Below are 115,343 nucleotides of genomic sequence, written 5' to 3'. Positions count from 1 at the left end.
ACAGAATAAAACTGCGCCAAGACCATTCTCAAGGGTCGCTGAGGCGATTTGATTAACAACCGAGGACGCTTAATAGACGAGGGATAGTACAGGACTCCTAACCAATTACGATATTGGTGGGAAAAACCCCAAAAAAAGCTCTTGACAAGTGCAATTTGGTTTTGTACACTCTGAGTACGAATTAACCGCAATTGGCAATCGATGTTTATGTGAAGCAAATAGCATTACAACGTTGCAATAGCTAAATACATGGGGTGAGAGAATGTATTTGGTTAAAGCAGGCACATTCAGTAAGCGCAAAAACCACTAATTGAACAAACTCGTTTCTCGACGGATGCGAATTTCGCTCATTAGGCCAGTTTTTGTAACAACCTATCGCTTTGGTGGCAATAACAATCGATAAACCCCTATTTGGTCTTTTTATACAAAAGCGGTAATGTTGGGCTGGTGGTGTTAGAAGCAAGCACTTGCGGAACACAAACAACGTTTGGCAGCCAAGGACAATTCAACTATTAGCAATCTCGGTCGCTCGTCATATCACTCAAACATAAAAGGAAAGCTTCGGCTAACTACTTTCGTCAGATTGATATAACCAGCAAGCACTACGGTTGTGTGCCACAGTGCAGCCAATTTGGCTCCGAACACACAAGGAGGATTACTTCAATGGCAGCAGAAACAGTACAAGTCGACAAAGAAGTGATGGCACAAGTTGCCCAACGCTTCGGCAAGCTCGAGCAAAACGTGCAACAACTGTTCCAAACCCTCAACAACTTGTCACAAACCTTGCGCGAAAAATGGGTTGGGGATGCAGCAACCACCTTCCAACAAGAATGGCAAGGCGAAATGACTCCAGCGTTCAATCGCTTGATTCAAGCCTTCAACACCTTCCAATCAACCACCAACGAAATCAAGCAAACCTTCCAACAACACGAAGACGAAGCTGCGGCAATCTTCAAAGCTTGGAAAATCTAAATCTAGCTATTTTAATTAAGGAGGTCCTCTCATGGCAGATAAAATGAAGTATGATCGTGCGACAATGGAACAAGCTCAGGCAACCTTTGCCAAAGCGCACGAACAAGTTCAAGATGTAACCCAAGAAGTTTTGTCAATTGCAAGCACCATCGACGAAGCCCTCAAAGGCGACGCTGGTAGCGAATTCGTTGATGTTTTGACCGGCATGATGGCTCCATCATTGGCTAAATTGGCTGCCAAGATGACCGAAATCCAAGGCGACATCAAAAACGCTATGGCCGCAATGGATGCTGCTGACTCAGGCGCGAAAAGCACCTTCTAATCGTAATTGGCTCTTTTTATACCTAATTGAGGAGTTTATCCATGAAAAGTTTCTTGATGCGCTTGGCTCGCAAAGTTTTGGAAAGCGTTTTGCAACAATTGATGCAACAATTCAATGTCATTCAAGAACAAGCTTTGGCTCCAATTAAGCAAATTATTGGTTCAGTTGATCAATTTTGGAAGGGTGATGGCGCAACTGCCTTCAAGGAAGAATTGCAAAACTTGATGACACCTCAAGTTACCCGCATCGGGACTGGCATCACCAGCTACCACAGCAACTTGGGCAAAGCTCGCGATTTGATCGACCGCGCTGATAGCACCGCTCGCAACTTGGTTAACTCAAAATTGCGCAGCATCGCCAAGTTCTACTAGTTTTGACATTGAATTATTCAAGATAGATCTTAAGGAGGCCAGTTCATGGCAGCAGCAAAAATTGAGATGATGGTTCCTGAAGTTGCAAAAATTGCAAAAACCATCAACACGGTTGGTCAAGTTTTGAAAACCGTTGCTAAAGTGTTGGAAGTCCTTTCAACCACCCTTAAAGCAACCGCATTCATCGGTTTGGTTGGTGGCGCAGCTGTAGCAAATTACATCGATCAGTTCCGTCCACAAATCGAAAAGATGGCTGAAAAATGTGTTGAAATCACTCAAGATGTCAATACCGCCATCAAGAACTTCCAAAACCAAGACTTCACCGCTTCAGGCCGCTTCGGCTAGTTCTATACCAAGTCATTTTACCCAGTATTTCAAACCGATCATGCACTTGCATGGTCGGTTTGAGTTTAAGCGCTAAAACCTCATTAGCTTGAAATTAAGGCATAAAAAAAGAGCAGGATTTGCACCCTGCTCTTGAACCACGACCTAGTCTAGATAATATTCAATTGGTTCAAGGTTACGAAGAAGGTAATCAAGAAGGCGACGGTCAATAAACTAATCACAATAATCAGGATTGTGTTGAGGCTGGGCCAGCGGCTCTTTTTGGCAGTTGGAACTTCACCAAACAATTTGAGTAATTCCTGGACGACTTGAGCTGCGTTTTGAGGCCGATTCGCGACTTGAACATCGACCATGCGCACTGCCAGCTCGGCAATTGCTCGCACGTCAGCAGTCCGGTTCATATTAACATGATGGTTTTTCAAGACCGCCTGATAGACCTCTTCATCGCTTTTGAGCTTGAAGGGATAGGCCGGAACGCCAACCAGCATTTCATATAAAATCAAGCCGAGGCCATACACATCGGTTGCATAGCTTGGTTTTTGCAGGTGCGGCTGCATAATTTCTGGTGCAGTATAGGCTGGCGGTACCATAAACGAATACCAATCGTTGTTGATATTTTGTGGCGTGCTCGCAATACCTAAATCGAGCAAGTGAATGGTTGGTACTGAAGGATTATCTTCAAAATGCACCAACAGCGATTCGGGGTTGATCCCAAAATGCAACACACCTTTGCTTTGCAAGAGCGCAATTGATGATGACAAACGCATGACCAACCAACCAATATGGTTGACCCACATTTGCGGATTTTTGGTCAGCGCATCGCGCAACGATTCGCCAGCAAAGAAATCTGACAAGTAATAGTAAAAAAGGTGTTCGCCGAGCATCGCTCGCCCGTAGGCTTCAGTCTGAGCACTTACAGTGGCATTTGCATACGGTGGCCGCCAATTTGGCAAGAACGTATTGCGTTCGTTCGAAACGCGAATAGTTTTTAGAAATTCGGCTTCACGTTTTAAGCGTTCAGTATTTTCGCTGCCAACGTGGGCTACTTTAAGAAACACGCGCTCTTTTTGATGGCTGGCTTCATATAAAACTGAAGAGCGTAGTACAACAACGGGCCGCACGATTTCAATATCGCCCAGCCATTTTCCATATCCGAGAATTGTTGGCGATTTTTCAGCTTGACAATAAACTTCTTGACAATACAAATTATTATCAAACGATGTTCGTTCACATAACAGACATACCTGTTTCATGGGCGCTTACTCCGTTCCATGGGTAGTCATGGGAAACCAGATTATGGCTCTATCGTACCGTAATCTGGATTGCTAGGCGAGGATTGTTGGCACTACTCTACTCATTTATTCAAAAGCTGTCAACCACTAGCCGAAATAGAGGTTTATATGGTATAGTTGACGCGTTACACCAGCAATGCGCAATTTCTCTCCTCGTGCCACTTTTTAGCGTGTGTTCAACATCAGATCCGATCAGTGACTGATCGATGGGCGGAATTTTGGAGATGCACCGATGAAAAACTCTATCCAGATGATAGATCGTCCTCCACGGATTCAACCAGAGCTACCTTTTAATCGTTTTGAAATCCCATCCCCGCCAGAAAATCCTGAGGATGCGATTTCGAAACTCATTCAGTTGGCTCTGCCGATGACGATGATTGTAGGTTATGTCTTCGTAACAATGTTTGGAGGGCGCGGCGGCGGCGGCGCTTTGATTCTCATCCCGATGGCATTATCGGTGTTGGCCTCCACAGGCTTCTCAATCTATTCGTTCATTCGCGAAAAAAACCAACGTTTAGAACGTGAACGCCAATACCATGAACAGATCGTTGAATTAAATAAAGATATGCACGGCTATCACGATTTACAACGCCGTTTTTATCGCTATAACTATCCTGATACGCCAAATACGATCAAGGTTATTACCGATGCCAAGCAAGATTTAGAAAAGCCTGAACGTACCCTCCGCTCAAATGCGCGGATTTGGGAGCGACGGGTTTCTGATGATGACTTCGGCTCGGTGCGGCTTGGCATGGGCACATTGCCATCAACCGTGGTTTACGAGGTTAAGAGCGGTGGCAATTTTAGCAGCCCACTCGCTCGTGAAGCCATGAAGCTTGATGCCGATTCGCGCTATGTCTCCGATATTCCGATTATTATCACCTTGCGCTACAAACCAGAAGACGAAGGCGGCTCGAAAGAAAAGGCAACGCCGATTACGCCAACCACCCATGCCTTGGGGATTGCAGGCGATCGCGATGCTGTCTATGAATCGATTCGCTCGATTTTGGCGCATTATGCAGTTTTCCACTCACCTTCCGATTCACGTTTGTATGTTTTGGCCTCAAAATATAACGAATGGGATTGGGTCGAAACCTTGCCCCACTGTCAGCCAGGCGAATATGAGCAACTTTGTTTCGTCAGCGAAATTAAAGAAGTTGCTGATGATGCTGATGAAGAAGGCGATGAATTAGATCAATACATGGAAGGCATTCGTAAAATTCTATCGCAACGCAAAATGCGCATGGAAGATAACGAAGAAAATAATAATAATTCGGGCCGTGGCAACCCAGGCTTACCATTTATGCTGCTGGTGGTTGACCTGCTCGATATGTATGAAAAAGCTGGCGAGCGGTTGCGCGATATTGAATCGGACGCAGCACTTTCAATCTTGATCGAAGAAGGCCCACAGCTTGGTGCTGCGGTCATCTTCCTCGTGCCAGAACGCAGTAAAGTGCCTGGTGGTTGTAAGTCGGTGATCGAAATTGAACGGACCACGCCAGCAACCAACAGTAAGCAAGCCCAACATCAACAATTATTCTTCCGTTATGCCGAGCAGGGGGTCAATACCTTCCGCTATATTGGCGCAGCCGATCACATTGTTAATCGCGAAGAATCGCGCAAATTAGCCGAGGAACTATCGACCCTCAATTTGCGCCAAAGCGCTGGGGCCAACCTTGCCGATGGGGTTGCCTTCTTCGACCTGATGGGCTATGGCTCACTTGATGAACTCAAGGTCGATGCGATTAAGAATTGGCAACGCAGCACCCAACCGAAATATGCCAACTGGCTACGCGCCAAGGTTGGTCGCATGTCGGGGAATAAAACCCGGACTTTAGTTTTCTCATCTAAACGTGATGGTGTTCACGGGATGGTCGCAGGCAGTACCGGTTCTGGTAAATCGGAGTTGCTGATCTCGCTGATTGCAGTGATGGCCGTGACCTACGATCCTTCAGTGGTTAACTTTGTGTTGGTCGACTACAAGGGTGGTGGCGCATTCAAGGAATTTGAACGGCTGCCCCACTGTGTTGACATCATTACCAACTTGGCTGGCGATGGGGTGACCCGGATGTTTACGGCGATTAAGTCGGAAATGCAACGCCGCCAAGTCTTAAACAACGAAACTGATACCAAAAATATCGTTGAATATCGCAAGAAGAATTTCCACAATACCCACTATCCCTACCCATATCTGTTTATCATCATCGACGAATTCGCCGAAATGATCGCCGATCGGGCTGAGTATCGGGGCGAGTTGGAAAGTATCACGCGGATTGGGCGTTCGTTAGGGGTTTCGCTGATTCTGGCTGCGCAACGGCCTAGCGGGATCACCGACCAAATGCGTTCGAACATCAAGTTCCGGATTAGCTTGCGGGTGGAAACTCAAGGCGAAAGCCGCGAAATGTTGCGCCGCTCGGATGCAGCCTTCTTGCCAACTGGTATTCCAGGTCGGGGCTATCTGCAAGTTGGTAATGAAGAAATTGAATTGATTCAAGTGGCCTACACTGGCGATCCCTATGTTGACCCCAATTCAGTTTCGCAAGAAAAAGTTATTTGGCCAGATCGCCGCCGTGCTGAAGGCGTTGACCCAGGGATTGATACCCAAGATCAAAGCCCACCAGAACTGTATAAAGTTATCGTCAGCACGCTCGATGCCTTGTCACGTGATAACAACGTGCCAATTCAACGTGCGCCATGGCCAAACTTCTTGCCACGCGAACTTGCCTTGACCCAACACCTGATCTCAGAAGATCCCAATGTTAATGCGGTTACCTTTGAAGAATATCTGTTGGGCATCGACGAAATTATGGTTGGCTTGCCACGCGAGCATGATCTGACCTTGAACCCTGCCTTAAACAAATGGATCAATGGTACGTCGGGCTGGGTCGAAGATCTGAACTGGCGTGATTATGCAATGCGGCCAGTGCTTGGCTTGATCGATAATCCCTATGCAGCCAAGCAATTACCCTTAACCGTTGACTTCCCACGCGGCCATGCTGTGGTCTTTGGTGGCTCTGGTTGGGGTAAAACCACCTTCCTGCGCTCGATGCTGATGAGCTTGGCTGCAACTCACTCGCCAAATCAGATGCATATGTATATTCTCGATTTGGGTGGGCGAAACTTTAGCGTGCTGGATAAATTGCCTCACTCAGGTGCGGTGATTATTCCTGACGGTGAAGGCTACGAAGAACGGGTCGAACAACTGCTACGCGAAATCAACGACATTGTCGATGCGCGCAAGCTCTTGCTCAACGATGCAGGGATTGCCGATATTTATCAATACAATGCGGTTAATCCAACCAATACTCAGCCAGCAATTTTGGTTGCAATCGATAACTTTGCCGAATTTACTGAAACCTTCGGCGAAGGCCCAGATAGCAACGTTGAAAGCGTGCTGGATAAGCTAATTTCGATTGCACGCCAAGCCAAGCCCTATGCAATTCACTTTATCATCACAATTGGCAGCATTGCTGAGCTATCAAACCAAATCTTTAGCTTGTTTACCGAACGTTACACCTTGAAGCTCAGCGATAACACCGAATATCGGTCGATCGTTGGCGGGCGGGTTGACGACATTAATGATATTCCTGGCCGGGGCTATACCAAGGTTGGCCCACAGCCGCTCAGCTTCCAAGTGGCGGTCGCAGCTGGCATCAGCAGCGATGGCTCGCTCGACCCAACGATCGAAATGAAAGAAATCGACCAGTTAGCCCAATTTATGAGCGACTATGCCCGCACCAGTGGCAAAAACTATCTCAAGCCACGGCGGGTTGATGCAATGCCTAAGGCGATTCTCTTCAAATCGATGTTGCCTGAAATGTATGCCACCATGCTCCAGCGCGAAATTCGCTTCGATGCCGATCTACGGCCTCAATTGAATAGCCTGATGAGCGAAGCATGGGAAAATAGCATCAAGCCCGAAAATGCCGATTGGCTCAAAGTAACGATTGGGGTAATGTCGGGCAACCGGCCACGCACGCTGCAACTTGAAGCCAAAAAAGACGGTGTCCACGGGATGATTGCAGGCGGTACTGGTGCTGGTAAATCGGAATTGCTGATGAGCTTGATCATCGGTTTGGCCGTGCGCTACGACCCCAGTATTCTTAACTTCATTTTGGTCGACTACAAGGGTGGTGGTGCCTTTGATCCCTTCAAGGATATGCCACACACCGTTGATTTGGTGACCAACTTGAATAAATCGCGTGTGCGCCGGATGTTTACTGCAATCAATGCAGAAATGGGCCGTCGCCAAGCGCTGAACGCCCGCACTGGCACCAAAGATATTGTGGAATATCGCGCCAAGGGCTTCCACCTTGACCCACAATGGGGGCCGTTCCCGCATCTGTTTATCATCATCGACGAATATGCGGAAATGATCAGCGATACGCCAGAGTTCCGCGATGAGTTGGAAAGTATCACCCGGGTTGGACGTTCAATTGGGGTCAACCTCTTGCTGGCCTCACAACGACCAATTGGGGTTACCGACCAAATGCGCGCTAACATCAAGTATCGGATCTGTTTGCGGGTTGAAGATATTGAAACCAGCCGCGAAATGTTGCGCCGCTCGGATGCAGCCTTCTTGCCAAGTGGGATGCCTGGTCGGGGCTATCTCCAAGTTGGTAACGAAAATCTTGACCTGATTCAAGTTTCGTACACTGGTGAATCATACGATTATGCAGTAGCAGCAGACGGCACCAAGGCCAAGTTCTATGAATTAATTGTGACGATGGCGCAAAATTTACTCCATCCACGACCACGGCCTCAAACGCCATGGCCAGCGCCATTGCCCGATGCTATTACCTACGAACAACCGCTCAACCCACGTTATGTTGATAAAACCTATCTACCGTTGATGACCCTTGGCCGTTCGCAACGAATCGCAATCAACGCCTTTGTTGGTGATTGGTTTGAGAATAAAGGTCAATGGTTTGGGGTCGATTGGAATCACGTGGCGATGCGCGCAGTCGTTGGGGTGCTCGATGATCCAGGCAATGCCCGCCAAATGCCATTGGTGCTCGACTTCAACAAAGGTCACGTAGTGGTTTTCGGCGCTTCTGGTTGGGGTAAAACCACCATGATTCGCTCGTTGGTGTTGAGTTTGGCGGCAACCCACTCGCCCAACGAATTCAATGCCCATGTGCTCGACCTTGGTGGCCGTAACCTTGAAGTCTTGCGCTCCATCCCGCACGTTGGGACGGTGATTCTGCCAGACGAACAAGGCTATGAAGAACGAATTCAGCAGCTTTGGCGCGAATTGAATAATGTTGTTGACGAACGCAAGAAACTGTTCAGCGATGCTGGGGTTTCGACCCTTTCTGAGTACAACAGCCAAAACGCTGCCAATCCAAAGCCAGCCATTTTGGTAGCAATTGACAACTTTGGCGAATATATCGAAACCTTTGGCGATGATAAGAACAACGATGCCAATAACTTGCTTGAGGTCTTTGTGGCCTTGGCTCGCCAAGCCAAAGCCTATGGCTTGCATATTCTGATCACTGCCAGCCGTTTGAATATTCTGTCAAGTAAGCTGTATAGCCTCTTTACCGAACGCTTGACCTTCAAGATTTCTGATGCAGGTGACTATTCGGCCATTGTTGGCGCACGGCTCTTAGAAGTTGAAGAAATTCCAGGGCGTGGTGCAGTCAAAGTTGGTCGCGATGCCCTCAGCTATCACATTGCCTTGCCACCAGGCACCATTGGCAAAGCCGATGTCTTGGGCGCTGACGGTCAACCACAAGTGACCGAAAAACTGCAAATTCGTGGTGAAGCTGGCCAAATTCGGGTTATCGGCAAGCATATGAATGCCCATATCGCCAATAATCCTGGTAAATACCAAGCTCCATTGGGAATTGCCGCCTTGCCCAAGAGTTCGTCGTATCGCCAAGTGCTGCAAGAAATGCACAACATTGGCCGTGGCGACCGTCCATTTGTCGAAGAACTCAAAGAAGCAACCGCCAAAACCTGGGAATACAACGCAGGCACTGGCAAACAAGCTGGCTGGTTGGCAGCATGTTTGGGGATTGTCTCAGGCAATCGGCCACGCACGCTGCAACTCGAAGCCAAACGTGACGGTGTTCACGGGATGGTTGCAGGGGGTACTGGTGCTGGTAAATCGGAATTACTGATGACCTTGATTGTGGGTCTGGCGCTGAATTACTCGCCTGATATTCTCAATTTTGTCTTGGTTGACTTCAAAGGTGGCGGTGCCTTCAAGCCATTCGAAAATATGCCGCACTGTGTGGACATCGTGACCAACTTGAACAAGTCGGCAGTTGATCGCATGTTCACCTCGATTGATGCTGAAATTCGTCGCCGTCAAGCGCTCAACGCGATGACCGGCACGAAGGATATTGTGGAATATCGCGAACGTGGCTTCCACAAGAAGCCAGAGTTTGGCGCATACCCACACTTGTTCATCATCATCGACGAATACGCCGAAATGTTCGATTCGAACCCTGAATATCTCCCATCGTTGGAAAGTATCACCCGGGTTGGTCGTGCCCAAGGGGTCAACCTCTTGCTCGCTTCGCAACAACCAAAGGGTGTTACCGACCAAATGCGCGCCAATATCAAGTTGCGGCTCTGTCTACGGGTTGAACAGCCTGATACCAGCCGTGAACTCTTGCGCAAACCAGACGCAGCCTTCTTGCCCAACGGCATGCCAGGCCGTGGCTATTTGCAAATTGGCAACGAAAACCTTGAACTGATTCAGGTTTCGTACACTGGCGAAAGCCAAATCGACGATCGCGAAGTGGCTGTGCTCTGGCCAGAACGTGAGCCAGAACCAGTCTCAACCAGCGAAGACACACCGAAACTGTTCGATACTGTGGTGCAAATTTCACGTGAGTTGGTCAATTTCCAACCAACGCCAAAACCATGGCCAAATTTCTTGCCCGAGCGCGTAAGTTTGCAATCACCAATTATCAATGCCAAAGATAATAGCATTATTGTCTTCCAGCCAGCAGTGACCGATTGGATCAACGGTGACATTGAACATCTCTGGCCAGGGGTCAATTGGGAAACCGAGGCCATGCGCACCGCTGCCTTGTTGGTTGATGATCCAAATGAAGCAACCCAATTGCCATTTGTCTTTGATTTCAGCACCAATCACTTGGCAATTTATGGTGATTCTGGTTGGGGCAAAACCTCGTTGTTACGCTCGATCATCGCCGGTTTGGCAGCGAGCCACAGCCCCGATGAACTGCACGCCTATGTGGTCGATTTGGGCGGGCGTAACTTCCGCAGTTTGCGCAACTTGCCACACGTTGGAGCATTAATTTACGCCGACGACGAGACCTTTGAAGAACAAATGCTGCGTTTATTCAGCAAGATGGAACGCCTGACCCGCGAACGCCAACAAATCTTCAGCGATGCAGGGGTCAATACCATCTATGAATACAATAAGCAGTTCCCAGATCAAGCCTTGCCAGCGATTGTGGTCGCAATCGATAACATTGCCATCATCCACGAGAATTACGACGCGGTTGAAGAATCGGTCTTGATTCCATTGGTCCGGCGCTCACTCAGCGTTGGGATTGCCTTTATCGTTACGGCCAACTTCCCAACCAATATGTCAAGCCGCTTTAACAGCTTATTTGGCGAGCGGATTACCTTCAAGCAAGGCCAACAAGATCGCTATATGGATATTGTTGGGCGGGGCGCAATTGAATTTGGCGATGTGCCAGGCCGCGGCTATATTCGGGTTGGCAAACGACCATTGCTCTTCCAAGCAACCTTGCCAGTGGGCTTAGTTGGCCCCGATGGCCGCGACCATCGCAACGAAGCTGAAGAACTTGATTTGATGGGGATGATGATGCAGGCCAAGGTTGAACAACTTGGTGGCATGCGCACCACGCCTGATCCAATTCAAATTCTGCCGCAAATTGTGCCATTGCGCGAAATGCTCGATGAAACCAATAAAGTTGCTGAAGGCAAAGTCATTTGGAGCGTCGTTGGCCAAAGCAACAACCTGATGCCAGCCATGTACGATCTCAAAAAGATTGGGCCACACGCAGCGATTGCTGGGCCACCAATCTCTGGTAAAACCACCTTGCTCTACAACTGGGTGCTTTCGCTGGCCGATCGCTACACACCTGAACAGGTTGCCATGGTCTTGATTGATACCCGTGGACGCTTCTTCAAGTATGGTGGCAAACGCAGCCTTGCTGATTTGCCGCATGTCTTGCAAACCGTCAGCGAAATCGATCAAATGGGTCCATTGTTGGAAAATCTACAAATTGAGTGTCAGGCATTCGCCCAGCAAGCGATTAACCGCCCAGTCTACATCTTCATCGATAACTTTGAAGATTTCAGCGACGAAGCAGAAAGCAAGCGTTCAGTGATGAACGATATGGCAGTGCTGACCCGGCGCTATGGTGGCGAAGGCGTATTTGTCATTATTGCAGGTACTCTCGATGGTTCAGTCAATGATCTACGCCGTCGGGTGATGAGTGCCAACTTCGGAATTGGCTTACGAACAGCTCAAGCGGTTGAATCGTTGCGGGTTATGCGCACACCAAGCGAAGTTCGGGGCAAGGAATTGCCAATGGGTCGGGGCTTTATGGTCAAAGCAGGCCAAACAACCTTGATCCAAGTCGCCAGCCCGTATACCGATGGCAGCCATGTTGTCACCGAAGATGCCAGCGATGAGGCAGAACGGATCATCACAGCTCTTGATGGCTGGGTTGAAACCATCAGCGAGCGCTACCCAGAACGGGCCGCTTGGTCAACTGGGGCAATTACAATTGGCGATAAACCAGTCAGCGTGGAACAAGACCCGACAGTGGCTCGAATGTCGGCGCTGATTCGCCAAGGTATTCAACGCTTGATGCCACGCATCAAAGAGGCAAACGGCGATAGCAACATTGCTGAAACAATTATGCAAAATTATATTTCGATGGATTTTGCAAGCTGGAATAGCTCCGAGCGCCTGCGATCGATGCTGCACCAAATGTTGGTCGATCAGCATATGCACGATGGCCTCGATCTTGAAACCGCGACAATGATGGCCGACATGACCAGCAGCGATGATGAATCGTTGATCTTGACCTTCGAAGGAACCTTAGAAAGCTAAAGTAAAGGGGAGCGATCGACGCTGGTGGATCGCTCCCCCAAGCATAGTACCGTGTGAGGAGTTACTTTCATGGGTGCCAAACAAGCCCGCTTTGAACTTTTTATCGATGTCTATGAAAAAAAGCAACAAGTTGCTCAAACACTCACCAACATTCCTACCGGAGAGCTTGTTGAATCGATTTTGAAGGAATTTCGGCGTGACTTCGATTTTCTTGGTCAAAATCCCGATGCCTATTGCTTGATGAAGCAAGATGGCAGCGTCTTAAGCAATAATCGCACACTCGATAAACAAGTTTCGAATAAAGAACGCTTGATATTTAGTGAAGCAATGCCAAATATGCCAGAATCCGGCCAGCCAATGGGCCGTCGAATTTACTTGCGCGAGCATCCAACTGGCAATAGTTATCGCCTCCACTGGCAACCAGCAATCGTTGGCCGCTTCGATAATCAAGCGGGCAACGATCTGTTAGCAGTCGATTTGGGTAGCCACCCCAATGGGTTGCGGGTTTCACGGCGGCAATTTGAAATTACCGAAACTGGCGGTCATTTCTATATTGAAAGCCTCTCGCCAAACCCAACGACGATTACCGATTCGACGGGGCGACCTATTCAGGTTGATCGCCGCCAAGTCTTACAACATGGCGATTTGATCACGCTGGATCGGAGCCAAATTACCTTTAAAGTCATTATTTCGGATTAAACTATTCGCCGAAAAATCAATATGCAGTTAAAATAGCGCTTGGTTCACACCAGCGCTATTTCTTTGCGCAGATTAATCTTCAGGAGGATGTATGAGCGATTTAGAACATCTGCAAAGTTTGGTTGAAGACGCATTTATGGAAGCACCATTAATGTATGCCAATGGTTTTATCAATGGTTTAGGTTCAACCGATGCCTATACCGTGTTGCAAACTAATGGCCGCGCGGTTGCCGTCGTCAATATGTCATTGCCAGTTGCCAAAACGCTTGGCCAAGGGCTTTTGGCAATGATTGCAGCCTACGAACAACAAACTGGTGAAACCGTAGCAACCCTCGACCAAATCCACGGACGCTAAAGCCATGAATCGACCATACGCTTAGTCGTTATAAATTAAGCGTATGGTCGACCTGTTTTAGCACTCAATTAAGTCAACGGTGATTGATTTATCCTCTTGTACCGCTAACTTAGATTTGCTATAGTGATAAATCTAGATAGCGGTATAGTAAAGAGGGTTTTAAGGATGAGCCAAGCTATTATTCAAGCTCATTATGAGCATTTAGCACAGATTGCCCAGCGTTTTCAAACCTTAGCACACACCACCGAAACAATTTGCCAAGCAATCAAGCAAACAGCCCAGCCTTTAGAAGCAGGTCAATGGCAAGGTGAAGCCTTTAATCGGTTTAAAGCCGAGCTCGATAATGAGGTTTATCCCGCGTTTCAACGACTTAATACGCTCTTCAGCGTTTCGCAAGAAATTACGCTCAAAATTAGTAAGCTATTCGAAGCTGCTGAAGCTGAAGCAGCAACACTTTTTAAATGGGAGCACGGGCCAGCGCAGGGTTCACAATCATTCCAAGCTGGTGCAAGTAATGCTCGATCACTCGAAGCACACAGCGATCTAATACTTAATTTCTTAGGCTACAATCCGTCGGCCAAGCCTGAGTCGTTATGGGCAGCCCCATTTGTCGCAGGCGCAGCTTTCTTCGGCCCAGGCCCAGTCCCAATCCTTGGCAAATGGGGCATTATTCCCAGTGGCTATACTAATGCAGGCAAACGGTTATGGTTGTATGTTGGTGGTTCAGGCCCCGATACCGTTTTCTCGATTCATCAACATGCTGGTTGGGGGCGAGCACCCTTTAAATTAAAAAAACCAAATTTACGCTTTGATTATGGCCCAATCAAAACCAAAGCAGGGCTTGGTTTCTTGCCTGGCGGTGGCTCGACAGCAGTGCCCGCAGGCCCAAACTTTCTGCACTGGAATGTTGAAGGCGGGATGGGGCAAATTAACAAACCACTTTGGCAATCGTTTAAGAGTGCAATTACGAATGATCATCAATTATTGACGCGCTCGGTAAATCCTAAACCCAATATTTTTGGAAGTATTGCTGGTGGCAAGTTTATCCGTGGAGCATCGCGAGGACTCTTTGTCGTTGGGGCGGCGTTTGATGTATATAACATTGCAACAGCCGACGATAAAGTTCGTGAAACAACCAAAGTTGCTGGCGGCTGGGTCGGTGGAGCAGCAGGGGCAAAAGGTGGAGCAGCGGTTGGCGCAACAATTGGGACGTTCTTTTGCCCTGGAATTGGGACAGCGATTGGTGGTGTTATTGGGGGTATTGGCGGGGGTATTGGCGGCTATTTCCTAGGCTCTGAAGGAAGTGGAGCGGTGTATGATTTCTTCAAATAGCCAAACCCCAACCTGGCTCGTCTACCGCGAAATAAACCAAAACCTCGCAATGCTGACGCTAACAACATCACGCATTTATCCGGATGGCCAGATTATTGCGTTTGATGCTGATCCCGACCAAATCCTTGATAGTTCGCATGATCAAGAATATCAGCTGCTCAATGAGGTTTTAAGCAATTGGTTGGCAGCTTATCAGGTTATGAGTTATGCGCTAAGTCATGCCAAAACACGCTTACGGACACTGTTTAAACCAGAGTATCGCTTCTGCTGTCAACAATCACGCGCAACGCTGATCACAGTATTTGAGGAGCGAGGATTGCGCAATACGAATGGAACAGAGCCAGATTTTATTTTTCTTGGTGGCGAAGCACACGTTCATCAAGAATCAACACTCCAAGCATGGGTCCAGAAGTTCAATCGTCATGCTTCAATTGAACTTAAAAACCCAGCTATTAGCCAAATCCTTGAGCAGCTTGATGGCCTGATAATGACCATCAGCACCGAAGTCCATTTTTATTTTCGGCATACTCAGCACAATTTCCAGCAGCATAGCGCTAGCGTCGAGCAGGTAGCTGCTAAGTATGGCTTGGCCCTAAACTCAAATTCTTGGTTGCAATAACCACTCGTAACCCATGCGCCGGATACTTAATCTGTTTAAGCATCCGGCGCAAAATCCATCAAAAGCCCCTCTTGTAAACCAGCAATCCATCGAGTATGCTTGCAGAGTCAATTTTATTTCCTTGGTAAGGCTGCGCCTTTTATTGTAGTCTTAACTGAGAAGCATAGGTGCTTAATCAAGGTTTAACCTGATTAAGCATCAAACATAATCATTGGCTAGTATTGCTAGCAATGATAAAACTTCTGTTCTTTTTATACCCGATGGAGTTTGTGTCATGCCTCAAGAAACCGTTCAGGCGAAGTACGATGTGTTGGATCAAGTTGCCAGCCGTTTTGGCAAGGCTGCTGATACAACAACTGCTATTTTCAAATCACTTGAAAGTATTGCAGCCCGCTTAGAAGCTGGTGAATGGCAAGGTGATGCGCAAAAGGCATTTAGTGCTGAATTTCGTGGCGAAGTTCAACCTGCCTTTACACGCTTAACCACGTTGTTTAACCAAGCCCAAAGCACAACCGTTGAAATCAAAAAAATCTTTCAACAAGCAGAAGAAGAAGCTGCCGCGTTGTTCAAAGGCTCATTAATGGGCGGTGGCAATGGTAGTGGCAATGGCAGCGGCAGCGGCCAAGCAGGTGATGGCAGTGGCCAAGCCGGCAATGGCGACAAACAAGGCAGCGGCCCAACCTACAAGGGCAAAGTTAAAATCCATACCTACGATTACAAAACCAAAACCGGCGAAACCAAGCCACAACTGAAGCTTGGGGTAAGTGGCGCGTTGCTCGAAGGCAAAGGCGATTTACTTAAAGTCGATGGCCCAATTCCCTATACCCTCAAAGGCAAATACCAAGTTGGCTATGGTGAAGTAGGTTTTGGCTTAGGCATGAATGGCGATAAAAAATTCACCATTGGGCCATATGGCGAAGCAACCGTTGCCAAAGGCGAATTAACCAATGTTTATGGCAACAAAAACTTAGGCTACACCGAAACCCTCGAAGGCAAAGCGCTTTCGGTTGAAGGTTTCGCGGGCATCAAAGATGGCTCACTTGGTGCAACCGTTGGTGGCACCTTGGTTTCGGTTACCGGAAGCAAAGGCGTAAACGTCGCTGGGGTTAACGTTGGGGTGAGTGCCGAAGTTGGCCTCAAGGCCGAGCTTGGCTTTAGCATTGGCAAAACTACCAAAGTCAAGTTGCCATTTGTTTCATTTGGCATCTCGTTTGGCGGAGCGAAGTAACATAGAGAGGTTTTAACCGATGGATGGACTTATTCTGGAGCGCAACGAGTTTTTGGTCTTACTCGAAGCCGCTCGTACCAATAAAATTATTGGTTTAGATAACGAAAGCTTGATTCCGCAGGATCAAGCAAGCCATCTGGCCGCCTTGAATCAAGGGGTTCAAGGCTTGGTAGCCAAAGAATTAGCCACGATCAGCGATGATGAAACCGTCATGATCGAACGCGAAATTTTAGAATTCTCACAAATTGTGGCGTTTCCCGATGTTGCCTTTATCACAACCCGCGAAACCCCCGAGGCTGGTGGCCAGCTCTTTTTGCACTATGTCAATCAATTAGGCATTGTTGAGCAAACCCTGCCAACCGAGAATCAACATCGCTTGGCGTTTTTGCCTGATATGCTGGTGCTATTTGATCGCTTGGCGTTTTTGTTGGAAGTACAACCAAGCAAAGCCTTCGAAGCTAGCGTGCGTCTCAGTCAAGATGAATTCTTGGCGATCAAAGGCTTGGCAGAAGATCGCGCTGATGCCCAAGCATTGAATCGCTTAACTGCGGCAGGACTTGATCAACAAGCAGCCCAAAGCCTGATCGAGGCAATTCAAGCGCCAGTATTCAGTGCTTCGTTGGCAATTGTACGTTGCGAAGATACCGAAATCGTCGATGCAATTAATCCAGCAATTCTCCAAGGGCCAAGTAGCGCTTGGGCGATTCAGCTCGACGAAAATAACCCTGAGATATTTGAAGTGCAGGCCATTGATCAAGCATGGTTGCGCGAGCATATTCAGCGCTGGTTTGAACAATTGGCCACCGCAGCGTTATAAATTGGCCTTCATGAAGCTATTCTAGCAAACCAACAAACCATCCACAAACTAGCGCTCGTAGCCAGTTTGTGGATGGTTTTTAATTTTGATCGTTGTTCAAAAGGTAGGATTTTGGTATACTGAAATTGGAGTATTGGAGTGTCGCTACGCCTCATGGGTTATTTTCTCTTTAATCAATTTGGTCTTTTTATTGGCTCCCAAGCTCATGAGCAGCTCACCCTAATACTCTAAATCGACTATCAACCCCATTACAACCTAGGAGCAGTGTCATGAGCAAGGAAGTTGTTCAGATACAGTATGAGCAAACCGCACAGGTGGCTCAGCGTTTCGGTCGCCTCAAGCAAACCGTTGAGCAATTGCAAACGACAATTCGCAATACCGGCCAACAATTGAACGACCGCTGGAAAGGCGATGCCAGTGTTGCCTTTGCCAAAGAACTCAACGACGAAATCTTCCCAACCTTCAATCGCCTGATTAACGCATTCCAAACGGCCCAACAAGTTACCCTCGAAATCCAAAAAATCTTTAGCCAAGCAGAAGAAGAAGCCGCTGGTTTATTCAAAGGCTCGTTGCTCGGCAATGCTGAAGGTGGCAAGGGTGGCGGCAGCTGGCTCGATAGCGTTGGCGGGTTCTTCAGCAGCGTTGGCAATGGGGTCAAAGATTTCTTCGTTGGCGCAGGCAAAGAACTCAAGGATATGGTGGTCGGCGTTTGGAATATGGTCACCAATCCAGTCGAAACGGTTAAAGGTATTTGGCACGCAGTAACCCATCCAAGCGAGTTCTGGGAAGCCTTCAAAGCACCCTATGTCGAAGCTTGGGAAAATGGCCGCCCATGGGAAGCAATTGGCCGTGGCACGATGTTTATCGGCTCGATCTTAATCGGCACCAAAGGCGCTGATAAGGTTGGTAAAGCAGCTAAGCTCAGCAAAGCAGCGACCGTTACCGATGCAGCCGCTGATATTGCCCGCGTCAGCACTCCGCTCCAAGCAGCTGGCGATATTGGCGCACTGGCCAAAGGCGGCAGTGCAGAAACCGCCATGGCTCGCTATATTGCCAATCAATCAAGCCATGTTGGCACAGGCACAGCCTTGACTGATCGAGTAGTATTAGGGGCATTCAAAGCTGATCCAGCGTCAGGCTTCCTTGGCTATATCGGCGAAGCCAATGCGCATGGCGGACGCTATTTCAGCACCACCGCCGAAGTTTGGGATGCGCTTAAGCCAATTGCTGAAGGCGGCAATAATCGCATCTGGCCAGTCAACCGCGAATTCTTGCAATCGCAGCTTGAAAGTGGCATTAGCCGCATCGATATTAAGGGCAGCTCGATTGACGATATTTTGACCAAACGTCCCCAATCATACAGCGCGATGGAAGTGCGCTTTATGCAAAGCCAAGCCTACCAATATGGCTACCGCCAAATTGGCGATAGCTGGATCAAGACTGGTGACTGGCGGGCAAGCACCAGCGGACGGGTGGCTGGCGGAAGTATCGGCCCAGGCGGCGAAGTTTTGCAAACCAGCCAATTCTTGAACGATTAAGAGGTTTTCTGTGAGCAACGATTGTGGCCAGTGCCAAGGCTATATTAGCTATGTTGAGCAACAATTGAGCAGCTATTTGGAGTTTGGTCAATTTCACCGCGTCCAATGCGATGCCCAAAACAACGGCTTGGAATGCTTGGCCTTGTATCATTCGCCAAGCTGCCAACTGTTGATTCAACGCACCGATGGCGCTGATTATTGCGCTTTAGGCACATTTGATGCGCCATTTTTGACCGATCAAATTCTCGACGTTGATGGCTCGCAAGGCTGGTTCAATCTGGTCTATTTGTTGGAGTATCGCGCCAACAAAAAAATCATGACCCAGCGGGTGATTGAACAATTTTGGGATGGCAGCCTCGATTATCATCAATGGCTGGCCCAATTGCTTGCAGGCCAATTTGAGCAGCTGTTGGCGATGTTTGCGCCTGGCGCACCAGCTACATGGCTTGCTGATTATATTCAATTTATGCAGCGGCAGCGCTACTACGGCGGATAAACGGTTTGCTGGCCTACAAACCAAGCAAGCGGTTGCAGGCCAGCAAACATTCGTTAGAGGAACATGGATGGATTCGCATTGTGCAGCATGTCAGGGCTTTATTACCTACGCTGAACGCTGTCTCCAGCGCCATTTCCAAGCCCATCAATTTGTGCGCCAACAGTGCGATGCCCAGCATGGTGGCAGAGAATGTCTGGTTTTATACCATTCACCCATGTGTAATGCCTTGCTCATGCTTTCTGATGGCGAGTACAGCGTTGCACTTGGTCGACACACTGCCCCATTTCTGACCAACCAACAACTTAAACTCGATGGCTCCCAAGGTTGGTACAATGTACTCGATTTGCTTGATCGTCAGGCAAACCAATTGCAACGCTTATGGCACAGCTTCAATCGCCATAAATCCAATGATCTTGCATGGGTGGCAAAGCAACTTGATGGAAAGCTCGCCCAACTTATAACGCTCTTTAACTAAGATGATTACGGCTATTCCAGCAAGGCTACGATTGCAAATGCATGCCAAGCGTTGGAGCATATCATCAAAACCAATCTCGTAGCGTTAAGCAGCCCATGACAATTCATGAGGATGGTCATTTTACCGAAGAGCTGGTCGCATCATCATCACGTCTAGCGCGTATTCCTGAGTGAGTTGTCTGAACTAGTATCGAGGTGGCCCGAATGAATCGTTTTGTACTCACCCAGGCAGAATTAGCGATTATCCTGCATTATCTGGTTGGTGAAGCGCTCGCCATCCATAATACAACCAATGATCTGGCAGTTAGTGCGGAACAACTGCAAACTGCCGAAGATGAGCTGTATGATCGTGGAATTTTACTGCGCGATCCCTATAGCAACCAACTCACGATCACGGGGGAATTAGCGCTCATTTTAGAGGCAACCCTTCAGCCAAGCACGTTGGCAATTTTGAGCATTACCGAACGTGAAGGCACAGGTTTACCCAAATACTTTAGCTTTACCGATGAATTAATCGTGCTCAATTATGTCGACTCACAAGGCTTGCAAACCTTTCTCGAATTGGGTACACTCGATCATGTCATTAAACAGATTATCGAACTAACAACCCAGCCAACCATGGGCAATGCCAACTTACCACCCACTGCCGAACTCACTGCATTAATGCCCGAGGCTGAAAAAGCCGCTTTACTGCTGATCATCAAGGAGCCAGCCGCCGCAACCAGCCAACCAACCAGCCTTTCATGGTTAATGGCCCATGCCGCACTTTGGTTGGCCAACCCACAAGCTGCCAAACCAGAAACAACACCAGCGCAGCAGATTGATCAAGCGATGTTAAGCGACCTTTTACATACAACAATCCAGGCGCATCTTGTTCAACCCCCATCCTAATTAGCCTACAGTACTAAGGGATGGTATACTGCGCCGTATCCTTAATTGGTCAAGCCGTTTTTAGTTGCTGGAATGAGTGTTAACCATGAGAAAGCATAGTTGGTTCACCATCATCGCGTTGCTCAGCCTCTTGTGGGTTGTGCCAGCGCCTGCCCAATCACAGGACGACAAACCAAAAGTTGTCATTACCCACCAAGTCATTACTGAAAAGAATGCCTTGAGCGTCGAGGCCTACTTTAGCGTTCGCTACGACGATGGCCGCGCCGTTCCGGTCAACGAGATCTCTTCAACAGTGCTTGATCTCAAAAATGGTGAGCCACCAGTGCAAGCCGTACCCCAAGATCCAACAACACCGATCAAAATCGCAATTGTGTTGGACCAAAGTGGGAGCATGGCAAACTTTATTGAGTTAGTCAAACAAGCGGCCAATCAGGCAATCGATCAGGCTCCCGCTGGAGCACAAATCGCTGTCTTTACCTTTACCCGCGTCGGCACTGATGATATTTATATCCCAGCCAAGGATTTTACCGACAATCGGGAAGAGGTTAAAAAGTGGATTAACGAAAATTACCAATCAATTTCTGGTGGCGAAACCTGTCTGTATACCGCTGCCTATAAGGCCACCGATTACTTGCTGAATACCTTAAAACCTGAAGAACGCCGTGCGATTGTGCTGTTTACCGATGGTAAAGATGATAATGGGAATGGCGGCCAGTGTAGCGATAGAAACGTTATTGATGTCACCAGTAAGGCTGGCCCAAGCCAAGGTACCAAAACCCCGATTTATACGATTGGGCTCTGTGCGCTGAATTGTGAGTCAATCCAGCCCGAATTCTTAGGCCAAATTTCACGCGACACCCAAGCTATCTCGGTCGTTGGCACACGCGATCAAATGAACAGTGCCTTTATTACGATTATGGATAGCATTAAGAACCAAAAATACACCAGTGGTTTCTTGCGGCCCTGTGTCGAGACGCAAGTAACCTTGGAAGTCCAATTAATTAGTGGCGATACAATTGCAGGCATCATTCCGCTTGGCGCGCATAAATGCTATACGCCAACCGTGAGCGAAGCCAAAATCGCCAACCTCAATCCATTGCCAGAAAACCAAAAGTATACATTTAACTTTTCTACAACAAACACCAGCCCAGTAAACATGGTTGGGGTTGAGCTGCAAGTCCTTGGGCCAAACCAAACCTTGGTCTATACCCAACCGATTGCGGTCAGTATTTCGCCGCAAGAAACCAAAACCATTCCTATGGAAATGAGCGATACCAAACTGAGCGAAGCAGGCAAATATACCTTGCAAGTGCTTGGCTATAGCAGCGATGGTTTTACTTTCCGGATTGGGAACCCAAGTCAACGCAGCGAAATTTTGGCTCAAGAAGCCTTCAATCATACGCCGATCCCAATTACCTTTGAAATTCGTTCAAATCCAGTCGTCGATTATACGAACAATGTGATTCGGCTCGATGATGTGGAAATTACCGATGAACAAAAGATCATCGATCCGAAATTTACCTATTATAAAGTGCGGCTCTTGCGTGAAGATGTGCAAGTTTTTGAATCAGAACGGATTCAACTTGACCCAACCAATCCGAAGATTGCAATTCCCCTTGCGTCTATCCCGCAAGAATTGATTCCGACTGAGCAACAAAGCCAGCTCAATATGCAGATTATCTTGGAAACATCAAATGTTCGGCCAATCGAATCGCCGATCAAGAGTTTCTTGTTTCCTGTAAAACCAAAAGAGCCTTTCCTCAAGCGCTATGGCGTGTATGTGCTGATCGCGTTGGTAATTATTGCGATTGGGGCTGGTTTCTGGTATCTGTGGCGCAATCGCAAGCCCAAGGCTGGCAATGTGCCGATGCCATACAACCCACCAACCCAAGCCTTTAATCGGATTGATTTACCTGGCGTAAACCCAGCAGCGCGCCAAAATCCCAACCAACAGCAGCAACAACAGCAACAATCAGCGGTTCGGCCACCGCCAAATTCAGCAGCAAATCAGCCAGCGCGCTATAACAGCCCAGCGTCAAGCGCTAACGCCAGTATTCCAACAGCCCATTTCGATGGTGGCATGCCCGATAACGGCGCAACCATGATTTATACGCCGCCAGTATCGCAAGGCCGCCAGCAACAATTGAATGTGCGGGTTGTCCAAACGCCAGACCGCAGCCAATTGCAAAATCAAACAATTACGATGTTCCCATGTACCATCGGGCGCAGTGAAGCCAGCGTGATCATCACCGGCGATAAGTTGCTCTCACGCCAGCATGTGGAAATTAGCTTGATCGGCGGGCAATTCTATGTGGCCGACTTGAGCAAGAACGGCTTGTTTATCAACGAACAACGCCAGCAAGCTAATACGCCAATTCAATTGCGTTTGCCCACGACCATTCGGCTTGGTCAAGATACCTATATTGAGCTAAGCCAATAAGCAAGCGGCAGTTTCAGCAACGAGGGTAGCAGCAATGCTACCCTTTTTGATTGGAGCTAGTGCCAACACTCAACAGTGGTGACAGCGCAATCAAGGCTTTATGCTATACTTGTCATATAGGCCGTGTCAACGAGGACAACGCCAGTTTTTCCTTGCTTGCCCTTGCCTCGGTCGTTATACCGGGGTTTTTAACTTAACAGGGTTCGACGGACGAACAAAGTAATCCTTCATATGAGGAGTTGCCTTCATGGAGCAAGAACGCGATCAATCGCGATTGTTAGCAATGTATCACACGATGGTTTTGGCTCGTTCGCTTGATGAGCGAATGTGGCAATTGAATCGTCAAGGCAAAGCCCCGTTTGTTATTTCATGCCAAGGTCACGAGGCTGCTCAAGTAGGCGCAGCCTTTGCAATGCGCCCCAAACACGACTGGATCGTGCCATACTATCGTGATTTAGCAATGATGTTGGCCATGGGCATGACCCCGCGCGAAGTAATGCTTGGCTTATTGGCCAAAGCTGAAGATCCTAGTAGCGGCGGTCGCCAAATGCCAGCCCACTATAGCCATCGCGCCTTAAATATCGTTTCGCATTCTTCGCCAACCGGCACTCAAGTGCCCCACGCAGTTGGCATCGCCATGGGCGCACAAATGCGCGGCGATGATATTGTGGTTTGGACAGCCTTCGGCGAAGGTACCTCATCACAGGGCGATGTCCACGAAGCCATGAACTTGGCTGGCGTGATGAAATTGCCAGTCATTTTCTTCTGCCAAAATAATGGCTACGCCATTTCGGTGCCCCAACACAAACAAATGGGCGTGGAAAATGTCTCCGATCGCGGCCCAGGCTATGGTTTTCCTGGCATTACCGTCGACGGTACCAATGTGCTCGAAGTATACGAAGCAATGACTGCTGCGGTCGAACGGGCACGCCGCGGCGATGGCCCAACCTTAATCGAGGCCAAATGTGTGCGTTTGACCGCCCACTCCTCTGATGATAACGACCGTACCTATCGCTCACCTGAAGATATTAAGGCCATGCGAACTCGCGACCCAATCGCCAGCTTCGAGCATTTCTTGCGCGATGAAGGCTTGCTCGATGATGCCAAAGTTGCGGCAATTCGAGCCGAAATCAAAGAAGTTGTCAATGATGCAACAGCCTATGCTGAAGCAGCACCCTTGCCCGACCCAAGCACCGTCCAAAAATATGTCTTTGCCGAATAAGGTGGCGGTTGCAAGCAGGCAGTTTCGCTCTGTATCATAGAGGTATCACGTGGCAGAATTAAATCTTTTAGAAGCGATCAACCAAGCGCTTGACCAAGCAATGGCCAATGACGAGCGCGTTTATATCATCGGGGAAGATGTTGGCCAACGCGGCGGGGTGTTTCGGGTTACCGATGGTTTGCACGCCAAATATGGCGAAAAACGGGTGATCGACGCGCCACTCGCTGAATCAATTATCATTGGTTCATCAATCGGCGCAGCAATGTATGGCATGCGGCCAATTGCCGAAATTCAATTTGCCGATTTTATCTTCCCAGCTTTCAACCAAATTATTAGCGAAGCAGCCCGCATGCGCTATCGCTCAAACAATACGTGGGAAGTGCCGCTAGTCATTCGCGCGCCCTATGGTGGCGGGATTCACGGCGCACTCTATCATTCGCAAAGCATCGAGGCCTTTTTTACTCATATTCCAGGCCTCAAAGTTGTTGCGCCATCAACGCCTTACGATGCCAAAGCCATGCTCTTGGCCGCAATCGATGATCCCGATCCGGTGCTGTTTTTGGAGCACAAAAAATGCTATCGTTTGATCAAAGGCTATGTGCCCGATGAGCACTACAGCGTGCCCATTGGCAAAGCCGATATTGCCCGCGAAGGCAGCGATGTTTCGGTTATCACCTATGGCATGATGCGCCACTACGCGGTCGAAGCCGCCGAAATGCTGGCTGGCGAAGATATTAGCGTCGAAGTTGTCGATTTGCGTTCGCTCGTGCCACTTGATCGCGAAACAATTATCAATTCGGTCAAGAAAACGAGCAAAGTGCTGGTGCTCTACGAAGATAATTTGTTTGGCGGCTATGGCGCAGAAGTGGCAGCAATTATCGCCCAAGATGGCTTTGAATATCTCGATGCCCCAGTCCAACGCTTGGCTGGCTTGGATATTCCAGCAATGCCCTATAGCTCGCCGCTCGAAAATGAGTTCTTACCAACGCCCAGCAAAATTGCCGATACGCTGCGCGATTTAGTGAATTATTAGGTAGCGCTCTATTGCCCTCACCCCCAACCCCTCTCCCACAAAGCGGGCGAGGGGAGTCAATAAATCATTAGAGTCCATAGCCTTCGCTAGCATAGAAAGGACTGGAATGTCCGTCGAATTTAAGATGCCAAAACTTGGTGAGAGCGTCACCGAGGGAACGGTTGGCCGCTGGCTGAAGCAGCCAGGCGATAGCCTTGAACTGTACGAGCCAATGCTCGAAGTTACTACCGATAAAGTTGATACCGAAATTCCTGCGCCAGTTAATGGCCGCTTGCTCGAAATTCGGGTCAACGAAGGCGATACCGTGCCAGTTGGCACGGTGATTGCGGTGTTGGAAGATAGTAGCAGCGCCACGGTTGCCGCCGATGCAGCACCTGCCACTCCAGCAGTAGCCACCCCAACTAGCAGCAACAACGGCGGCAGCAATAGCTTTATGTCGCCTGTGGTTGCCCGTTTGGTCAGCCAACACAACCTCGATATTAAGCAAATTGCTGGCACTGGCAAAGATGGCCGCGTAACCAAGCAAGATGTTGAGCGCTTTGTGGCCCAACGCGATACTGCGAAGCCAACCCCAGCCCCAATGCCAACCCCAACGCCAAGCGCAACCCCAGCCCCAATGCCGGTGATTAAGCCAAGCTCAACTCCAGCACCAATGCCAACGATTACTGGCAGTTTGCTGGCCAAACCAGTGGCCTATACGCCACCAGCAGCAGAACCAAGCATCGAGCAATTTGCAGGCGATGAGTTGCAGCCGTTGAGCGGCATGCGGCGGGCAATTGCTGAGCATATGGTGCGTTCTAAGGCAACCTCACCCCACGTTACCACGGTGATGGAAGTTGATCTCAGCACGATCATCGCCCATCGCGAGCAACACAAAGCCGATTTCGAGCGCCAAGGGGTAAAATTAACCTTTACGCCATATTTCGTGCAGGCAACTGTGGCTGGGCTGCGCGCGGTGCCAATTATCAACGCGACCTACACCGATGAAGGCATTTTGCTGCATAAGTCGGTGAATGTTGGCATGGCTGTGGCAATTCCCGATGGCTTGATTGTGCCGGTGCTGCATAACGCCGATGAAAAGAGCTTGCTTGGGCTTTCGCGCACGGTCAACGATTTGGCCGAACGCGCCCGAACCCGCCGCTTGACTGCCGATGAGGTCAAGGATGGCACCTTCACGATTACCAATCACGGCGTGAGCGGTTCGTTATTTGCCATGCCAATCATCAATCAGCCTCAATCGGGCATTTTGGGGATTGGCGCAATTCAAAAACGCCCAGTTGTGGTGACAGTGAATGGCGCTGATGCAATTGCGATTCGGCCAATGTGTTATCTCAGTTTTACCTTCGACCATCGCTTGATCGACGGCGCAACTGCCGATAAATTCTTGGCAACCGTCAAGCAACAGCTTGAGCACTTCGCCTAAATCAACATGAGCCAAAGGCGCTGCTGATCGTGATCAGCAGCGCCTTTGGGTTTAACGGGATTGGTTTGTAGGGCTGAAAACCAGCGGCATGCCCTCACCCCCAGCCCCTCTCCCACTGAACGCGGGCGAGGGGAGCCAAAGAATCAGGTCAAAACCACAGCTGCAAAAGCCCGTCGGACGAGAAATGAATTGGGGTGAGGGCAGCAGGCAGTCATTAGCGCAACGAACCCTTAGATTCATCTGCCAGCAGATTAACGAACGAGCAAACCCTTAATCAACAATTCCCAGATTGCCTCGAATTCAGCTGCAAGACCAGGCTCGTTCCAAGCAGCCACAAAGAGCGGGTTGTGAAAACGGGCGGTCGCATGCAAAATTGCGGTTGCAGTCGCATGGGCATCATCAACCACAAACTCAGCATTTGCAACGCCTTCATTGACTAATTGCTCGATCTGGGCAATCAAATGGGCCACATGTTGGTCGGTCACTTCGCGCAACCCTTGGACCAAACCACTATAGGTTGCAAAAAGCTGCGGATCTTGACGCGCCCGCTGTTGTTTGGTTTGCATCAAACATTCCAGCCAAGCCCGCAATTTGGCAACGCTTGGCTCTTGGCGTTGCAATACCTGCGCTAAAGGATTCGAAATTTCAGCCAGCCAGCGTTCGGCTACAGCATCAAGCAAGGCTGATTTGCTAGCAAAATGGCGATAGACGCTGCCATGGCTGACCCCCAGTTCACGCGCAACATCAACCACCGTGGCCTTATTGGGGCCGTAGCGCCGCAGCACATCGACGGTAGCATTCAAAATTCGTTCAGGGGTCAGCATTTCAGTGTTCATACGAGTCCATCCTGTAGCAAAGCGGTTTGTTTCATTTTAAGCGATTGCTACAGCATCGCAAGTGGTTTAGCGTTCGCTATCGAGATGTTGCATCAACGAGCTGTGATAGCGCTCGCCTGCCGCAGCATCTTTGGGAATCACTCGCTCAATCGAGGCCAATTCGTCGACGTTCAAGCCAATTTCAAGGCTGGCCAACGAATCGTGCAATTGATGTAAGCGCCGCGCCCCAAACAAGGGAATAATATCTGTTCCTTGAGCGACAACCCATGCGCTGGCAATTTGCGAGATGCTTGCGCCCTTGGCCTCGGCAATTGTCTGCAACGCAGCCACTAAATCTAAATTACGATCAAGGTTCTCGCCAGTAAAGCGCGGGCCATGAGCACGGAAATCTGAGCCAGCCAAAACCCGTTCTTTCGACCAAGCACCGCTCAGCAAGCCCCGTGAAAGCACACCATAGGCGGTGATGCCAATGCCTAGTTCACGACAAGCTGGCAGAATCTCGGCCTCGATGCCACGTGAAAGCAATGAATATTCAATTTGCAAATCGACAATTGGATGCACCGCCGCCGCCCGCCGAATCGTCTCCACCCCAACTTCCGACAAGCCAATCTGCCGCACATAGCCTTTTTCAATCATCTCGGCGATTGCGCCAATCGTTTCCTCGATTGGCACATCAGGATCAAGCCGCGAAGGTCGATAAATGTCAATGTAATCGGTGTTCAAGCGGGTCAGGGTGTGAGCCAAGGAATTTTTGACTGCGGCAGGCCGTGAATCATAACCAAGCCACGAGCCATCTGGCCCACGCATCGCCCCAAACTTAACACTCAACACAACATCGGCGCGTGAGCGTTCGCGCAGGGCTTCGCTAATTAAAAGTTCGTTATGGCCAATGCCATAAAAATCGCCAGTATCGAGCAAATTGATGCCAGCATCGAGCGCTGCATGAATCGTGGCGATGCTCTCAGCTCGATCAGACGGGCCATACATGCCCGACATCGCCATACATCCCAAGCCTGCTGCCGAAACCACCAAACCACCTTGGCCTAATTGACGCGTTTGCATAGCCACAACTCCATCAAATAATCAATAACTAAGCTTGAGTATATAGTATTGAATGACAGATGTCAATATCTGTCATTACGATTTTGATGCAGTGTTTTTAGCTATGGTATGATGAGCCATGATTCTTGTGGATTGTGGTGAGGTACGCGATGCAACGAATTTGTATTATTTCGGATACTCATGGCAAATTAGACCCACGGGTCGAACAGCTGTTTGTTGGCGCAAGCCGCATTTTGCATGCAGGCGATATTGGGCGGGCGCAACCGCCAATCATCGATCGCTTGAGCGCGATTGCGCCAGTTACAGCAGTTACCGGCAACGTCGATTGGAATACGGCGCTCGATATTTACCCGATTAATACAACCATCGAAGTCCAAGGCATTCGGATTATGCTGCAACACATTGGCGATATTCCCAAGCGCTGGCAGCGCCAATTGCCCCAGCCCGCGCCGCAGATCGCCATCTGTGGCCATAGCCATATTGCCTTGATCGAGGAATATCAAGGCGTGCTGTTTATCAACCCTGGCTCGGCTTCGCAGCCACGCGGCCAGCTAGGCGAGCCAACCGTCGTATTTTTGGATATTCAGGATAATGGCGAATTTAAGGCCGAGCTAATTCCGCTAAAAATGGCCGAATTTATCAAAAATGCTGATTAAACACCAATCCCCTCGCTTTTTGATTAGCGAGGGGATTCTTGGTTGCCAAAAATGGCTTGGGTTTATTCGTGGCGCAGCGCTTTGATTGGATCAAGGCGGGCAGCACGGGCAGCCGGATACAAGCCAGCCACAATCCCCACCACCAAACCAAAGCCAATCGCCAAGCCAATCAACCACGGCGGAATATAGAAGAAATCGCCGCGAATTGGCACTTCTTCGCGTTCGAGGTAGGCAAGCGCAACTCGATTGAGGATGCGGCCAACGCCCCAACCGCCAAGCAAGCCCACAATCCCGCCAAAGAGGCCAATCAGGCCTGCCTCAGTCATAAAGAGCGTGCGAATATTGCCGCGCGAAGCACCGATGGCCTTGAGCGTACCAATTTCGCGCGTCCGTTCGTAAATCGCCATAATCATGGTGTTCATAATCCCGATGGTAGCGACGAACAGCGCCAAGCCACCAACCGAGCCAAGCATAATATTGATCACCAAGAAGATTTTCGAGGCCAATTCAAGCACGGTTTCGACCGATTGCACCCGAAAGCGTTCGGCCCGCAGTTGGGTGGTCAGTTGACGGGCTACATTCAAATCTTTGGCCCGAATCAGGGCATAATCGTAGCCTTCTTTATCAAGCAGATCAGGCTCGTTAAACCACCAAGCTTTGAGTGCAATGCTATCGTTGGGAGTTAATGCAACCAAGTTATTATCGACGCTCGAAACCCCAACCAAGGTATAGTCGAAGCTTTGCGATTCGCCGCGTGGCGTTTCCATCACTAACTGGACTTTTTGACCAATCAAATTATTGACTTCGGCGGTTAGACCCAAACGGCGCAAGGCCCGTTGCGAAATGACGATTTCGCCATCTTTGGTTGGGCGCAACACTCCGGCCAAAGCGGTTGGCGGCGTTTCAAAGGGATTATTGATGCCAATGCCAGGATCAACGCCAACGGCGATGGTTGCTGCGGCATCGCCAGGCAACACTAAGCGCTTGGAGATCGATTCGTTAACATCGACGATTGGCGTAACGCTGACAATATCGTCCATTTGCTGCCACTCGGCAATTTTGGCAGGCGAAATCACGACCTCGCGTTCGGGCCGCACATAGCGCGTGTAGGGGTTGCGCTCTGCATCGCGCGGCTGAACCACCACATTTTCTAGCCCAATTGCATCAAATTGTTGTTGGATGACGCGCTGAACGCCAACCCCAAGCGAAAGCATTACCACAATCGTGAAAATGCCAACCGTCACGCCGAGCGAGGTCAATGAAGTGCGAACTTTGCGGCGGGTTAAGTTGCTCCAAGCAGTGCGTAAAATATCGCCAAATGTCATGCTACAGCCTCCGCCGTTCGTTCAATCGTTTCAATTTGTTCAATCTTGCCATCACGCATATGCACAATCCGATCAGCATACGAGGCTGCATTCATATCGTGAGTAACCATCAACAAGGTTACATTTTGCTCGCGGACAAGCCGTTGCAGCAGCAGCAGCACATCGCGACCAGTGCGCGAATCGAGGTTACCGGTTGGCTCGTCAGCCAAAATCAACACCGGATCATTGGCCAAGGCGCGAGCAATTGCCACCCGTTGTTGTTGACCACCAGAAAGCTCAGCTGGGCGGTGATCGGCGCGATCGCCAAGCCCAACTTGCTCCAGCAGATTTTCTGCTCGTTGGCGGCGTTCGCTACGGCTGCGGCCAGCCAACATCAACGGCAAAGCCACATTTTCCCACGCTTGGTTGGTTGGCAAGAGATTAAAGCTTTGAAAAATAAAGCCAACCCGATCGCGGCGAAAACTGACCAATTTTTTATCTGGGGCTTGACCAAGCTCCAAATCACTGACCCAAACCTCGCCTGAACTTGGGCGGTCGAGGCCCCCAATCACATTCAATAAGGTCGATTTTCCTGAGCCAGACGGCCCAACCAGCGCCACAAAGGTGCCGCGTTCAATTTCCAGATCAACGCCGGCCAACGCTTGGACAGTATTTTTCCCCATTTGATAGGTGCGTTGGAGCTTAGTAGTACGAATTAACGAGGTAGATTGACCCATAGCGACTCCTTGGCAAATAAGCTGGCTTAACCATACCATAGGAATATTCGGCTGTTGCGAGCAATTTTATGATCATCTGTGACATGCAAGCCCAAAGCACTCCTAGTGCCAGCAAAATCCAGCATGATCGATTTAATCAATAGCCAAATTGGCTCTTTTATTTCTAGCCATGTTGGCCTATAATCAACCACGCTCCACAAGATTGAAGATAGCTGAGCTTTTTTAATAAAAAATTTAATATCTGGCTAGCTGGATAACATTTGGGTGTGTTGACGGAGGGAGGCATGCACGATCAGTCCAATCTTGCTTGGATGCCGTAAAACTGATCGCCGCTGGAATTATTCTTTAATTATTAGGTTTATTTGTATGCATTACCAAAATATGTTATGTATTGGCGATAGCCAAACTTTTGGCGCACGTTCGTATGGTTGTTATCCATTGCACCTCGCCCAAATGCTAACCCAGCGCACGCCCTATCAATGGCGCACAATTAATCGCAGTGTTAATGGCTATACTGCGCGCAACCTGTGGTTTAAATTAAATGAAGAAATTGATACAATCAACGATACCTTTCAATCGTGTTTATTAATTGGCACCAACGATGTCGGCAATAATACCCCAATTGATCTTTTTGAAGAATATTATCGCCAAATTATTCGTACATTAGTCATTAAAGGCCATAAAGCAGTGTTTTGCGGCGAGATTCCGCCGATTTATGCTGATGGGCATATTTTCTTTACCAAAGAAACCGTCGAACGGCGCAAGCAATACAACAGCGTCATTGGCAAAGTGGTGGCCGAATTTAGCAAAGCGATCTGGGTGCCAATGGTTGGCTTGAATCGCGAATGTTATGTCGACCCAGTTCACTTCAACGAAGATGGCAATCGGCGGGTAGCAGAATCGTTCTGTGAGGTGATTGTAAATTTATGAAAATAGGAATTGTGCTTGGCACGCGGCCTGAAGTGATGAAGAATTATGCGATTGTGCAAGCGCTGCGGGCAGCAGAAGTGCCATTTGTGGTGCTGCACACCAACCAACATCACGACCATTTATTACAAGCAGCGATTTTTGGCCAAATGGGCTACACGCCCGACGAGATTTTTCCTGGCGATTACAGCATTGGCGCAGCGATTGACTGGGTGCGCGGCCAAATTCAACGCCATGCAATCGACCTTATTTTGGTCAATGGCGATACGGCGGCGGCCTTGGTTGGGGCGATTGCGGCGGTCTATTCTGATGTTGGTTTGGCCCATGTCGAGGCTGGCTTGCGGGCCTTCGATAAACGCATGTACGAAGAGCGCAACCGGATTATGGTCGATGGCGCAGCCCATTATTTGTTCTCGTATACCCAATATCAAGCAGATTATTTGGCCAAAATTCCCGATTTGCGCGGGCGCATTTTCAACATTGGCAACACGACTGTTGATTTGATTCACGATTTTGCCCATGAACTTACGCCACGCCGCAACGATAACTATGCCTACATCACCTTGCATCGCAAAGAATTTACCGATAGCCGCGAGCTGATGGAGCAGGTTTTCAGCACGATCAACGAGCTAGCGCTTGAATTCGATGCCATGATTTTCCCGATGCATCCGCGCACGCGAGCGGCGATGGAACAATATGGTTTGAGCATGGAATTGCTGAATCGGGTGCAGGTGATTGATCCGGTTGAGCCATTTGAGTCATTGGCCTATGAAAAATACGCCAACATTATCATCACCGATAGCGGCTGCATTCAAGAGGAAGCCTACATTTTTGGCGTGCCGTGTGTGACCGTGCGCGACAACACCGAGCGACCAGAAACCATCGAATCGGGCGCGAATGTAGTAACTGGTTTTGCGCCTGAGGCAATTGTATCGGCGGTGCGTAACCAGCGAGCCAAAAAAGGCCAGCAATTTGCGGCGGTCTATGGCGAGCGTGGGGTTGGCCAACGGATCGTTGCATGCTTGCAAGAGCATTTTCGCAGCTGGTCAGATTACTAAAATTTAGTAAATTTGACGCAGCGCATTACAAAATAGCTTGCTAGAATCGGCTAAAAACGCATCCCCCGTGGATGCGTTTTCGTTTATAATTGAAGTGAATTGAATTAATCATCACTTGAGAACTTTAGGTCACTGTTTCGCCAAAGATGCCGACGCGGTGTTCCGCACTTACACGAGGTCATCAATGCGCCGAACCAAGATTGTTGCCACGCTAGGGCCTGCCTGCGACACTGAGGAAAAAATAACAGCGTTGGCATTAGCGGGAATGAATGTTGCTCGCTTAAATTTCTCCCATGGTACTCATAACGACCATTCAGAACGCATTCGGCTCTTGCGTCAAATTTCAATTAAGCTCAATCGCCCAATTGCGGTCTTGCAAGACTTGCAAGGGCCAAAAATTCGGACTGGCAAATTAGTTGATAAACAACCAATCAAACTCACAACTGGCGAAAGCTTTGTGATTACGATTGAAAATGAAGTTGGGCGAGTTGGGCGGGTCAACACCACCTACAAAAATCTCCCCAGCGACTGTAAGCCAGGCGATCGGATTTTGCTTTCTGATGGTTTGATTGAACTGCGAGTGCAAGAGTGTACCGCCACTGAAGTCATTACCGAGGTAGTAACTGGTGGGATGTTGCGCGAAAACCAAGGCATCAACTTGCCTGGAGTCGATGTCAGCGCCCCTGCCATGACTGAAAAAGATCGTGAGGATTTGATCTTTGGCTTGCATGAAGGAGTCGATTACGTTGCGATTTCGTTTGTGCGCCGCGCCGAAGATGTGCAATTAGTCAAGCAAGAAATTACTGGCGCTGGCTATCACACGCCAGTCATCGCCAAAATCGAAAAGCCCGAAGCTGTCGATAATATTGAATCGATTGTGGCCGTTGCCGATGGGATCATGGTTGCTCGTGGCGACTTGGGCGTGGAAATGCCGCCAGAAGAAGTGCCATTGATTCAAAAACGCATTATCGCTGCCGCCAATCGGGTGGGGATTCCGGTGATCACCGCAACCCAGATGCTCGAATCGATGATTGTTAATCCACGGCCAACCCGCGCTGAAGCCAGCGACGTGGCGAATGCAATTCTCGACGGCACCGATGCGGTTATGTTGAGTGGCGAAACCGCGAATGGCGCATATCCAGTTGAAGCTGTGACGATTATGGCGCGGATTGCCGAAGTGACTGAGCGTGGCGCACCACCACGTGATGCTCTACAACGCAACGCTTCGGATGCGCCAGAAACCTATTCGCACGCAATTAGCCATGCTGCTTGCGCAATTGCCGAATCGATCGATATTGCAGCGATTGTGGCCTTTACATCGTCGGGCTTTACCGCGCATTTGGTTGCGCGCGACCGGCCACGCGTGCCGATTATTGCCATGACCCACGAATACGATGTCTACCATCGTTTGGCCTTGCTGTGGGGCGTTGAAGCGCTCCTTTGCCCATTTGTCACGCGGCTTGACGATTTGAGCAACTTAGCCCGCGCGATTATGATCGAGCGCCAAGTTATCAAGCCAGGCGATTCGGTGGTAATTACCGGTGGTCACCCCTTGGCAGTGCGTGGCACAACCAACTTCCTCAAGATTCTTTCGATCTAAAAAACACGAGGCCGCTCAGGATTGAGCGGCCTCATGCTTTAATCATTAAACTTAGCGCATGGCAAATGGCGCATAGACTGTATAGGTTGGTGCAACCCAACTTGGCTCGCCATAATTCCACGCCGCAATGCTCGATGATTCATAGGTATTGCCAACCATATCAAACACGCCACTCAAATACATGCGGGTTGGCGTGGCAACTAATGCATTAACCAAGAAGTTGGCTGCATAAGCCTCGCGCTGCTGAACTCCGCCACCAACACTATTCCAAACTCCGTTCCAGCGCAGGATGCCAGGGCTAAGCACGCTGCCAGTCACACCGTTGAATTTGCCAGCAACATACAAACCATCAGCGCCCATTTCCAGGTCATGGATGGTACCGTTAATCACGCCATTCAAGGCCGACCAGCGCGAGCCATTCCAATAAGCAATTTTTTGGGCATCTATGCCAGCAATGTTGCTAAATGTGCCCGCCACGTAGAGGCCCTCAGCGCTAGCCTCAAGCTTTTGAATACTGCTCACACCAGTGATGATGGTGTGCCATTGCGCGCCATCCCAGCGGGCCACTTGCGCGCCGTCGCTAATATAGACAACGCCGTTCAAGGCTTCAACCACAGTCACTTGATCAAATGAGGCAGGCGCAGCAAAGGCTTGCCATTGACCGTTATCCCAAATGATCAAGTTGGCACTATCTACCCCAGCGAATTGGCTAAAATCGCCAGCTACGTAGAGTTTTGCTTGGTCACGGGCAATGCCAAGGACTGGTTGATCACTTACTGGATTCCAAGTTGGCGAAATTGAATTGGTGCGATACAGTTTGGGATTTTGCATGAGGAAGATTGTATCGCTGAACACTTCCAATTGGCGAGCTATCTCTCCATATTGAGAATCAATGGGTTGCTCAATCAGCGATTGCCAACCAGCCGCAGCATCAAAACGAATTAATGAACTGCGGCCAGTGCTCCACATTGAGCTAAAGGGCGAGTAGCCATAGATCGTTTCGCCAAGATTACTGAGAGCCAGCGGCCCCCCATACAGCCCATTAGGAGTCATCGATTCCCAATGATCAGCCCGCCAGACCAGCCGATTCACACCACGATACTGACCATTAATGACTAAATCGCCCAAGGCATACATTTCGTTCTCAAACTCAACTAACGAATATTTGGGAAATTGAATCCAACTATAATGAATGTACCGAGCTTGCCCCAGTACTGTCCAATTTGTACCATTCCAATAATGGAGCGGTACATTAGTATAATTGACATGGCCTAAGGCATACAGGCCATCAGCCCGCATAAGCAGACTTTCAACCCGATTCGGAACACCATTACCAAAGCTATTCCAGTTTGTGCCATTCCAGGCAGCAATATTATGCAGTTGCAAGTTGGTGGTTGAAGTAAATGATCCCCCAATAAGCAACTGATCATCAGCAATTTGCAAATCCACAACTTGTCCAGTTACCCCACCGCCAACATCGTGCCATTGCGTGCCATCCCAGCGGACAATTCCACCTTGACTCTGCGAATTGATTGGCTGAATTGAACCGCCAGCATACAAGCCATCAGCAGCACTCAGCAAATTGAAGGCAAGTCCATCATAGCCAGTGCCAACCTCATTCCATTGGGTGCCATTCCAACGGGCAATATTTTGGTAGGCTTGGCCATCAATCACTAAAGGATAACTGCCTAAATAAAGCTCATTCTGGTGACTCGCCAATACTAGATGGCTAGCATTATCCACCACCGTGGCTAATCCAGTCCAAGTTGTGCCATCCCAATAGGCTAAGTCAATCTGTTGACCAGCAAGGATCAAAGAGCCAGCGGCATAGAGTTTATCCTGATGACCTACGATGGATTCAACATAGCCATCAAGCGTCCCTAACCTCAGCCATTGGCGGCCATCCCAATAGATTACCCCATTGGCTGATTGGTTACCTCTGATGTAGCGTTCAACAGAGCTAGCATAGAGTGTATCGTTCCAAACCAAGGGGTGTTGCAGGCCATAATCATCGGCATTTGCCCCAAAGGCAGCAAATTCGTTGCTCCACGAGCCGCCATTGTTGGCTTCGCTTGGTTGCATGGCTTGGGCTGGGCTGCTTTGGGTGCTCACCAACCAACTGCATAAGGCCAAAATGCCCAAAACACTTCCCCAACGCCGAATAATTCTCATTAGTAACATCCTCTCGATTAGAAGCATTAACATGGGTGCTGACGCTCGATAGGTCAACACCCACAGCAACATTAGCGGATTACCGCAGGCAAATAAACATCATGCAAGACGACGCTTGGGTTATTCCAAACATGCAGCCGCACTTGGGCTGTTGTCGTGAGCGCATGGATCGGGTCGCGCACGGTATAGGTTAAAGTATCAAGCCCAGTAAATTGAGGATATGGTCGATACACAATCTGGGTGCCGCTAATCGTAGCCGTACCATGGCTTGGTGGCGTAACGCTCACCAGTTGCAATTGGCTCGGCTGATCGCTCCAATCATTGGCCAGCACATTGACCGTCACTGCTTGTGGGCGATAGCTAATCGCATAGTCATTTTTGGCGCGAATCAAAGGCTCGTTGCCATATGCCCACGCGGCAAAGCGAAATGACTCATATTCGTTGCCAACCATATCAAAGTTTCCGTTGAGATACATATGGGTCGGGGTTGCCGCTAAGCGTTGAACAATTCCATTGTTGGTTCCAAATACATAGTGTTGCTTTTGCACCCCACCACCAACCCCATGCCACATTGCGCCATCCCAGCGCAAAATGCCACCGCTCACAATCCCATTGGTCAAGCCGCGAAAATTTCCAGCCACATACAGCCCATCAGCACCCATTTCCAGATCAAGAATTGAACCACTAATCGTCCCATTTAAGCCCGACCATGTGCTGCCATTCCAATAGGCGATTTGGGGGGCAAGAACGCCAGCAACGCTGCTAAATGTGCCTGCAATATAGACACCATCGGCGGTTGGCTCAATCTCACCAATATTGACGACATTCGAGGCAAGCATCGTCCATTGGGTATCATCCCAGCGTGCTAACTTAAAGCCATCGCTAATATAGATCTTGTTGCCATAGGTTTCGATAATTACTACTTTGTCGAATGAGGCTGGAGCATTGAAAGCCTGCCATTGGCTGCCATCCCATGTGACCAAATTATGCGCCGTTACGCCATTGAATTGAGCAAAATCACCGCCCACATACAAGCGGCTATTGGCTTTGGCCAGAGCCTGCACAACACGCTCAGCTCCAACTTGGTTCCATGTAGTAGTTCCATTTTGATATAAGGTATTGTTAGATACGACAAAAAAGCTTTGCTGAAATGATTCGAGTAATTGAACTGAATCTCTAATAAATGCTGTTTCCACGATCGGTTGCCAACGCTGATTGCTGCCAAAGCGGGCCAACGAAGCCTCACCATAGCCCCAAGAAAATTCTCCCCCAGCAACAAAGAGATCATCGCCATCGGTCGTCATGCTAAGATCGCCAAAGTTAGAAATCCCATTGGGATACATTGATTCCCACTGAGTGCCATTCCAACGCAAGGCTGAATTGCCCTGGTTTATTGGTTCAGATGCAGCACTCCTATAGGCGAGCATGCCAAAGAGATGTAACTGGTTATCATAAGTCACTAAGGTAGCGCTTGGAGGCAAAAACCAAAAAATAAGCTCGGAACTCATTCTAGAAAGATTAGCAAGTTTCGTCCATTGCGTGCCATTCCAGCGTTGAAATTCATAGGCATTCCCGCCAAGGGTCGTTGATTTGGTCAGAATGTACAAGTCATTATCAAAAAGCGCCACATTATGCACGCTACCGCCAACCCCATTGCCAAAGCTATTCCAACTCGTGCCATTCCATGCGGCAATATTCTTCAGCGTGGGTTCAAGCGTTGAGGTAAACTGACCACTAATATAGAGTTGGCTATCGGCCCATTCCAAATCGAAGACATAGCCATGCAGTCCACCGCCAACAGTTTGCCATTGACTACCATTCCAGTACAGGAGAGCTGTCTTTTGGCCATTGAACATAAAAGAACCACCAAGGTAGAGGCCATCGGGACGCACGAGTATCGTACAAACAATACCGTCAATTCCTTCGGCTGCTGCATGCCATTGCTCACCATCCCAACGCGCTAAAGTCCCATACGTTTGACCATCTATCCCTACGTTTTCGCCACCAACATACAATTGATTCGCATAACTAGCTACAAATAAAGGGCTATGTTGAATCAATTGCGTTGGCATGGCTGTCCACAACGTGCCATCCCAATAGGCAACGTTGATGGTTTTGCCAGCAAGAGTTAAGCGCCCAACAACATATAAACGTTCTTGATGAACAGTTAAGCCTTCAACAAAGCCACTTAATCCATCGAGCTTGATCCATTGCTGCCCATTCCAATAGCCAATGCCTGAATTCGAGCCCTGATGCCCATTTAAAATCGCATACAGCCTGCCATTCCATTCCATTGGCAACAGCGGGATAGAGCCATTGAGCGAACCGTCAGCCAAGAATTTTCCATATAAGCCAAAATCTTGGCTCCATGTGCCAGGATTACTTGGTTGTTGTGGTTCGACGGCGGCAACGGGTGCGGCTAGTTGTTGGATCATGCTCAGGCTAAATAGCATTAGCATGAACAAGCTGGCAATTTTTGGAAGTTTCGACATCAAATTCTCGCTTTGGGTTTCTATTGAGCGGCAAGCAACGTATACTTACCGCTCGATCTCAATTAATTATTTGCTGATATAGGGCAAGAAAAGTTGATAGCGGGCGCTATTGACAGTAATCGTCCCCTCGGTCACACCACCATGGTCATCATCCAGCCGATAGCTGATGGTGGCCGTAAATGGATAGCTGGTTGGCGAATGATAGTACAATTGATTATCAATTATGTCGACTTCACCAACCGTAGCAATCGCCTGGCTGATCGTTAGTACATCGCCATTTATATCGTTCGCCTGCGTCAAAACATCAATCGTGGTTGTGCTCTGTGGTTGTACGGTCAGCGTCATTGGGCTAACGGTTGGCACATGATTCTGCACATCAATTAATACGATGCCAGAAGCTATGCTGCCACGGGTTACATTGCGCACCGTATAGTGCACTGATACAAGGCCTTGAAAACTCGCTGCTGGCAGATAATGCACTTGGTTGCCGCTAATCGTGGCCGTGCCATGGGCTGGTCTGTTGACTGAGACCAGTTGCAGTGGCTCGTTATTGACTGCCCAATCATTGGCCAAGACATCAATTCTGACCGCATGCGGGCGATAGGTGGTGGCGTTGTCATTCACCGCAACCACACTTGCATTGGTACTGTAGAGCTTAATCCGCGCGGTTTGTTGGCCGCCATGGCCATCACTGACCGTATAGGTCAGCGTATCGGTAAAGAATTGCTGTTGCTGGGGCGGGAGATAGCGCAACATATCAGCATCAATCTGCACGGTACCGCTCACAGCTCTGGCGTGGGTGATTGTCAACGGATCACCATTTAAATCAACCAGCCCATTCAGGGGGAAAAAGATCGTTTCATCAACGGGCTGCACCTGTCGCTCTTTGTCGGCAATGAAGGGAAAGTGATTCCAGACCTGCACCCGCACTTGGGCGGTGGTCGTAACGGCATTCAGCGGGTCGCGTACGGTATAGGTGAAGGTATCGGTGCCTTGGAATTGGGCCGCGGGGGTATAAACAATGTTGGTTCCATTGATCGCTACACTGCCATTGCTTGGTGGCGTAACGCTTACCAGTTGCAATTGGCTAGGCTGATCGCTCCAATCATTGGCCAGTACATTGACCGTAACCGGCTGTGGCCGATAGGTAATTGCATAATCAGGTTTGGCTTTGATCAAGGGTTCGTTGCCATATTCCCATGCGGCAATATTGTAGGATTCATACTGATTGCCAACCCTGACGAAGTTCCCATGCATCAGCATGCGAGTTGGGGTTGCCGCGAGGCTATAAACTTTGCCAGGAAGGGTAGACACCATTATAGATTGAACTCCACCAGCGAGACCATGCCATGCAGTCCCATCCCAGCGTAGAATGCCACCGCTCACAATCCCATTAGTTATCCCACGGAAACTGCCAGCCACATACAACCCATCAGCACCCATTGCCAGATCATGAATTGCGCCATCAATCACACCAGATAAGCCCGACCATGTTGTGCCGTTCCAATAGGCGATTTTCGACGCACTTACGCCAGCGACGCTGCTAAATGTGCCAGCGATGTACACCCCATCAGCGGTTGGCTCAATCTCACCAATATTGACCACATTGGTGGCCAAGGTCGTCCACTGCGTCCCATCCCAGCGGGCAATTTGAAAGCCATCGCTGATATAGACCGCATTGCCCTGGGCTTCGACAATCACAACCCGATCAAAACTGGCAGGCGTATTTAAGGCTTGCCATTGGCTACCATTCCAGGTCACAAGGTTGCGCGCTGTTACGCCATTGAATTGCTCGAAATCACCAGCAACGTACAACAGATTATTGGCTTGAGCCAGCGAATGAACTGTCGCCGTGACAGCTTGCGTCCATGTATTGTTATTATTGTCAGCTTGATACAGCGTGGATTGGTAGAGCCCAAAAAAGGTTTGCTGATACTTCTGGAGCGCCTGAGCATAAGAAAGATTTGGTTGATGGGTACGCGCAAGTAATGATTGCCATTGATTGCTTGGATTTAGATGCGCTAAGGTCGAAGAGAATGTGCCCCAAACTATTTGTTCGAAAGCAACATAGAGATCCTCATTGTCAGTGGTGAGAACTGCTGTTCGGTCTGAAGACCCACTACCTTCAATCCCGTTTGGAGTCATCGATTCCCAATGGTCATCGACCCAACGCAACGTCGCCTGACCCTTGATATATTGGGTGGAATTAGGGATAGGGTGCCACGAAATCATTGGGCCAAAGGCCAGTAATTCTTGGTTGTAATTCAACAGCACCGCATCGGGGTAACGAGGCCAATTATAGGAGCCTGTGTAGTGGGAACTCATGGTTGAAAGAGTTGTCCATTGAGTTGTATCCCAACGCAGCAACTGAAAATTACTTGATCTGCTGAGCGCATATAATTCGCCATCGACCATCGCCAAATTATGGGTTGGGTTACTAATTCCATTCCCAATACTATTCCAAGCAGTACCATCCCAAGTTGCTACATTTTTGATTGATGGTTGGAGCGTCGAGGTAAATTGACCGCTGATATAGAGTTGGTTATTGAACTCTTTGAGATCGTAAACCAAACCATAGAAGCCCTCACCAACTAGTGTTAGCTGCGTATCAGTTACCCGTAAAACACCACTTCTTTTGCCATTCATGACGAATACGCCATGCAGATACATGCCATCAGGACGTAATAAGAAACCTACTACCCAGCCTTGCAACTCATTGTTAATAGTCTGCCACGTAACCCCATCCCAACGGGCGACAATGCCATGGGCTTGGCCATCAATCACGATTTTGCTTCCACCAAGATAGAGTTGATTCTCGTGACTGGCTAAAAGTAAGTAGGAATCGTTGTTAAGTCGATAGGGCAAGGCTGTCCACAGCTGCCCATCCCAATAGGCAATATTGACATCTTTGCCGCCAAGCTTCAAGCCCCCAGCAGCATACAGCTTATTTTGATGCACTGTTACCGAATGAACGAAGCCATCAAGGCCTTCAAGTTTCAGCCACTGCTGGCCATTCCAATAGCCAACCCCGCTCCCGGTAGAGTTGGAGCTATACGTGGTAATGCCCGCATACAGCATGCCATTCCATTCAATTGGGCGGCTTGGCATATACGATATATTTATTCTTAATGGTGAGGCAAAGGCTTGGCTCCATGTGCCAGGGCTGCTTGGTTGTTGTGGCTCAACGGCGGCAACGGGTGCAACAGGTTGTTGAATTATGCTCAAGCCAAGCACGATCAGCATGCACAGGCTAGCTATTTTTTGCAGCTTCGACATCGACATTCTCTCCTTGGTTGGATGCGCAGCGGCAAGCAACGGATGCTTGCCGCTCGCTTTGGTTATTTGCTGGTATAGGGCAAATAGAGCTGATATGGTGCGCCATTGATGAGAATCGTTGCCTCGCTTGAACCACCATGGCCATCACTTATGCTATAGCTGATCATCGCGCTTGATAGGGCGCGATCTGGCGCACGATAGCGCAGTTGATTATCGATTATGTCGACTATGCCAGCAGTAGCACTTGCGTTAGTAATCGTCAATTGATCGTTATTCAAATCAACTAGCCCTGCCAAAACATCAATTGTGGTTGTGCTATTTGGTTGCACGCTGATCGTGATTGGGCTAGGGGTTGGCATATGATTTTGCACTTCAATCGTCAGATAGCCAGTGGTAGTAATGCCACGCAATGGATTACGCACGCGATAGCTCACGGTCGTTGTCCCCTGAAAATCGACGTTTGGCGTAAAAAGCAGTTTGGTTCCACTAATCGTAGCCGTGCCATCGCTACTTGCGGTAACTAATGCAAGCTGTAATGGCCCATTATCAATCGTCCAGTCATTGGCCAGCACATCAACGCTGACCGGCTGTGGACGATAGGTTGTGGCATAATCAGGCGCAGCAGTAATTGGCTGGGTAGAGCCATAGTTCCAAGCAGCAATCTTGGCTGATTCATAGCGCTTGCCAACGCTATCGAAGCTACCAACCGCATACATTCTGCTTGGTGTAGCAGCTAAGTGGGTCACGCTGATGGGAGTCTGCGGCGTATAACGATATTGCACGCCACCGCCAACACTCTGCCAAACCCCATTCCAGCGCAGAATGCCTGGGCTAACCACACCATCGGTAATGCCGCTAAACGAGCCTGCCACATATAGGCCATCGCGCCCAAGCTCAAGATCGTTGATTGGGCCATTGATCACACCAGTTAAAGCTGACCATTGCGAGCCATTCCAAGCAGCGATTTTTGCTGCATTCACCCCAGCGATGCTGCTAAATGTGCCAGCAACATACACGCCGCTTGCGCTTGGCTCAATTTGGGTAATCTGATTAACTCCAGTTGCCAGCGTTTGCCATTGCGCGCCATCCCAACGAGCCAGTTGTGAGCCATCGCTAATATAGACATGGTTGCCATAGCCCTCGACGATTGTGACTCGATCAAACGCTGCTGGCGCATTCAAGGCTTGCCATGTTGTGCCATCCCAAACTACAAGGTTGTGAGCTGTCACAGCATTGAATTGCTCAAAATCGCCAGCCACATACAAGCGGTTATTGGCTTGAGCCAGCGAATGAATTTGGGCCGTTGAAAGCAACTCAGCCGTATCGCTGATAACCTCATGCAAACCATTTTCGATTCGTACAAACAACGAGTTTTGGTAGGCTTCAGCTTCGTAGAGCGAAAAAGGTGATTGGCTATTGGGCGGCAATACGGTTCGCCATGATTGCCCAGCTACAAATGTCGCTAATGTTGCTTGACCATTGCCCCAATAAAGATTCGAGCCTGCGGTGTAGACTGTTTCGCCGCTCGTGGCGAGCATAGTCGGCTGTTGGTCACGATCCTTAACAACTAGCCCATTGGGAGTCATCGATTCCCAATGCTCAACATTCCACGCTAATGCCATCGAACCTTGGCTCAATTGAGTAGGGCTAGGATAAGGAAATGTTATCGAGCCAAAAGCTAAAAGTCGATCTTGATAGTTCAATAACCCAACATCAGGATAACGAAGCATGTCTATTGCCGATATTCCTACAATCGTTGTTGCAAGGCTTACCCAAGCGCTGCCATTCCAGCGTTGCAATCGATGGCCAGCGCTCGTATCATCAGTTCGGCTAATCGTATACAGCGTATCATCTAAGAATGCAATACTATGCACTTGGTTGCTAATTCCATTGCCAAAACTATCCCAGCTTGTGCCATTCCAGGACGCAATATTGTTGATCGCAGGATTAAGCGTTGAAGTAAACATGCCGCCAACATACAGCTGATCATTGGCCCATTCGAGATCTATCACCAAACCCGTTAATGGGCTGCCAACCTCGTGCCATTGGCTGCCATCCCAACGCATCACACTTTGGCGTTGGCCATTCTCAGGGAATAGTGTCCCACCAACATATAAGCCATCGGGGCGCACAAGGGTTGTGAGGATCATGCCCTGCACGCCAAGATCGGTATCGTGCCATTGCGTGCCATCCCAACGCGCCAAATGCTCAATTGCTTGCCCATCAAGCGTAAACGGATTGCCACTCGCGAGATATAGTTGGTTGTTATAGCTTGCAAGCGTCACGGATAGGCTATAAGAGATCTGGTTGGGCATGGCCGTCCAAGTGGTTCCATCCCAATAGGCCATACTAATCGGCGAGTCAGCTAAATTGAGCTTGCCATAGGCGTAGAGCTTATTTTGATGCCAAGTGATCGCAATCGCGCGGCCTTCGAGGTTGCCGATTTGTAGCCATTGCTTGCCATTCCACGCAGCCACGCCATGGTTATACATGCCTGAATAGAGGGTGGTATTCCATTCGATTGGGCGTAGCGGATAATCATTCACCTCGGAGCGGTCATAGACTGCAAATTCATCGCTCCAAGTGCCTTCAATTTGTGGTTGATTGGTTGCTTGCGGAATCTGAGGCTGTTGGGCGGTCGCCGCAGGGACAATCGTACATAATCCTAAGCACAATCCAACGATCAAACGCTTCAGGTTCATCTCCATCTCCATTAATTGCATAAAGATAGCTATTGGTTTAGACCACTAGGCTAAACCAGCAGGTCGCTGGGTAAGTTCAGTTTGCGCGCGACAAGGCAAAGAGATTATAGTTTAGGGGAAATCTCTCATGATCAAGCATAGCAACTTTAGGCTAAAGCAACAATGGGTCAAAAGGTGTATCAGCTGGTTAGGGTTAGCCCAATCTATGGGTGAGTTTGGGTGGAGCATGGCGCTGCAAATTCAAAAGAAACCGCTATAATAAGGGCAGCTTTAAAGTACTGTTGATTGTTGCGTCCCGAGAGCAAGCTCAAAGCAAGCACAAAATCACAACCGTTGAGGAATTAATACATGACAGATTCGCTCTTTGATGCAGAACGTGATCCGTTTGCCGATATGCGCAACGCTTTAGAAACTGCGCAACGTGAACGGAAAAATATTTTAGTCGAGCTTGGTGGCGATTGGTGTATTTGGTGTCATCGTTTAGATGCGTTTATCAATGCCCATCCCCAATTGCGCTATTTGCGCGACATCCATTATGTTGCGGTCAAAGTTTTAGTTGGCGATGATGAGCAAAAAAATAAAACCTTTTTAGAACATTTGCCAGGCTTCGATGGCGTACCGCATATTTTTATCTACAACAGTCGTGGCCAATTGCTGTGCTCGCAAGATACCAGCGTTTTAGAAGAAGGCGAGAGCTACCACTTTGGGCGCGTCCGCGAGTTTTTGAGCCGTTGGTCTGAGCCGCGGCTAACACCCTACGATGCCTTAGATACCGCCGAACTCAAACGCTTGGTCGAGCACTATTATTTTGGTGAAACTGCCAATCGTATTACCCCAAGCGCCTAAACAAGCCCAATTTAATTGACGAATGCGAGGGCTTGTTCTACCATGCGCCGCGCAAAGGAGTTTATATGCGTGTGTTGATCCTTGGGGCAAGCGGCCAACTTGGCAGCGAGCTGACCAAAACGTTTGCCGACCATCAATTATTCGTACCCAGCCACCAAGAACTTGATTTAAGCCAACCAACAGCGCGCGCTGCGATTAATCAGCTTGCGCCAGATTTGGTCTTGTTGCCAGCAGCCTTCACCAATGTCGATGGCTGTGCGCTCGATCCTGCACGGGCCTTTCGCGAAAATACGCTGGGGCCAAAATATGCAGCCCTTGCCTGCCGCGATCGCGATATTCCACTAGTCTATGTCAGCACCAACGAGGTATTTAGCGGCAATAGCCAACAAGCCTATAGCGAATACGATCAGCCAGCGCCGATCAATGCCTATGGGCGCTCAAAATGGGGGGGCGAGCAGGCAGTCTTGCAGCATGCGCCCAATGTTTTTATCACGCGGGTTGCTTGGTTGTTTGGCGGCCAGCGCAACTTTGTGCGCACCATCGCCCGTTTAGGCCGCGAACGACTGCAAACCGGCGAACCATTGCGCGTCGTGACCGACGAGGTTGGCACGCCTACCCATGCCGCCGAGGCCGCGTGGGCAATTCGCCAATTGGTCGATAGCAATATTCCTGGGATCTATCACGTCGTCAATGAAGGTGCTTGTTCGCGCCATGAACTTGCTTGCGCCGTCTTAGCAGCAGCCGGCATCGACCTGCCAGTAGAGCCAATTAGCTCAGCAGAATTTAGTCGGCCAAGCAGCCCACCGCCATTTTCTGCGCTCAGCAATAATGCAGCAGCAGCCATGGGCATTCGCTTGCGGCGCTGGCAAGCAGCGGTCATTGCCGCAGTTGCAGCCATCGACGAGCCAACTGAATGAGCCATAACATCGACATTCTGATACCCAATTATAACGGTGCGCAGTTATTAGCAGCCTGCTTGGATAGTTTGCGTCAACAAACCCGCAGCGATTTTCTGATCACGGTGATCGACGATGCCTCGCCAGATGGCAGCATTCCTGCTTTGCAAGCGACCTATCCTGAGGTTAACTGGCTAATTCAGCCGAGCAACCAAGGCTTTGTAGCCGCAGTCAATCGTGGGTTTCAGGCCACCAATGCACCGTGGGTCATTTTGCTCAACAACGATACCGAAGTTGGGCCAGATTTTGTTGCTGCATTAATCGACACGCTTGAGCGTTTTCCGGCCTATGATTTTGCTGCCGCCAAAATGTTGCTCTACAGCCAACCAGACCATTTGCACACGACAGGCGATGGCTACGATTGGAATGGCGTGCCATGGAGTCGCGGGGTTTGGCAGCCAGATCATGGCCAGTATGATGCAATTAGCGAGGTTTTTGGCCCATGCGCCGGCGCAGCAGCCTACAAACGTACCAGTTTGCAACAACTTGTCGATAACGCTGGCAACTTGCTCGATCCTTTGTTGGTGATGTATTGTGAGGATGTCGATCTCAATTTACGTGCTCGGCGCGCTGGAATGCGCACGCTGTTTGTGCCCCAAGCTCGCGTCTTACACCACCTGAGCGCGACTGGCGGTGGCGTGCGAGCCAGCTATTATTGTGGTCGAAATTTTATTGTGCTTTGGCTGCGCCATATGCCAATTCAAGCCTGGCCGCATGCCTTGCCAGCCTTTCTCTGGTCGCAACTCACGATTTTTGGCCAAGCACTCCGCCACTGGAGGGGAGAGGCCGCCCGCGCTCGCTTACGTGGGCAATGGGCTGGGTTGCGGCTCATTCCGCGCATTTGGCGTGAACGAAAGCTAGCCACAGCAGAAGCACAGCGGCTGCTTGCTTGGCTTGGACGATAGGAGTCCCCATGGCCCCGTATCTTTCGGTGGTAATTCCGGCCTATAACGAAGCCCGCCGACTACCACAAACCCTTCCTGTAGTTTTGCAATTTCTCAACGCCCAACCATGGTCATGGGAGTTATTGGTGGTTGATGATGGCAGTAGCGATCAAACGGTGGCAGTTGCTGAAGCAGCATGCAGCGCCTATGCTCAAGCACGAGTTATTCAAAATCCACATCGCGGCAAAGGCTACACCGTGCGCACTGGCATGACCCAAGCCAGCGGCGAGTATGTGCTCTTTTCCGATGCCGATTTGGCAGTGCCCATGAACGAATGGCCCAAACTCGAAGCCAAACTCCAACAACAATATGATATTGTAATTGCCTCGCGCGAGGGCGCAGGAGCCAGCCGCATCGACGAGCCATTTATGCGTCACCTGATGGGGCGAGTGTTCAACCTGATTGTGCGCGTTTTGGGCATTGGCAAGTTTCAAGATACCCAATGCGGTTTTAAAGTTTTCAGCCGCGAAGCCTCGCACGATGTCTTTGGCCGCATGCGCTTATATGACGATACAACCGAAGCACCCAAAGGTGCTGCCGTCACTGCCTTTGATGTTGAGGTGTTGTATTTGGCCTTGCGCCGTGGCTATAAAATTGCCGAAGTGCCCGTTACCTGGCGTTATGGCGAGGAAACCAAGGTCGATAATATTCGCGATTCGTGGCGCAATTTGCGCGATGTGATCAAAGTGCGCTGGAATGCACTCTCTGGCCAGTATCGCGATGTGAAAAATAAGAACATAGAGCATATTTTTTAACCACGAAGAGCACGAAGGCCAGAGGCTATTGGTTATCGGAACATTGGTTAGGATTCAAATCGATCTCCGATAGTCACTAGCCTCTAACTGTAATAGTTCATTAGGTTAACCATGGCTTGATCCCCTCACCCCAACCCCTCTCCCACGTGGCGGGCGAGGGGCTTTAATCCTGTGGTTCTGCCGCACTGCGTGGTGAACATGGGTGCTCCCCCTCGCCCGCGTGCAGTGAGAGAGGGAGCTGGGGGGTGAGGGGACACAGTTGCCAACCCAATGAACCAGTACAAATAGCCTCTAGCCCATAGCCATCCTAATATTCTGTCCTCACTTCATCCCTCATAATTCATCCTTGTATCTTAGCCAATCGTCGTTGTGCGTTCAGGCTCTGGCAAGCGCACCGTAATAAAGAAGGCTGGCAAGAGCAAACCAATCGCCGCAATCATCGCCCACGTTGGCGAGGTTAAGTCGGCGAGGCTACCAATAATTGGGTAGAGCACGCCCGAGGTTCCCCAAGCAAAGCCCATCATCATGGCGCTTGCAGTTGCAATATGTTGCGGCGCATACTCTTGGGCGGTCACAATCGAAACCGGAATATTCGCCATCACCATTGCCCCAACCACCGCCGTCAAGGGGTAATACCACCAATCCAAGGGCGACGACAAGACTAAGCCAATAAAGAGGGGAATTGTGCTCAAAATGCTAGAACGCAATACCACTGTGCGCCCAATTCGATCTGAAATTCGCCCGCCCACAATGCCACCAACCGCCGATGCAATGTTAAATACTGCCAAGGTTGGGCCAACATGAGCATCAGCCAGCGCCTGATCATAGCGATCACGCAGCATAAAGCCCAACAAACTACTATATGAAACGCTCGAAAGCGAGCGCAGTACGCTCATAAACCAGAGCCAACGCAATGGCCCTTGAAATACGCTGATATAATCGCGCAACGTTTTTGGTTGGCTACGATTTTGGGCCGCCGAAGGAATCAGCAAGAAGGTTATAATCCCAATCAGAATGCCAGCTGGCAGCAAATAGGGCAAGCTATTCAAATCAAACTGGGCAACAATTAAGGGGCCAAAGGCCATGCCCAACGTTCCACCAGCAGAGAAGATCGAAACAAACAAGCCACGTTGATTAGGGTTCGCGCCCATGGCGATGTAGGCAGCCCCAGCAGGGTGAAAAATTGCGCTGCCCAAACCGCCAAGCATAATCAACGCACCGAGCATAAAAAAGTTGGGCATATAGCCAATTAATGTTAGGCCAACTGCCGTCAGCACCGGGCCAAACGCCGCCAACCAGCGCCGATCAACATAATCGCCAACTGCGCCAAGCAATGGCTGAAGCATCGAGCCAGCAAACGATAAAATCGCCACCAAAATCCCAGTTTGGCCAATCGACACCTGATAGGTATCGCTAATGCTTGGCAGCAATGGCGAGAGCAATGAAGTCCACATATCATTCATGGCGTGTGAAAACGTCATCATCACCATGACCGAAAGGCCTGTCAGAGCGACAGCCTGCCCACTTGTCCGCGTTGCCATGCAGCCTCCAAAGCGCCTATGAAATTTCCCGCATATTAGGATAAGTATATAGCAGATCGTGGTTTTGCCATCAGGCTTTGGAACTGATTTATCTCATGCTTGCAGTGGAATCCCCTCACCCCCCAGCCCCCTCTCCCATTGAACGCAGGCGAGGGGGAGCACCCGTTTTTAACCACGTAGTGCGGCAGAACCACCATAAAAAAGCCCCTCGCCCGCCATGTGGGAGAGGGGATCTTAACAACCGAGCCTTGTAAGCAGTCCTCTCGCCCACTAGACGCAGGCGAGGAGGAGCACCAATTTTCACTACAAATCATGTAAAAACCACGGCATGAAAGCCCCTCGCCCGCCACGTAGGCGAGGGGTTGGGAAGAGGGGAACCCAATTTACAACAACGTAAAATTTCGCTCATCAGCAAACATCACCACAATTGGCGTGTTGGCTGGCGGTGGTGCGGTGTTGCGTAAATCGTTGCGAATCGCACTTTGGGTTTTGGTTATTCCTACGCCATGCGGCGAAACAAAATAATACTTAATTTCTAAATTCCAATCGCCATCGCCATCTTTCTCAGCGCTGGCATTAATAATTTGTCCGGGCAGCATTTGGCCCCGCGCGCGCAACGCCTTGGTCAAACGCCATGGCCGAATCACAAAGAAGATTAACGCTAGCCCGCCAAACAAACTAAACATCACGGCAAATGCCAGCTGCATCAGCACATTATTCCAATTCACCAGCGCGCTTAATTTGGAAATCTCTGGATTGGCAGGGTCATAGCGAACTGCCACCGAAGCACCTTCGCTCAAACTATGATAGCTTGCTTGATCAATGCTATGGCTTGATTCAAAGCTGCGACTCGTGCCATTGAACGGAGCCTCAAAGCGATAAGCGACAAAATAGCTCGGATCATCGCCACTATTCTCGATCCTAAGCTGGGTGATCGTTGCTTGGGTATCATCGCCATTAATCAGCGCTTGCGTATTGCTAAAATCACGCAGTAAAAAGCCCAAGGCGATACAGCCAACCAGCAAAAACGGCAGACTAAACAGCAACATAAAGCCAACAAATTTGCCGCTGCCATAGGGTTTTTGGCGCGTCACAACAGCGGCATTCTTAGGATTAAGTAAAAATGGGTGCATAGACTATCCTTTGAGCAGTACAACATCAAACACAGTTAACAGTTATACGCGATGAGTATCAAGGTTTTGTTAAGCAGCTGAGCGTAGTACAATGAGCACGAATACGTGGAGGATGCGATGTACAACCTGACAATTGCTCATCTTTACCCTGAACAGATGAATATTTATGGTGATCGTGGCAATATTATCACCTTACGCCAGCGCTGTGCATGGCGCGATATTACAACAACCCTGATTCCGGTGATGCCTGGCAGCAGCATCGATTGGCAAAGTGTCGATTTGGCATTTTTTGGCGGGGGCCAAGATAGTGGCCAAGCGTTAATCGCTGCTGATTTTGTTGAGCAACAAGCAGAGCCATTGCGCCGCGCCGCCGAAACTGGCATGGTGTTGTTGGCAATTTGTGGTGGCTATCAGCTGCTCGGCCATTATTTTCTGACCCATACTGGCGAGAAATTACCAGGCATCGGCTTGTTGGATGTGCATACCGTGGGCAGCACCCAACGCCTGATTGGCAATTTGCTGATCGAGGCCAATTGGGGCACTGGTAATCAAACCTTAGTTGGCTTCGAAAACCATAGTGGTGGAACCTTCCTTGGATCGGGGGTTAAGCCTTTGGGCAAGGTGTTGGCTGGCCATGGCAACAACGGCAAAGATGGCAGCGAAGGTGCAGTTTGGCAAAATGTCATTGGCTGCTATATGCATGGCTCGTTACTGCCCAAAAATCCCCATTTTGCCGACCATTTGCTTGAGCTAGCGCTGCAACGGCGCTATGGCTCAAACGCCACCCTCAAACCACTTGACGATCAGTTGGAACTAGCCGCCCACAACACCATGCTCGAACGCCTCAAAGGCTAGCTAAAAGGATTGATATGCAACATTTTTATAATAGCGAGCTAGGCCAGATTCTCGCACTCGATCCCAACCAAACCTATGCTTCAATTCCCGTAATCTGTGCCATGCTGGAAATTCTGCATGCGCCGCAACTCAAGCGAATCAAAGCGCATGCCACCTTGGCAGATGGCTTACGCCAACTGCGCGTGCCCAATCTCGATGGCGAGGATGAACGCCAGCCATGTTTGCGCATCGATCTTATTCCCTTGTGGGTGGCAGGGCTTGATCCCAAAAGCGTGAGTGCTGAGGCTGCGCCAATTGTGCAAGCATTGAGCAACGAAATGGCCTCGGTGCTGTGGCAGAGCTTTCGCCCGCAAGGCTTTGAAACCAACGACCAACTATTGCCCAACCGTTGGGAGCAAACCCAAGCCGAAGTGGCCTATCGTGGGGCGTTGGCCGTGGCCAACCTAACCCGCGAGCAGATGTTGCTTGAGCGCCAGCTTAGCGCCGATGTTGAAGCCCGCGAAATGGGCGGCATGAGCGCCGAAATCGAGGCCAACGCGGTGTTATTGGCCCGAACGGTGCGGCGGGTCGCCCAGGTGGTGGGCGAACGCTCGCGGCGCAACGAATATCCGGCGATTTTTGATGGCTTGTATCGCCAATGGGGCATCACAACCTACCGCCGCATGCCCCAAGCACGGCTCAGCGAAGCCTTGGCCTGGCTCGAACGCTGGTATGGCGATGCCCTCGGCGAGCCAGAACCAATGCCCGATATTTAGTAAGGATGAAGGATGAGGGATGAGGGATGAAGGTTCACAGAACAGAGAACAAATCAAAAGCCAAAAGAGTAGCTTTAAACGCAGAGACGAAGATTGACCGAAGGATGAAGTAGGGGTTAGGGGTCAGGATTCGGGGGCTAGGCTATGTGTATTGGTACATTGGATTGGCAATCATGTTCCCTCACCCCCCAGCCCCCTCTCCCACTGAACGCGGGCGAGGGGGAGCCAACCAGTGTTTACCACCAATCATGCCAAACCAACGCAACCAAAAGTCCCTCGCCCGCGCCACGGGAGAGGGGTTGGGGTGAGGGGATCTTAACAACCTACCCCCGTAAGCGTAAGCTACCCCCCTCTCCCACTGAACGCGGACGAGGGGGAGCACCCGTTTTCACCACGCAATCATGCAACAACCACGGAATGAAAGCCCCTCGCCCGCATTTTCTTCGTGCTCTTCGTGTCCTTCGTGGTTGAAATAGTATCCCAAACCCCTGATCTCTGCCCTCTGTTCTATGCTCTCTGTTCTCTGTTCTTTGTTAGCCCAAAATTCCGCCCACAAGGCTGCCACCATCCATGGTCAGCACAGTGCCGCTGGTAAAGGCGGCGGCATCGCTGGCCAGATACAAGGCAGCGGCGGCAACTTCATCGACCGTGCCAATGCGGCCTAAGGGCGTGCCCGCCACAATTTTCTGATTCAGATCCTCGTTATCCCACAGCGCTGAGCTAAATTTTGTTTTAATCAAGCCTGGAGCCAAGGCATTGACCCGAATATTGAATGGGCCTAATTCTTGAGCCAACTGCTTGGTCATGGCAATCACTGCTGCCTTGGAGATACTGTAAATTCCCATTGCGGTCGCTGGTTGCAGGCCTGCCACCGAAGCAACATTGATAATCGCGCCCCCGCCTTGGGCTTGCATGGCCTCAGCAGTCGCTTGGATCAGCCAAAAATAGCCTTTAACATTGACCTCGTAGGTTTTATCCCATTGGGCAGCATCGGAGTTGAGCAACGGACCAAAATGCGGATTAGTTGCTGCATTATTGACTACAATATCGATTCGGCCCCATGCGGCCAAAGCTTGTTCGACCACCGCTTGCACTTGCTCGCGCTTGCCCGTGTGACATGCTACGGCCAGCGCCGTGCCACCAGCTTGATTAATGCTATCGGCGACGGTTTGCAAGCTTTCTAATTTGCGCGCGCAAACCACAACCTTGGCTCCTGCTTGGGCAAAATGTTGGGCAATTGCCTCGCCAATTCCCCGTGATGCACCAGTTACGATTGCCACCTTGCCACTTAAATCGAATGTCGTCATTGGCATTACTCCTAGTTCAAGGGCGATTCTGCTTGGGCCGAAACAATTGCTAATCGCCTTGGCTCATCCACGTCTATCTTAGCAAAAATTCGGATTTTCAGTTGCAAATTGATCAAGTTGCTGCTCACGCGCATCGGCGAGCAGGCTTTTATACTCTGGGCCTGGCTTAATCCCTTGGGCCTGCAAATCACGCCCGCTTAGCTGGCTAGCAATTGGCCGCAACACCTGCAAGTAATAGTCAATTTGCTGTTGAACGATGGGCATTTGGGCACTGGCCCAAACCTGCAAAACCAACGGCTCAAACGGGCTAAGTAAGCGATCAAGCTTGCCTGCCGAGAGCGTGGTGTTGATCAGCGGAGCAGCAGTATTCGCCAATTCATGCCATTGCGCAACTGCTTGACGAATCGGCTTGGGCAGGCCAAAGCGCCGAGTTTGGGCTTGGGCAACGCTTGGTTCAAGTTGGCTCATCAACAGCAACCAGCCAATTGCCAATTGCTCGTTTGGCAAATTTGTAAGCAATGTTTGGGCTTGTTGATTGAGGGCAGGTGGCCAAGCACAACCAAATAGTTGGCGCAGCACGCCCCATTCATCAGCCAAACTTAGCGCTTTGAACGCACTTGGCTCGCTTAACAGCAAACCCAATTCATTCCACAAACGGGCGGGTGTGGTCTGATCGAGCCACGGCAAGCCTTGTTGCAACCACTCGGCGGTGGTTGGCTCAAGCCTAAATTCTAAGCGGGCTGCAAAGCGCACGGCCCGCAAGATTCTGGTTGGGTCATCGATAAAACTGCGCTCATGCAAGACCCGAATCAAACCATGCTGAAGATCAACCAAACCATTGTGCGGATCAATCACGTTGGTTGGTTGATTGACCAGCTGCAAGGCCAAACAGTTGATGCTAAAATCGCGCCGCGCCAGATCATCAACCAAGCCAGCAAAACGAACGACTGGCAAGGCCGCAGGCTGGGGATAGTGCTCACGGCGGGCAGAAATCAGATCCAAGCTGACCACCGTACCAGTATCCAGCCAACTCAGGGTTGCGGTACCAAATGGCGGGTGAGTATGCAGCTGATCAGGCCAAACTGCGGCCCAAGCCTCGGCCAGCGCAATCGCATCGCCCTCGACTACAATGTCTATATCACCAACTGGGCGCGCCAGCAGCCAATCGCGAACGCAGCCACCAACCACATAGCAGGCCAAACGCTGTTCAGCTGCATACTGCATCAGCCAGACGATGCGTTGCTGCAATGGCGCGGCAGCTTGGCTAAAAAACGCTGTAAGATCATACAACATTGAGCGATCTCAAATAAAAAAATGCCCTCACTCGCAAGGAGTGAGGGCATTGTAACCGACAATTGGTCAAAACTTACGACTTGCTAACCAATGGCAAGAAGATCTTGAACACTGCTTGAACTGCTTCGATTGCGACTTCAACACTACCAGTGTTGCGATCTGAAGCCGAGCTATATTCAAAGCTGTTGGTCAAGGTGCCAGCTTGGGTTGCGCGAGCGCGGTAGGTCAAGGTCAGCGTACCTGGTTCGCCAGCGCCAACCGAAGTACAGATGGTTGCGCCTGCGGTTGGAACGCGAGCGCTGGTTGAGCTATCTTCACTATGGTAGTAAGTTGCACCCAACGTACCATCGTTATTTTCGATCCCAACTGCAACACCCTCACCAAAGGTGGTTAAGTTGCCAGTGAGCGTACCATAGACAGTACAGAACTCTGATACTTCACCATCAGCGCGGGCATAATTGGTAAAGTTAAGGTTCGAAGTGGCTGAACCAAATTGTTGAGCACCTTGGTATTCGATTGCGACATAAGGTGCGGTAGGCTCGTTTGGATTGACCCCATCAACAATCAAGACATAGAACTCGCCACCACCGGTATCGGTTGATGAGGTACCATTCAAGTCCAAGTCAGTCCACAAACCTGAGTACGTTCCGTTAGGAGCGGTTGGATCAGGCATTTGCTGTGCGGTGAACAGATCATCGTTGGCCCCAACATCGGTAAGGTGCAAGGTACCATTTGAGCTAATCAGCACTTCGCTGTGATTGACATCAAAGGCGCGAATATTGAATGGTGCAATATTAAAGCCAATGATTGCTTCATCACATGAGGCGAATGGAGCTTCGGCACAAACGGCGGTAGCGTTCGCATCGGCTGAAACATCGAAGTTATCGAATGCTACGCCACCGTTGCGGCTATCGCTGAAGGTATAGCCTGTATCAGCACCTTCGACCACGCCGCTCCAGGTGATGGTGCGGGTTGCAGCGTTGTAGCTAGCGCCAGCAGGCAAGCTGCTTGCATCTAATTCCAAGCCGACAGGCAAGGTGTTGGTTACATAGAAGGTATCGTCCATCGCGGCAGCGTTGGAAATCGTCAAGGTATAGGTGACGTATTCGCCAACATCAACCGTTGTGTCGCTCACATTGACGCTAACTTCTGGCTCCAAGACTTCGAGCCGGAAGGTGGTGCGGCCAATGCTACCTGGGTTTGCTGGGCTGGTGCCAAGGTCGAATTCGCCAAACCAAACATCACCAGCTTCGAGGGCTGGCTCGTCCCAGTAAATATCAACGCTGAATGGAGCGCTGCCTGAAACGTTGGCTGGACCAACAACATCCCAGTTCCCAAGGTTGGTGGTTGGAATATAGTAGGCTTCGAGCGTAATTGGGTCGGGAGCATTGACTGATTCGGCCCAGTTTTGCACCAAGATAATATAAGTGCCAGCAACTGGGTTAGCCAACGAGAAGGTTTCTAAGGCTGATGGGGTCGTTGCGGTACCAATTTCTTCGCTTTCTTGCGGAATGCCATCGCCGTTGATATCGCGGAAAATGTACATGTCGACATCTTCTGAGGTCGTTTCAGCGATGCGGGCAGCAAATTTGCTTGCGCCAGCAGGAATCACAAACGATTTATAGAAGGTACCATCATTGATGTCATCATAGACTGAACCGTCATCGCTGTCACCAGTGATAACTTCAGTAACCTGCAGACCTTTGGTCAAACCAAATTCGCGGATGGTCAAGTTGGTAACATTGATAGCGTTATAGCCGCCAACCGTCACCTTGCCACTATCGCGGCGGGTGGTTGCCGAAGCGTTAGCGGGCACGCCACCTGAAGTTGCCTTGACTGCAATTGGGAAGTGGACGGCTGGTGCGCGGTTGGCTGATTCAGTCAAGCGCAATTCACCAAAGATCCAGTTGCCATTGATTGGGCGGCCAGCAACATTAGCCTTGATCGTAATGGTGCCGGTTGCACCTGGAGCCAAGTTCAAGCTTGCAGGAGTTGCAGTAACCGTAACTGGCGAGGTTGAACCGCTGACAGTCCAGGTTGTTGCAACACTCAAGGTATTCTTGACAGTCCGCGTCCACGTACATTCAATTGCACATGCGTCGTTGGCGGCGCTGGCAATGTTCAAGGTTGCAGGGTTGCCACCAGCTGATGGGTTTGCTGCAACGAAGTTTGAAACGGTTTCGTTCAGCACCAAACCAGCGCTGAATACTTTGGTCAAATCGACGCGACCAGCACCCATGTTGAATGGATCAGCTGGGGTTACGCCATCTGGCTTAACAACGCTGGTCTTAGCGGTCGTCATCAAGGCCGATTTGATTTCAAATGGAGTCCAAGTTGGGTATTTTTGGCGCATCAAGGCGGTCACGCCAGCGTTGTGCGGGCTTGACATTGAAGTACCACCGATAACTTGGAACAATTCGCCATCGACGAAATCGTTATCCCAAACGAACGCAGTATGACCGGCGTTGACATCAACCCCAATCAAGGTTACGTCTGGTTTGATCAAGTTTTTGACTGGCGAAGGACCCATTGAGCTGAAGCCAGCCATCTTATCGCCAGGGCCAGTAACTTTAACCCCACCATCGGCTTTACCGGTGACGGTGCCTGATTGAACGTAGGTTACCAAAGCTTCGCCAGCTGCGCTTTCCAAGGTTGCGTTCTTTTCGAGGTGAACACAGACTTTGGCGCAGTAGTCGGCAACAATCCCTTGGTTGTCGGTAGCGTTAACGATAATCCCGCCACCAGCGCCACCAGCAAACACGTTAGCGTATTTGAGCACGCGGGCGTTATTCCCACGGCGACAAATCACAATATCGGTTGCTTGGAAGGTGCCTGGTGCATAGGGCGATACACACAAACTTGGGGCAACAGTTTCACCTGCTTGTGGTGGAGCCAATTTGATTTGGCCAGTAACTGAGCCTGGGTAGAGTGACGCACCAACTAATGGGGTTGGAGCAGCACCAGTGCCACCGCTTAAGTTGCTAATATAGCCTTTGAATTCGCGGGCTTGGGTGCTAGCAGCAACGGTGATCAACCATGGTGAGTTGTGAGCAACGCTCCCAACGGTACCAGCGTTACCAGCTGAGGCGCTAACAACCACGCCAGCAGCGTTGGCATTACGGAACGCAACTTCAACGCCATCAGTCCATGGTGAGTTGCCGCCACTGATCGAGTAGTTCAACACATCAACGCCGTCAATCAAGGCTTGGTTGATAGCTGAAACTGAGTCGCCACCATTACATCCGCCGTCTTCAGTGTCGGTTGGATCTTCTTCCCAACAGACTTTGTAGGCGATAATGCGGGCGCGAGGTGCAACCCCTGAAACGGTGCCGAATGGTGAAACGGTGCCACCGTTACCGCCAGCAGTTGTGGCGGTGTGGGTGCCGTGACCGCTTTGGTCCATTGGTGATTTCATTTCACCAGGATTAGCAATGCCACCGCTGTTGTACCACCAAGCCCCAATCAGCTTGTCGTTACAGGGGCCAAAGCTACCATCTTGTGTTTGAGCACCTGAGGTAGCACAAACACCTTTGTAACCACCTGGCCATGCACTGTAATCGCCACCAACTGGTGATGGGTCGCGCAATGATGGGTGGGTACCAGTGCTGGTCACAGTGCTTGAAGGGTTGTAGATACCGCTATCGATAACCCCAATGACGATGTTTTCACCGGCATTGGTGCCAGTGTTGCCACCGCCAAGGTTTTGCCAAAAGCTTGCAGTGCCAATAAATTGGTTGCTACTATCGGTATCGAGCTTTTCGACTGGAGCAACTTCAACCGAAGCAACTTCAGGGTGATTGCGCAATACGGTAATTGCTGAAACATCAACTTCCAAGAACATCCCGTTCAAGGCTACTTGATAATCGGCAAGTTGCTTGATTTGGTTTGATTTGGCTTGGACATCTTTAAGGAAGCTTGCATGCTTGCCATCAAGATATTTCAAGTAGGCTTGGGAGTCAGCCGTCTTGACATCGAGTTTGTTACGGCCAGTTTGCGCATTGGCAGTGGCCTTCAAACCATTAACTTCGCCAGCATAGGTTGCCAACGGAGCTTCGTGGAACTGAACAATAACTTTAACCGAGCCAGATTTGGCAAATTCACCATACAATGGGGCAAGAGTGGGTTTGTTTGAACGGTTAGCAGTGCTTTGATTCACTTGCAGCGAATCAGTTGCCGTTTCGACACTGGGCTTGAGGGGTTCTGCTGCCCGTGTGACGTTGTTAGCGCTTAAATTGGCCGCTAACATGGTTAACAACGCTAAGACCGTTGCTAAACGAGTGTAACGATGTTTCACTACCAGTTACTCCTTCAGCTATATCGAATTCAGACCTGGGCGAATTGGGAATACAACGACGAAAATCAACCTCCTTATCGACAGTGCCTTAATTCGCATATCAATCTATAGCCTGAACCAAACCCATCTAAAAACAGAGTTTGGCAGATGATTGCAGAGAGAACCCCGTGGCTGAAAATAGTACAACCGATGTGGGGAGAGTTTGAGATTTCACGCCTATATGGCGCTGATTGGGACTAAAAAAGCGGGACTAATTGGTGATTGTCGATATGATGCGCTGTATTATAACACATTCTCTCTTTGATGAAGAACTGATTAAGGGGTGATTATTGGGTTAATCGTAGTGTATCCAGTTGGATGACCAATCAACTATCAATCGTAAATGACACCTATGCAGCCTTGTTAAATCGTGCTTGGCTATTAAAATAAGTATGAATCGCTCACGACGACCTGCTATAGTTATTCTGCTTCGAGTTGCGCACACGGAATGTTAACATCATAGAAATTCTGCAGATAGGTGACACCAAACAGCATCCGTGTGACTTGTTCGCTGTTTCCACTCCCAATTACGAGTATATACATCCCCGGCTCGAGGTTGGGAAGCGTCCAGTCGTACTGTTGAGCAGGATCGCTGGCTCGAAGCACCGTTGCGGTGGGGGGAGTCCAGACAAACCGTTGTGGTGTCTTATCGGTATACAGCGGGCCTTGCACAATGAATGAGAGTTGCTCAAGATGAAGATTGATGGTTCCTGCTTGCAACGTCAGACGCAGAGTTATTGATTCATGCAGATCGAAACAGTTCTTGGGAAGATAAACGCTGGCAGCATCACTAAAGTCAGCGCCCTCTTGGGCAAGGCGATAGGTAATTGCTTGGGCCGTTGGATCAGGTTGGCTTGGCCCACACGCTCCCAAAACCAGCACCAACCCGCCAACAACCAAGCACTTGAAACGTTTCATAGCGAATCCTTTCATCTGCATGGATACTCTTTTAATCATATGGAGAAGCGCAGAAGCATAGTTATTTAACAGCAGCGCTGCCGCCAGCAACCAAACAATGGATGTAAGCCTCATTTGGTACGCTGAGCTGACGACCTGCTATAGTTATTCTGCTTCGAGTTGCGCACACGGAATGTTAACATCATAGAAATTCTGCAGATAGGTGACACCAAACAGCATCCGTGTGACTTGTTCGCTGTTTCCACTCCCAATTACGAGTATATACATCCCCGGCTCGAGGTTGGGAAGCGTCCAGTCGTACTGTTGAGCAGGATCGCTGGCTCGAAGCACCGTTGCGGTGGGGGGAGTCCAGACAAACCGTTGTGGTGTCTTATCGGTATACAGCGGGCCTTGCACAATGAATGAGCGCTGCGCAAAATCAAGATCGATGTTGCCTGCTTGCAAGGTGATTTGCATGGTGATTGATTCATGCAGATCAAAACAGTTCTTGGGAAGATAAACGCTGGCAGCATCACTAAAGTCAGCGCCCTCTTTGGCAAGGCGATAGGTAATTGCTTGGGCCGTTGGATCAGGTTGGCTTGGCCCACACGCTCCCAAAACCAGCACCAACCCGCCAACAACCAAGCACTTGAAACGTTTCATAGCGAATCCCCTTTAGCCAAGTCTCAGCAAGCAGCCAAATATCGCCATCGAGCAATGCGCTTTGCACACGTTAATTCAGCCTGAACGAATTGCGCTATGGATTAATGGATAAGCACAGCGATTAATCTCTTTCACCTATAACAATAACTGTGTGTTCGCGATGAGAAAGCAATTTTGTGAAGGAGGGATTAATGCAAAAAGGGGAATTTGCGCAGCTGCTCTTCCATCTCAACCACGATTATACAATCTCGTTGGTCGCTTTGTCGAGGGGAGTATATGCCCTGAACTTCTAGGGATAGGCATCGTGGGCGCGGTCATGCACCTAATCAGCCATTACCAGTAACCCCTAGCCTAACCCACCAAAAGAGCTGTTTCTTGGCGCAAAATGCCGTGTTATGATTAACCTAAACCATTGCGAAATGTGATGATTTAACCAGGTTTTAGGAGTACGCCATGGCCCCTGTAAAAGTAGTTTTGCCAAATGGTCTGCGGATTTATACCGATGAAATGCCTCATACCCATTCGGTTTCGATGGGTATTTTTACCCAAGTTGGTTCGCGCTACGAAAATGCCCGCCTAACTGGGATTTCGCATTTTTTAGAGCATATGTTTTTTAAAGGCACCGCCAAATATCCCACTGCCAAAGATTTAAGCGATGCCATCGAAGGCATTGGTGGCTATATCAACGCCTCCACATCCTACGACACAACCTGTTATTACTGTAAAGTTGCCAATATTCATACCGAACGTGGCATCGATGTATTAACTGATATGCTCAACGCTGCTTTATTCGAACCCAAAGAAATCGAAAAAGAACGCGGGGTGATTCAAGAGGAAATTAAAATGTCGCTCGATGTGCCCGCCCAATGGGTGCATCAGTTGCTCGATGAATTAATGTGGGGCGATCAGCCAATTGGCCGCGATATTGCTGGCACGCTCGAAAGCGTTGGGTCATTTACCCGCGAGGATCTTTTAGCCTATCGCGATCAGCATTATGTCGCTGGCAATACAGTCATCTCTTTGGCTGGTAACTTTAATAGCACCGAAATTGTTGATCGCTTAACCAGTCTCTTTGGCAGTTATCGCAGCCTTGAAGTGCCCAAGCCAATTGCAACCAATAGTTTTGGCAACGCGCCAGTTGTACATCTGCTGAATAAACCGACCGAACAAACCAATTTTGTGCTCGGGCTGAAGTCGTTTGGCTATGGCGATAGTGACCGTTGGGCCTTGAGTGTGCTCGATAGTATCCTTGGTGGCGGCATGTCGTCACGCTTGTTCCAAGAAATTCGCGAAGAACGTGGTTTGGCCTATAGCGTCGGCTCCTACACCGCCGAATACGACGACGCTGGCAAGTGGATTATCTATGGCGGCGTGGAGGTCAGCAAGGCCGTTGATGCAATTAGCGCGGTCGTCGAAGAGTTGCGCAAATTACGCGATAACGGGGTGACACCAGCAGAATTGCACCGCATCAAAGAGCAAGTTAAAGGTGGCATGTTGCTTGGGCTTGAGGATACATGGTCGGTCGCCAATCGCAATGCCCGCCACGAGCTACGCTACGGCGAAGTTATTCCTGTCGAGCAAATTGTTGCTTGGATCGAAGCCGTAACCTTGGAAGACATTCAACGGGTGGCGCAGCGCCTAATTCGCCCAGATAACTTATACTTAGCAATCATTGGCCCGCATGCCGATGCCGCTGAGTTTGAACACGCTATTACGTTATAGCACATCGCCGCAAGTCGCTGGTTGGCAATGCTGCCAGCCAGCCTGTATTGTAAGCATAAGGAGAACACCGCGTGAGCCGTTTTGATGAAATGCGCATTTTTAGTGGGTCGGGCAACCCAACCCTGGCGCAGGCGATCAGCTCGTACATTGGCATCCGCCACGGTGAACTGAGCATCCATACTTTTCCTAATGAAAATATTTTTGTCAAAATTGAAGAGAGTGTCCGCGAACAAGATGTGTTCGTGGTGCAATCGTTAGGTTCTCCGCTTAACCACCTGATTATGGAAATGTTGATTATGCTCGATGCCTTCAAACGGGCTTCTGCTGGTCGCATTACCGCTGTCATTCCCTACCTCGCCTATAGCCGTACCGATAAAAAAGACCAACCGCGCGTGCCAATTACCGCCCGTTTATTGGCCGATTTGATTGTAGCCGCTGGCGCGCAGCGGGTGCTGACCCTCGATTTACATGCAGGCCAAGTTCAAGGCTTCTTCAGCGTTCCAGTTGATGAAATGAGCACCATGCACTTGCTGACCAACGAAGTCAAATCGTGGGGCTTGGAAAATGGCATCATCGTTTCGCCAGGTTTGGGCTTTGCCAAAAAAGCCCGCAACTTTGCCGAAGCTGTCAATATGCCCCTAGCCTTGGTCGAAAAACGCCGCATCAACCACCAAGATGGTTCGGTTGGCCATTTGGCAATTTTGGGCGATGTTGCTGGCCACGATTGTGTGATTGTCGATGATGAAGTTGCGACCGGCCATACCATGATTCGAGTTTCGGAGCTATTGATGGAACGCGGCGCACGTTCAGTCCGCGCATGCTGTATCCATCCATTGCTCTATGGCGATTCAGTTGAGCGGCTGAAAAATAGTCCAATCGAGCGCTTCGTCACCACCGATACCATCACCTTGCCACCAGAAAAACGCTGGCCCGCCTTGGTGGTTAAATCGGTTGCACCGCTCTTGGGCGAAGTCATTCAACGGATTCACACCGGGATTTCGGTTGGCGCAATGTTCCCTGCTGGCCCACAAATTGGCCGCTGGTAAGGCTTAATTGTAATGGTTCATTGGATTGGCAACCGTGTTCCCTCACCCCCCAGCCCCCTCTCCCACGAAAACGCGGGCGAGGGGGAGCGCCCGTTTTCACCATGCCGTGCGGCAGAATCACGGGATGAAAGCCCCTCTCCCGCCATGTGGGAGAGGGGTTGGGGTGAGGGAATCAGGCGGTGGTTAACCTGATATACCAGTACACTTAATGACCCAATTACTCTGCTTCACACGAAGATTTAACGCGCTTGCTGCATTAAATCTTCGTGGTGTTTAACCTGGTACAAGGATGTTCGATCATGGCAAGTTCAACTGATGTTTTAGTGATTGGCGGCGGCGCAACTGGCACTGGGGTCTTGCGCGATTTGGCAATGCGTGGCTTGCGCTGCATCTTGGTCGAGCGCCGCGACCTGGCCGATGGCACAACCGGACGCTACCACGGCTTACTCCACTCTGGGGCGCGCTATATTGGCCGCGACCGCGAAGCCGCCCGCGATTGCGCAATCGAAAACCAGATTTTGCGCCGCATTATTCCGCATTGCATCGAAGATACCAATGGCTATTTTGTGTCAACCCCGCACGACCCCAAACGCTATGCTGAGGAATTTTTGGGCTTGTGTTTTGCCGCAGGCGTGCCAGCTCAACAAGTGCGAGTTAGCACGCTCTTGCAACGTGAGCCAGCGCTCAATCGCGGCATTTCGCATGCCTTTGAGGTTGCCGATGGTTCAGCTGATGCCTTTTTGACTGTTGAGGCCAATGTGCGTTCAGCACGTGAGTATGGCGGGCAGACCTTACTCTATCACGAAGTTATTGAATTAATTGTCGAGGCAGGCACGGTGGTTGGCGCTCGCTTGCGCAACAATTTGACTGGCGAGGAATTTAATCTAGCTTGCAGCGCGGTGATTAATGCTGCTGGGGCTTGGGCTGGAAAAATTGCCGCCATGGCAGGAGTGGCGGTCGATATTGTGGCCGGCAAGGGCGTGATGGTTGCCTTCAATCATCGCCTCGTTAATAGCGTGATCAATCGCTGCAAACAGCCTGGCGATGGCGATATTATTGTGCCAGTGCGGACGGTGTGCGTTGCTGGCACCACCGATGAAAGCGTGCCCGACCCTGATGATCGCTCAATGTTAGCCCATGAAATTGCCACCGTTTTAGATGAAGGCGAGATTTTGATTCCTGGCTTGGCTCAGGCCCGCATGTTGCGCGCATGGGCTGGTGTGCGCCCACTCTATCGCGAACAAGTTACCACCGACGATCGCGAACTAAGCCGCGATTTCAAGGTGCTTGATCACGTCCAACGCGACGGCGTGGCTGGCTTCGTCTCAATCGTCGGCGGCAAATACACCACCTATCGCATGATGGCCGAGCGCACGGTTGATGTGGTTGCCAAGCAGCTTGGCAATACGATGCCATGTCGTACTGCCGACGAAGCGATTCCAGCGCCCGATCAGCGCCGCTTATTTACAGTTGGGGCACCGCTGGCCACTATCGAGGCCGAACAAAGCTATGGCGATTTGATTTGTGAATGTGAATTGGTGACGCGCCAACGGCTGCTCGATGCATGGCAAGCAGGGGCAACCAGCATCGACGATTTGCGCCGCGATACACGCATCGGCATGGGGCCATGCCAAGGCGGATTTTGCACCATGCGCACTGCTGCGTTGGCCTACGAAGCCAAAGTTGCCGAGCCACAACAGAGTGTTGCGGCCATTGAAGATTTTCTACAGGAGCGCTGGCGAGGCATTCAGCCAATTCTTTGGGGCGATCAGTTACGCCAAGCCCGACTTGATGAGCAGATTTACCTCAATTTGCTGAATGTGCAGCCTGAGGCAGGCCAAGCATGAAGCAACAGTTTGCTCGCTGGCAACAGCGAGCGCGTCACCTCAAACAACAAATAAGTGTCTTGCTGCTTGCATGGCGCGATCCACGAGTACCATGGTATGCCAAAGTCTTGGCGCTTTGCACGCTGGGCTATGCATTCAGCCCCATCGATTTGATACCCGATTTTATTCCAGTTTTGGGCTACGTGGATGATTTGCTGCTACTGCCGCTTGGGATTATGTTAACAATCAAACTTATTCCAAACGAAGTTTGGCACGAATATAGCCTCAACGTTCAACAAAGCCAAGCCCAAACGAAGCCCGTGAGTTATCTTGCTGCGAGCTTGATTATTGGGCTATGGCTTGGCATAGTGTGGTTTGTATTTCACAACATATGGTAATTAAAAAAATTCAATCAAAAGTCGCTTAACGAAGCAGAAAAGCAATGCTATACTAGGGCACGAAGCAAACCCAACAATCAATGAGGGAAGAACAATGCAAATCGCCGCATTATTAAGCGAGGCTCGCAACGCCTTGCGTGGAGGAGATCGCGCTAAAGCCAAGCAATTGGCTTCGCAAGCCTTACGCCTTGATAGCAAACACGTTGAAACATGGCTATTCTTGGCTGAGGTTGTCGAAGCTAGCGAGCAAAAACGCGATTGTTTCCAACGGGTTTTAGCGTTCGATCCGACCAATGCTGCTGCCAAACAAGGCTTGCAGTTGCTTGATGCACCAGCTGAACCACCAGCACCGCCCGCAGTTGCGAGCGTTGAATTGCCAGAATCGGCATGGTTTGGCAATCAAGCTGTTGCATCACCACCAACCAGCAGCACTATCGCCACGCCACCACTCCCGACCAGCCCACCAAGTACAGGCATTCGGCCATTGGCTCAAGCATCAACGCCATCGTTAGCAGAATTGAGTAATTTGCCAGCCAGCATGCCTGCTGCGCCAAGCTATGCTCAGCCAATCCAAGCGGGCTATGCTCAGCCACCACAAATCGGCTATGTCCAACCGATTCAGGCTGGCTATACGCAGCCAAATCAAGGCTATGCGCCACCTATGGGCCAGCAGGGGCAAATGCAAGGCCAAGTAGCCTATCCGCATGTGCAGCCGAGCGGCGCAGCCAAGGTTTTGAAATGGCTGGTTTTTGCTACCCTTGGCTTAGTTGCGCTCTGTATTGGCTTTGCTTACTTAAGCAATGCAGTTAAAACGCCCCCCCCAACGCCAAAGGTCAGCGCCCAGGATCGCACCACAGCGATGATCGATGCAATGATTAAAATGGTTGCTAATCCACAAACATACACCGCCAATGGAGCCCAGATTACAGGTAAACCTTTAGTCGAAAAATACTTTAGCAAACCTTACCGTGTTCGATCGGAACAAAGTGCAACTGAAATGATTATGGGGTTGAATGCAGCAACTGATAATAGTCTTGGTAGCATTGCGCCTCTGATTGCTAAAGCCTATGTGACACCGATTGAGTATGAAGTTATTTCAGAAGATAAAGATAAACAGATCAAGCTAAGAATTATTTCAGGCGAAATGGTCATCATTACGAAAGATAATCGAATTGCACGATCACCATTGACTAGTATGTATGAATCAATCACCTTAGTTAATGAAGATGGCATCTGGTATGCTCATGATGTTGAAGATCCTAACTAAATCATGTCTCAAATGCTAAGATTGGTATAGAATAGAATAAGCTGTTACTCCGCCCCAATGCTGTGGCTGGTATAGTTAAGCGAGAGAGTCGAAGGCCATTCTTTGTGCGGAGGCTTAGAACTCATGGATGCAACAGCCGATATTGGCTTAATCGGATTGGCCGTCATGGGCCAAAATTTGGTTTTGAACATGAACGACCACGGCTTTGTGGTCGCTGTCTATAATCGTACCACCAGCAAGGTCGACCAGTTTCTGGACAACGAGGCCCAAGGCACGAACGTGGTTGGAGCACACTCGTTAGAAGAGTTGGTTTCCAAGCTCAAGCGCCCACGCCGGGTTATGTTGATGATTCAGGCTGGGAGCGCGGTCGATGCCACCATTGAACAATTGGTGCCATTGCTCGAAGCAGGCGATATTATCATCGATGGCGGCAACTCGTTGTTTAGCGATAGCAACCGTCGCACCGCTGACCTCGAAGCCAAGGGCTTGTTGTATATCGGCACCGGGGTTTCTGGCGGCGAAGAGGGTGCACGCCATGGCCCTTCGATTATGCCTGGTGGGTCGCCAGCAGCATGGCCCCATGTCAAGCCTATTTTCCAAGCCATCGCTGCCAAAGTTGATGATGGCTCGCCATGTTGCGATTGGGTTGGTGAAGGCGGCGCAGGCCACTTCGTCAAAATGGTTCACAATGGCATCGAATATGGCGACATGCAATTAATTGGCGAAACCTATGATGTGATGCGTTCGCTCGGCCTAAGCGCCGATGAAATGAGCACGGTTTTTGGCGAATGGAACGAAGGCAAGCTCGATTCATACCTGATCGAAATTACCCGCGATATTCTAGCCTTCCGCGATACTGATGGTGCGCCGCTGGTCGATAAGATTTTGGATAGCGCAGGCCAAAAAGGCACCGGCAAATGGACGGTTGTTTCAGCCTTAGATAATGGCATTCCATTAACGTTAATTGGCGAAGCCGTATTTAGCCGCTTCTTGTCGGCGCTCAAAGCCGAACGGGTTGAGGCAGCCAAAGTGCTCAGCGGGCCAGCCGAACAACCAACTGCTGATCGCACGGCTTTGGTCAACGATTTGCGCGAAGCCTTGTATGCAGCCAAAATCGTTTCGTATACCCAAGGCTATATGCTAATGCGGGCTGCCGCCAATGAACAAAACTGGAACCTCAATTATGGCGGAATTGCCCTGATGTGGCGCGGTGGCTGTATCATTCGCTCAGCCTTCTTGGGCAAAATCGAAGAAGCCTATCGCAATAATCCTGAATTGGTAAATTTGTTGCTCGACCCCTATTTCAGCAACGAAGTGCAGCAATCACAAACAGCATGGCGACGAGTGATTGCCCACGCGGTAACTGCTGGTATTCCAGTTCCAGCCTTGTCAAGCGCATTGGCCTTCTTCGATGGCTATCGCACTGGCAACTTGCCAGCCAACTTGTTGCAAGCCCAACGCGATTACTTCGGCGCACATACCTACGAACGGGTTGATGCAGAACGCGGCAAGTTCTTCCACACCAACTGGACTGGTAAAGGCGGCACAACCACTGCCGGCACGTACCAAGCCTAGATTTAAAGTCAAAAATCAGAAGTAAAAAGTCAAAATGCTTCTTCGATCAATTAAGAAGAAGCATTTTGACTTTAGCCCTCAATCATTCCGAAAAGACTAATTCAACGATCAAACCACTCATTTCTGCATTCGATTTTTTGATTTTTGCCTTCTGCCTTTTAGCATTTTTGATTTTTGTCTTCTGCCTTTTGACTTTCCAATTGGCTATGACTTTTGATTTTTGCCTTCTGCCTTTTGACTTTCTAAGGGGGTTAACTATGGATTTAGGTTTAGCCGATAAAGTGGCATTTGTGGCGGCTGGCAGCCAAGGCTTGGGCCATGCAGCAGCCTTAGAATTGGCCCGCGAAGGAGCCAAGGTTGCAATTTGCGGGCGTAATGATGCCACGTTACAGCAAACTGCCGCTGCAATTCAGGCCGAAACCAACAGCGAGGTGCTCGCAGTTGTCGCCGATGTGACTGATCCTGCAGCTATTCAAAACGCAATCGCGCAAACCATAGCTCATTTTGGCGGCTTGCACATTTTAGTAACCAACGCAGGCGGCCCACCACCAGGCTACTTTGATAATCTCGATGATGCAGCGTGGGAGCAGGGCTGGAATCTGAGCTTTATGAGCGTTGTGCGGCTGATTCGCGCAGCCTTGCCGCATTTAAAAACTGCTGGTTGGGGCCGAATTATCACCATCACCAGCGCCACCGTTAAGCAACCAATGGATGATCTGCTGATCTCCAGTGCGATTCGGCCTGGCGTGGTGGGACTCGTGCGTTCGTTAGCAACTCAGCTTGGGCCAAGCGGCATTACAGTCAACAACCTTGCACCAGGCTTTACCTTAACCGAGCGAGTGAGCGAAATTTTTGCCGCGCGCTCAGCCAGCAAAGGCACAAGCTTCGAGCAAGAAGCGGCTGGCATTACCAACAACACCCCAGTTGGGCGCATGGGCCAGCCCGCTGAAATTGGAGCCTTGATTGCCTTCATTGCCTCAACCCGCGCTGGCTATATCACAGGCCAAACATTTTTAATTGATGGCGGGGCCTATCGCGGCTTAGCCTAATTTCAACGTGTATTGGATGTTAGGATTAACCAAATTTAGCCAACGATCAAAAAAGGCGTGCCCAACACATGGTTAGGCACGCCTTCGGTTTAAGAGTAATCGAAACTTACTTGAGGCTTTCAGCAATCTTGGTGGCTTGTTCGCCATCGATGTTGCCAGTGATAACAAAGGTTACATCGGCTTCTTGCCAAGTCAAGACAACCCCAACATTCCCACGGCCTTCAATCAAAGTGCCTTGAACGCCACGAACGGTTACTGCCGTGCCGCCACGTTCGATCTTGGCATCTGGATCGTCGCCTTTGGCTTGAACCAAGGTCCATTCGAGGTCTGCGCCAGCGTAGGTTTGGATCACGGTGGTTGCTTTGGCAAGGTTCAGCAATTGAACATCGCTCAAGTTTGTGCCCAAGGTTTCGCTAGGAGCCAACAGGTTGAAGCCTGCTTGCGCCTTGGCTTGATCCAAGGTCAAATCGGTGGTTGGTGCAGCTTGTTCCATTTCCTTGATCATATCGGCAATTTTGACGACTTCAGCACCAGCTGGTGGCTGAGCGCTGAATACAGCTTTGTCGATGCCCTTGTTGATTTCGAGGGTTTCGGCAGCAAAGCTGACATTGCCCATATCTTTGGCATCAAGCACAAACTTGACAGGCATCCAGTTGCTATCTTCGAGCCATACGTTAATATCAACCAAAAGATCGATTGGCAATTGTTGTTGGGTATCTGCCTTTGGTGCAATGCTTACTTTATAAGTATCAAAGCCAGCAACTTTTTCTTCGCCCAAGATGGTGATCGTCAAGGCATCTAAGCCTTTTTCAACCACACTTTGCAATTGACCAAGCATTGCGGTTTGGTCCATGCGACCACGACCGCCTTGGCCTTGCTCTTGATCTGGTTGGCCCATTTGCGATTGGCTCAACTCAGCAGCAGTACCAACATACACTTTATTTTCAGCAGGCTCGTATAACCAGCCTTGGGTGCCATCGCTGACGACTTCAACGCCAACCATTTTGGCATCGTTGGCATCGAGGATTTTAGCGCGGAAGGCTTTGATTTCATTGCCATCAGCATCCTTGTTGCCAGTTTTGCTCGACCAAACTTCGGCCTTCATAAAGCCGGTCGCTTGATCCGAGGTGTAGTCGACGCGCATAACCGCATGAACATCGTTGGTATTGGCTTGGCCTTCTCGAATTTTGGTAACGATGTTTTCAGCAGTGATGGCTTCTTGACCACAGCCTGCTAACACCACTGTTAACGCGAGCATCAAGCTCCACATTCGCTTGAACATTGGGTCCTCCTAGCAGTATTGAACGGTTTTATAGTAGCACGGCCCTTGGGTACAAACTAGGTCAGCGATGTAATAAATTGATGAACAGCTATTAACTACCAAAGCCATGCGCCAATCAGGCTTGCCGCCCAAACACAAAACCAAATCAAGGTGGCTTGGGTCATTTTGGCCGTCGCAATCCGATCAAGGTCGAGGCCAGGGATGGCTGGGCGCAAGAGTTGGGTCATCAAATTAAACACGCTCCAAGCCACAATCAATAATTGGGCCAAGCGTAACACCGCCAACCATGGCTCGCCCCACCAAACGCCAATTAATCCCACGCCAATGCCTGCAATCAACAGCAAACTGCTGCGCCAAAGCATGGCGCTTAGCAAGGCCAAATAGCTGGTGCGGCCCAAGGTTTCGTGCTGAATGCGGCTTTGATTATTGAGTAACAACCACCATGCTGGCAGTTGAATAATGGCAATAATTAGCCCAAGATGTAATACAACACCAACCGACTGAACAACGCTTTGTTCGGCCAAATTTGGAGCACGCAACAAAAGCATATGCACGGCAATTAGCCCAGCCCAAAGCCCAATATAGCCCCACGTTACGCGCTGATGGCCTTGCAACACTCCATGCACCACACCCGATTCGATCATCGATTCTGGGCGTGGACGCGGCATTGCAGCAGTGCGGGCACGCGGTTTGGGCTTGGGTGCTTTTGGGGTTGGCGGCGCTTGATCTTCAAGCCGCACGGTTTCGCTGGGAAGCCGCACAGTTTCACTAGGAAGTGGCACGGTTTTGCTTTCCAAAGGTTGGGTTTGGTTGCGAAAGCGCTGCTCGGCAAGATCATCAAAATCTTCCAAGGCCGAAAGCGCCAGCTGATTATCTGGGTTAATCGCCAGCACGCGATCCAAACAATAGCGCATTTTATCGGCGGAATCGACCACGCCGCTGAGCCAAAGCCAAGCTTGCTCATGGTTGGGATCGCGTTGCACAATGCTGCTTAATAATTTTCGCGCTTGTTCAATCTGGCCTTGATTGGCTGCTGCTTTGGCCGAGCGCAAGAGTTCATCAATTGATTGTTCGGTCATACTGCTTCCTCAATATTAACAAGTCTATTTTAACCGAGGTTCGCGACACACCGCACAAGCAGTAAGGGCGGTATAATGGTGGCAACCACTGATCAACGCTATCAATGGCTGCATTTGTCGTGAACGGTGCAAGCAACTGCCTGCATCGCTAGTGCGGAGTGTCAACGGTGACCTACTTCGACTCTTTGTTAATTGCCAATCGAGGCGAAATCGCGGTGCGGGTAATTCGGGCTTGTCGCTCATTGGGCATCGAGGCAATCGCCGTGTATTCCGATGCCGACGCACGCGCCTTGCATGTTCGCGAGGCCGATCGAGCGATTCGAATTGGCCCAGCCGCCGCTGCTCAATCGTATTTGAATATCGAGGCGGTGCTGGCCGCTGCCCAACAAACTGGGGCGCAAGCAATTCACCCAGGCTATGGCTTTCTCTCAGAAAATGCCAATTTTGCCCGCGCCTGTAGCGCCGCAGGCATCGCCTTTGTTGGGCCGCCCGCCGCCGCAATTGAGGCCATGGGTTCCAAAAGCGCCGCCAAACGGCTAGCTGAATCGGTTGGCGTGCCCACAGTTCCAGGCTACAACGGCGATGATCAAAGCGAACAACGCTTGCTGGTCGAAGCCGAACGGATTGGCTTTCCCTTGCTAATCAAGGCTTCAGCTGGTGGCGGTGGCAAAGGCATGCGCAGCGTCCATAGTGGGGCTGAATTTTTGCCAGCCTTGGCAGCAGCCCAACGCGAAGCCCTCGCAGCCTTCGGCGATCAGCATGTGCTTTTAGAAAAGCTGATCGAACACCCACGCCATATCGAGTTTCAAATTCTCGGCGATCAGCATGGCACCATGCTGCATCTTGGTGAACGTGAATGCTCGATTCAGCGTCGCCATCAAAAAGTGCTCGAAGAATCGCCATCAATCGCCTTAACCCCTGAATTACGCGCCACGATGGGCGCAGCGGCAGTACGCTTGGCTCAAGCTGTCAATTATTCCAATGCTGGCACCCAAGAGTTTATGCTCGATGCAGATGGCAAGTTTTATTTCCTCGAAATGAATACCCGCCTACAAGTTGAGCATCCAGTGACCGAATTGGTAACTGGCTTGGATTTGGTGCAATTGCAAATTGCGATTGCTGCTGGCGAACGTTTGCCCTTTGATCAAGCAGCAATTCAGCAAACTGGCCATGCAATTGAAGTGCGGTTGTATGCTGAAGATCCAGTGCAAATGTTGCCCTCAATTGGCCAATTAACCAGCTACACACCGCCAGAAGGCCCAGGCATTCGGCTTGATACCGGGGTGACGATCGGCGATCATGTAACGATTAATTATGACCCAATGCTGGCAAAATTGATCGTTTGGGGCGAGCAGCGCCAACAAGCTATTGCTCGTTTGCGCTATGCGTTACAACATTTCGAGGTAGCGGGAGTTACCACCAATATTCCCCTGCTGCAAGCAATTATCAACACGCCAGCCTACCACGAAGGCGCAACGACCACCGATTTTCTGCAAACTCACACCATTGGCGAGCAATTGCAGCAGCAGCAATTACCACCTAATTTGGCCTTAGCAGCCCGCGCCTTGTTTGATTTGGAGCCTGATCCTGCCGCTGCTTTAGTTGCAGACCCATGGAATGTGCCATGGCGCGCTGCGCAAATGCCGCATCACTTGCGCTACCAAAGCGCCGAACAAACACTTATGATCAAAGCGCAGCCGCAAGCCCCCCAACAATGGCTGATCACGATTGGTGACGAGCACATCGAAATCGTTGTGCTGCGTCGCCATCTCAATCGCATGGTTGTGCGGGTTGCCGACCAAATTTACCAAGCCCAGCTTGAGCAGCAAAGTTTGGTTTGGCAAGGAGTTGGCTATCAAATTATGTCCGCGCCAGCACCCAGCCTTGAGCAACAGCGTGGCCACAAAGGCGATGCCAGCCTTGAAGCGCCCATGCCTGGCACAATTATCAAACTCCTCGTTGCCGAAGGCGAGCACGTCAGCGCTGGTCAGCCATTATTAATTATGGAAGCCATGAAGATGGAGCATACTGTGACCGCGCCCCATGCTGGCACCGTCATCAAATTGCCCTATCGTCAAGGCCAACAAGTCAGCGGCGGCGTAGCCTTGGCCGAAATCAGCGCCGAATAGCCGAATGCAGCAAGCCACGCCTTTTAATCTGAAGGCGTGGTTTTCGTTTAAAAGCCTTTTGGCTCACAAATTAGCAGCAAAACCCTGCAAGGTTCCCTACTATTCATGGCCTTCAGCCCCAACTACACTAATCCTATCGCCACTACTACATCACAGCCAAAAATTCCAATTTCGGATTGTTTGGAGGATTATTGTATGCACGCTGGAGCACGAACACTCAGTTTTTTAGGCTTGCTGGCTTTGATGTTCAATCTGGTTGGGCTGAACTTTGACCAAAGGCAATTTCAAGCCCAACTCAATAGTACCAACATAACAACCCAACTAGGCCTGATCAATCCCTCATTTGAAAATTCAACTCAAGGCTGGTTGACCAATGGTCCATGTAATATCACTACCAATGCAGGTTCGGCTATTCATGGCAACTGGTATCTGGTGGCTAATCGCAATAATACGGAAGCCTGTAGTTCGAGCTACCAAGATTTAGCCTACCCACTCCAAGCTAACTTTGCCTATCGTCTAGCTGTATGGGTGCGTTCGCCAAATGGTACGCCACTGTATGGCACGCTGGCATTATGGGGCATAGGCCCAACTTCGAATCAGAATAAACATACCCATTTCACCACCGTTGGCTCAGACTGGCAGTGTGTTGAAACCATATTTGTTCCAACCAACACATCTGCTAGCCTGCGAACTGAGTTTTATCTGCGCTCGAATAATGGTGATTATCATTTTGACGATGTGCAATTGAGTGATCAAACAAACCCACTTTGCCCCAGTATTCCGCTGCAAAATCCATCGTTTAAACAAGGGACGTTTGGCTGGTCACATTTTGGGCCATGTTATATTGGCACATCCTCAGGTTCGGCCTATGAGGGAAATCATTATCTTGTGGCCAATCGCAATGGCACTGAAACGTGTAGCTCCATTTACCAAGATCAGACCTATCCCGTCAAAGCAAACCGTACCTATCGACTTGCAATGTGGGTTCGTTCGTCAAATGGAAATCCGTTGAATGGCACGCTTACATTGTGGGGGCTTAACGACTTCCCACATGACAATAGCTCCACCAACTTCACCACTAGCGGGATTGGCTGGCAATGTGTTGAAACAGTGTTGCGCCCAACCTACAATCATCCAAAGTTCCGAGCTGAGTTTTATCTCAAATCGATGGGTGGTGATTATCATTTTGATTATGTCCAATTGAGTGAACAAGCAACCCCGCTTTGCCCTAACATTCCATTACGAAACCCATCAATTGAACAAGCAACAGATGGCTGGTTACCATCTGGGCCTTGCTATATGAATCGTGGCATAAATGCCGCCTTTGAAGGCACTGGCTATCTCGTGGCCAATCGTAATGGTTCGCTCAACTGCAGCTCGGTTATTCAAGACATCCAAGTTGATAATTATCCTGTCAAAGCCAATCGCACGTATCGGCTTGCAACATGGATTCGCTCGCCAAACGGTATAGCATTGAATGGAACAATAAAATTGTGGGGGCAGGGGAATTGGCCAGACGAAAATGGCTCCGCCAATTTCACCACTAGCGGCACTGGCTGGCAATGTGTCGAGGCAGTTTTACAGTCCACAAACGATCATCCAAAGTTCAGGGTTGAGTTCGCGCTACAAGCGTTGAACAGCGATTATCATTTCGATGCGGTAGCTGTTCGTGAGCAGGCAACGCCTATTTGCCCCTAAGCGCAAAGATTAATCGTTAGCTTTGACGAGCGCAGTTGTTAACGACTGCGTTCGTTTTATGTTGAGTGTTGCTCGATGAGATGGCGGGCAAAGCTCAGCAAATCGGGCACAATCAAATCGGGGGTATGCTGCGAGGCTTCAGTGGTAGCTTGGGGGCGTTTAACCCAGGCTGCATGCAACCCAGCAAGCTGCGCACCTTGAACATCGCGCAATAAATTATCGCCAATATACCAAGTTTTGGTTGCTGAGGCTGGCACTTGCGCCAAAGCATGGGCAAACAAACGAGGGTCGGGCTTGCGATAGGCATAATCCGAGGAAATGATCATTGGCGCAAAATACTCGCCTATGCCTAGTTCAGCCAATTCGGCCAGCACAATCACCCGTTGAGCATCGGAAACAATGCCAAGTTGGTAGTGCTGGCGCAAAAGTTCCAGGGCTTGCTTGGTTTCGGGGAAAAGCCGCAGATGTTTGATGCTCAGCACCCGCAATAATTGGGTCATGCTCACCGCCTCAGCTGAATCAAGCCCAAACTCGGCCAGCAAACTAGCCCAAACCCGCTCTGTTTGCCATTCAGGATAGCGTTCGTGAGCTGGCAAATTGGCTTGCATCGCCGCAAAATAATGCTTATGTAAAGTCTCAGCAGTACAAGCCACGCCCCGATAGCGCAACCATTGGGCCAAATGCTGCCATAGCGCTGGTTGATGCTCATCGGTGTGCACATCAACCAGCGTGCCATAGACATCAAACAAGACTAGCGGACGACCAGACATGCCTGCGCCTCCGCCACTAAGCGTTGGCGATAGTCCCAGCTAAACCATTCGTTACGGGCAATCCTCAGCAAATAGCAGCCCATATAAAATTGGCCACGCTGAGTAAACGAAGCAAATTCGGCCTGATCAAAATCGTTCAACAAGCCATAACGATCATAGACCCGACGAATCAGCCACTCGGCAGCGGTTGCATCACCAAGCATGTTGAAGAAGGCATGCTTCAATTCAGCCACCATACAGCCAATATCAATCGCTGGATCATCGTGGCGGGATCGCTCCCAATCGATTAATGCAAGCTCATCGGGGGCGGTAAACAGCATATTGGCTGGCGTTGCATCGCCATGAATCATCGAGCGCAAGCCTTGTTCTAGCTCGCCGCTGTTGGCCCAATGGGCTTGCAGCATGCGCAAATTAGCCAATGCAGCATGGTTGAGCAAGCCTTGGCCACGCAATTGGCGCAGCAATTTCTCCCAATATTCCCATGCATTGGTTGAATCAATGCTATCGGTGGTGGCAGTACGACGGTGCAAGGTGGCCAGCCAGCCAGTCATCGTATCGACATAGGCCATCAACGGACCTAAATTGCGGGTTTGCAAGGTGGTTTCGAGAATCGTGCCCCAACTTTGGCCTGGCAACCATTCAGTAATTAGCAACAGGCGCTCAGGGTCGGTGGCTAATGGGCGGGGCACAAGATAGGGGGCTTGGGCAAAACCAAGCGCGTGCAATTGGGCCAAAGTGGTGGCTTCGCGGTTCAATAAGACCCGCGAATAGGCTGGCAAAAAGCGCCGACCATCTAAGCCAGTTTTATGCTCAAACGACTTAATAACCACATGGACTCCGCTATGCGCCTCGTGCACGCGCTGCACACTGGGAGTATTCATAATTGGTTCGACATTGAACGTTGGATGTAACGTGAAAATCCCCAAACTTGGCAGGGCTTGATCACGTAGCGCAGGAAATGCGCGATGATCTGAGAGCAGCATGATCGTCATCGTTCGCCCGCTCCTTCCTTTATACGAGTTCCACCACCATTGGTTATGCGGCTCACATTGCCGCGCAGTGGGGAATGGCTAGAATGTACAGCGCCTAACTTTCACACGACTTTACGATTGATAGCCTCTTGAGCAATGGTTGAATAGATGCTGCTTGCTCACAGTATAGTTAGGGCTTTTTAATTATGTGTAAACGTTTACAAATACTAACATAGCTAGCTAGCGTTGTTAATCACAGTCAAGGGAGTAGAAAAAGGTGATTAAGCCTGCTATTCAGAGGTGATTAACTATCCCCTGTAGGAGTTATTAATCACCTCGCTTGGCTTTGATTAATATTAAAAAAGCAACCCTTAAATTACTATCGGGTAATGAATGGAGATTTTGCCCATGTGGAATTTTATTCGAGCGTCTCATGCAATCTATTGGCAGATTTACGCGCAATTAATTGAAGTGGCACAAGTTCTGTAAACAGAAAACGAAAACTTCCACAACGTTCGAGAATTTGCGGCCCATACAATGCCAATATCCAGCGCCAGTAGGCCGATAAACCAGCTTGTTCGCTTGCGCGCACTTCGCCGCCCCGAGCAATAAAATCAGCGGTCAATGAGCTTAGCACGCTATTGGCTTCTGGTTCGCTTGGCTCAATTGTTTGCAACCAATGGCGATAAAACGTAGCCCATGGATTATCGTTTTGTTGCCACCATGGCGAGCGTTCTGCTGGCACGGTTGGTGCTGTTAGGCCTTGCCACGCTTCTTGGTAGCTATGCGCAATAATCAATGGTTGTTGAATGCCCAAACTACCAGCCGTCATTGGCCAATGAAACCAAGCCTCTGGCAATTGCACACTACTCTGCAAACGCTGACGAATCAAATTGCCAACATAGGCCACCATGCTGCCTTGTTGGATAACTTGTTGGCCATAACGCCATAAGGTTGTGCGCACCTGCTCCCTATGACTGGCTCCAAGGTTGACCCGTAGGCCAATCGCTTGGCATAGGTAGCTGCAAGCCCCATTATACACCTCAATTTTATTAAGAATTGCAGGTGTATTCGTGATCGCTTGGGTGGTTTGGTTAATATATTCGCCAATCAAGCTTTGATCAAGTTGCCATACACCGCGCTGATCGAGGGTCAGAAAGAGCCAATGTGGCGCTTGCTGCGGCAATTCGCTTGGCAATTGGCCATTAATCGCGATTGCTCCAGTTTTTTGCTGATTCAAAGCCAAGCCACAGCTCGCACACCATGTTTGCAAGGCCTGCCAAGCTTTGACTAGCTCATCAGGATCAGTCGCAATAATCGTCAGATCATCAACGAAGCGCACGATTTGCACATGAGCATGCAATTCAAGATACTGCTCCAGCAAACGCAAGACCAATTCGCCTAAGATGTCTGAAATTGGCCGATGATTGGGCAGGCCAACCTGCTGCTTGGTCGCTTGCTGATTGACCTGCAACGGCACAGCCATATACTCAGCAAAAAAGCCAAGTTGCTGCTCGTTCAGCCCCATGCGCTGCAAAATATCCAACACAAATTGCTGATTGAGCGAAGGATAATAATCGCGAAAATCCGTTTTGAGCACATAGATTGGTTGATCGGGAGTGGCATGCAGGCCAAGCTGAATTTCGGCGTTGATCAAACGCAGCGCAATTTCAAGATTGTGTTCATATTGCGCATCATATTCGGCCAATTGGCTCCACTGTTGCAAGCGCTGAATTTCGCTGGCCCGACTGGCAAAAATTGAACTGGAATTGCCATATAACTCAAGGTGTTCAGCTGCATTGTGGGCGAGCGGGCGGCGCAGGCTATGCCACAAATTGACACTTTTAGCCAGCGTGTAGCTTTCACCAATCAGCTTGTTCAAATTGCGATCGTAGCCGCGATCTTGGGCGATGCGCTTGAGTTTTTTCAAGGGCAACGTAGCATTGAGCTGGCAGAATTTGGCAAAATAGCTTTGCCACTGCTCGGCAACCAAGTAATGCAAACATGCGGTCACGAGATCTTCTTGCAAAAACAAGCGCCATTTGGTCCGCGCATATTGGGCTACTGCGGTAACGCCAGCCTTGGGCCAGCGCCAACTGCCTAAATGCTCACGCAGTAGCAGCAAAGCATCGGCTAATTCTTTGAGCATAATCGGATCGCTCAAGATTTGGCGCGCCTCGGCCCGCGTCGCGGCGCTATAAAAGCTATCGTTGGCAATTCGCCGCAACATCGCAGCGCGCAAATCATCATCAAGCAATACAGGCTCAGCATGCAGCATGTTGGTTAATTCGGCGCGGCTTTCAGGATCAAGCTGATCGTGAAAAATACGATCGAGGACTGGCCCGTGCTTGGTTGCCATGCCAGGCTGATTAATGTGTTCGACCAAGCGCTGGGCTTGCTCAGCGTGTGGCGCGTTAACCTCGGCATGATCAAGCCACTCTTGAAAGACTGCGCCAAATATCGAGACCAATTCAGCGCGCAACTGGCCGCTAGCCAATTCACGCTCAAGCTCAGCCGACCACCAAGCGGTTAATTCAGGGCTAGCAGGCGTAGCCGGATCGCTCAATAAACGCATGTTGCGAATGCTCGGGTGCAGCGGCTGTTTGGCAAAGGTTAATTGCTGCAATCGCTCCTGCAGGAGCTTAATGCGGGCATGGGGTTCTTCAAGTATGGCTAGTTGTTGGCTAATTTCAGCATAGGTTGCAAGGGCTTGCTCACGTTGCAAGCCCAACTCACGCAATTTAATTGCAGTTACCAATTGTTCCGTTGCAGTTAACATCAGTGCCTCCAGCAAGGAGCCACATTCTGCTAGCTTTTGTGCATTAATTCGCTCAATGCGGCAAAACTTTGCGAGCGTTCAGCAAAAACATAGTGCACCGGCAAAACCGTAATCCCACTTGAACCAATCGAACGCAGGTGATCGATGGCTGGCAGAATGTTGGCGCTATCGACAACCAACGACACTGCATACCAGCCGTCGCCACCATCGCGGCTCCACACTGGCGAAACCGTTGGGCCTTGCAAGCCAGCCAAGGCTGGATGCGCGACCACCCGCGCGCCAACATCGGCGACATCTGCGCCTGGCACATTGGCAATTAGCGAAACATAAGTTTTGGCGCGATGGCGAGCTTCGATCAGCTCTAAAATCGATTGCACAACTCGTTGTTTTTGTGAACTTTCGCGCAGTGAGCGCCGATTGGCAATTAATGCAGCTTGCGCTTGCAGAATCGTGCCTCCTTGAATCATCTTGAGATGATTATCGCGGAGGGTTGTCCCAGTGGCTGTCAAATCGGCAATGATATCTGCATAGCCCAACGAGGGCGCGGCTTCGGTCGCTCCTTGCGAGTCGATCAAAGCAAAGACGTTGATGCCTTGTTGGTGGCACCATTGGCGCACCAAATTGGGAAACTTGGTCGCAATCCGCAGTTGGCGGCCAGAGCGCGCATACTCTGCTGCCAAGTCGGCCACATCGCGCCATGACGTTACGTCAATCCAATGATCAGGCACGGCCAGCACCAAATCGCAATAGCCAAAGCCCAAATCTTTGTAAACCACCACCAGATCATCGCTCTCGCCGCCCAGTTCCTCGACCAGATCGTAGCCGCTTACGCCCAAATCGATCGAGCCTTCGGCGACTTTCTCGACAATATCAGGCACACGATTCAACAAAACCTCAACCTCGGGCAAGGCTTTAATCGAAGCAGTGTAGCGACGAGGATTTGGCCGCGAGATTTTCAGGCCACAGCTTTCAAAAAAGCGAAACGTATCATCAGCAAGAGCACCTTTGGAAGGCACAGCAAAACGTAGCATTAGCGCGTTATCTCCACAGTCCATTCAGCAGTGACATCGGGCAGATTAACCCGCCGCACTTGCATTTCGATCTTCCAGCGCCCAACCAAGCTTAGCGCTCCCGAAGTTGCGCTGTAGAGTCCATCAGCATCGGCTTCGAGAATTGCCACTTGTTGACCAGCTTCGAGATCAAGCGATTCAAAGCGTAAGCGTACCCGATCTGGCTGAATTACGCCATTCGCATCGCTAACGCCAGCACTAAATCGACGCTCACCTGGGCGGTTATCATCAATATAAAGGATCATGGTCAAGCCGTCTTGCTGGGCGGTAAGATTGAAGGGCTGAGCCACACGCGGCGTTGGTGTGGGCAAGGTTGGCTGGGCGGTTCCACCTGCACTGGGAGCGGCTTTAACCGGATGTGGCGTTTGGGTCAAAGCGCTGGCAACCAAAATCACGCCAATGGCCAATGTGCTTTCTAAGCCCAAGGTCAGACCAATCTTAACCGCAGTTGCTTGATCTTTGGCAGCTTGCAAGCGCGGATTAAGCTTGCGCCAATGCCAAAAACCGAGCAAGAGCGTGGCGACCATCACCACCAGCTTGACCAACAAGGTTTGGCCGTAGCGCGATTCCCACAAACCAGCCAAAGTTGGCAGTTGGTCGAAGGTGCGCATCGTACCTGTCAGCACCACCAAGGCAATGCTAAACAAAGCCAATGGGCTAAAGCGGGCAATTAGCCAAGCTAAAGCGCTATTGCGGGCTGCGGCTTCGGTTTTGCGCAAGACCCAAGCACTCAACGCCATGCCAATCAAGCCGCCAAACCAAACCGCAGCCGTGAGCATATGCAGCCAATCTGAGGCCACCGGCGTAATTGGATCGTCGATATTGGCCGCAGCATGGCCGCTCATACTAAACGTCAACAAACTTAAACAAGCCAAGCCCAAGGCCAAATAGCCCATTGGCTTGCGATAGGCAGCCAAGAAGGTCAACGGAATTAAGAGCGTGATTGCAACCAAGCGAATCAACGCCAAAATGCCCCAACGGCTAATTGCCATCGACGACAGCACATCAGCATATTGAATTGAGGCCAAAGTGCCATCGCCAAAATCGCTGGCCCGCACCACAAATTCCCAAATTGAACCAATCAGCAATAAGACCAAGCTGAATTGCGTGAGCCAAATTGTTGGCCGCAGCAGCAACGGTAAGCGTGATTCAGGATTGTGCTGAATCGCTGGCAAGAGCAAAATCAACAACCACGCCAAGCCACCGATTGCCCCCAAACCGCCAGTTAAGGCGATTGAGCGGCCACTCACCACGCCCCAACTGAGGCCAGCATCAGCAGTTGCACTGACTTCGACCGATGGCGCGGTTGGTACGGTTCCGGTGCCGATGCTAAACAGCAATGAGCCAGCAGAACGGTGGCCGTCGGCAGTCGAAAGCACCTTGTAAATTAAGGTGTATTCGCCTGGGCGCAGCTCGGCAGGCAAGGCCACCTGCATACCATCGGCGGCGGGAAAGGTGGTTTGCTCAAGCCCAATTGGCTGCGATTGCTCATTGTAGAGCGTCAGCGAGCTATAACTTTGGTCAAGCGGCTCGCTAAATCGCAGCACAACCTCGGCTGGCGCAACATCGAGCGCCGCGCCATCAACAATGCTGCTCTCGATAACCAACGCATGCGCCGCCGCCACGCTTGGCCACAAACAGAGCAAAAAAACAGCTAAAACTAAAATCCGCTTCATATCTATCGTTCCTTATCGGTTGCACAAACTGAATCGTAGAGTTCAATTATGGGTTGTATCATAAGTATGGCTTAGGTGTACGTTCAGTCGTTCAGATCCTCTCTCCCCAACCCCTCTCCCACGTGGTCGGCGAGGGGCTTTAATCGCGTGGTTCTACCGCAATTCTTCATTGAAAACGGCGGCTCCCCCTCGCAAGCGTGCAGTGGGAGAGGGGGCTGAATTTTAAGACGATCCCCTCTCCCCAACCCCCCGCCCGTGGCGCGGGCGAGGGGCTTTAATCGCGTGGTTCTACCGCAATTCTTCATTGAAAACGGCGGCTCCCCCTCGCCCACGTTTTCGTGGGAGAGGGAGTTGGGGGGTGAGGGGATCAACGCAAACACCGATCCCCAACCCCAATAGTAAAAAAGCGTGCTAGGCCTAAACCTAGCACGCTGGAGCATCGAGAATACTCGTTTAGGCACGGACTGAGCGGCGGCGCAAAGCCACGCCAGCAGCCATGAAAATGATGATTGCGGCCAGCAGCATGCCAACGTTGAAGCCATTGCTGCCAGTTGCTGGCAAGCCTGGGGTGTGATGATCTGGTTGAGCAGGAGTTGGCACGGCTGCATCGCCCACAGCAAAGCCAATTGCGCCAGTTACTTCGTGGCCATCGCTGCCGGTAACCGACCAACTAACCGTGTAGCTGCCAGTGCTCAAGCCCGATTTCAACGAAACGCGCATGGTTTTGCGCTCAAGATCAGCCAAATCAACCCGACCATCGCCAGTATCAACAACTGCGCCGCTAGCATCGGTGACGCTTAATTTCACGCCTTCCGATTCCAACTCATCATTGAAGGTCAAAACGACTTCGCTTGGCGCGCTTGCCAATTTCGAGCCATCGGCAGGAGTTGAACTAACTAATTTGGAGTGCGCTGAACTGACCCCAGGCTGAGCAAAAATAATCACCAACGCCAGCAAAGCAATTAAACGTTTCATTATGCAAATCCTTAGTTGCAGCAGATCACAGCGATCTGCCAAAAAATGCAAAACCGATCAAACGAAATTTATGAAGCATTGCAACCAAGGTTGCGTGGTGGCGGAGCAATCGGACGTTCAATCCACGAGCGGCCAATCATGCCTAAATCGCGGTACACCCAACGCGCAATCCGCATTGAAACGAGCAAAATCAGCATCGTTGCTAAAGCAAGCGGTACTTCATGGCCTTGCTCAAGCACACCCGAGCTGAACGGCGCTGGTTGGAGATGTTGAAAATCATCAATAATTAACTGAATTGGCTGTTGGTGATGATGCCCATGGTGGGCGATTAATGCGGTATCAGATTGAATCACTGCACAATACACAATACAGGCTAGCGCAATCCCATGAGTGAGGATCAAGCCAACCACGCTGCCGACAATCGGCAACCATGCCTGTTTATTGGTTAATCTGTGCCAGTGTTGCTTCATGAATTTAGCGCATCAACGTGGGAGTAGGCCCCGGTGAGATCAAACACAATTGGCGTTGCTCGGAAAGCTTGCCCGGCCCCCACCATGCCTTGACGCGGGCGATAATCGTAATAATTTCGTCTTCGCTGAGTTGCGAGCCAAAGGCTGGCATTGAATTTTTGCCATCGCGAATCAACGAAATTAATTCCCAATCGGGGTGGGAATAGGCATGCATGCCATCGTTGAGCGCAGGAAACGGCCCCATGCCCTCGCCACTTTGGCCATGACAATTGGCGCAATATTGGCCAAATAAGGCTTGGCCGCTGGCTAATTTCTCGCCAAAAGCTGGCTCGATATAGGGCACGGCTGGCTCGCCTGTGGTCAGGGTTGCTTGTTGGGCAACCTCGCCACAAGCAATCAAGCCTGGAATTACAATGCTCAACAACAAGCCAATTAATCGCCAGCGCTTAAACTTAGGTTGCATGGGAATCCGACTCCAGCGCTGCCTTGCGCAACATCCGATTGCGTAACGCAGCCAAGGTAATTAAGATTGCGAGCACAATGATTGGTACCATGTAAAGAATGACGTTGAGCCAGCGCATAATGCCACCAGCAACATTAACCGTTGTGCGAAATTCTTGGGTTTGGCCTGCTTCAGTCAAGCGCAGCAAAAATTGCCACTCGCCGCTGCGCGAAAAATCAAGATCGTGCGAGCCATAAATTGCATCTTCTGGGCGGCTTTCGGGCGCTGGCGCATAGCTAAATTCCTCGCCATCGGGGTCAATTAAGACCAAGCTGATCGCATCGACTGGCAAGGCTGCAAAATCGCTGCTACTACGCACGGCAATGCTTGCATCGCCACGGCCAACGCTCATCGGCCCAGGAGCCAATGAAACGACGACAAAATATTGATTACGGGTTTCACTGATGACGTAATTTCCGCCATGGGCTGCTGCTAGATTTGTCCACCACAAACTAGCCAACACCACCCAACAAACCACCAAACCTAGGCGTTTCAGCATAGAGTGTATCACAATCTTTGGCCGGATAGTGTGGTAGTTTCTTAACCAACAGTCTCAACAATGCGCACTGCCCCACCATCATCGACCAACTGATCCAAGCGAATCGATAAAATTTTCGAGGCTCCATCAGGATTCATTGTAACGCCATAAAGAGTTGAAGCCGCTTCTACAGTACCACGATTATGCGTCACCAACACAAATTGGGTGTGTTGGCTCATCTCCAGCAATTGTTCACGAAGTCGCACAACATTGGCTTCATCCAAGGCTGCGTCAACTTCGTCCATCACGCAAAACGGCGTGGGATTAACTTTTAACAAGGCAACCAGCAAAGCCACCGCCGTCAACGAACGCTCGCCACCAGAGAGCAACGATAGCGGTTGGCGGCGCTTGCCTGGCGGCTGGGCGATAATATCAATCCCACTTTCGCTACTATTTGGGTCGTTCAAAATCAACTGCGCCGTCCCACCGCCAAACAAACGGGTAAAAGCTTGGCTAAATTCCTCGGCTACCGCGCTAAATGTTTGGGCAAAACGGCTGTTCATGGCTGTTTCAAGCTCGTTAATCAACTCGCGCAAGCCATCAGCAGCGTGGCGAATATCCCGCACTTGCTCGGTTAAGAATTGATGGCGTTCACCAAGCTCGGTGTATTCTTGCGGCGCAAGCGGGTTAATTGTGCCCATACGCCGCAATTTATTGCGCAATTGATCAATCTGCTCGTTGAGGGCTTGGGCAGAAAGTTCAGCTTGCTCGAATTCAGCAGTTTGGTTCAAATCCAGCTGCTCAATATCGATATTTTCCTCGGCGCAACGCTCCCAGACATGATCGCGGCGGGTATTGGCGCTAGCCACTTGGCTTTCGGCGCGGCTGAGGCTGGCTTGAGCTTGAACAAAGGCTTGCGATGCTGCTCGTTCATGCTGCTCTGCTTGCTGCAATGCTCCATTAATGCGATTGAGCGCTGCGAGCAATGGCGCTTGTTCAGCGTTGGCAGCTTCGCGTTGGGCGCTGGCTTGCTGGCGACGCTCAGCTAAAACGACGCTCTGCGCTTCAGTCAAGGCCAATTGCTCGGCCAATTCGTGTTGGCGTTGTTGATCATCGCGGCTGCGCCGAACCAAGCCATCGATCAGCTGCTGTTGATCGCGTTGAGCGCGTTGAGTCGCTTGCAAGGTTGCATCGCTCGACACAATCGCGGCGCGGGCAGCAGCAACCCGCTCTTCGCTGGCCCGACTGGCATCAGCCGCCGTTTCGGCCTGATTGCGCGCGGCAGCAACCGCGCTTTCATGCTCGGCAACAAAGGTTTGATGGCGCTCAATTTCAGCTTGGCTGGCAGCGATTTGCTCGCTAAGGCTGGATTGCTCTTGCTGAACATTGGTGCTGCGTAGCGCTTGCCATTGGTGCTCTTGCTCAATTTGTTGCAGGCCACGTTGGCGTTGGGCAAGGCTATCGCGGGCTTTTTCCATGGCACTACGATTGGTGCGCCGCACATGGTCTGCCTCGCGGACAGCTTTTTCAGCAGCACCAATCGTGTCAATCGCTTGTTTAAGGGTTTGTTCGTTGTTGGCAAGTTGCTTTTGCGCGCTGGCAAGTTGGGTTGGCAACTCGCGCAATTCACGTTCGCGGCGCAACGTGCCAGCTTCACGGGTTTTGGCCCCGCCAGTCATGGCCCCCGATGAGCCAACTTGCTCGCCGCCAAGCGTCACAATCGTCCAACCACCATCCAATTCGGCCAAAATGCGGCGCGCTGTAGCTAAATCTTCGACCACAATTGTGCGGCCAAGCAGGTGCTGAACTGCGCGCTCATAGTTTTCTGCATAGTTGACTAACTCGCTGGCAACACCCAAAACGCCCTTGGCTTGAGGAATGCGGCTTGGGCGCGGCGAGCGCAGGCTATCCAAGGGCAAGAAGGTCGCGCGGCCTGCATCTGTTCGTTTGAGTTCGGCAATCGCGGCTTCGGCATCGTCCCATTGCGACACGATAATATTTTGCAAGCGTGCGCCCAAGGCCACTTCCAAGGCAGTTTCTAGCTCGGCAGGCACTTCGATAACGCTAGCAACCACGGCAAATTGGCGTTGCTGTTTTTCGGCCCACTGCAAGGCGGCGCGCACCCCAGTAAACATGCCAGCGCCAGCAGCGGCAGTTCGGCGCAAAGCATCCAAGCGACTGTGCAAGGCATCGGCTTCGCGGCGGGCGTAAGCTACCGCTTCTTCGTGCTCACGGCGCAGATTGCGGGCTTCGAGCAAGCTTTTTTGGGCTGCTTCTTCATTAACTTGAGCTTGGTTAAATTCTAGCTCTGCTTGTTGATACAGCGCTTGGGCTTGCTCGTGCTGAGTTTGGGCCTGCTGAATGAGCTCTTGGCTAGCGGCAAGTTTTTGTTGATTAGCGGCTAATTCGTTGGCCAAAGCTTGCCAGCGCTCGTGCTGGAGCTTGGCGCGCTGCTCGGCCTCGTTCAAGGCTTTGCTAGCTTGCAAGGCGGCTGCTTCAGCCTGTTTCAGCGCCTGCTCTGCTTCGCGGCGAGTAGCAATTGTGGCTTGTTCGCCTGCTTCAATCGTACTCAGCGCTTGGCGTTGAGCCAGCAAGGCAGCCTGCGCTTGGGCAGCTTGTTCAGCCAATTCAAGGGTGCGAGCCTGGGCTTGATTTTGCTCGTGCTCAAAGGTTTGTTGGCGCTCGTTGGCTTCATCGCGGCGCGTAATCAGCGCTTGTTGGCGCTCGCTCAAAACCGCCCATTCACGCTCGATCGTTTCCCATTCACGTTCAAATTGGGCTAATTGCTGTTGTTGTTGTTCGACAACCTGCTGCTGAGCATCACGCTGCTGGCGAAGTTCACCAAGCTGAATTTCGCTTTGTGAATGTTCAGTTTGAGCGTGGGCCAAGGCTTGTTCGGCAGCAGCAAAGGTTGTTTCTGCTTGGGCTACCAGGCTTTGGGCTGCTTGCCACTGACGGCGATAGGCCACGAGTAAGGCTTGCTGCAAGGCAGTTTCAATTTCGTGCACTTGCTCAGCTTCGCGGGCTTGGCGGCGTAGCACCTTCAAACGTGGCTCAATTTCGGCCAAGGTGTCTAAGATACGGCCCAAATTTTCTTCGGTTTGTTTAAGCCGCCGTTCGGCCTCGGCACGTTTGCTAACCGAAAGGCTAATCGAGGCCGCATCTTCAAATAAGCTGCGGCGCTCTTCTGGGCGTAAGGTCAGGGCTGCATCAACAAGTCCTTGATTAATCAGGGTATAACTTGAAGCCAAGGGCGAGGTGGCCTCTTGAATGTCGCGCAAACGAACTTTATTTTTATTCAAGAAATATTCGTTCTCGCCAGACCGAAACGAGCGGCGCATAATCGTCACTTCGTTGAAATCGAGCGGCAAAGTCCGATCGGTATTATCAATCGTCAGCGCTACTTCGGCCATGCCTTGGGCGGCGCGTTTGCCACCGCCACTGTAAATCAAGTCCTCAGTACGGCGACAGCGCAAGGCCGAAAAACTTTGCTCGCCCAGCACCCAGCGAATTGCATCGGTGACGTTGGATTTGCCGCTGCCATTTGGGCCAACAATCGCAGTCACGCCCAAGGGAAACTCAATCACTGTACGATTGGCAAAAGTCTTAAATCCCTGAATTTCAAGTCGTTTGAGATACATGCAAAACCCTACTTTTTAGGCTGTGGTCGGTGCTAAATGATGCTGCATGGTGACATAGGTTGGCTCGGCGTAGCCTTGGTGGCTATGATAGGCGGTAATTGTATAGCCTAATTGTTGATACATGGCGATCAGGTTGGGCAAGGCTAGGCGCACGCCAATCTGAATGATTTGGCGCGCTTCTGCGTGGGCAATTGCTTCGACCGCCGCCACCAATTGTTTGGCTAAGCCTTGGCCGCGATAGGCTGGCAAGACCGATAAACGCCCGAGATAAAGCGTATCGTTGCCCCGCCGTTCGTAGAGCACACAGCCAATTAATGCTTGGTTGGATTCAAGCACCAACACGCCGCCATCGCCCATACGTGCGCGAAAACTCTCGACTGTTTCCCAACCAACACTCGATGGCGGATCAAGCAGCGTTGCATATTCAGCAAAGGCTTGGCGAATAAGCTCCAACGCTTGGCCATGTTCATCAAAGCGAGCTTCACGAATCTGCATCGAACAATCCTTAATGCAACGGGCTGGTGGTCGTGACAGAGGCCTATTATACCCGCAGCAGCAGGCGCTTTTGCAACGCTAAAACAAAAAACTCAAGGGATTAGCCTTGAGTTAGTTTGGTGGAGGTGAGGGGGATCGAACCCCTTACCTTCGCAATGCCATTGCGACGCTCTACCAAGTGAGCTACACCCCCATTTGTTGGTGTTGTGTGTTTGTTCACAACGCGGGCGATTATAGCACAGACTGTTTTGGCTGTCAAATTTGATGCAACAAGTAGCCTAATGCGTGTGATTACAATTTGAAACCACGAAGGACACGAAGAGCACGAAGAATGAACAGTTCTCTCCGCTATATCTCGCCCCTGATCCCTAGCCCCTGATCTCCGATTCCTCGTTGACAACCTCACTATACTCAGTTGAATCTTGTTTGTTGAATTGGAGGCGGGTGTGTTTGATCAGCGTTGGCAGCAGTTGGCAAAAATTATTGTGCAGCATTCGTTAGAGATGCAACCAAACGAGTTGCTACGAATTCAAGGCGAGGCGATTGCCAAACCGTTGTTGTATGCGCTCTATCGCGAGGCGCTCCACGCAGGAGCCATGATTATTCCCAGAATTATCGACCCTGTATTTAGCGAAATTTTGTTTAAAGAGGGCAACGATGCTCAGCTGCAATTTAGCCCTAGCACGCTAACCCACGAAATCGAAACGATGAGCACTTGGTGCGATATTTACAGTGAAATTAATACCAAACAATTCAACCACATTGATCAAGAACGCCAACAATTGAGAAGCCAAGCTGCGAGTTCAGTCCAAGCCTTATTCAACGCCAAAGCGGCGCAAAACCACTTACGCTGGTGCGATGTGATCTATCCAACCCAAGCCTTTGCCCAAGATGCAGGCATGTCGCTGTGGGATTTTGAGGATTTAGTGGTTAAAGCCTGTCTGCTCGATCAGCCTGATCCAGTCAAAGCATGGCAAACAATCTATCAGCAACAGCAAAAAATTACCGATTTTCTCAACACATGTCGCACAATTCGCATGCAAGGCCCAGGGGTCGATTTAAGCTATCGCTGCGACGATCGCATCTGGATTAATTGTGCTGGCAAGCGTAATTTGCCTGATGGCGAAGTTTTTACCGCGCCAATTGAAGATTCAGTCAATGGCCGATTAAGCATCAGCCACCCGAGCCTCTATCTGGGTAATTTGGTGAGTGGCATTCAACTGGTGATCGAAGCTGGCAAAGTTACCCAAGCCAGCGCTGAACAAGGCCAAGATTTTCTGCACACTATGTTGGAGCTTGATGCAGGTGCGCGCTTCATTGGCGAAGTTGCCTTCGGCCTCAACCCAGGCATTACGCAGCCAACGGGCCAAACGATTTTTGATGAAAAGATGGCGGGCACAATGCACCTTGCACTGGGCAACGCCTATCCTGAATGCGGCGGCACAAATCAATCAACCCTGCACTGGGATTTAGTCTGCGATTTGCACCAAGCAGAAGTCTATGCCAACGACGAATTATGTTATGTCAATGGAAAGTTTATCATTTAATCGCAGTACGTCTGCATCTTTGCCTATCCATTTTTCGTGCTAAAAAAGCCCCTCTCTCGCTAGGCGGGAGAGGGGTTGGGGTGAGGGGATCATTGCTTATGGCGCAATACTACAGGCAACGCCATTCAAGTTAAAATTGCTTGGTTTGGCATTGGTGCCGCTAAAGCTGGCTTGCATGCCAAAGCTCGCCGTGCCGCCAGTTGCCAAATAGCCGTTCCAGTTGACGTTGGTCACATTCACTGCTTGGCCAACTTGGCTCAGATTGCCATTCCACAAATTGCCAATTTGCTGATTGCCAGCAAACGTCCAAGCTAAATTCCAACCGTTGATCGCCGCCCCATTGTTTTTAATCGTCACATCGGCGGTAAAACCAGTTGGCCACTGATTAGAAACGGTGTAGGTTACTTGGCAACTGCCATTGGTTTGGGTTGGCACAACCGGCGTGTTGCTTGGCACAGGCGTGGCAGTTGCTGGCCGTGGCGTGGCGGTTGGGACGATCGGCGTAACAGTCGCTGTTGGGCCAATCGGAGTAGCAGTTGCCGGAATTGGTGTAGCGGTCGCTGGCCGTGGCGTGGCGGTCGCCGGAATTGGCGTTGCAGTTGCTGGAATTGGCGTTGGTGGCGTTACAGTGCCAGCCTTTTCATCAAGATAGGCAGCGACCCAAGCCAGCGGCGCATTCCAGTTGATGGTAATTTCGTTGGTTGACCACGACTCGATATGATCGACGAAACATTTTTGGGCTTTGCAGCCAGGCAGGCCAATGCTTTGAGCATACGGGTCTTGCAAGGCTGAATTTGGGCCACCAGAAACTGCACCTGCTGGCGGGCGGGGGAAACTGCCATTCGCTTGAAACGCCCAGAAACGGTGATGTGGATTTTGCAGCGGATTTTCGCCATAGCCAGTGACATACGATTTATCCATGGCATTGCGTCCAAGCAGATAATCCATGCCTTGGCTCATGGCATTCAGATAGCTCGCATTGCCAGTGAAATCGTGGGCCAAGCCCAGAATAATCCCATTATTCAAGACAAACGAGTTGGAACCCCACGGATAGCCAGTGCTTGGTGCACTCAACGGCGTGCCATAGCCTTGAGTTGAAACATTATTCGCAAACACCGTAGCAGCGCTGGTGATTGCGTTACGCACGCCAGCCAATTCGCTGCTGTTGAAATTGTTGGGTACAACGGCCAACGAAATTGTGCCCAGCGCTTCGGTTGTGCCCCAGGTCATGGCTGGTTCGCGGCTGCTATAGTCGCTCGGCACATCTTGATAGTAGCTTGAGCTTTGCAAATAGGTTTTGTACTCGGCTTTGCCAGTGGTGATGTAGAGTTCGCTGGCGGCCCAATAAAATTCGTCGCCAACTTGCGAATCGCCATACGAACCGCCGCCAGTGCCATCGCTATCTAAGGCAATCACGTTGGGGTTGGCGCGGGCAGCTGCCCAAGCGGTTTCAGCAGCACTCAACAAGCGTGCAGAATAAGCTGGATCAATGAAGCGCCAGATCCGCGAACCTTGAGCCGCAGTTGCTGCCAAGTTCAAGGTTGCAGCGGTACTTGGTGGCCGCAACACTCGATCTTGCGAATCTTGATCAGGCCGCAGTGGAATGCCAGTCCAGTTGGCATCGTGCATTTTGTGGTGCACCATGCCAGCGCGGGGCTGACCAGCAGGCACCTGCATACGCAACATAAAATCCAATTCCCAGCGTGCTTCGTCGAGCAAATCGGCCACGCCATTGCCGTTTTCGGGAATATTCATGCGGCCATCGCCAAAATCGGCTGCTGACGAACCAAAATATTGGTTGCGCTCATATTGATTGAGCAATGTCCAGACCGAAATCCCACCATTAACGACATACTTTCCATGATCACCAGCATCGTACCAGCCGCCAACCACATTCAGCGAATAATTACAGCCAGTGCCGCCAGCACAGGGCACATTCGTATCGCCACGATTGGGAGCGATGCCAACATGGCCAGCAGGCCGCGTCAGATCGTTGCGCCCAGCATAGGGCATGGTAATCGCAATCCCGCTGCGGTTATGATAGAAATAGGCCAGTGCATCATATTTTAATTGGCGATAGACGGTCGGATTAATTTCAAATTGATGGCTGGTATTACCTGCGGCAGCCAACGTAAAGCTGCTGCCAGTGCCAGTGTAGCCCGAAAAATCGATGATGTGCAGCGTATCGCCGGAGCTAGCATCATAGCCAAAAACCGTAGTATTGCCCGAAAGCACCGTCGTGCCTGAGCCATTGCGCAATTGCCAAGCCACTGGCGAGTTACTGTTATTGACCAAGCTTGCACGCTTAACTGCGTTCGGCACATAGCCATGTTGATTAACCCGAATCAGCGAGGATGCCGCTAGGGCAGCTGAGGAAAGATTTGCAGGGGTGGTATTTGAGGATTCGTGCTGAACAACGCCAAACACCGAGGAAATATTACCAAAAGCCACGCTAGCAGTTAGGGCAACGGTGCTACAAGCCGCTATCAGCGTGCGCGATCGTTTCCGCCGTTGGAAATGAAGCTTCATTTGGTCGATCCTTTTTTGGGCTATTGCAACACACATAGCTGCAATAGTGCAACCTAAGCAATCAGAGCAGCATCTGGGATCGGTCTCAATAAACCAAGGAGCCGAATTGTAAATCAAGGCCAGTGGTAGCTCTTTTGGTTGTGCCTATTCTTTGAGAGCGTTCCCAAATTATTGAAGCAAAGATTAAATGATTTTTACAATGTTGTCAATCTTCTAGCGCTAAAATAGTTAATTCATGCTAGAGGCTACGTGCAGCAGAACAAAGAATATAGGGCGAGGGATGAAGGATGAGGGATGAATTATGAAGTCCGAAAGAACAAAGAGCATATGGAAAAGTCAAAAGTCAAAATAAGAACAGAGCGCAGAGAAAAGGATGAAGGATGAAGTCAGAAGCAATGAATATCCATAATTAACGCAGAGAAGAGAGGGCTATTGGCTGTTGGCTCTTGGCTATCGGAACAGCATCAAAATAATCTGTGGAATCTGTGGCAAAAAAACATTCTTTGCGTTCTTCGTGTCCCTTCGTGGTTTCGGCCCTTCGTGGATCAAAAACAAGCCTTCGCGGTTTTTATTAAATTTATTAAAAATCATTGACTTTTATAAACATTTCTTTATAATTTCACTGGAATTATAAAGAAATTAACTTGGTGGATGAACGGGAGACCCATTGAAATGGAGCCATGCAGCTCCGCATACATATAAGGGGGAAAATCCCATGGTACAACGCCGTATCCTTCGTATCGCAGTTGGTTGTTGTTCATTGTTGGTAGGCTTGGCTGCGTGGAATCAAGCACATGCCCATGGGTCGTTGCAAACGCCAATGAGCCGAACCTACGCTTGTTTTCTCGAAGGCCCCGAAACGCCTGATACCGCCGCATGTCGCGCGGCAATCGAGCGCGGCGGCACTCAAGCGCTCTACGATTGGAACGAGGTGAATATTGGCGATGCTGCTGGCCGCCATCGCAGCATTATTCCCGATGGCAAGTTGTGCAGCGCAGGCCGCGAAAAATATGCTGGCTTTGATCTCGCCCGCGCCGATTGGCCAGCAACACCACTCAATTCGGGCAGTTCGCTGAGCTTTTTGTATAAAGCAACTGCACCGCATCGGGGCACATTTGATTTTTATCTCACCCGCACTGGCTATGACCCCAACCAACCGCTAAAATGGTCGGATCTTGAGGCTACACCATTCGCGTCGGTCACCAATCCAGCGTTGGTTAACGGCTCGTATGTGATCAACGCCACCTTGCCAAGCGGCAAAACTGGGCGGCATCTGATTTATGCGATTTGGCAGCGCTCGGATAGCCCCGAAGCGTTTTATAGTTGCTCGGATGTAAGCTTTGGTGGCAGTAATCCAACCAATGTGCCGACCGCTACGCCGCGTCCGACCAGCCAGCCAAGCGCCACGCCACGCCCAACCAGCACTAACGTTCCAACGATAACCGCCGTGCCAACCAACACGCCAGTTGCAACCCTGCGCCCAACCAATGTGCCAACCGCCACGCCCAACCCAAGCACGCCAGCTTGGCAAGCCTACACCAGCTATGCCACTGGCGCAGGCGTGACCTACGCTGGTCACACCTACATTTGCCGCCAAGCCCATACCTCGTTGCCTGGCTGGGAGCCAGCGGCTGTACCAGCACTATGGCAATTGATTAATTAAATCTAGCAACCGAAAGCTCCTGTGGTGTAGCTATACCGCAGGAGCTTTCTTTGTTTAGGCATAATAATCGGCAGCAAGCTAACGCCACGTTGCACAGCGAAATTAATAGCTGCACTTGAACAAGCCTTGGCGAGCACGATCTAACAATCTGCTAACATATGCCAAGCCAAAAGTAGCGGATAATACTACTGCATTGTCATATCGAGATAGCCGCATGTTTGAACCGATCACCGCTGATCTTTATCGCATCCCGATTCCCGTTCCCTTGCCACTCAAATATGTTAATTGCTATTTGTTGCGTGCCGATCATGGCTGGGTCGTGATCGACACGGGCATGCGTTATGGGCCAGCAGAGCAAACGTGGCTCGAAACTTTCGAACGCTTGGGCATTGAATGGTCACAGATTAAGCAAATTATTGTGACCCACTATCATCCTGACCATTATGGCATGGCAGGCTGGATGGCCGAACGCAGCGGAGCCAGTGTCTGGATGTCGCCAACCGAAATTCAGAGCGTGCAACGAGCGTGGTTTCAACCCTTGCCCGAGGCAGCCGATCGCTTGGCCGATTTTTTCGAACTGCATGGCATGCCCAACGATCTCAATCGCCAAATTTGGCAACACACCATGGATGCCAGCCAGTATGTTGATCCCAAGCCTGTGCTGCACCCACTCGTGATGGATCAGCCATTGCAGCTTGGGCAACGCTCGTGGCAATTGCTGCACGCACCGGGCCATGCAGACGGTCAATTATGTTTATACGATGCAGCAGATCAATTATTAATTGTTGCTGACCATGTGTTGGCCGATATTACGCCCAACATCAGCCTGTGGCCTGAAGCCAAACGCGACCCATTGGCCGATTATTTGGCATCATTAAACGAATTTGCGGCGCTCGATGTGCGCTTGGCCTTAGCTGGGCATCGCAAGCCAATCGTGGCCTTTCGCGAACGCTGCCACGAAATCGCCCAGCATCACGATCAGCGGCTCGATTTGATGCAAGAATATGCGCGTACTGGCAAAACCGCCTTTGAAGTTTGCGAATTTGCCTTTGGTGTAAGCACACTTTCGGCGCATCAGCTGCGTTTTGCCATCACCGAAACCTTGGCCCATTTGGTCTATCTCGAAGGCCAAGGCCGCTTGCGCCGCGAACAACGGGCTAGACAGATTATCTTTCTTGATCAACACTAACGCCGATTCGCAACGTTTTTTGGAGGGTGTATGCGCTGGTGGAAAAAACTAAGCTTATTGGTGCTGGCAATGGCTTTGGTGGCCTGTGGCAACGCCGATGTCGATGCTGCCAAAGTGGCGAGCGACGGTGCAACCGCCTTTGAAAGTGTCAATAATTTTCACTTTAAACTGACGGTCAGCGACGGCGAAGCAGCACCATTGGGCGATATTATCATCATCGATGCTGATGGCGATAGCATTCGGCCCGATAAAATTCAGGCCAAGATCAAAGCCAAATTGGCTGGCGCACCAATCGCCGTCAATATCAATGGCATCATCATTGGAGCCGACGCTTGGATTACGCCAAACCCATTTAATGCAACGACCTATGAAAAATTGGCCGATACTGGCGGGCTTGAAACCTTTTCGCCAGCCAAAGGCATTAGCGACGTGCTGCGCGGCCTGAAAAACCCAAGCTTTGTCGAAGAGGCAGAGATCGACGGCGTGGCGACCTATCATATCAGCGGCGAAGTTGATGCCCAAAGCGTCTCGGCCCTGACTGGTGGCGTTGCCGAAGCTGGCACGATTAAACTCGACCTCTGGATTGGCAAAGACGATAAATTATTACGTCAACTCGTTGCGGTTGGCCGTTTGGTCAGCAGCGAAAAAGAAACCATCAAGCGCACCTTGGTCGTTTCACAATTCAACCAATCGATTACGATCACTCCACCACAATAGCCGAGCATTTCGTAGGCTAGTTCGTTATGTCGAACCACGATGCTATGGCTAGAGCAAACATGCAATCGCGAGGTATCCAAAACATGCTTGATCAACCATTAAACGATATATTTACAGGGTGGGCTGCGATGACTGAACACAATAGCGATCGAGTGGCTGATCGTTTTGGCATGCCACGCGCTGAACTCGACGAATTAGTCCATGGCTCGGTGGCCCAACTGGCGCAAAGCCACTACTACCATTATTTGGCGCGGCCAAAGCCACAGTTTGATGATGAACTTGACGAGAACACCGCTGCACCAAGCAAGCCCCGTCATGTTGTGCTATTTCGCACGCCAGACGACGCACTTTCGTTTGCCCAACGCATTCGCATCGGCGAAACGCCACGGGTGCGCTCGATTAGCCGCGAACAGATGATTTGGCAGATGCTCAACGATGAAGCCATTGTGCGCGTGATTTTCTTTGAGCAACCACTCGAAGAATTGCCAACCGGCCTGAATTTGCAAACCTTGGCCGATTTGCCTGGCGCAATCGCCATTGAACGCAACGATGTATTAACGTCGCGCCAAATTTGACCCTTACCTATCTGGGTGTTAGAATCCCAATAGGCGGAATATTAAACTAGTAACGATTTCTACTAAGAGCTACGAGTGTATCGTAGCTCTTATCGTATGCCATGCGTTACCCCAATGCGAGGTTGTATGTTAGTCGTCATGGATGCACACGCTACACCTGAGGATATTCAAGCTGTTTGTACGGTGATTGAGGATATGGGTTTGCAGGCTAATACCATGCCTGGCCCAACCCGCACCGCGATCGGAATCACTGGCAATCAAGGGGCGATTGCCGAAGCTGCCCGACTTAAGTTGATGCCTGGGGTACGCGATGTGATTCGCGTCACCGCGCCCTATAAATTGGTCAGCCGCGAGTATCGCGAAGCAGACACGATTATCGAAATTAATGGCGTACAAATCGGTGGTCCTTCACTGGTCGTTATGGCTGGGCCATGTTCGATCGAAGGTCGCGAGCAATTGCTGAGCACTGCCGAAGCCATCAAAGCTGCTGGCGCAACCATTTTGCGCGGTGGCGCATTCAAGCCACGCACCTCGCCCTACAGCTTCCAAGGCATGGGCGAAGATGGGCTGAAACTCTTGGCCGAAGCCCGCGAACTTACCGGAATGCCAGTTATCACCGAAGTGATGGATACCGAGCAAGTTGATTTGGTGGCCGAATATGCCGATATTTTGCAGCTTGGCGCGCGCAATATGCAAAATTTCGCTTTGCTCAAACGAGTTGGCCGCACCCGCCGCCCAGTGATGCTCAAGCGCGGGCTTTCTTCAACCGTCAAAGATTGGCTGCTTTCCGCCGAATATATTATGGCCGAGGGCAATCAGGCGGTCATTTTGTGCGAACGCGGCATCCGCACCTTCGACGACCACTCACGTGGCACCTTTGATCTGAGCGTGGTTCCAGTCTTGCGCGAGCTGACCCACTTACCAATTATTGTTGACCCCAGCCATGCCACAGGCCGCTGGCAGAGCATTTTGCCAATGTCACGGGCTGGCATCGCCTCAGGCGCTGATGGCCTGATGATCGAAGTCCATCCTAACCCTGCCGAAGCTTGGTCGGATGGCGAGCAATCGCTCTTGCCCGAACGCTTTGTTGAATTGATGGAGCAAGTCGAACGCATCGCCGATGCCATGGATCGCCCAATCCAAGGCCGCACCAAGGTGGCAGCGGTTTAATCAGGTTCCCTCACCCCAACCCCTCTCCCGTGGCGCGGGCGAGGGGCTTTCATCTCGTGGTTTTTGCATGATTTGTGGTGAACATTGGTGCTCCCCCTCGCCCGCGTTTTCGTGGGCGAGGGGGTTGGGGGGTGAGGGCATGCCCTAGCGCCCATAGCGCATCAAGCGATCAGCAAGCGCTGGCAAAAAGCGCTGTAATTGGATTAATAGTTTAACTTTGCCAATCGCCAACTGATATGTATTATTGGCAAAACCACGCCAGAACTCCTCAACCAAAGCCTCTGGGCTGATTTTGCCCTTGCCGCGCCCCGCCGTCATTGCCGTATCAACCAGCGGCGGAATAATTTCAAATACGCGTACCTGAGTTTGTTCTAGTTGCCAACGCAAGGCTTTGGTAAACATATGAATCCCAGCTTTGGTGGCGCAATAGATCGGCGCTTGTTGTTTGGGAACCAAGGCCAAACCAGATGAAACATTGATGATCGCGGCTTCGGGCTGCTGCTGAAGCTTGGGTAAAAAACGCTGAATCAAATCGATCGGCGCAGTTAAATTAATTGCAATTTCCTGATCACGATCAACGTGGGCAGATTGCTGCTCAACTAAATCGCCATGATATTGCACCCCTGCATTGTTGATCAGGATTGATATGGCAGGAACCTGATCGGCTAAGCGCTGACGCTCGCTTGCTTGCGCCAAATCAGCCTGAATAGTGCTGATCGTCGGCTGCAAGGCCTTAAGTTCGGCCAATTTTTGGGCATCACGACCAACCGCAATCACCTGATTGCCTGCTTTGGCAAAGCGTAACGCCAAAGCCCGCCCAATGCCTGCTGCGCCGCCGGTAATCAACGCTGTGTGTCCTGTAGTTTGCATCGAAGCAACCTCGCTAGCTAAATTCCTGTGGCTACTCTAGCAAGCACAGCAGCGTACTGCATTATCATAGGTTAATCGGGGCGCAATTGGCGACGAATGCGGCTTAAGCTGACTGGCGTAATACCCAAATATGAGGCGATATGATATTGCTTAATCACCCCAGCCACCGCCGAGAAATCGACCAAAAAGCGTTGATAACGAGTCGTCGCATCATCGAGCAATAGGCTGCTTTCGCGTTGTTCTTTTTTGATAAATAAGGTTTCGGCCACCCGCCGCAAGAGGCGATCCCAGCATGGATGTTGGTTAATCAAGCCAGCAAAATCTGTATACTTAGCAACTAGATAGTGGCTTGGCAAGAGGGTTTCAATCGTAAATTGGCATGGCTCGTTCAGCAACAAGGCTCGATAGCCGCCGATCAAATCGCCAGGCAGGCAAAACGATTTTGTCCATTCCAAACCATCGGCGGTTAAATAGTAAAAACGCAGCAGTCCATCGACCAAAAATCCCACTTGGTCGGTCGCCTCACCAGCATGCAACCAAACCTGCTCAGCATCCAAGAAACGCGGCTTAAACAAGTGCAAACATGCTTGCATCTGCTCAGGCGGGATTGGCGCAAGCCGCTGAAACGTGTGGGCCATTAATGCATAGCCATCAATTGGCATCATTCAACTCCTAGCGATTTTTTAACCACGAAGAACACGAAGGTCGCGAAGATTAATTTTTTTGCCACAGATTGACACAGATTAGCGTGATTATATTCTGCTATGCCACATATGCTTGAATTCCACCAATAAACGTCCGCCAGCCCATAGCCTACAGCCAAAAGCCATAGGTTCTCTGCGCCGCTGCGTTAAATGCTGATCCACGAAGAACACGAAGATGAGGCTATTGGCTTTGGGCTTTTGACTTTACCCCTATGTTCTATGCTCTCTGTTCTATGTTCTTTTTGACTTCTAATTTTTGCCTTTTGACTTTTGATTTTGGCTTTTGCCTAAGGTACAATAGCAATATTTGAATTGTTTAAGCGGTGGCCTACACAATGACAGATCATGCAGAGAGTTTATTAGCAGATATTCAGGTGCTTCTGGCAAATGAGCCACAGCTTAAAGCGGCTCTGGCAGCAGCCAAACCAAATACAACCCTCACGATCACGCCTGTGCCAAGCGCAGCGCGGCGGGTTGTGGCAGCCATCGCCACGCTTCAGGCGCGCAGTAGCCTCTTAATTGCCGCCACACCCGATGCAGCAGTGCGCATGCACGCCGACCTCACTGCCTGGCTTGGCGAAAGCGTGATGCTCTTTCCGCCAACCGATACCTTGCCCTACGAGCATATGTCGGCAGATATTGGGATAGTCGCGCAACGCTTGGCAGTGCTGGGGCGTTTGAATGCAGGCGAAACCATCTGTGTGGTGGCTTCGGTTAAGGCTTTGATGCAACCAACTATGACTCCCGAGGAGTTTGGTTTTGCTACCCGCGTGTTGCGCCAAGGCGACCAGCATGATCCTCGTAAATTGTTGGCCCACTGGGTCAGCTTGGGCTATCGCGTCGGCCCAACCGCCGAACAACCAGGCGATCTCAGCCAGCGTGGCGGGATTATCGATATTTTTCCGCCAACCAGCGAGCGCCCTATTCGGCTTGAATTTTGGGATGATCAGCTTGAAAGTTTGCGCATTTATGACCCAATTTCGCAACGCTCAGACAAACGTGTGCGCCAAATTCAAATCAGCTCAGCCCACGAGATTCCGTTTTGGCGACGTAACGAGGCGATCAAACGCATCGATCAGTTGCAAATTGCTAGTTTGCGCCGCGAAGTGCAACACGAATGGGCCACTGCCCGCGAACATCTCGAAACAGGCCAGCGCTTTGAAGGTCGGGCGTTTTATGCGCCGTTCTTCCGCACGCCCCACGAAGCGGTTGAAGCTGGGTTATGGCAGCATTTGCCAAGTTCAGCAGTGGTTATTCTCTCGGAAGAACATGAATTGAATGCCCAAGGCATCGAACTGCAAAGCCATGCCGACCTTGTGCGTAGCACCCAAATTGAAAATAACGAATTACCACCCGATTTTCCCTTTCCCTTGGTGGCGTGGACATTTATTCGCAAAGCAATTCAACGATGGAGTTGCCTCAACCTGAGCAATCAGCCAATCGCCGATGATCACAATGATGCCTTTGTGCGCGAAATTAATACGTTCAGCCAAGCACCATCGTATGGTGGCCAAACTGATCGGCTGTTTGAAGATTTGCGCGAGCGTTTAGTTGGCGGTGAACGAGTTGTGCTAGTTTCTCCCCAAGCTAGCCGCTTGCGCGAATTAGCCAGCGAGCATAATTTGGCGCTCATCGGCGAAGAAGATGGCCCCGATGTTGATGATCCAGCTTTCCAAAGCGGCACGATTATCATTCGCCATGGCAACTTATCTGGCGGTTTTAGCAGTGATCCCTTGCGCCTGACATTGCTGAGTGATAGCGAGATTTTTGGCTGGCAGCCACGGCGAGCAATTTCAACGCGCGCCCGCAAACAGCGCAGCGAAAGTGATCGCACGGCGTTTTTGCAATCGCTCAAAGTTGGCGATTATGTGGTGCATATCGAGCATGGCATCGCCCAATACGAGGGTTTATCGCGCATCGAGGCCAGCGGCGCTGAACGTGAGTTTTTGGTGTTGCGCTACGCTTCTGGCGATAAATTGTATGTGCCTGTCGATCAAGTTGATCGGGTTTCGCGCTATATCGGTGCTGGCGAAGGCAAACCAACCCTCACCCGCTTGGGCACGTCGGATTGGGAGCGTGCCAAGCGCAAAGTACGGGCCGATGTTGAAGAACTCGCCACCGAATTGCTTGATCTCTACGCCGCGCGGCAGTTGGTCGAAGGCTTTGCCTACAGCAGCGACACCTCGTGGCAACGCGAACTCGAAGATAGTTTTCCCTACACCGAAACCGACGATCAATTGCGGGCAATCGAAGATGTCAAAAGTGATATGGAAAACACTCGCCCAATGGATCGGCTGATCTGTGGCGATGTGGGCTTTGGCAAAACCGAAGTTGCGCTCCGTGCCGCCTTCAAAGCAGTGCAAGATGGCCGTCAAGTGGCCGTTCTAGTCCCAACCACGGTGCTGGCCCAACAGCATTTCGAAACCTTTTCGCGGCGCATGCAGATGTTTCCAGTGCGGATCGAAATGCTTTCGCGCTTTCGCTCGCCAACCCAGCAAAAAGCAATTATCGAACGCATTGCCAAGGGCGAAGTCGATATTGTGGTTGGCACGCATCGGATTTTATCCAACGATTTGCATTTTAAGCAGCTTGGTTTGGTGATTATCGACGAAGAGCAGCGCTTTGGGGTCAAGCATAAAGAAATGTTGAAACGCCTGCGCCATGAAATTGATGTGCTGACGCTGACCGCAACGCCAATTCCGCGCACGATGCACATGGCTTTGTCGGGTATTCGTGATCTCAGCGTCATCGATACGCCGCCCGATGATCGCATGCCGATCAAAACCTATGTGCAGCCCTACAACGAAATGCTGGTACGCGATGCGATTCTGCGCGAATTAGGACGCAATGGCCAAGCCTACTTTGTGCATAATCGCGTCCAATCAATTTATACCGTCGCTAATCGCATTCAAAAATTAGTGCCCGAAGCCCGCATCGGCGTTGGCCATGGCCAGATGCCCGAAAAAGCGCTGGAAAAAGTGATTCTGCAATTTTTTGAGGGTATGTTTGATGTTTTTGTGTGTACCACAATTATCGAAAGTGGCATCGACGTGCCTAGCGCGAATACGATGATTATCGACGATGCGACGACCTACGGCTTGGCCCAATTGTATCAACTGCGCGGTCGGGTTGGCCGTTCAACCCAACGTGGCTATGCCTATATGTTCTATAATCCGACCAAAGCGATGGGTGAAGAAGCGCAAAAGCGGCTTGAGGCAATTCAAGAGGCCACCGAGTTGGGCGCTGGCTTTCGCATCGCCATGCGCGACCTTGAAATTCGTGGCACTGGTAATTTGTTAGGTGCAGAGCAATCGGGCAATATCACGACAATTGGTTTTGATCTCTACTCGCGCTTGCTTTCGCAGGCGGTCGAACGGGTGCGCGAGGAGCGCAAACGCGGCCAAACCCAAAAGGCAGGTGAGCAAAAAGCCCAACGGGCGCGTGCCGTCGAAGCGCTGCGGCGGGCGGCAGTGGTTTCGGCGCGCAGTGGTTTTAGCAGCGATGCTGAAGATCCCGTTTTGCCCGATGCGATGGTCAGCATCGACCTGCCGATTAATGCTTATCTGCCGCAAAATTATGTTGACGATGAGCCGCTACGCTTGCGGGTTTACCAACATATTGCTGAGGCCCGTTCGACCCGCGACATTCGCATGTTGCGCCAAGAATTGGAAGATCGCTTTGGGCCAGTGCCCGAGCCAGCAGCACGCCTGCTTGATTTGTTGACACTCAAGGTTTTGGCCTTACAAGCGGGCGTGGTTTCGATTATCTCCGATGATAACGAAATTACCGTGCGTCTGCCAAAGAGCGTTTATCTTGATCGCGAGCAGCTTCAGCGCGAATCGCCGCGTGGCGTGGTGATTGGCCCGCAATTGGCGCGGCTCGATCGGCGGGTGCTGCGCGATAATTGGGAGGTCGTCTTACGTCAGTTGCTGGAGGCATTAAATAAAATCAGCAGCTGATATGCTCAATTAAGCATATATATTAATGAAATTTTGAGCTTTTTAGGCTATAAATATCACAGAAACTGCATATTTGCATAAAACCATGGAATCTGCTATAGTTTGGGGGAATGCAACGTCTTGAGCTTGCACAACCAACTTGCATTCGTGGTCAGGTAGCAATACCTGCTCAACAAAACAGGCCACAGCGAAAAAAAGCGAGGCATGCGTTCCGGGAAGACGCAAGCGCAGCTTTTTTCGTTTTTAGCCTGCTCGTTTTTGGATACAGGAAAGAGGATTCCAGTCATGTTCGAACGAAGCAAACGCTTAGCCGCCATCGTGCTTACTGGCGCGATCTTGGCAGCCTGCGGAAGCGGCACCAGCACCACGCAACCAACTACTGGTAGCACCAACGCAACGGCGGTGGTCGAGCCAGGCACAGATACTGGGGCGCAACCCAGCAGCGATGGCACGGTGATTATTGGCATGAGCCAATCGCCAGATACGCTGTTTGGGATGGAATCGCAATCAAGCGCCACCACCCAAGTTTTAAACTCGGTGCAACCGGTCTGTATTACGACCTTGAGCTACGATTATCAGCCAGTCTGTTTTAGCGAATTACCAACCTTCGAAAATGGCGGCGCAGTTGAAGAAACCGTCACCATCGACGAAAGCTATCCTGGCCCATTCGTGATCAATAATGAAATCGTAACCGATACCAGCATTTTGAGTGGGCCAATCGAATTGCCCCAAGTCAAAGTAACCTGGCAGTTGGTCGATGGCATCGCATGGGAAGATGGCACGCCAGTAACTGCCGACGACTTCTTGTTTGCCGCCGAGTTGTATGCCAACCCAGGCACCAAGGTCGCCAGCCGCTTCACCATCGAGCACACCGCTAAATACGAAAAGGTCGATGATCAAACCTTCTCGTGGTATGGCTTGCCTGGCTATCAAGATTCAACCTATTTCTTGAATTATGCAGGCGGCGCGCTAGGCCCTGAGCCAAAACACGTACTTGGCAGCGTTGATGCAGCCAGCATTGGTGGCAGCGATTATGCGAGCAAACCATTGGCCTATGGCGCATACAAAATCGATGAATATGTGCCACAAGAGCGGGTTGTGCTGAGCGCGAACCCAAATTATTGGGGCGCAAAACAAGGCTTGCCCAAGATTGCCAATGTTATTTATAAATTCGTCACCAACGAAGATCAAATTTTACAACAATTGCAATCAGGCGAAATCGATGTGGTCGGCCAAATTGGCTTATCATTAGCCCAAGCGCCATCACTTGATGAATTGCAAGCTGGCAACGAATTTGATATTCAATATGTGCCAGCCACGGTCTGGGAACATATCGACTTTGCAGTTGAGCGTGGCGATGGCATTGCAACGCCGTTTGCCGACCCCAAAGTGCGCCAAGCAGCTGCCTATGCCATCAATCGCCAAGAAATTATCGACCAGATTTTGTTTGGCAAAACTGTGGCCATGAACAGCTTCATGCCTGAAGATCACTGGGCTTATCCCAGCGATGCAAGCGCCATCAACAGCTACGATTTTAATCCAAGCAAGGCGATTGAATTGCTGAAGGAAGCAGGATGGGTTGCTGGCGATGATGGTATTTTGGTCAAAGATGGTCAACCATTCAAGATCGAATTCTTCACCACCGAAGGCAACGATACCCGCCAAGCAGTCGCCCAATTGGTGCAAGAATACTTGCGCGATGTTGGCATCGATGCTGAATTGCAGTTTGTGCCTGGCACCGATTCGTTGTTCAAAAATGGTTCGGAAGGCATCTTAGCTGGTCGCCGTTACGATTTGGCCTTGTATGCATGGGTCAGCGGCCCTGAGCCATCAACGCCATTGTATTTGTGCAGCCAAGTGCCAACCGCTGAAAACGGCTACGCTGGCCAAAATAACACTGGCTACTGTAACCCAGATTACGATAAAGTGGCGCTCGAAAGCCAAAGCATCGTCGAACGGGCGAACCGCTTGCCATTGCTCAGCCAAGCCCAACAAATTTTCAACCGCGATTTGCCAACCTTGCCGTTGTATCAACGGATCAATGTTGGGGCTGCCCGCAAAACCATCAGCGGCTTCAAACTCGACCCAACCAGCCAACAAGATTTCTACAACATCGAAACCTGGGAATTGGCGCAATAACGTTTTGATCCGCTAACCACGAAGAGCACGAAGGATCATCTTTCGTGCTCTTTATGATTAACGATCCACGAAGAGCACGAAGCAGGAAACCACGAAGATCGCGAAGATCGCGAAGATCGCGAAGGTTAAGTTTTTTCGCCACAGATTGGCTCAGATTATTATTTTCCAATAGCCAATAGCCATCTCTTCTCTGCGCCTCTGCGTTAATATTTTAGCCACGAATTGCACGAATTCCACGAATGATAATTTTTTAAGCCACAGATTGCACAGATTATGTTGATTAGATTCTTGCTGACCCAACACATCCCTCATCCTTCATCCCTCATCCTTCATCCTTTCGTTTCATACCTCATCCTTCATAATTTCGCTCTGTTCTATGCTCTCATTTTGATTTTTGCCTTCTGACTTTTGATTTGGCCTTTCATACCTCATGCTTCTGACTTCTGACTTTTGCCTTGTTAACAATTGCTCATCAAATGCTTACACCAAAGTTGCAGATTTGTTAATCAATTCAGGGTAGGCTAGCTATAAACAAGCTATCAGGAGCTATTTGGGCATGGCGCAAGCAATTAAGCAACCGATTCATCCTTGGGCAAAGCGGCTTTACCAAGCAGGACGCTGGGCTGGCAACACAGTCCTTTGGTTGCTGCTGTGGCTCAGCTGTATTGCTAGTATGTTTTTTATGATTCGCTATTTCAGCGCCGCTGAATGGCTCAGCAATTTGCAAGGCACACGGCACATGCTGGCCGAATTTGGCATGCGCTTGTTGATGGCGCTGCCATTTACGCTCTTGCTAGTGCTGATGCTGCGGCCTGTGCGTACTCGGCGTTGGATTATTGGGCGAATTATTAAGCTAGCCCAACGCTTGCGCCGCAAGCCAACCAGCCAACCTAGCGAGCAACCAGCAACCCCAATTGCCAACGAAATTGCACCAACAAGCCCAAAGCTTGCAACCAAGCCACTCTCGCGCCGCCGCTTTTTGGTCGAATCGGGGTTGGTTGGCGGGGTGGTTGGCTATGCCATGCTGATTGAACCATACCAAATTCAAGTGCGCGAAGTGAACTTGCCAATTGCCACTTTGCCTGAACGCTTTCGCGGCATGCGCATCGCCCAAATGAGTGATTTGCACATCAATGCCTATACCACTAGCGCCGATTTGGCCCGTGCTGTAGACCAAATTAATCAACTTAACCCTGATATGGTGCTTTTGACTGGCGATTTTGTGGATTGGGATGCGCGCTTTGCTGACGCGGCAACCGAACCGTTTCGCCAGCTGCGTGCGCCAGAGGGCATTTATTCAGTGCTGGGCAATCACGATTACTACAGCGGCAAGATCGACACAATCAAACAAGCAATTCAGCGCCACGATTTAGGCTTGTTGGTCAATCAACATACGGTTTTGCGGCGCGGTGCTGATCAATTGGTGCTAGTTGGGTTTGATGATCCACGGCATAATCGCAACGGTGGGCCACGGCTCAGCCCAGAGAGCATCAATCCCGAAGCGGCTTTGAAAGGCACGCCTAAGAATGTGGCACGCTTGGCGATGGTGCATAACCCGGTGATTGTGCCGCATTTCGTGGCCAACTATCAGCTTGATGTGATTTTATCGGGCCATACTCATGGCGGCCAGTTTCAAGTGCCAATTCTGACCGATCAGCTGGTTGGTAACGCTGAATATTTTGTGCGCGGCCATTACGATCTTGGCAAATCGCAAGTTTATGTCAACAGTGGCTTTGGCTTCACGGGGCCGCCGTTGCGTTTTCGGGCAGCGCCAGAAATCACATTAATCAATTTGGTTAATGCCAAAGCCTAGCCCGACTCAAGGCTGAGAGCTAGCAAGGCCAACGGCTGAGCACAAACTTGGTTTTTGCTGTATAATAGCCATTACGTGTCAATTTTTATGATTGTACGAAACGCCAAATAAAAGGGGGTGAATTCTAGTGGCAAGCATTTCGGTAGATTCAAATGAATCAATCGACAAAGCACTGCGCCGTTTTAACAAGGCCGTGCAAGCTGACGGCATTTTGACGGAAGCCCGTCGCCGTGAGCATTATGAAAAGCCTAGCGTTAAACGCAAGCGCAAGGAAGCTGCTCGTCTGCGTAAGTTGCAAAAGATGGCTCGTGAGGCCAACAACTAAGCAATTCGCATGACGCACCCCGAATCGCCGCAGCTTGTGGGAATACCACGCTGCGGCGATTTTCATGTATCATGAGAATTGCAGATTATTAAAGAGGTTCAAAAATGTCGATTCAACAACAACTGCAAGAAGATATGAAAAATGCCATGCGCAACAAAGAGCAACAACGGCTCGATACGATTCGCATGATGCTCGCATCGCTTAAAAATGCCCAGATTGATCTTCGGCGCGAGCTTGATGAAGTTGAAGCAGTTGGCGTGATTCAAAAAGAAGCCAAGCGTCGCCGCGATGCCATGGCCGAGTATAATAAAGCGAATCGCCCAGATTTGGCTGCTAGCGAAGAAGTTGAACTGGCGATGATTGAAGCCTATTTGCCAACCATGCTCAGCGCCGATGAATTGCGGCCAGCAATTGCGGCAATTATTGCCGAGCTTGGCGCAACCAGCATCGCTGATCTTTCAAAAGTAATGCCTGCGGCAATGCAGCGCTTCAAGGGCAAAGCAGAAGGCCGCGTCATCAACGAGGTTGTGCGCTCATTACTTAGTGCCTAAGCTATGATAGTTCGTTCATATCGCTTAAAAACCTTGTTACGCTCCCTAATCGAGCATCACCACCATTGGGTGTTGGTGCTCTTCGGGATCGGGCTGACCGTCATTTTGACCGTGATTTTTACGTGGCGCTCAGCGGTTAACCAAGATATTATGGTTGGGCGGCCAAGCCCACGCACCATCAATGCCGATCGCGATTTGACCTTTGAAAGCCAATTGCTGACCGAGGCCAAACGCCGCGAAGCCGCCAATGATCCGCGTAACTTGGTTTATAACGAAGATACTCAAATTCATGGCCAGCAGCGTGAGCAACTGCAAGCTACCTTCAGCGTAATCAATTCGATTCGCGATAATCCCAGCCTCAATCTTGATCAGCAGCGTGGCCAACTAACCGAATTGCCGTCGCTACCGCTCTCCGATACGCTGGCAATTACAATTCTTGATGCTGACGACGATACATGGCAACGGATTAAAGATCAAACCAATGCCTTGTATGATCGCACGCTGCGCGAAAATAATTATTCGCTGGATGAAACAACCCTCGCCGATATTAAAATTCGCTATTTGCCCTATAACTTGCCGAGTAGCTTGGAGCAAGATCAGCGGGCCGTTGTGCTCTATTTGGTCGAGCAAACCCTGCATGTTAATCGCACCCTCAACCAAGAAGAAACTGAGCGCCGCCAACAAACCGCCCGCAACGCCGTCCAATCGGTCTCGAAGGATGTCGTAAATGGCGAAAATATTGTGCGCCAAGGCGATACGGTTTCAGCAGAACAATACGAAACTCTGGTCAAAATGGGCCTGATCACGCCAGAACTGGGGATTGACGGCTTTATGGGGCGCTTACTTCTGGCGCTCTTGGTCGCCTTGGGGCTTGGCATGGCGCTGTATATCGATCAGCATAATCTGCTGACGTGGCCGCGCGCCTTGCTGGTCATTCTGATTTTAACTGTGATTCCGATTCTGTTTGGACGATTATTTATTGGCACCTGGTTGAACTTCCCCGAAACCTTCGCCTTGGCAATTATTGCGATTCCGCTGGCGGCGCTGTTTAACAATAATTTGGCCTTGATCGTCTCGGCTTTGGTGTCGATTGTCATTATGTTTTTGGGCGAGGGCGCACTGCAAGTTGGCATGATTAGCTTTGCAGGAGCGTTGTGCGGTATCTACGCCATTCGCCGCGCCGACCGCGCCATGGCCTTTATGATGGCTGGCGTTTGGATTGCGCTGGGCGTATTTGCCACGGCCATGGTTTGGCGCTTGATTCAGCCGCAGGGTGTGACATGGCAGCAAACCATGTTTACCGTGATTTTTAGCGTGCTCAACGGCGGCATTACCGCCATGATGTCGCTGACCTTGCACAACGTACTTGGGCGGGTCGCTGGCATCGTCACACCAATGCAATTGCTGGAGTTGGCCCACCCCAACCAGCCATTGTTGCGGCGCTTGATGCAAGAAGCCCCAGGCACCTATCATCACTCGGTGGTGGTCAGCAATTTGGCCGAACAAGCAGCAGAGCGCATTGGCGCAGATACCTTGTTGACTCGGGTCGGAGCCTATTATCACGATATTGGCAAAATGTTGCGGCCCTTCTTCTTCACCGATAATCAATATGATCGCTCGAATGTGCACGATAATCTCGATCCGCAAACCAGTGCCAAATTAATCGCCGACCACGTGATCGAAGGCGCGAAGATCGCGCGCCAGCATAAAATTCCTGAGCAAATTGTCAATTTTATCGTTGAACATCATGGCACCGACGTAATTCGCTATTTTTATCAGCAAGCCTTGCAAGCAGAAGATAGTGTTGATATTAATAACTATCGCTACCCCGGCCCCAAGCCTCAATCCAAAGAAACCGCAATTTTGATGCTGGCTGATGGCGTGGAAGCCACCGTGCGATCCAAAGAGCAATCGGGCATGCTGGTTGCCGAGCGCCACGACGATGATGATCATCAAGCGCCCAAGGGCTGTCAGAGCATCGCCCAAGTGGTCAACCAAAGCATTGATATGCGGATTGCCAGCGGCCAACTTGATCAATCGCCGCTGACCCAACACGATCTGAATACGATTCGCCAATCGTTTGTCAAAACCCTGCAAGGGATCTATCATCCACGGGTTGAGTATCCCAAGTTGATTCGGGAAGCCCAGCCAAAATAACACCAACCTACCAATAAGGAAATGACGCGGTATGTTAGAACTAACAGCCCATATTGAAGTTGTGCCTGCCGATTTGGTGCTTGATACCAGTTTGCTGGAGCAGGTCGTAGCCCAAGTGTTACGTGATGAAGGCCAAACTGGCACATGGGAAATTGGCATTCGGATCACTAACGATCAAGAATTACAGGAACTCAATCGCCAATATCGTGGCATTGATCGTCCAACCGATGTGCTCTCGTTTGGCGAGTACGAAGACGATGATGCTGATTTTATCGTGCCCGATGGCGTGTACGACGATGATGAATTTGACGATCCTGAGGCTGATGAAGCTGCCTATCTTGGCGATTTGGCAATTTCGTATGAGCGAGTGCTGGCCCAAGCCCAAGAGTATGCCCATTCGAGCCGCCGCGAATTATGCTATTTGGTAGCCCATGGCAGCTTGCATCTTCTCGGTTACGACCACGAAACCGACGAGGAGCGCGAAGATATGCGCCAACGCGAGGAAAAAGCCCTGCAAGCGCTTGGCATTACCCGCGAAGCAGAGCCGTATGTTTAGGGGCTAGGGATCAGGGGTCAGGGACTAGCAACCATGTTCCCTCACCCCAGCCCCCTCTCCCACTAGACGCGGGCGAGGGGGAGCCGCCATTGTTCACCGACAAATGGCGTAAAAACCGCAGCTTAAAGCCCCTCGCCCGCTCCGTGGGAGAGGGGTTGGGGTGAGGGGATCAGGCGGTGGTTAATCTGATGTATCAGTACATCTATGCTCTATGTTCTATGCTCTTGATGAGAATTTGTGGATGTTTCAGGCGATTTGGAAATTTATCTGCGGCTTTGGCTATGCCTTTTGTGGCATTTGGATCTTAATTCGCAGCCAGCGCAACGCTCAAGTTCATTGTTTGGCGGTGGGCGTTGTGGCAATCACAGGCTGGCTGCTAGAGATCAGTGCCAATGAATGGCTGGCAGTGATATTAATTAGCGTGGTTGTTTTAGCGCTTGAAGCAGTAAACACAGCGATTGAGAGTGTGGTCGATTTGGTTTCGCCAAGCTATCATCCGCTCGCAGGCCGCGCCAAGGATGTAGCGGCTGGCGCGGTATTAATTGCGGCAATCGGAGCCTTGCTGATTGCCGCAATCATCGTTTGGCCGCGCCTAGCGCACTTGATAGCTAGTTGAACGTTGATCAAGCAGATACTCTTGCCAGAGCGTTTGGCCAGCCTCGCCCCGCGCCACCGGCTGCATGCGATCAGCACCATCGGGCACAAGGCTCAAGTGTTGCTCAGCAAAAAAGACCGTTGGCCGACCCTCGTAGTCAACCACTGGCGAAATTGGCAGGCCAAAAACATCAGGGCCGCCATGAGCACGCCAGTAGCGCCACAAGAGCGTTGGCATCGTGATTCCCGTGGTTGCCTCAACCGTCGTCGTCACCAAGGGCAATAATTCTTCGGAGCGAGCCATCACTGCTTGCACAGCCCGCAAGTTTTGCTCAAAATCGGGCAATTCGCCAGTTGATAATTCTGGCGTGATCGAGGCAATGCCCAGCGCCCCCGCCCAATCGTGCATCCCGCCAGTAATCATATAATTGCCCCAATAGCGGTCGTAGCGATAGCCGCTGGCTTCAGCATAGACTTGGGCCAAAGCAATCGACGGCGCGTGTTCGCAAAAAGCTGGAAACACATCGCCGCCATCACTATGAATCCAAACCACTGCCGAAGCATCAAGCACCAAATCGCGCACCAACTGGCTCTCTAACTCCGATTCGACAAAGGCTCCGCCAGTATCCGAAACGATGCCATACGCGCCCTCGACCGTTTGATTCCAGTCGTTTTCAGGGCAGGCATCGAAGTTAGTATCCATGTTGCGGTTGAGATCAACGCTGCGGCTATTGAAGCGCGTGCCAATTGCCAAGCCATCGGGATTGACCGTAGGAATGATATACAAGCTCACATCGGCTGGCACTTCGTTGGGGCGTTGGCGAAAATGCTCAAGCAACGCCATTGCCAATTGATAGGTGTTGGCTTCGGGGCCGCCGTGGGTATTCGACACCAGAAACAGCTTGCGCGGGCCATTGCCAAAGCGCGTGCCAGTAATTGCCCGACCTTGCAGCGATGTGCCAAAGGTCAAATCGACAATTGGCACAGTGCTAGGGCTTGGCGTTGCTTGGTTGGTTGGAGTTTGGGCGACAAGCGTGGTCGCCGGAATGCAGAGCAATCCAGCGACCATACTTAACATCAGCAGATATTTTTTCATTAGGGATTTGGCGTTGGGACCACAAGTTCAGGTGTTGGCTCTGGTTGTGGCTCAGGCGTTGGCTCCGGCTGTTGCGGCGGTGCTGGCTCTGGCGTTGGTGTGGCCGGCTTCGCACACGGGTCGGTTGGACGACAACCTTTTGGTGGCAATGGCGTTGCCGGATTGTGCACAAAGATGTCGGGCCATGGCTTGAAGTGGGTGTAGAATGGCTCGCGCAAAACCACTTGGCCATTTTGGCGGATAATGCGA

At 50.5% G+C, this 115,343-nt stretch carries 86 protein-coding genes and 1 tRNA gene (1 of these 87 cut by a window edge); 52 read left to right on the top strand and 35 right to left on the bottom strand.

What is annotated here, in order from left to right; genetic code table 11:
- Positions 1–663 precede the first annotated feature (663 nt).
- Genes ACFMKP_RS07025 through ACFMKP_RS07010 form a run of 4 tightly spaced genes read left to right on the top strand, consistent with a single transcriptional unit; the run spans position 664 to position 2,010 of the window.
- Entirely contained in the window at positions 664–972 is a 309-nt protein-coding gene (locus tag ACFMKP_RS07025) for a WXG100 family type VII secretion target (protein WP_382290333.1), read from the top strand.
- Positions 973–1,003: 31 nt separating this feature from the next.
- Positions 1,004–1,294, top strand: a complete 291-nt coding sequence (locus ACFMKP_RS07020) for a WXG100 family type VII secretion target (protein ID WP_110517197.1) — start codon at positions 1,004–1,006, stop codon at positions 1,292–1,294.
- A 41-nt stretch (positions 1,295–1,335) separates the two neighbouring features.
- Positions 1,336–1,665 carry a WXG100 family type VII secretion target gene (locus ACFMKP_RS07015; protein ID WP_382290331.1) on the top strand — a complete coding sequence of 110 codons (330 nt, stop codon included), beginning with the start codon at positions 1,336–1,338 and terminating at the stop codon, positions 1,663–1,665.
- 45 nt (positions 1,666–1,710) lie between these two features.
- Positions 1,711–2,010 (top strand): type VII secretion target, encoded by a 300-nt coding sequence (locus ACFMKP_RS07010; protein WP_382290329.1) that lies wholly within the window; start codon positions 1,711–1,713, stop codon positions 2,008–2,010.
- 149 nt (positions 2,011–2,159) lie between these two features.
- On the opposite strand, the gene ACFMKP_RS07005 is transcribed toward ACFMKP_RS07010, so the two are convergent.
- On the bottom strand, positions 2,160–3,263 hold the full coding sequence (locus tag ACFMKP_RS07005; RefSeq protein ID WP_110517191.1) for a protein kinase: 1,104 nt from the start codon (positions 3,261–3,263) through the stop codon (positions 2,160–2,162).
- Positions 3,264–3,669: 406 nt separating this feature from the next.
- Here ACFMKP_RS07005 and ACFMKP_RS07000 point away from each other — a divergent pair, with 406 nt between their 5' ends.
- From ACFMKP_RS07000 to ACFMKP_RS06930, 15 genes are all read left to right on the top strand, one after another.
- Positions 3,670–12,375 carry an FtsK/SpoIIIE domain-containing protein gene (locus ACFMKP_RS07000; protein ID WP_382290327.1) on the top strand — a complete coding sequence of 2,902 codons (8,706 nt, stop codon included), beginning with the start codon at positions 3,670–3,672 and terminating at the stop codon, positions 12,373–12,375.
- Between the two features lie 69 nt (positions 12,376–12,444).
- Positions 12,445–13,074 (top strand): FHA domain-containing protein, encoded by a 630-nt coding sequence (locus ACFMKP_RS06995; protein ID WP_382290325.1) that lies wholly within the window; start codon positions 12,445–12,447, stop codon positions 13,072–13,074.
- 91 nt (positions 13,075–13,165) lie between these two features.
- The gene (locus ACFMKP_RS06990; protein ID WP_382290323.1) at positions 13,166–13,429 is read left to right on the top strand and encodes a hypothetical protein; all 264 of its coding nucleotides are present in this window, start codon (positions 13,166–13,168) and stop codon (positions 13,427–13,429) included.
- Positions 13,430–13,594: 165 nt separating this feature from the next.
- Entirely contained in the window at positions 13,595–14,761 is a 1,167-nt protein-coding gene (locus ACFMKP_RS06985) for a WXG100 family type VII secretion target (protein WP_382290321.1), read from the top strand.
- Positions 14,745–15,380, top strand: coding sequence for a hypothetical protein (locus tag ACFMKP_RS06980; protein ID WP_382290320.1), 636 nt, complete (start codon positions 14,745–14,747; stop codon positions 15,378–15,380). Before ACFMKP_RS06985 ends, ACFMKP_RS06980 begins: the two co-directional genes overlap by 17 nt.
- A 274-nt stretch (positions 15,381–15,654) precedes the next feature.
- Complete coding sequence (locus ACFMKP_RS06975) at positions 15,655–16,608, top strand: WXG100 family type VII secretion target (protein WP_382290318.1); 954 nt, start codon at positions 15,655–15,657, stop codon at positions 16,606–16,608.
- Positions 16,609–16,627: 19 nt separating this feature from the next.
- On the top strand, positions 16,628–17,425 hold the full coding sequence (locus ACFMKP_RS06970) for a hypothetical protein (protein ID WP_382290316.1): 798 nt from the start codon (positions 16,628–16,630) through the stop codon (positions 17,423–17,425).
- A 269-nt stretch (positions 17,426–17,694) separates the two neighbouring features.
- Positions 17,695–18,963, top strand: a complete 1,269-nt coding sequence (locus ACFMKP_RS06965; protein WP_382290314.1) for a WXG100 family type VII secretion target — start codon at positions 17,695–17,697, stop codon at positions 18,961–18,963.
- A 10-nt stretch (positions 18,964–18,973) separates the two neighbouring features.
- Positions 18,974–19,459 (top strand): hypothetical protein, encoded by a 486-nt coding sequence (locus tag ACFMKP_RS06960; protein WP_382290312.1) that lies wholly within the window; start codon positions 18,974–18,976, stop codon positions 19,457–19,459.
- Between the two features lie 67 nt (positions 19,460–19,526).
- The gene (locus ACFMKP_RS06955) at positions 19,527–19,934 is read left to right on the top strand and encodes a hypothetical protein (RefSeq protein WP_382290310.1); all 408 of its coding nucleotides are present in this window, start codon (positions 19,527–19,529) and stop codon (positions 19,932–19,934) included.
- 203 nt (positions 19,935–20,137) lie between these two features.
- Entirely contained in the window at positions 20,138–20,824 is a 687-nt protein-coding gene (locus ACFMKP_RS06950; protein ID WP_382290308.1) for a hypothetical protein, read from the top strand.
- 85 nt (positions 20,825–20,909) lie between these two features.
- Positions 20,910–23,264 (top strand): FHA domain-containing protein, encoded by a 2,355-nt coding sequence (locus tag ACFMKP_RS06945; RefSeq protein WP_382290306.1) that lies wholly within the window; start codon positions 20,910–20,912, stop codon positions 23,262–23,264.
- Between the two features lie 247 nt (positions 23,265–23,511).
- Positions 23,512–24,486, top strand: coding sequence for a thiamine pyrophosphate-dependent dehydrogenase E1 component subunit alpha (locus ACFMKP_RS06940; RefSeq protein WP_382290304.1), 975 nt, complete (start codon positions 23,512–23,514; stop codon positions 24,484–24,486).
- Positions 24,487–24,535: 49 nt separating this feature from the next.
- Complete coding sequence (locus ACFMKP_RS06935; protein ID WP_382290302.1) at positions 24,536–25,519, top strand: alpha-ketoacid dehydrogenase subunit beta; 984 nt, start codon at positions 24,536–24,538, stop codon at positions 25,517–25,519.
- A gap of 106 nt (positions 25,520–25,625) precedes the next feature.
- The gene (locus ACFMKP_RS06930; RefSeq protein ID WP_382290300.1) at positions 25,626–26,942 is read left to right on the top strand and encodes a dihydrolipoamide acetyltransferase family protein; all 1,317 of its coding nucleotides are present in this window, start codon (positions 25,626–25,628) and stop codon (positions 26,940–26,942) included.
- 251 nt (positions 26,943–27,193) lie between these two features.
- Here ACFMKP_RS06930 and ACFMKP_RS06925 read toward each other — a convergent pair whose 3' ends face one another.
- Both ACFMKP_RS06925 and ACFMKP_RS06920 read right to left on the bottom strand, forming a co-directional pair.
- Positions 27,194–27,778, bottom strand: a complete 585-nt coding sequence (locus tag ACFMKP_RS06925) for a TetR family transcriptional regulator (protein ID WP_382290298.1) — start codon at positions 27,776–27,778, stop codon at positions 27,194–27,196.
- Positions 27,779–27,844: 66 nt separating this feature from the next.
- Positions 27,845–28,840, bottom strand: a complete 996-nt coding sequence (locus tag ACFMKP_RS06920) for an aldo/keto reductase (protein ID WP_382290296.1) — start codon at positions 28,838–28,840, stop codon at positions 27,845–27,847.
- A 149-nt stretch (positions 28,841–28,989) separates the two neighbouring features.
- Here ACFMKP_RS06920 and ACFMKP_RS06915 point away from each other — a divergent pair, with 149 nt between their 5' ends.
- Positions 28,990–29,496, top strand: coding sequence for a metallophosphoesterase family protein (locus ACFMKP_RS06915; RefSeq protein ID WP_382290294.1), 507 nt, complete (start codon positions 28,990–28,992; stop codon positions 29,494–29,496).
- A 62-nt stretch (positions 29,497–29,558) separates the two neighbouring features.
- On the opposite strand, the gene ACFMKP_RS06910 is transcribed toward ACFMKP_RS06915, so the two are convergent.
- The gene (locus ACFMKP_RS06910; protein WP_110517160.1) at positions 29,559–30,821 is read right to left on the bottom strand and encodes an ABC transporter permease; all 1,263 of its coding nucleotides are present in this window, start codon (positions 30,819–30,821) and stop codon (positions 29,559–29,561) included.
- A complete protein-coding gene (locus tag ACFMKP_RS06905) occupies positions 30,818–31,537 on the bottom strand; it encodes an ABC transporter ATP-binding protein (RefSeq protein WP_382290292.1) in 720 nt (239 codons plus the stop codon). Before ACFMKP_RS06905 ends, ACFMKP_RS06910 begins: the two co-directional genes overlap by 4 nt.
- A 366-nt stretch (positions 31,538–31,903) precedes the next feature.
- Here ACFMKP_RS06905 and ACFMKP_RS06900 point away from each other — a divergent pair, with 366 nt between their 5' ends.
- The 3 genes from ACFMKP_RS06900 (at position 31,904) to pyk (ending at position 35,122) form a co-directional block, all read left to right on the top strand.
- Positions 31,904–32,467, top strand: a complete 564-nt coding sequence (locus ACFMKP_RS06900) for an SGNH/GDSL hydrolase family protein (protein WP_110517158.1) — start codon at positions 31,904–31,906, stop codon at positions 32,465–32,467.
- Positions 32,464–33,522, top strand: a complete 1,059-nt coding sequence (gene wecB / locus ACFMKP_RS06895; RefSeq protein ID WP_382290289.1) for a non-hydrolyzing UDP-N-acetylglucosamine 2-epimerase — start codon at positions 32,464–32,466, stop codon at positions 33,520–33,522. The genes ACFMKP_RS06900 and wecB overlap by 4 nt, the downstream gene beginning before the upstream one ends.
- Before the next feature lie 184 nt (positions 33,523–33,706).
- Complete coding sequence (gene pyk / locus ACFMKP_RS06890; protein ID WP_382290287.1) at positions 33,707–35,122, top strand: pyruvate kinase; 1,416 nt, start codon at positions 33,707–33,709, stop codon at positions 35,120–35,122.
- 51 nt (positions 35,123–35,173) lie between these two features.
- Here pyk and ACFMKP_RS06885 read toward each other — a convergent pair whose 3' ends face one another.
- The 4 genes from ACFMKP_RS06885 to ACFMKP_RS06870 form a co-directional block, all read right to left on the bottom strand.
- Positions 35,174–37,294: a hypothetical protein gene (locus ACFMKP_RS06885; RefSeq protein ID WP_382290285.1), complete on the bottom strand. Its 2,121-nt coding sequence runs from the start codon at positions 37,292–37,294 to the stop codon at positions 35,174–35,176.
- A 71-nt stretch (positions 37,295–37,365) separates the two neighbouring features.
- Positions 37,366–39,786 carry an Ig-like domain-containing protein gene (locus ACFMKP_RS06880; protein WP_382290283.1) on the bottom strand — a complete coding sequence of 807 codons (2,421 nt, stop codon included), beginning with the start codon at positions 39,784–39,786 and terminating at the stop codon, positions 37,366–37,368.
- A 66-nt stretch (positions 39,787–39,852) separates the two neighbouring features.
- Positions 39,853–43,062: an Ig-like domain-containing protein gene (locus tag ACFMKP_RS06875; RefSeq protein ID WP_382290281.1), complete on the bottom strand. Its 3,210-nt coding sequence runs from the start codon at positions 43,060–43,062 to the stop codon at positions 39,853–39,855.
- Positions 43,063–43,124: 62 nt separating this feature from the next.
- Positions 43,125–45,764, bottom strand: a complete 2,640-nt coding sequence (locus tag ACFMKP_RS06870) for an Ig-like domain-containing protein (protein WP_382290279.1) — start codon at positions 45,762–45,764, stop codon at positions 43,125–43,127.
- Between the two features lie 348 nt (positions 45,765–46,112).
- On the opposite strand from ACFMKP_RS06870, the gene ACFMKP_RS06865 reads away from it, so the two are divergent.
- From ACFMKP_RS06865 to ACFMKP_RS06850, 4 genes are all read left to right on the top strand, one after another.
- Complete coding sequence (locus tag ACFMKP_RS06865) at positions 46,113–46,610, top strand: thioredoxin family protein (protein WP_204754500.1); 498 nt, start codon at positions 46,113–46,115, stop codon at positions 46,608–46,610.
- Positions 46,611–46,675: 65 nt separating this feature from the next.
- Positions 46,676–47,527, top strand: a complete 852-nt coding sequence (gene rfbD, locus ACFMKP_RS06860) for a dTDP-4-dehydrorhamnose reductase (protein ID WP_382290277.1) — start codon at positions 46,676–46,678, stop codon at positions 47,525–47,527.
- Positions 47,524–48,471 (top strand): glycosyltransferase family 2 protein, encoded by a 948-nt coding sequence (locus ACFMKP_RS06855; protein WP_382290275.1) that lies wholly within the window; start codon positions 47,524–47,526, stop codon positions 48,469–48,471. Before rfbD ends, ACFMKP_RS06855 begins: the two co-directional genes overlap by 4 nt.
- 8 nt (positions 48,472–48,479) lie before the next feature.
- Entirely contained in the window at positions 48,480–49,265 is a 786-nt protein-coding gene (locus ACFMKP_RS06850) for a dolichyl-phosphate beta-glucosyltransferase (protein WP_382290273.1), read from the top strand.
- A 353-nt stretch (positions 49,266–49,618) separates the two neighbouring features.
- Here the strand turns inward: ACFMKP_RS06850 and ACFMKP_RS06845 are convergent, their stop codons facing one another.
- Together ACFMKP_RS06845 and ACFMKP_RS06840 are read right to left on the bottom strand one after the other, a co-directional pair.
- Positions 49,619–50,806, bottom strand: a complete 1,188-nt coding sequence (locus ACFMKP_RS06845; protein WP_382290271.1) for an MFS transporter — start codon at positions 50,804–50,806, stop codon at positions 49,619–49,621.
- Positions 50,807–51,189: 383 nt separating this feature from the next.
- Positions 51,190–51,939 (bottom strand): DUF3592 domain-containing protein, encoded by a 750-nt coding sequence (locus ACFMKP_RS06840; RefSeq protein WP_382290269.1) that lies wholly within the window; start codon positions 51,937–51,939, stop codon positions 51,190–51,192.
- A gap of 117 nt (positions 51,940–52,056) precedes the next feature.
- Here ACFMKP_RS06840 and ACFMKP_RS06835 point away from each other — a divergent pair, with 117 nt between their 5' ends.
- Together ACFMKP_RS06835 and ACFMKP_RS06830 are read left to right on the top strand one after the other, a co-directional pair.
- Positions 52,057–52,794: a type 1 glutamine amidotransferase gene (locus ACFMKP_RS06835; RefSeq protein ID WP_382290268.1), complete on the top strand. Its 738-nt coding sequence runs from the start codon at positions 52,057–52,059 to the stop codon at positions 52,792–52,794.
- Positions 52,795–52,808: 14 nt separating this feature from the next.
- The gene (locus ACFMKP_RS06830) at positions 52,809–53,549 is read left to right on the top strand and encodes a phage antirepressor N-terminal domain-containing protein (RefSeq protein WP_382290266.1); all 741 of its coding nucleotides are present in this window, start codon (positions 52,809–52,811) and stop codon (positions 53,547–53,549) included.
- A gap of 533 nt (positions 53,550–54,082) precedes the next feature.
- Here ACFMKP_RS06830 and ACFMKP_RS06825 read toward each other — a convergent pair.
- The 5 genes from ACFMKP_RS06825 to ACFMKP_RS06805 all read right to left on the bottom strand — a co-directional run bounded on the left by ACFMKP_RS06825 (position 54,083) and on the right by ACFMKP_RS06805 (position 62,042).
- Complete coding sequence (locus ACFMKP_RS06825; RefSeq protein WP_382290264.1) at positions 54,083–54,862, bottom strand: glucose 1-dehydrogenase; 780 nt, start codon at positions 54,860–54,862, stop codon at positions 54,083–54,085.
- 72 nt (positions 54,863–54,934) lie between these two features.
- Positions 54,935–56,149, bottom strand: a complete 1,215-nt coding sequence (locus tag ACFMKP_RS06820; RefSeq protein ID WP_382290262.1) for a CCA tRNA nucleotidyltransferase — start codon at positions 56,147–56,149, stop codon at positions 54,935–54,937.
- Positions 56,150–56,222: 73 nt separating this feature from the next.
- The gene (locus ACFMKP_RS06815) at positions 56,223–60,443 is read right to left on the bottom strand and encodes a S8 family serine peptidase (protein WP_382290260.1); all 4,221 of its coding nucleotides are present in this window, start codon (positions 60,441–60,443) and stop codon (positions 56,223–56,225) included.
- 459 nt (positions 60,444–60,902) lie between these two features.
- Positions 60,903–61,400 (bottom strand): hypothetical protein, encoded by a 498-nt coding sequence (locus ACFMKP_RS06810; protein ID WP_382290258.1) that lies wholly within the window; start codon positions 61,398–61,400, stop codon positions 60,903–60,905.
- 144 nt (positions 61,401–61,544) lie between these two features.
- Positions 61,545–62,042, bottom strand: coding sequence for a hypothetical protein (locus ACFMKP_RS06805; RefSeq protein WP_382290256.1), 498 nt, complete (start codon positions 62,040–62,042; stop codon positions 61,545–61,547).
- Between the two features lie 453 nt (positions 62,043–62,495).
- Here ACFMKP_RS06805 and ACFMKP_RS06800 point away from each other — a divergent pair, with 453 nt between their 5' ends.
- From ACFMKP_RS06800 to ACFMKP_RS06770, 7 genes are all read left to right on the top strand, one after another.
- Positions 62,496–63,764, top strand: coding sequence for a M16 family metallopeptidase (locus ACFMKP_RS06800; protein ID WP_382290255.1), 1,269 nt, complete (start codon positions 62,496–62,498; stop codon positions 63,762–63,764).
- A 71-nt stretch (positions 63,765–63,835) separates the two neighbouring features.
- Positions 63,836–64,810, top strand: coding sequence for a ribose-phosphate diphosphokinase (locus ACFMKP_RS06795; protein WP_204754487.1), 975 nt, complete (start codon positions 63,836–63,838; stop codon positions 64,808–64,810).
- A 299-nt stretch (positions 64,811–65,109) separates the two neighbouring features.
- Entirely contained in the window at positions 65,110–66,657 is a 1,548-nt protein-coding gene (glpA, locus tag ACFMKP_RS06790) for an anaerobic glycerol-3-phosphate dehydrogenase subunit GlpA (RefSeq protein WP_382290252.1), read from the top strand.
- Entirely contained in the window at positions 66,654–67,034 is a 381-nt protein-coding gene (locus ACFMKP_RS06785; protein ID WP_382290250.1) for a YkvA family protein, read from the top strand. The genes glpA and ACFMKP_RS06785 overlap by 4 nt, the downstream gene beginning before the upstream one ends.
- Positions 67,035–67,128: 94 nt before the next feature.
- The gene (locus ACFMKP_RS06780; protein WP_382290248.1) at positions 67,129–68,301 is read left to right on the top strand and encodes a tetratricopeptide repeat protein; all 1,173 of its coding nucleotides are present in this window, start codon (positions 67,129–67,131) and stop codon (positions 68,299–68,301) included.
- A 123-nt stretch (positions 68,302–68,424) separates the two neighbouring features.
- Positions 68,425–69,876, top strand: coding sequence for a decarboxylating NADP(+)-dependent phosphogluconate dehydrogenase (gene gnd / locus ACFMKP_RS06775; RefSeq protein WP_382290246.1), 1,452 nt, complete (start codon positions 68,425–68,427; stop codon positions 69,874–69,876).
- A gap of 257 nt (positions 69,877–70,133) precedes the next feature.
- On the top strand, positions 70,134–70,925 hold the full coding sequence (locus ACFMKP_RS06770) for an SDR family oxidoreductase (protein WP_382290244.1): 792 nt from the start codon (positions 70,134–70,136) through the stop codon (positions 70,923–70,925).
- A gap of 106 nt (positions 70,926–71,031) precedes the next feature.
- Here the strand turns inward: ACFMKP_RS06770 and ACFMKP_RS06765 are convergent, their stop codons facing one another.
- Together ACFMKP_RS06765 and ACFMKP_RS06760 are read right to left on the bottom strand one after the other, a co-directional pair.
- A complete protein-coding gene (locus ACFMKP_RS06765; RefSeq protein ID WP_382290242.1) occupies positions 71,032–72,207 on the bottom strand; it encodes a DUF4367 domain-containing protein in 1,176 nt (391 codons plus the stop codon).
- A gap of 95 nt (positions 72,208–72,302) precedes the next feature.
- The gene (locus tag ACFMKP_RS06760; RefSeq protein ID WP_382290240.1) at positions 72,303–73,286 is read right to left on the bottom strand and encodes a tetratricopeptide repeat protein; all 984 of its coding nucleotides are present in this window, start codon (positions 73,284–73,286) and stop codon (positions 72,303–72,305) included.
- 167 nt (positions 73,287–73,453) lie between these two features.
- Between ACFMKP_RS06760 and ACFMKP_RS06755 the strand changes: the two genes are divergently transcribed.
- On the top strand, positions 73,454–75,415 hold the full coding sequence (locus tag ACFMKP_RS06755) for an acetyl/propionyl/methylcrotonyl-CoA carboxylase subunit alpha (RefSeq protein WP_382290238.1): 1,962 nt from the start codon (positions 73,454–73,456) through the stop codon (positions 75,413–75,415).
- A gap of 195 nt (positions 75,416–75,610) precedes the next feature.
- The gene (locus ACFMKP_RS06750; RefSeq protein ID WP_382290237.1) at positions 75,611–77,113 is read left to right on the top strand and encodes a carbohydrate binding domain-containing protein; all 1,503 of its coding nucleotides are present in this window, start codon (positions 75,611–75,613) and stop codon (positions 77,111–77,113) included.
- Between the two features lie 56 nt (positions 77,114–77,169).
- Here the strand turns inward: ACFMKP_RS06750 and ACFMKP_RS06745 are convergent, their stop codons facing one another.
- From ACFMKP_RS06745 to ACFMKP_RS06690, 12 genes are all read right to left on the bottom strand, one after another.
- Positions 77,170–77,883 (bottom strand): HAD family hydrolase, encoded by a 714-nt coding sequence (locus ACFMKP_RS06745; RefSeq protein ID WP_382290235.1) that lies wholly within the window; start codon positions 77,881–77,883, stop codon positions 77,170–77,172.
- Positions 77,865–78,875, bottom strand: coding sequence for an aminoglycoside phosphotransferase family protein (locus ACFMKP_RS06740; RefSeq protein WP_382290233.1), 1,011 nt, complete (start codon positions 78,873–78,875; stop codon positions 77,865–77,867). The genes ACFMKP_RS06745 and ACFMKP_RS06740 overlap by 19 nt, the downstream gene beginning before the upstream one ends.
- A gap of 397 nt (positions 78,876–79,272) precedes the next feature.
- Positions 79,273–81,633, bottom strand: a complete 2,361-nt coding sequence (locus ACFMKP_RS06735) for a reverse transcriptase domain-containing protein (protein WP_382290231.1) — start codon at positions 81,631–81,633, stop codon at positions 79,273–79,275.
- Positions 81,634–81,662: 29 nt separating this feature from the next.
- Positions 81,663–82,664, bottom strand: a complete 1,002-nt coding sequence (gene hisG / locus ACFMKP_RS06730; protein WP_382290229.1) for an ATP phosphoribosyltransferase — start codon at positions 82,662–82,664, stop codon at positions 81,663–81,665.
- On the bottom strand, positions 82,664–84,379 hold the full coding sequence (locus ACFMKP_RS06725) for a copper resistance CopC/CopD family protein (RefSeq protein ID WP_382290227.1): 1,716 nt from the start codon (positions 84,377–84,379) through the stop codon (positions 82,664–82,666). Before ACFMKP_RS06725 ends, hisG begins: the two co-directional genes overlap by 1 nt.
- A gap of 453 nt (positions 84,380–84,832) precedes the next feature.
- Positions 84,833–85,354: a copper resistance protein CopC gene (locus tag ACFMKP_RS06720; RefSeq protein WP_382290225.1), complete on the bottom strand. Its 522-nt coding sequence runs from the start codon at positions 85,352–85,354 to the stop codon at positions 84,833–84,835.
- A gap of 68 nt (positions 85,355–85,422) precedes the next feature.
- The gene (locus ACFMKP_RS06715) at positions 85,423–85,824 is read right to left on the bottom strand and encodes a hypothetical protein (RefSeq protein ID WP_382290223.1); all 402 of its coding nucleotides are present in this window, start codon (positions 85,822–85,824) and stop codon (positions 85,423–85,425) included.
- A gap of 4 nt (positions 85,825–85,828) precedes the next feature.
- A complete protein-coding gene (locus ACFMKP_RS06710; RefSeq protein ID WP_382290221.1) occupies positions 85,829–86,287 on the bottom strand; it encodes a c-type cytochrome in 459 nt (152 codons plus the stop codon).
- Complete coding sequence (locus tag ACFMKP_RS06705; RefSeq protein WP_382290219.1) at positions 86,277–86,825, bottom strand: hypothetical protein; 549 nt, start codon at positions 86,823–86,825, stop codon at positions 86,277–86,279. The genes ACFMKP_RS06710 and ACFMKP_RS06705 overlap by 11 nt, the downstream gene beginning before the upstream one ends.
- A 41-nt stretch (positions 86,826–86,866) precedes the next feature.
- Positions 86,867–90,445 carry a chromosome segregation protein SMC gene (gene smc, locus ACFMKP_RS06700; protein WP_382290217.1) on the bottom strand — a complete coding sequence of 1,193 codons (3,579 nt, stop codon included), beginning with the start codon at positions 90,443–90,445 and terminating at the stop codon, positions 86,867–86,869.
- Positions 90,446–90,460: 15 nt separating this feature from the next.
- Positions 90,461–90,940: a GNAT family N-acetyltransferase gene (locus ACFMKP_RS06695; RefSeq protein WP_382290215.1), complete on the bottom strand. Its 480-nt coding sequence runs from the start codon at positions 90,938–90,940 to the stop codon at positions 90,461–90,463.
- A 117-nt stretch (positions 90,941–91,057) separates the two neighbouring features.
- Positions 91,058–91,133: transfer RNA gene (locus tag ACFMKP_RS06690), tRNA-Ala, on the bottom strand.
- 253 nt (positions 91,134–91,386) lie between these two features.
- Here ACFMKP_RS06690 and ACFMKP_RS06685 point away from each other — a divergent pair.
- A complete protein-coding gene (locus ACFMKP_RS06685) occupies positions 91,387–92,487 on the top strand; it encodes an aminopeptidase (protein ID WP_382290213.1) in 1,101 nt (366 codons plus the stop codon).
- Between the two features lie 96 nt (positions 92,488–92,583).
- On the opposite strand, the gene ACFMKP_RS06680 is transcribed toward ACFMKP_RS06685, so the two are convergent.
- The gene (locus ACFMKP_RS06680) at positions 92,584–95,016 is read right to left on the bottom strand and encodes a glycoside hydrolase family 9 protein (RefSeq protein WP_382290211.1); all 2,433 of its coding nucleotides are present in this window, start codon (positions 95,014–95,016) and stop codon (positions 92,584–92,586) included.
- A 715-nt stretch (positions 95,017–95,731) separates the two neighbouring features.
- On the opposite strand from ACFMKP_RS06680, the gene ACFMKP_RS06675 reads away from it, so the two are divergent.
- The 5 genes from ACFMKP_RS06675 (at position 95,732) to aroF (ending at position 100,330) form a co-directional block, all read left to right on the top strand.
- A complete protein-coding gene (locus ACFMKP_RS06675; protein WP_382290210.1) occupies positions 95,732–96,679 on the top strand; it encodes a lytic polysaccharide monooxygenase in 948 nt (315 codons plus the stop codon).
- A gap of 214 nt (positions 96,680–96,893) precedes the next feature.
- Positions 96,894–97,868, top strand: coding sequence for an MBL fold metallo-hydrolase (locus ACFMKP_RS06670; protein WP_382290208.1), 975 nt, complete (start codon positions 96,894–96,896; stop codon positions 97,866–97,868).
- A 30-nt stretch (positions 97,869–97,898) separates the two neighbouring features.
- Positions 97,899–98,585, top strand: a complete 687-nt coding sequence (locus ACFMKP_RS06665) for an LppX_LprAFG lipoprotein (protein ID WP_382290206.1) — start codon at positions 97,899–97,901, stop codon at positions 98,583–98,585.
- A gap of 128 nt (positions 98,586–98,713) precedes the next feature.
- On the top strand, positions 98,714–99,160 hold the full coding sequence (locus ACFMKP_RS06660; RefSeq protein WP_124033461.1) for a hypothetical protein: 447 nt from the start codon (positions 98,714–98,716) through the stop codon (positions 99,158–99,160).
- A gap of 126 nt (positions 99,161–99,286) precedes the next feature.
- Positions 99,287–100,330 carry a 3-deoxy-7-phosphoheptulonate synthase gene (gene aroF / locus ACFMKP_RS06655; RefSeq protein ID WP_382290204.1) on the top strand — a complete coding sequence of 348 codons (1,044 nt, stop codon included), beginning with the start codon at positions 99,287–99,289 and terminating at the stop codon, positions 100,328–100,330.
- Positions 100,331–100,474: 144 nt separating this feature from the next.
- Here the strand turns inward: aroF and ACFMKP_RS06650 are convergent, their stop codons facing one another.
- Both ACFMKP_RS06650 and ACFMKP_RS06645 read right to left on the bottom strand, forming a co-directional pair.
- Positions 100,475–101,200 (bottom strand): SDR family oxidoreductase, encoded by a 726-nt coding sequence (locus tag ACFMKP_RS06650; RefSeq protein WP_382290202.1) that lies wholly within the window; start codon positions 101,198–101,200, stop codon positions 100,475–100,477.
- A 71-nt stretch (positions 101,201–101,271) separates the two neighbouring features.
- Positions 101,272–101,865 (bottom strand): Crp/Fnr family transcriptional regulator, encoded by a 594-nt coding sequence (locus tag ACFMKP_RS06645; protein WP_382290200.1) that lies wholly within the window; start codon positions 101,863–101,865, stop codon positions 101,272–101,274.
- 374 nt (positions 101,866–102,239) lie between these two features.
- Here ACFMKP_RS06645 and mfd point away from each other — a divergent pair, with 374 nt between their 5' ends.
- From mfd to ACFMKP_RS06605, 8 genes are all read left to right on the top strand, one after another.
- Entirely contained in the window at positions 102,240–105,863 is a 3,624-nt protein-coding gene (gene mfd, locus ACFMKP_RS06640; protein WP_382290198.1) for a transcription-repair coupling factor, read from the top strand.
- 285 nt (positions 105,864–106,148) lie between these two features.
- Positions 106,149–108,002, top strand: a complete 1,854-nt coding sequence (locus ACFMKP_RS06635) for a peptide ABC transporter substrate-binding protein (RefSeq protein ID WP_382290197.1) — start codon at positions 106,149–106,151, stop codon at positions 108,000–108,002.
- Between the two features lie 556 nt (positions 108,003–108,558).
- Positions 108,559–109,815 (top strand): metallophosphoesterase, encoded by a 1,257-nt coding sequence (locus ACFMKP_RS06630; RefSeq protein ID WP_382290195.1) that lies wholly within the window; start codon positions 108,559–108,561, stop codon positions 109,813–109,815.
- Between the two features lie 127 nt (positions 109,816–109,942).
- Positions 109,943–110,140, top strand: a complete 198-nt coding sequence (rpsU, locus tag ACFMKP_RS06625; RefSeq protein ID WP_012190199.1) for a 30S ribosomal protein S21 — start codon at positions 109,943–109,945, stop codon at positions 110,138–110,140.
- Between the two features lie 104 nt (positions 110,141–110,244).
- Complete coding sequence (locus ACFMKP_RS06620) at positions 110,245–110,691, top strand: GatB/YqeY domain-containing protein (RefSeq protein ID WP_382290193.1); 447 nt, start codon at positions 110,245–110,247, stop codon at positions 110,689–110,691.
- A 3-nt stretch (positions 110,692–110,694) separates the two neighbouring features.
- Positions 110,695–112,848 (top strand): HD family phosphohydrolase, encoded by a 2,154-nt coding sequence (locus tag ACFMKP_RS06615; protein WP_382290191.1) that lies wholly within the window; start codon positions 110,695–110,697, stop codon positions 112,846–112,848.
- 31 nt (positions 112,849–112,879) lie between these two features.
- Entirely contained in the window at positions 112,880–113,404 is a 525-nt protein-coding gene (gene ybeY, locus ACFMKP_RS06610) for an rRNA maturation RNase YbeY (RefSeq protein ID WP_382290189.1), read from the top strand.
- A 241-nt stretch (positions 113,405–113,645) separates the two neighbouring features.
- Positions 113,646–114,020, top strand: a complete 375-nt coding sequence (locus tag ACFMKP_RS06605) for a diacylglycerol kinase family protein (RefSeq protein ID WP_382290187.1) — start codon at positions 113,646–113,648, stop codon at positions 114,018–114,020.
- Here the strand turns inward: ACFMKP_RS06605 and ACFMKP_RS06600 are convergent.
- Positions 113,997–115,094, bottom strand: coding sequence for a M14 family metallopeptidase (locus tag ACFMKP_RS06600; RefSeq protein WP_382290185.1), 1,098 nt, complete (start codon positions 115,092–115,094; stop codon positions 113,997–113,999). The two genes, ACFMKP_RS06605 and ACFMKP_RS06600, sit on opposite strands and share 24 nt — an antisense overlap.
- A protein-coding gene (locus ACFMKP_RS06595) for a VanW family protein (RefSeq protein ID WP_382290183.1) crosses the window boundary here: on the bottom strand, positions 115,094–115,343 show its 3' portion. It continues 1,805 nt past the right edge of the window; 250 of the gene's 2,055 nt are visible here — the last part of the coding sequence; the start codon falls outside the window, past its right edge — the gene reads right to left on this strand; it ends in the stop codon at positions 115,094–115,096. Before ACFMKP_RS06595 ends, ACFMKP_RS06600 begins: the two co-directional genes overlap by 1 nt.

Origin of the sequence: Herpetosiphon sp. NSE202, from assembly GCF_042688385.1 — a bacterium.
Taxonomy (GTDB): Bacteria; Chloroflexota; Chloroflexia; order Chloroflexales; family Herpetosiphonaceae; genus Herpetosiphon.
The sequence above is the reverse complement of the archived record's forward strand: the minus strand, read 5'-3'. Positions and strand labels throughout refer to the sequence as shown.

What these genes read in the sequence shown, in the direction of transcription:
- wecB (WP_382290289.1), top strand. Translation starts at nt 32,464, where the DNA reads ATGAAAATAGGAATTGTGCTTGGCACGCGGCCTGAAGTGATGAAGAAT.
- ACFMKP_RS06930 (WP_382290300.1), top strand. Translation starts at nt 25,626, where the DNA reads ATGTCCGTCGAATTTAAGATGCCAAAACTTGGTGAGAGCGTCACCGAG.
- ACFMKP_RS06990 (WP_382290323.1), top strand. Translation starts at nt 13,166, where the DNA reads ATGAGCGATTTAGAACATCTGCAAAGTTTGGTTGAAGACGCATTTATG.
- ACFMKP_RS06845 (WP_382290271.1), bottom strand. Translation starts at nt 50,806, where the DNA reads ATGGCAACGCGGACAAGTGGGCAGGCTGTCGCTCTGACAGGCCTTTCG.
- ACFMKP_RS06850 (WP_382290273.1), top strand. Translation starts at nt 48,480, where the DNA reads ATGGCCCCGTATCTTTCGGTGGTAATTCCGGCCTATAACGAAGCCCGC.
- ACFMKP_RS06780 (WP_382290248.1), top strand. Translation starts at nt 67,129, where the DNA reads ATGCAAATCGCCGCATTATTAAGCGAGGCTCGCAACGCCTTGCGTGGA.
- ACFMKP_RS06920 (WP_382290296.1), bottom strand. Translation starts at nt 28,840, where the DNA reads ATGCAAACGCGTCAATTAGGCCAAGGTGGTTTGGTGGTTTCGGCAGCA.
- ACFMKP_RS06600 (WP_382290185.1), bottom strand. Translation starts at nt 115,094, where the DNA reads ATGAAAAAATATCTGCTGATGTTAAGTATGGTCGCTGGATTGCTCTGC.
- ACFMKP_RS06925 (WP_382290298.1), bottom strand. Translation starts at nt 27,778, where the DNA reads ATGAACACTGAAATGCTGACCCCTGAACGAATTTTGAATGCTACCGTC.
- ACFMKP_RS06885 (WP_382290285.1), bottom strand. Translation starts at nt 37,294, where the DNA reads ATGAGAATTATTCGGCGTTGGGGAAGTGTTTTGGGCATTTTGGCCTTA.
- ACFMKP_RS06800 (WP_382290255.1), top strand. Translation starts at nt 62,496, where the DNA reads ATGGCCCCTGTAAAAGTAGTTTTGCCAAATGGTCTGCGGATTTATACC.
- ACFMKP_RS06840 (WP_382290269.1), bottom strand. Translation starts at nt 51,939, where the DNA reads ATGCACCCATTTTTACTTAATCCTAAGAATGCCGCTGTTGTGACGCGC.
- ACFMKP_RS06615 (WP_382290191.1), top strand. Translation starts at nt 110,695, where the DNA reads ATGATAGTTCGTTCATATCGCTTAAAAACCTTGTTACGCTCCCTAATC.
- ACFMKP_RS06740 (WP_382290233.1), bottom strand. Translation starts at nt 78,875, where the DNA reads ATGACGATCATGCTGCTCTCAGATCATCGCGCATTTCCTGCGCTACGT.
- ACFMKP_RS06750 (WP_382290237.1), top strand. Translation starts at nt 75,611, where the DNA reads ATGCACGCTGGAGCACGAACACTCAGTTTTTTAGGCTTGCTGGCTTTG.
- rfbD (WP_382290277.1), top strand. Translation starts at nt 46,676, where the DNA reads ATGCGTGTGTTGATCCTTGGGGCAAGCGGCCAACTTGGCAGCGAGCTG.
- ACFMKP_RS06605 (WP_382290187.1), top strand. Translation starts at nt 113,646, where the DNA reads ATGTTTCAGGCGATTTGGAAATTTATCTGCGGCTTTGGCTATGCCTTT.
- ACFMKP_RS06770 (WP_382290244.1), top strand. Translation starts at nt 70,134, where the DNA reads ATGGATTTAGGTTTAGCCGATAAAGTGGCATTTGTGGCGGCTGGCAGC.
- pyk (WP_382290287.1), top strand. Translation starts at nt 33,707, where the DNA reads ATGCGCCGAACCAAGATTGTTGCCACGCTAGGGCCTGCCTGCGACACT.
- ACFMKP_RS06905 (WP_382290292.1), bottom strand. Translation starts at nt 31,537, where the DNA reads ATGGGTCAATCTACCTCGTTAATTCGTACTACTAAGCTCCAACGCACC.
- ACFMKP_RS06950 (WP_382290308.1), top strand. Translation starts at nt 20,138, where the DNA reads ATGAATCGTTTTGTACTCACCCAGGCAGAATTAGCGATTATCCTGCAT.
- ACFMKP_RS06995 (WP_382290325.1), top strand. Translation starts at nt 12,445, where the DNA reads ATGGGTGCCAAACAAGCCCGCTTTGAACTTTTTATCGATGTCTATGAA.
- ACFMKP_RS06900 (WP_110517158.1), top strand. Translation starts at nt 31,904, where the DNA reads ATGCATTACCAAAATATGTTATGTATTGGCGATAGCCAAACTTTTGGC.
- ACFMKP_RS06945 (WP_382290306.1), top strand. Translation starts at nt 20,910, where the DNA reads ATGAGAAAGCATAGTTGGTTCACCATCATCGCGTTGCTCAGCCTCTTG.
- ACFMKP_RS06705 (WP_382290219.1), bottom strand. Translation starts at nt 86,825, where the DNA reads ATGCTGAAACGCCTAGGTTTGGTGGTTTGTTGGGTGGTGTTGGCTAGT.
- ACFMKP_RS06880 (WP_382290283.1), bottom strand. Translation starts at nt 39,786, where the DNA reads ATGTCGAAACTTCCAAAAATTGCCAGCTTGTTCATGCTAATGCTATTT.
- ACFMKP_RS06985 (WP_382290321.1), top strand. Translation starts at nt 13,595, where the DNA reads ATGAGCCAAGCTATTATTCAAGCTCATTATGAGCATTTAGCACAGATT.
- hisG (WP_382290229.1), bottom strand. Translation starts at nt 82,664, where the DNA reads ATGCTACGTTTTGCTGTGCCTTCCAAAGGTGCTCTTGCTGATGATACG.
- ACFMKP_RS06670 (WP_382290208.1), top strand. Translation starts at nt 96,894, where the DNA reads ATGTTTGAACCGATCACCGCTGATCTTTATCGCATCCCGATTCCCGTT.
- ACFMKP_RS06695 (WP_382290215.1), bottom strand. Translation starts at nt 90,940, where the DNA reads ATGCAGATTCGTGAAGCTCGCTTTGATGAACATGGCCAAGCGTTGGAG.
- ACFMKP_RS06975 (WP_382290318.1), top strand. Translation starts at nt 15,655, where the DNA reads ATGCCTCAAGAAACCGTTCAGGCGAAGTACGATGTGTTGGATCAAGTT.
- ACFMKP_RS06825 (WP_382290264.1), bottom strand. Translation starts at nt 54,862, where the DNA reads ATGCCAATGACGACATTCGATTTAAGTGGCAAGGTGGCAATCGTAACT.
- ACFMKP_RS06855 (WP_382290275.1), top strand. Translation starts at nt 47,524, where the DNA reads ATGAGCCATAACATCGACATTCTGATACCCAATTATAACGGTGCGCAG.
- ACFMKP_RS07025 (WP_382290333.1), top strand. Translation starts at nt 664, where the DNA reads ATGGCAGCAGAAACAGTACAAGTCGACAAAGAAGTGATGGCACAAGTT.
- ACFMKP_RS07020 (WP_110517197.1), top strand. Translation starts at nt 1,004, where the DNA reads ATGGCAGATAAAATGAAGTATGATCGTGCGACAATGGAACAAGCTCAG.
- ACFMKP_RS06725 (WP_382290227.1), bottom strand. Translation starts at nt 84,379, where the DNA reads ATGAAGCGGATTTTAGTTTTAGCTGTTTTTTTGCTCTGTTTGTGGCCA.
- ACFMKP_RS06940 (WP_382290304.1), top strand. Translation starts at nt 23,512, where the DNA reads ATGGAGCAAGAACGCGATCAATCGCGATTGTTAGCAATGTATCACACG.
- ACFMKP_RS06715 (WP_382290223.1), bottom strand. Translation starts at nt 85,824, where the DNA reads ATGAAGCAACACTGGCACAGATTAACCAATAAACAGGCATGGTTGCCG.
- ACFMKP_RS06650 (WP_382290202.1), bottom strand. Translation starts at nt 101,200, where the DNA reads ATGCAAACTACAGGACACACAGCGTTGATTACCGGCGGCGCAGCAGGC.
- ACFMKP_RS06910 (WP_110517160.1), bottom strand. Translation starts at nt 30,821, where the DNA reads ATGACATTTGGCGATATTTTACGCACTGCTTGGAGCAACTTAACCCGC.
- ACFMKP_RS06870 (WP_382290279.1), bottom strand. Translation starts at nt 45,764, where the DNA reads ATGAACCTGAAGCGTTTGATCGTTGGATTGTGCTTAGGATTATGTACG.
- ACFMKP_RS06765 (WP_382290242.1), bottom strand. Translation starts at nt 72,207, where the DNA reads ATGTTCAAGCGAATGTGGAGCTTGATGCTCGCGTTAACAGTGGTGTTA.
- ACFMKP_RS06820 (WP_382290262.1), bottom strand. Translation starts at nt 56,149, where the DNA reads ATGTTGTATGATCTTACAGCGTTTTTTAGCCAAGCTGCCGCGCCATTG.
- ACFMKP_RS06745 (WP_382290235.1), bottom strand. Translation starts at nt 77,883, where the DNA reads ATGTCTGGTCGTCCGCTAGTCTTGTTTGATGTCTATGGCACGCTGGTT.
- ACFMKP_RS06760 (WP_382290240.1), bottom strand. Translation starts at nt 73,286, where the DNA reads ATGACCGAACAATCAATTGATGAACTCTTGCGCTCGGCCAAAGCAGCA.
- ACFMKP_RS06965 (WP_382290314.1), top strand. Translation starts at nt 17,695, where the DNA reads ATGAGCAAGGAAGTTGTTCAGATACAGTATGAGCAAACCGCACAGGTG.
- ACFMKP_RS06720 (WP_382290225.1), bottom strand. Translation starts at nt 85,354, where the DNA reads ATGAAACGTTTAATTGCTTTGCTGGCGTTGGTGATTATTTTTGCTCAG.
- ACFMKP_RS06635 (WP_382290197.1), top strand. Translation starts at nt 106,149, where the DNA reads ATGTTCGAACGAAGCAAACGCTTAGCCGCCATCGTGCTTACTGGCGCG.
- smc (WP_382290217.1), bottom strand. Translation starts at nt 90,445, where the DNA reads ATGTATCTCAAACGACTTGAAATTCAGGGATTTAAGACTTTTGCCAAT.
- ACFMKP_RS07005 (WP_110517191.1), bottom strand. Translation starts at nt 3,263, where the DNA reads ATGAAACAGGTATGTCTGTTATGTGAACGAACATCGTTTGATAATAAT.
- gnd (WP_382290246.1), top strand. Translation starts at nt 68,425, where the DNA reads ATGGATGCAACAGCCGATATTGGCTTAATCGGATTGGCCGTCATGGGC.
- ACFMKP_RS06785 (WP_382290250.1), top strand. Translation starts at nt 66,654, where the DNA reads ATGAAGCAACAGTTTGCTCGCTGGCAACAGCGAGCGCGTCACCTCAAA.
- mfd (WP_382290198.1), top strand. Translation starts at nt 102,240, where the DNA reads ATGACAGATCATGCAGAGAGTTTATTAGCAGATATTCAGGTGCTTCTG.
- ACFMKP_RS06735 (WP_382290231.1), bottom strand. Translation starts at nt 81,633, where the DNA reads ATGTTAACTGCAACGGAACAATTGGTAACTGCAATTAAATTGCGTGAG.
- ACFMKP_RS06875 (WP_382290281.1), bottom strand. Translation starts at nt 43,062, where the DNA reads ATGTCGAAGCTGCAAAAAATAGCTAGCCTGTGCATGCTGATCGTGCTT.
- ybeY (WP_382290189.1), top strand. Translation starts at nt 112,880, where the DNA reads ATGTTAGAACTAACAGCCCATATTGAAGTTGTGCCTGCCGATTTGGTG.
- ACFMKP_RS06835 (WP_382290268.1), top strand. Translation starts at nt 52,057, where the DNA reads ATGTACAACCTGACAATTGCTCATCTTTACCCTGAACAGATGAATATT.
- ACFMKP_RS06665 (WP_382290206.1), top strand. Translation starts at nt 97,899, where the DNA reads ATGCGCTGGTGGAAAAAACTAAGCTTATTGGTGCTGGCAATGGCTTTG.
- aroF (WP_382290204.1), top strand. Translation starts at nt 99,287, where the DNA reads ATGTTAGTCGTCATGGATGCACACGCTACACCTGAGGATATTCAAGCT.
- ACFMKP_RS06660 (WP_124033461.1), top strand. Translation starts at nt 98,714, where the DNA reads ATGACTGAACACAATAGCGATCGAGTGGCTGATCGTTTTGGCATGCCA.
- ACFMKP_RS06645 (WP_382290200.1), bottom strand. Translation starts at nt 101,865, where the DNA reads ATGATGCCAATTGATGGCTATGCATTAATGGCCCACACGTTTCAGCGG.
- ACFMKP_RS06630 (WP_382290195.1), top strand. Translation starts at nt 108,559, where the DNA reads ATGGCGCAAGCAATTAAGCAACCGATTCATCCTTGGGCAAAGCGGCTT.
- ACFMKP_RS06915 (WP_382290294.1), top strand. Translation starts at nt 28,990, where the DNA reads ATGCAACGAATTTGTATTATTTCGGATACTCATGGCAAATTAGACCCA.
- ACFMKP_RS06980 (WP_382290320.1), top strand. Translation starts at nt 14,745, where the DNA reads ATGATTTCTTCAAATAGCCAAACCCCAACCTGGCTCGTCTACCGCGAA.
- ACFMKP_RS06680 (WP_382290211.1), bottom strand. Translation starts at nt 95,016, where the DNA reads ATGAAGCTTCATTTCCAACGGCGGAAACGATCGCGCACGCTGATAGCG.
- ACFMKP_RS06810 (WP_382290258.1), bottom strand. Translation starts at nt 61,400, where the DNA reads ATGAAACGTTTCAAGTGCTTGGTTGTTGGCGGGTTGGTGCTGGTTTTG.
- glpA (WP_382290252.1), top strand. Translation starts at nt 65,110, where the DNA reads ATGGCAAGTTCAACTGATGTTTTAGTGATTGGCGGCGGCGCAACTGGC.
- ACFMKP_RS06865 (WP_204754500.1), top strand. Translation starts at nt 46,113, where the DNA reads ATGACAGATTCGCTCTTTGATGCAGAACGTGATCCGTTTGCCGATATG.
- ACFMKP_RS06675 (WP_382290210.1), top strand. Translation starts at nt 95,732, where the DNA reads ATGGTACAACGCCGTATCCTTCGTATCGCAGTTGGTTGTTGTTCATTG.
- ACFMKP_RS06710 (WP_382290221.1), bottom strand. Translation starts at nt 86,287, where the DNA reads ATGCAACCTAAGTTTAAGCGCTGGCGATTAATTGGCTTGTTGTTGAGC.
- ACFMKP_RS07000 (WP_382290327.1), top strand. Translation starts at nt 3,670, where the DNA reads ATGACGATGATTGTAGGTTATGTCTTCGTAACAATGTTTGGAGGGCGC.
- ACFMKP_RS06830 (WP_382290266.1), top strand. Translation starts at nt 52,809, where the DNA reads ATGCAACATTTTTATAATAGCGAGCTAGGCCAGATTCTCGCACTCGAT.
- ACFMKP_RS06805 (WP_382290256.1), bottom strand. Translation starts at nt 62,042, where the DNA reads ATGAAACGTTTCAAGTGCTTGGTTGTTGGCGGGTTGGTGCTGGTTTTG.
- ACFMKP_RS06955 (WP_382290310.1), top strand. Translation starts at nt 19,527, where the DNA reads ATGGATTCGCATTGTGCAGCATGTCAGGGCTTTATTACCTACGCTGAA.
- ACFMKP_RS07010 (WP_382290329.1), top strand. Translation starts at nt 1,711, where the DNA reads ATGGCAGCAGCAAAAATTGAGATGATGGTTCCTGAAGTTGCAAAAATT.
- ACFMKP_RS07015 (WP_382290331.1), top strand. Translation starts at nt 1,336, where the DNA reads ATGAAAAGTTTCTTGATGCGCTTGGCTCGCAAAGTTTTGGAAAGCGTT.
- ACFMKP_RS06620 (WP_382290193.1), top strand. Translation starts at nt 110,245, where the DNA reads ATGTCGATTCAACAACAACTGCAAGAAGATATGAAAAATGCCATGCGC.
- ACFMKP_RS06970 (WP_382290316.1), top strand. Translation starts at nt 16,628, where the DNA reads ATGGATGGACTTATTCTGGAGCGCAACGAGTTTTTGGTCTTACTCGAA.